Consider the following 115,343-nt stretch of genomic DNA (forward strand, 5'->3'; position numbering starts at 1 on the left):
TATGCTGAAATAAAGATAAAAATAAGTTAACGCCTAAACACTCGATAACTCATCAACAAGTGCTTCATTAAAATAAGGAATATCATCTGGACTGCGTGAAGTAATCAAGACCCATCCACCTGTATTACAACGATGTACAGTTTCATCTACCCAATTTGCTCCAGCATTTTCAAGGTCAAGACGAATACTTTTATATGAGGTTAAATTTTTATCTTTAATTCGTTCTGCATTAATCAATACCCAAGGAGCGTGGCAAATTGCTGCAATTGGCTTTGCTTGGTCTGTAAAATATTGCACGATTCGTTTGGTATCTTCATGAATGCGTAATTGGTCTGCATTTACTGTGCCACCCGGAATAACTAAAATATCATAATCCGCAGGATCTACTTTATCTAAAGTGGTTTGAGGAGAATAAGTGGGGCCTTGAGTTTTATCTCCTTTTACAGTTTGTACATCATCATGTTCGATAGCTGCATGAATGGCTTCGATTCCTTTTGATTGTAGAAATTCTAAAGGCTTAATAAGCTCATCATGTTCAACGCCAGTATTAGAGGTAATAAATAATGCTTTGCTTGTCATCAGCTGAAATCCTATTTATTTGATATAAGAATTAGCCTAGTCAATTCTAAGAGTCTGTCCTGTTGTAGTTTGATACCTGATCTGTTGAAATCACATTACTGTGTAGAATTTATTTACATGAAAAGAACTTTATTCCTAAATTACTTATGTGAAAAAGCCCCAACATCCTGTCAGGGCTTTTCAGATTTGTATAATGCGGTTAATTCCTGTCAACCGACTCACATCCTGCGATTTTTATTGTTTGAAAAGAAACATCCTGTTTCTGCACGATTTAACTATAGTTAAATTAGAGTAATTCCTCAATCCGCAAAAACGGCGTTGTTTGTAAGTAATCGCTTACATCATATTTGAATCAGTCTCATCTGATGCGCGAATTTCTGGTTTTAAAGCGACTTTCATGAGAGTACGGTGAATGAATCGGAGTTTGTCCAAAACGGCATTCGATAAGGTAAATGGATAGGCATCTTGTAAACCCATACTCCGATTTAAACCATTTAAGGCATAACTCAATGCAAACCAGTTCGTCAATGTGTGTTCAAAATCTAGGGAACCAATCGGAGATTCTTTAAAATGCATATCGGGATCAATCTGATGATTGGCCTCAATATTCATGCCAGTATGATAAGCAGTATCCAAAGTATCCATCATATGTAAGTAATGTGCCCAAGTTTCAGCCCAGTCTTCCCACGGATGTGCACCAGCATATCGACTGATATAAAAATCTTGCCATTGTTCATCAGAATCTTTTTGATAATATTCCTCAAGTGCTTGAGCATAATCCATACGCTCATCACCAAAATACAAACGAAATTCGTCTAGCCATTCAGGATAAAGGTGAGTCATGATATCAAAGTAATAATGACCGCTTTCATGACGAAAGTGACCTAATACAGTCCGATAATTTTCCTGCATATCAAGACGTGTTTTTTCACGATGAACTACATCTGCTTCACTGGCATTGAGAGTAATTGTACCAGATTGATGTCCTGTCATAATCGGTTGATCAGGTAGGGGCATTAAGAAATTAAAACGTAGTCCAAAGCGATCATCATCATTCTTTTTAGGGCGTGGAAAAATGTTGAGCTGCTGGGTTAAATATAGAAAGCGACGTTTAGCTTGCTCAAGTCGACGCCAATATACGGTATTTTGAGGAAATGAAAGGTCAGGAATAGTATGAGTTAGGCGACATGATTCACAATAAATATGTTCGCTGTCCGCAGGAATCATCCAGTTACAGACTTGATGCTGATGATAGTTGTAGCAAGGCTTGTATAAGGTGCCTTGCTCTTTAGGATGAAGACTTTTCCAGACAAGTTCATCTACTTGCTCAAAAGTACCCATCGTTTTATTTTCGACTTCATAACCTAAAAGAGCATTGCAGTTTTCACAATGCGTATTATTAAAAAAAACCTGATGATGACAATTGTGGCAGTAGAAAACTTTCATAACAGTGCGTTTGGTAGAAAATGCTCTCACATTTTAAGAGCATTTTTAAGAAAAAGAAGTTTAAAAATGTGCTTCCAAGCCAACGTAAGGGCCTTTAAATTCCATTTTTAAAGTCTCATCGTCCCGATCAAAATCAATATTTAAGACACGATAACCTACTTTGGCACCTACATCGACCAGTAAATTGTGAATCATGTTGTACTGAACTTCTGCCTGAAAATCAGTGATTTTGGCATCATCATAATCACTATACAGCGCTTCAGCTTTGGCTTGAAAACCTGTGAATGGAAGTTTAGCGCCTACTTGAGCATATACTAGTGGATTATAGCCATCAATTTTATGGGTTTTATAGAGGATATCATCATATTGTTTCACTTGGCCCTCCAGCTTAAGCACACCCAACCCCACATCGGCGCTCACAATATTATCTAGAATTTCATAATACAAAATCAGATCTGTCTGATCTAAATCTACGTTACTCTGATCAATGAAAATACTATTTGCCTGTGCATCCAGATCCAATTTTGTATATTTCAGTTTAATATTAGGGATTAATGGTATAGGGTGCTCAAAAGCGAGAGAAGCCTGAAAAGCGCCATCTTGATCTATTTTATATTTTGTTGTACTGCTGACGTAGGGGTCCAAGATCAGTTGGCCACTATTAAAATCATTAGACAAAGAACTTGAAGAGTGATTCGTTACATCACCAGCTACATACCAGTAATTAATATCTCCCGTTACCCCAATAAAATCAGCCTGAGCCAGACTGCTAAGGGTTAATCCCATTACACATATTGCACTTCGAAGCATTTTCATTGCTAAAAACTATCCTTGAAAAGTATCTAAAACTATTTTTTGAATGGTATTTGTTACCGAATAACAGCCGATTAATCAACATAATCAGCGCATGATATAAGAATAAGTATTGAAATACAGTGACTAAATTTAAATAAGGAAGAATTAATTATGCCGTCTAAAATGCCAACTCCTGCTGAATATCCACTGTATGTTGCAGGTAAACCCGTCAAAACAGGACAATGGTTAGAAGTGCAACATAAGTTTCATCATGAATTATATGCAAAAGTTGCCCTTGCAGATGCTAAAACCATCGAAAAAGCCACTGTGGCAGCGATAAAGGCAGAAACTGAAATGGCGGCACTTAAGCCGTATGAAAAACAAAAAATATTGTTGCATTGCGTCAAACGTTTTACTGAGGAAAAATCACTATTCACTGAAATCTTGATTGCTGAGGGAGGGAAACCACGCAGTGCGGCCGCAGCGGAAGTTGAACGTTTGATAAATACCTTCCAATTGGCTGCCGATGCGACGACCCAAATGGACAGTGGTCGTGTTTTGCCTTTAGCTGTTACTCCTGTTGCAGCTGCGTATCAAGGTATGGTGCGTCATGTGCCCATTGGTGCTATTTCTCTGATCAGCCCCTTTAATTTCCCACTCAATTTAACTGCGCATAAAATTGCACCTGCCATTGCAGCAGGATGTCCATTTGTTTTAAAACCAGCCAGTTTAACGCCTATCAGCGCCATAAAAATTGCTGAGATTTTAGCTGAAACAGAGTTACCAAAAGGAGCTTGGTCTATTTTACCTTGTGAACGTAGTGCTGCAGATATTCTGGTGACAGATGACCGCTTTAAAATGCTGAGTTTTACAGGCTCGGATCAAGTCGGATGGGATATGAAAGCCAGAGCCGGTCGTAAAAAAGTTACACTAGAACTGGGGGGCAATGCAGCCGTAATGATAGAACCTGATACAGAACTAACAGACGCTTTTATCGAGCGACTGATTGCAGGTGCTTATGGTCAAGCTGGACAAGTGTGTATCAGTGTGCAGCGAATTTTAGTACATACTGATATTTATAGTGAGTTAAAGAAAAAACTGGTGGCTAAAGTCAAAAAACTAAAAGCGGGCGATCCCGATTTGGCTACGACGCTCGTGGGTCCAATGATCAAGGAAAAAGAAGCAATTCGATTAAAAAAATGGCTAGATAAGGCTGAAAAAAAAGGAGCAAAAATACTTGCCGGTGGAATTCTGGAAGGTGTCTTGTTTGAAGCAACTTTAGTTGAAAATGTCGATGAAAAGCTTGAAATTTATAAAGATGAAGCCTTTGGCCCCATCGCGATTTTGGAGAAATATAAAACTTTTGAGCAAGGTGTTGCCAAAATTAATCATAGTCGTTTCGGCTTACAGGCCGGTGTTTATACTCAAAATCTCAATAATATGATGTATGTATGGCAACATTTACATGTCGGTGGCGTCATCATAAATGATATTCCTACTTTCCGTGTTGATAATATGCCTTATGGAGGTGTAAAGGATTCAGGCTTGGGAAGAGAGGGAATTCATTCAGCTATTCGTGATATGCAGGAAGAGCGTTTACTGGTCATTAAACAATCTTAATTTACCTATAATTCTAAATACGAGTGTTTGTTGCAAAGCAGGCACTCGGTGAAATACCAAAGTATTGCTTAAAGCTCGCACTAAAGGCACTTTGACTAGAAAATCCAAGATCTAGAGCGATACTCAGGATTTTTTCACCCTGAGTGAGACGCTCCAAAGCAAGTAGTAATCTTGCTTGTTGTCGCCAACGCCCAAAACTGAGTCCCGTTTGTTTTTGAAAATGCCGTTGAAAGGTAATTTTACTCATATTTAATTGCTGGCTAATATCTTCAATACGCAGCAAATGATGTGGTTGGTCCAGAACTTTCTGACATAAATGCCGTAGATGACTTTGTGTTGGCCAAGGTAGAAAGAAAGGGAGTTTTGGCATTTGTTGAAGTTCATCTAACAATAACAAATTGATTCTATCTTCACGAGTATTCGCTGTATAAGGTTCATGAATTTCGCTACTGGCAAAAATTAATTCACGTAATAAAGCTGAAATTTTGATGACACAGATTGCTTGTTCAAATTGAATATTTAGCTCAGGCGAAATAAAGATTGAACGCATATGTACCTCATTAAGCATGCTAATAGCATGGGGCATTTGAGGTGAAAGCCAAACACCATGCTGAGCAGGAACAATCCACTTTCCTCTATGCGTTTCAACTAACATACTACCCTGCACCGCATACAGAAGTTGTGCCCGTGCATGTTGATGCCAATTAAAATAATGATGCTGAGGGTAGAGCGCAGATAAGCAATAAAGTGAACTTTGCGCTACTTCAAAAAACTCAAAATAATTAGGATCAGATGGCATATCTAGATGATATTTTAGCGACAATTTTTGAGATTTTATCGAAATACTTTCAAACTAAATAGTCTTACACTATTGTTCTATCATGATAGGAGCATGGCTTTGGAACAGTTAACTGCCGAGTTGATTCAGACGGTAAAACAACTCAATGATCAATTGCAAAGTATTGCGCAGGCACTTCGTCAGTTTGGCCCGCAAGCTATTGTGGATGATCAACTATTTGAGCAAGCTATTGCATTTCGTTGGGAGAAAACTGAGGATTTACGTTACAAGGGTTGCCTTGTTCCAATTCGGCATCCACAGCTCAGTTCATTTAATGCTTTGAGTAATATTGATCTGCAAGTGAATAAGGTTAAAGATAACACTGAAGCTTTTGTCAAAGGCTATTTTGCCAATAATGTATTGTTGACAGGTGCACGTGGAACGGGGAAATCATCCATTGTCAAAGCGTGCTTAAATGAGTTTCATGCAAAAGGATTGCGTATTATTGAGCTTGAAAAGAAAGATCTCAATGATTTACCTAAAATTGTTAATTTGATTGCAGATCGGCCAGAGCGATTTATTATTTTTTGTGATGATTTGGCTTTTGAAGCAGGTGATACGTCTTATTCTGGTTTGAAAACTGTACTGGATGGTTCATTGTCTGCCAGTGCGGATAATGTCTTGATTTATGCTACATCTAACCGTAAACATATGGTGACCGAATATCAGCGGGATAATCAGGAGTTTTTTGCTTCGGAAAGTGGAGAAATTCATCCGGGTGACAGTGTCGAGCAGAAAGTATCTTTGGCAGATCGTTTTGGTTTACAAATCCATTTTTACTCATTTTCACAAGTTGAGTATTTAAATACAGTTAAACTATGGTTAGTCAAATATGGTTGGCAGCACGATGAAATTGAGCACGTTAAACAGCAGGCCATTCAATATGCAACCCAAAAAGGTAATCGTTCAGGACGAATCGCCAACCAATTTGCCAAAATGCTCAGTGGACAACGCGCATTACAACAGGATCGATAAATCCAAGTTCCACGTGGAACAAATAACAATTTAAATGTAAGCAACAGGGGAAAAGTAACTTTCCCTTTTTGTTTACAAATAGCATTGTTTAGTTAGATTAAAATTTTTAAAAAATGAAAATAGAACTTAAATTTTAGAAAAAATAAACAAATGAATGATAAAACCTCAAAATCATGTTTTATTTACAGCAAAATACGAGAAAATCAGTTAAAAAGCGGGTATTGTTCAAAGATTAGAAAGACAAAAAATAAATGACGATCTTTAAGGAAGACGGAACAATTTTTTGTCTATTTGGACAATCATGAGGCTCAAAAGGCAAAATATAGTTCAAATAAAAAAATATTTTGAAATGACGCTTGTCTTGCAATGTTCAATAAATAATCCAAGCAAGATCAAGACAAATGGCGATAATTTATGACTGATACCCGTGAGAACTGGTCTTCACGATCTGGTTTTATTATTGCTGCGGTCGGCTCCGCAGTTGGTTTAGGTAATATATGGCGTTTTCCCTATGTCGCTTATGAAAATGGCGGGGGGGCATTTTTAATTCCTTATTTACTGGCTCTTATTACTGCGGGTTTACCGCTGTTATTTTTAGATTATGCGGTAGGACATAAAGCCCGAAGTTCCCCGCCTAAAGCCTATCGTAAATTATTTCGTGGGGGCGAAACATTAGGTTGGTGGCAGGTCTGTGTTTGTATCATCATCGGATTGTATTATGCCAGTGTGCTCACATGGGCGGGCAGTTATATTTATTTTTCTATCGGTCAAATGTGGGGAAGCGACCCTGAAGGTTTTTTCTTTAAAACGTATTTGCAAACCACTGAAGCAGCAAATTTTGACTTGCGATTTGTAGGGCATCTATTTTGGCCTATTTTAGGGATTTGGGCATTAACTTTGATTATCCTTTATGGAGGGGTAAAAAAAGGAGTAGAGCTTTCCAATAAAATTTTTATGCCTTTATTATTTGTTTTGTTTACGGTTCTTGTAATTCAAGCATTACGTTTACCGGGTGCGGTGGATGGGTTGAATGCTTTTTTCACCCCAAATTGGTCAGCGATGATGGACTATAAAGTATGGCTAGCGGCATATGGGCATACTTTTTTCTCGCTGTCTGTCGGCTTTGGAATCATGGTGACTTATGCTTCATATTTAAAACCCAAAACTAATTTGACTGGCTCTGGTTTAATCGTAGGCTTTGCCAATGCTTCGACTGAAATTTTAGCAGGTATTGGGATTTTCGCTGCATTAGGTTTTATGGCGCATATTGCTCATAGCAATGTACAGGATGTGGTGAGTGGCGGTATTGGGCTGGCCTTTATTGCATTTCCTAAAATTATTTCCAGTCTGGGTGCTGGGGGCGATTTATTTGGTATTTTATTTTTTGCTTCACTTTTCGTGGCAGGAATTTCTTCAATGGTCAGTATCTTGGAAGTGCCCATTGCAGCCATGCAGGATAAGCTAAAATGGAGTCGTAAAAAAGCCGTCACGATTGTAGGTGGAGGAAGTGCTGTTGTTTCAATCGTTTTATTTTCAAGTGTGAATTCCATTAAGCTGGTCGATATCGTCGATCACTTTATTAATAATATCGGCATTATTGGTGGCGCACTGGTTTCGATTATTGCAGTTGCATGGTTTAAGCGTTCGGCTTTACTCGAACTGCGTAACCATATTAATGCAATTTCAACGATTCAATTGGGCAAAGGCTGGAATTTCACCCTTACCGTGATTACGTCAATGATCTTGCTTGTTACATTATCGATGACAGTTTATCACTTGTTATTAAAAGGCTATGGTGATTATAGTATCAGTATGCAGTGGATATTTGGTTGGGGCTGCATTATTTTTTGTGCAGTGATTGCGTTGATTTTATCTAAAATGCAAGATCGTTAGGAGAGCCAGAATGAATACTTCAGCTATTGTCATGATGGTGATCTCGATGGTGTTTTTATGGGGAGGACTGGCATTGTCCATTCTGCATTTAAGCAAACATCCTGAAGAACTGGACGAAGTACTTGATGAGGTTAAAGATCAACATACACTTTGATTTTTAAGTATTCCTCTATATTGATTTATTGCAAATGAAAGTCATTATCAATTATGATGATGGCTTTCTTTTTAGGAGCAATCTCAATGTCGTCATTGTTTAGCCCAGAAGTCTGGACTGCCTTTGCAGTCACTTTTTTAGCGGGTCTGGCGACATTGGTCGGTGGTGCGATAGTCTTGTTTTTTAAACAACCTAGTTTCCGTCTTCTATCTTTTGGTCTTGCATTTTCTGGTGGGGCCATGGTCTATGTTTCACTGACTGAGATTTTAAATAAGTCATGGCATTCCTTTTCTGAAATTTTTCAGGATAATGTTGCATATAGCTATGCCACTTTTGCTTTTTTAGCAGGCGTGATTTTAGTTTTATTACTCGATCGCTTTGTACCCAATCCACATGCAATGGTCGAAAAAAGCGCAAATTTACAATTGGATCAGGCGCAAATTCGTCGTACCGCTTTACTGACTTTATTGGCGATTACAGCACATAATTTCCCTGAGGGTTTGGCAACCTTTTTTGCGACTTTAGATAGCCCAACGTTGGGTGCGCCTTTGGCAGTTGCCATTGCGATTCATAATATTCCTGAGGGCATTGCGATTGCTGTACCCGTTTATATTGCTACTCAGAAAAAGTCGATTGCGATTGTGGCAAGCTTATTATCGGGTTTAGCTGAGCCTTTTGGCGCAGCTCTAGGATACTTCCTATTGGCGCCTTTTTTGGGGCCAATGGTTTATGGCATTGTATTTGGTTTGATTGCAGGGGTGATGGTGTATTTATCTCTGGACGAATTATTGCCAACGGCCAAACGTTATGCCCGTGGGCATGAAACAGTTTATGGCTTAGTTTCAGGTATGGCAGCGCTGGCCTTGAGTCTAGTGTTATTTAAGTTTGTATAGGTTTATATCGATCCATGAAGTATAAAAAAAGTCGCATTAAGCGACTTTTTTAATTCGGCAATAATAAAAACCATCGCCCTGTCCAGATGCTGGTAGTAACTGGCGACCATGAATTTGTTCAATTCCCCAGGTTTCCTCAATTTTAATTTCTTCAGCATTTGAATGTTCAGCAAGAAAATCGATCATTTGCTGTTCATTCTCAACTTTTAAAATTGAACAGGTAACATAGAGCAGTGTGCCACCCACGTTAAGTTGCTTCCATAAATTTTGCAAAATTTGCTTTTGTAAAGCGACAGTTTGGGCAATATCGCTAGATTGACGCAACAAGCGAATATCAGGATGACGGCGTATCACACCTGTGGCTGAACAAGGAGCGTCCAGAACAATACAATCCAATGCCTGATTTGTTTGCCACGTGGTTGCATCCGCAGTGATAATTTCAACATTGTTCTGTGGTAATTTTAACCGCTGTAAATTTTCACTGACGCGAAGCAAACGCTGTGTATCCTGATCTAAAGCAATCAAGGACTGGGGTTTAAATTTTTCCAATAAATGCGCGGTTTTACCACCAGGTGCAGCACAAGCATCTAATACGAGGTGTTCATTTAGATCGGGTACAAGCGTAGCACAAAGCTGGGCATGTTCATCCTGTACCGAAAACCAACCTTGTTCAAAACCTGGTAAAGCTGTGATTTGTACGGATTGTTCCATTACGATACCAACTTCTGACAAGGTGCAGGCGTGCGCCTGAATATCCTGTGCCTGAAGTTTAGTGAGATAAGCATCCCGGCCGATATAGCGCTGGTTAATTCGTAAAGTTAGCGGCGCAGTTTGCTTGAGTTGCTGACATAAATCATCGACTTGCAAAGGCCAGTCTTTTTTTAGACGTTTATAGAGCCAACTAGGAAGGCCATGCGCTTGTTGTAAATGATGTTGAAACTCTTCTGTTTCACGTGTGGCGCGACGTAAAATCGCATTTACAATCCCACTTAAAGCATGAAAACCTAATTGTTTACTGGCAGTAACCGTTTCTGAAATAGCGGCATGTGCAGGGATACGAGTACACAATACTTGGTATAGCCCAACGTATAGACAGGTCTCCACTGTTTCATTATGAAGTGGCTTTGCCAATAAGGGCAATGTAATCGCTTTAAGGGCATACCACTGGCGAAGTGTTCCCAACACCAGCTCATGAAATAAAGCACGATCACGTTCTGGAATTTCATTAAGTTGATGATGCAATAAACCTGCTAAGGATTGACCTTGCTGTACCTGTAAGAGTGTCGAAACGACTTGGGCCCGTAAATTAAGTTCGGTACTTGGACGTGGAAACTGTTTCATGCCAATACTTGTCCAACATTAAGTTTTTGAGTTTGTAAAATTTGTATAGGGTTTAAAGCTTTGCCACCCGGCCATTGCAAAGAACTCAAGCATACTGTGCCTGTATGACACGCCACATGAACACCAAATTTATCAATGGCAAGAATTTCACCAATTTGAGCATGATCGTTGTTTAGCGGGGAAAGGCTAGAGTTCCATACACGTAAATTATTACTCTCATCCAAAGCAATAAATGCTACAGGCCACGGATTGAAGGCACGAATATTACGGTCAATTTGGATGGCATCTAGTGACCAGTCAATTTGTGCTTCGTTTTTTGTTAGCTTTTGTGCATAAATCGTCTGGCTTTCATCCTGAACCTGACGTGTATGTATGTAGCTTTGTAGGCTTTGTTCTGACTCCAACACTTTACAAATTGCTTCTGCACCCTGAGTTGCCAATTTTTCATACACACTAGCAGAAGTGTCAGTGGTTTGAATATTGTAAAAGGTTTTATAAAGCATATCGCCAGTGTCTAAACCTGCTGCCATTTGCATAATAGTCACACCAGTTTGCGGATCTCCTGCGGCAATCGCACGTTGAATAGGAGCAGCACCACGCCAACGTGGTAATAGCGAACCGTGAATATTTAGACAACCATATTTAGGCGTATCCAGAACCGCTTGTGGCAAAATCAAGCCATAAGCCGCAACCGCCATGACATCTGCACCTAATTCAGCCAGTTGTTGCTGAGCAGCCAATCCTTCTTCTGTAGAGGCCTTAAAATGTAGGGGCTGATAGACAGGTAAATGATGTTCAAGCGCCAGTTGTTTAACTGGAGAAGGTGTGAGTTTTTGGCCACGACCTGCTTTACGATCTGGCTGGGTATAAACAGCAACAATCTCATGTTCTGTTTGAAGTAAGGCAGCCAAAGCCGTAGAGGCAAATTCAGGTGTTCCTGCAAAAATAACTTTCACACATTCACTTCCATAAAAACTTGTCGCTATTATAAGGCAAAACAGCGTTTAAGCCTAAAATCACATGGTTATTTCTATAATTACAATGGCTTAATGAGCAGATTAAATATATTTGAGGCAGATTATATTTATTGATAACTAAAGGTAATGCAAAATTAAAAAATTATTCATGAAAGTTTTGTATTCAATTTTAAACAGATCAGTTTATATTGGATCTTCTATTCTCCAAATTTTATGGTTTTGTGATGAGCTTGCATCTTGAATGCAGCTTAAAATGAAAGTCATTTTTGCTCATCGCTTAAACACTAAGCTATAGTATGATGTAAGAATCTGCTGAAATAGCCTAATTTAGCCAGAGACCCATTTAGATTTGTCTCAAGCACAACTTGTTGGAAACGCAAATGCCTGATTATCGTTCAAAAACATCTACGCACGGAAGAAATATGGCTGGTGCGCGTGGCTTATGGCGCGCAACAGGAATGAAAGATGAAGACTTTGGTAAGCCGATTATTGCGGTGGTCAACTCGTTCACTCAATTTGTTCCAGGTCACGTGCACCTGAAAGATCTGGGTCAACTGGTGGCTGAACAGATTCAGGCAGCAGGTGGTGTAGCAAAAGAATTTAATACCATTGCAGTCGATGACGGTATCGCGATGGGGCATGATGGAATGCTGTATTCATTGCCTTCGCGTGATTTGATTGCCGATTCTGTCGAATATATGGTCAATGCACACTGTGCCGATGCCATGGTTTGTATCTCAAACTGTGACAAAATCACCCCGGGTATGTTGATGGCATCTATGCGCCTGAATATTCCAGTCGTCTTCGTGTCTGGTGGGCCGATGGAAGCAGGTAAAGTAAAAATTCGTGGTAATGAAAAGGCCATCGATCTGGTCGATGCCATGGTAGTGGCTGCCGATGACAGCTACACCGATGAAGAAGTTCAGGCTTTTGAACGTTCTGCTTGTCCCACTTGTGGTTCATGTTCAGGCATGTTCACAGCAAACTCGATGAACTGTTTAACTGAAGCGTTGGGGTTATCTCTACCAGGTAATGGTTCGATTGTGGCAACACACGCCAATCGTAAAAAATTATTTGAACGTGCAGGACAGTTGATTGTTGAATTGGCGAAACGTCATTATGAGCAGGATGACTACAGCATTTTGCCCCGTTCGATTGCCACTAAAAAAGCTTTTGAAAATGCCATGACGCTTGATATTGCAATGGGTGGTTCAACCAATACTGTATTGCATTTATTGGCAGCGGCACATGAAGCTGAAGTAGATTTCACAATGGATGACATTGATAATCTGTCACGTAAAGTGCCTGTGTTGTCTAAAGTTGCCCCTGCTAAACAAGATGTGCATATGGAAGATGTTCATCGTGCTGGTGGGATCATGGCAATTTTAGGTGAGCTGGATCGTGCGGGATTATTGGAAACCTCTATTCCTACAGTGCATGAAAAAACCTTAAAAGACGCTTTAGATAAATGGGATATTATTCGCACTGAGGCACCAGAGGTCTATGAGTTTTATCGCTCTTCACCGGGTGGCGTACCGACTCAGGTGGCATTTTCACAAAATCGCTATTATTCAACTCTGGATGGTGATCGTGAAAAGGGGGTGATTCGTAATGCTGAACATGCATTCTCTCAAGACGGTGGTCTGGCTGTTCTTTACGGTAACATTGCGCTGGATGGTTGCATTGTCAAAACCGCAGGTGTAGATGAATCAATTTTAAAATTTACGGGAACAGCACGAGTTTTTGAAAGTCAGGATTCAGCCGTAGACGCGATTTTGGGTGGAGATATTAAAGCGGGTGATGTCGTGGTCATTCGTTATGAAGGCCCACGTGGCGGCCCGGGTATGCAAGAAATGCTTTACCCGACCAGTTATCTGAAGTCTAAAGGTTTGGGTAAAGACTGTGCTTTGATTACCGATGGTCGTTTCTCAGGCGGTTCATCTGGTCTTTCAATTGGTCACGTATCTCCCGAAGCCGCGGAAGGGGGGGCGATTGGACTGGTTCATGATGGCGATACCATTGAAATTGATATTCCAAACCGTACTATCCACTTAAATGTTGATGATGCGACATTGGCACATCGTCGTACGGTACAGGAAGAAAAAGGCTGGCATCCAGTGGAAGAGCGCAAGCGTAAAGTTTCAAAAGCTTTAAAAGCTTATGCCATGCATACCACGAGTGCTGCCCGAGGCGCGGTACGCGAAGTCTAATCGTTTGATCTGAGTCTATAAAACACTCACTTTTGTGGGTGTTTTTTTATGGAAAATGGTCATTTCAATGTTAAAGTATAATGCGTTATGCTTTTTTATTCTGTTTAACCCATTGTCCGATAAAAATTTATTAGAGGCTTGCTTCATGTCACTGTTACGCCGTTGGTTTGATCCTATTCGATCGAGTTGGTTTTACCAAAAGCCCTCTCGTCAGGCGGTGTTATCAACGGAGCAGGGATTAAGTATTTATCTGAGACTGGATGATGTTTATAGCTATTTGGCTGTACAGCAACTGACACAATTGGATGAAATCCTCAGTGACGAGTTAAAACCGCTCAAAGTCATTATTTCACATCAGTCCGCAGAACCTCCCAATGGTATGACAGAACTGGAATGGCAAAATTATTGTTTAAATGACGCCCAGATTTTAGCCAGACAACATCGTTTTAGTTTTGATGAAACCCCTGAATCCCCGACCACAGAAGCACTCCATCAAGCCGAAGTCATCCTTAAAAACACACCCTTACAAGGGAAAAATTTCCTGTATTTGCTTGAAGATGTCTTTCATATGCTGTGGCAACAGCAATATGGCAAATTACGCACTTTGTATACGATGGCTAGCCAGCAGCAAAGTCCCCAGAATTTTCCAGAACGTATCTTTAATAATGTTCCTGTTCCTGCTAGTTTCTTTGAGTTTGGTGGACGTAAATATCATGCGGTTGATGATTTGCTTCGTTTGACCCGCCGTTTAAAACAACAAAAATTATTAACGGGTAATCCGATTTTCTTAATTAATCACATTGAATGGCGTGAACATTTACTCAGTGATGCTGAAGAGTTGGCAGATATTCAGGCCATGCATCCTGAACTAGATTTATTTATTGCACTGGAAGACCCGATTAGCTGGTTATTATTGGCTTATATTCGGGAAGAATTGGCCAATTATTATAATATTCAGCTCAATGTCTATCCGCTGAGTTATCAGCGGCGTGATTTATTTGACTGGAGTTTGGCAACACGATTATCTAAACGTACAGATGTCGCATTTACTCCCTTTTGTCGTCCCACTCAGGAAGCCACACTGGAAATGGCTCGTTTGTATTATAGTGCGTCTGAGGAACAACGAGTCGATGCTATCTATGACATTTTGCAAGCTGTCTGGACCAAAGGCAAGGATCCATCTTATAAACCTCATTTTCAGGCATTGCAGCAGCAACTCGGTATCGAGTCCATTAATCAAGAAGAAATTACAACGTTATTGGCGCAAAATGATCGTTTATGTCAGGATAAACATCAACCAGATTTTCCAGTACTGGAACTGCGTATAGACGGACAACGCTATGTATTTAATAGTTTGTACCGAGTCTGGATGATTGAAAGTATTTTCAATAATGTGCTAGAAGAAAAATATAAAAGCGAAAGTCTGGAAAGCTAATTCAGCTTTCTTTTAATTTGCCCTCACTCTTATTTCAGTCCATTTACTTTTAAAAAAACTGCGTTTCGCCTGAGCTGGAACGCAGTTTTTGTTTTCCTTGATGAATTGTTTAACAAAAAAAGAACTAAACGTTGGAAAAAGGTATGTTCTTTATGCTAAATATTTGTGTAGATAATAGGTAACATTTTTCTTATAAATACAAATTGAAATAGTTGGTATTCATAAGAAAATTGGAGCTGTCTTATGATGACTACATCAAATCGTGATTTAAAATTACATCGTATCGTGATCGTCGGTGGAGGAGCTGGAGGACTTGAACTCGCGACACGTTTAGGCAATAGACTAGGTAAACATCAAAAAGCAGAGATAATTCTGGTTGATGCTGCACTCACTCATATCTGGAAACCTTTGCTCCATGAGGTGGCAGCGGGGACGTTAAATTCTTATGAAGATGAGTTGAATTATTTTGCACATGCCAATCAACATCATTTTGAATTTTTTCTGGGTCGTTTAAAAGATATTAAGCGTCAGACAAAAGAAATTGTGCTGGACGTGTTGCGTGATGAAGAGGGTAAAGACATTGCGCCTGAACGACGCATTGGCTATGACACGTTGGTGATGGCGATTGGTTCCACTTCAAATGACTTTGGTACATCAGGTGCTAAAGAACATTGTATTTTTCTGGATTCAAGGCCACAGGCAGACCGGTTTCAACGTGAATTTTTAAGTATGTATTTGGAAGCTCAGGCCAATCATTTGATGCATCGTCATCAGAATGATTTAAATATTGCAATTATCGGAGCAGGCGCAACGGGCGTGGAATTGGCTGCCGAATTACACCATGCAGCAAATGAGTTTTCTAAATATGGACTCAATAGTATCGACCCTAAAGACGTCAATATTAGTTTAATAGAAGCAGCACCGCGGATTCTTCCAGCATTGAATGAGCGTGTATCGGAACGTGCTCAAAAAGAGTTGGAACAGATCGGAGTAAAAGTTCTAACCCATTGTCGAGTGACGCATATCGATGCCGATACCGTTTTTTGTGAAGGAGACTTACAAATTGCTGCGACCCTCAAAGTTTGGTCAGCGGGGATTAAAGCGCCAGATTTTCTCAAAGACATTGCGGGTTTGGAAACGAATCGCATTCATCAATTAGTGGTACGTCCAAGCTTACAAACCACACGGGATGATGATATTTTTGCGATGGGTGACTGTGCCTGCTATATCCCAGAGGGGCAGGAGCGACCTGTTCCGCCACGTGCGCAAGTGGCTAATCAAGAAGCTATATTTCTGGCAAAGGCGCTGGAAAATCGTTTGAATCAAAAACCCTTGGGACAATTCCAATTCAAAGATAAAGGTTCGCTGGTTTCCTTAAGTGAACACAGTAGCGTGGGAAGCATTTTTAATAATATTAATGTGGAAGGGTTTATGGCGCGGATGATGTATGTGTCACTCTATCGTTTTCATCAAGTGGCCTTACATGGAGTATTTAAAACGGCCTTAATGATGATGACGGATTTATTATCTAAGACGGCCTCTCCGAAACTCAAAATGCACTAATTTCATCTTGAATCGCTTTATGCTGAGCCTCAATCTTTGCTTGAGGCTATCTACCAAAAACATGAATAGGATCTCTGCTCTGTCTCCATTAGCATAAACATGTTCAAGCTATGGAATCGTTGACAATGGAAATGGTGGCTTTAGTTATTGTGGTTTTTATGTTTGCAGGCATGGTAAAAGGCGCACTGGGTTTGGGATTACCCACTGTAGCAATGGGGCTGCTCACTATTGTGATTGCTCCGTTTCAAGCTGCTTCATTACTTATCATTCCCTCCATGATCACCAATATTTGGCAGTTATTTGCTGAAGGTCGAGTTTGGGCATTGATTCAACGCTTCTGGTTGTTATTACTCGGTATTATCATCGGTACAGCATTTAGTTTTTTACCCACCTTGAGTCAGGCAACAGGCAAAACCAGTGAAATCCTATTGGGGGGGATGCTGATCGCGTATGGTCTGTATGGCTTATGTGTTAAACAACTTCCTAATCTTGCACCTTATGAAAAATGGTTATCGCCTATTATAGGCTATCTGGGGGGCGCATTAATTGTATCTACTGGTGTAATTATTATTCCTGCGGTTCCTTATTTACAATCTTTGCGTTTAAAACGAGATGATCTGGTCCAATCATTAGGTTTAGTTTTTACTTTATCGACCATTTGTCTCGCCATTTATTTACAGCTGCATACGACTGCGAATATGCACATTGATTATCGATTGGCATGGATCGCTGTGCTTCCTGCACTTTTAGGCATGTGGTTTGGGCAAAAATTACGTTATCGTATACCTGAACAGCGTTTTCGCCGTTTTTTCTTTATAGGTTTAATCTTATTGGGTGCTTATATGATTGGACATTAAGGTTCAATCGATTGGGGTTTGTTGGCGATTAAAAATAGGGCAAAATCCTGATAGTTTGGTGAAAGGTTGGCAAATTCACGCGAAGCCAGTAATAATTTGCGATTAGCCCATGCTCCCGTCAAAGCAATGGTAGAAAAAGTATAAATTTTTTGTAGATACGATGCCGCGCGTAAAGGCATGATCGCGACACCTACGCCGTTGGCGACGACTTGGGCAATGGCACTAAAGCTAGGTAAGCGTAAACGATAATGAAGTTGATGATGTAAGCTTTTGGCCTGTGTTTCAATCGATTGCTGTAAAGAGTGATGCGCCAAAAGACCAATAAAATCTTGCCGTAAAATATCCGCAAAATCGAGTTGCTGCTGTTTGGCGAAAGGATGGTCTGGCGCACAAATAAATACTAATGGATCTTCGGCGAAGATCTGTGTTTCCAATGTATCATTAGGAGCAAAAAAACTGGAAATCAGACCCAGTTCAGCCTGACCTTTTTGTAATGCAACGATAATGTCATTACTTTCCGCCTCATGCAATTCGATCTGAAGCTGTGGGTGTTCGATTAGATATTTGGGTAACAACATGGGTAAATACTCACTCTGAGCCGAAGAGTTACACCATAAAGTCAGATGTTGAGAGGTCTGACGTTGGAAAGTCTGCATTTCCTGCTCCAGTGCATATAATCCGTCCATCAGATGTTGTGCGTGTTGTAATAGGGTTTGCCCCGCGATGGTGAGTTCGACTCCTGTAGCATGACGGATAAATAAAGCACTTTGGAAATGCCGCTCCAGCTTTTTAATACGCTCGCTGGCTGCTTGTAAAGAAACAGCGGAACGTTCAGCTCCTTTGGTAAGACTGCCTGTATCCACCACATGTAAAAAAAGCTGGAGATCAAAAAAATCAAAGCGCATAAGCCATTCAATGAACTGTTAAACAAACAAAGTTATGATAACCAAAAAATGATCCACTAAACGTTTAAATGCATAAAAAAAGCAGCCTGAAGGCTGCTTAAAAAAATGCTATTCAATATCAAGGTAGAGTGTCCTGAGTTAGGCTTTATCTTTTAGTCCAAATAGCCAATTCAGTAAAATTGCGGCAAAGGTTGCCGTCCCGATTCCACCTAAATTAAAGTTGCCAAACATCAGCTCAAAGTTACCTGCCCCCAAAATAATAGTAACGGCAGCAACCACCAGATTTTTGTTGTTAGAAAAATCGACTTTGTTTTCAAGCCAAATTTTTGCCCCTGCAATAGTAATTAAACCAAATACTACAATTGAAGCCCCTGTGAGCACAGCTGTAGGAATGGTACTAATTACTGCACCAAATTTTGGAGACAGCCCTAGAAAAATAGCAAACACACCTGCAATCACAAATACAATCGTGGAGTACACACGGGTGACTGCCATAACCCCGATATTTTCACCATACGTGGTCATACCTGGCGCACCAACACTACCTGACAATGTAGTGGCAACACCATCCGCAACGAAAGCCTTACCTAGATAAGGAGTCAAGTCTTCTCCTGTCATGGCACCTACAGCTTTAATATGTCCCAAATTTTCAGCAACTAAAATCAAGGCAACAGGCGCAATAATTAGCATCGCATTCGTCTGGAACGTTGGTGCAGTTAAACTCGGCAAGCCAAACCACGGTGCGGCTGAAATCTGTGAAAAGTCAATGGGTGTACCCAGTCCAAGTCCATTGGTGGCTATTGCATAAATCAGATAAGCGATGAGCAGCCCGATTAAAAGCAATAAGCGTTGTAACAAACCGCGGGTAAATACAGCAATCACCCCCATACACAATACAGTAAGCAGTGCCATCCACATATCAAACGGATGCCCAGCAACTGATTTGACAGTCACTGGCGCGAGATTTAAACCGATAATCATCACCACGGCACCTGTGACCACAGGGGGCATTAATTTTTCAATCCAGCGAGTCCCTGTTAGCATGACCATAAAACCAATAAAGGCATAAATTAGACCACACGCAACAATACCGCCAAGTGCAACGCTAATGTTAGGATTTGCGCCTGACCCTGTGATATGTCCAGTTGCAGCCGCCACAACGCCAATAAACGCAAAGCTTGAACCTAGATAACTTGGAACACGCCCTCCTGTCATAAGAAAAAACAGAATGGTACAAATTCCTGACATTAGAATGGCAAGATTGGGATCAAAGCCCATAAGTAATGGAGCCAATACGGTCGAACCGAACATGGCAAATGCGTGTTGAATGCCTAAGACGGCGCTTTGTGCAGGTGGGAGATATTCATCAGTTGCGACAGGACGATGATCAGCCTGACCCTGATAGGGGCGCCATTTTGGAAACCAGCTGGACATAAAATAAACTCTAATCTTTTTAGCTGGCGCACATCATACTCTTTCTTGAATGAGGATTTAATTGCTTTGTCGGCAAGCGGTAAAACAAAAGAATTGATTTTTGATTTATTTTTACCAAATGGTAAATTTTAGGAAAAATTAAATAAAAGAGATATCAGCAAGTTGAGCGGATAAGATTATAGGATAGAGAATGAAAAGAGCTAAATAAAACGTCCCAATGGTAGGTCAAAAAAATTGTAAAGCCAGTCTGGATAATAGCCATTTTCAGACCCCCATTTTATTTTGAAAATGAGGGTCTGAATAAGTTTAAAATAAGATTTAGCCCGTATTGCGTAGACCCGCTGCAATGCCTGCGATACTGACCATCAGTGCATGATCAACAGGGGTATGTTCAGCTTGTTCAACTTTTAAATAGCGTCTACGTCGTTTCATTAATTCCGCTTGTAACAAATGCAGAGGCAATAAATAAGTTTTACGAACCCGCATGGCCTGATCCAGTACTTCGTTATTACTCAGCAATTTGGATTCACCTTTCATGGCGAGTAAAGTTTGAACAGCATCTTTTAAGCGCTGACGTAACTCTGTACCGAGTGCCTTCAAATTTTCATCCTGAGTCAGATGCGATTCATAATACAGAGCTATACTGCCATCCGATTTAGAGAGAACCATTTCCAGCATATCAATCAAAGTCTGGAAATAAGGCCATTGTTGTAGCATTTCATCCAGTGTTTCTTTTTGACCTGCATCAATAATTTGGTTAATCGCGGCTCCTGTACCTAACCATGCAGGGAGCATCAGACGAATTTGTGTCCATGCAAATACCCACGGAATTGCACGTAGAGATTCAATACCACCACTAACTTTGCGTTTAGCTGGACGTGAACCTAGAGGCAACATTTGTAACTCAAGCTCTGGCGTGACGGTACGCAGATATTGTACAAAATATGGATTTTCACGCACAGTTTCACGATACACCTGTACCGAGATATCGGTCATTTGATGCATCAACTCACGCCATTCCTGTTTTGGGACAGGAGGTGGCAATAAAGTTGCCTCAAGTGTGGCTGCAGTATAAATTTCCAGATTTTGTAAGGCGACTTCTTCTAAACCAAATTTAAAACGAATCATTTCACCTTGTTCAGTAACCCGAATTGCGCCTGAGATCGAGCCTGGTGGCTGTGAAAATAAAGCTTGCTGAGTGGGCGCGCCACCACGACTAATAGACCCACCGCGGCCATGAAATAGCGTGAGTTGGATGCCATACTGTTGCGCAACGGCAGTGAGTTCCTCTTGTGCGCGATATTGTGCCCAGTTTGCAGACATAAAACCGGCATCTTTTGCCGAGTCTGAATAACCGATCATTACTTCATGTTTGCCCCGAATATGCTGTTTATACCACGGCATACTGAACAGGGTATTCATCGTCGTGGCCGCACCATCCAAATCTTTTAAAGTTTCAAATAACGGCACAACGCGTAGCGGATGTAAAATACCTGCTTCTTTTTGTAGTAATAATACCGCTAACACATCGCTGGCATATTCCGCCATCGAAATAATATAGGCACCCAAACTCTCGGGTGGTTGTGATGCCAGAGTTCGCATGGTAGCAAACACTTCCTTGACATCTGGATGTTGAATCAAGCTATCCAATGGTTCATCCAGATGACGAGGCAAAAGTGGCCGTTTACTTTGTAACTCCTGAATCAAAAAGTTCTGACGCGCCTGCTCTGTCCATGACTCAAAATTACCTAATCCTAAATATTCGGTAATGGCTGAAATGGCCTGACGGTGCCGACCCGATTCCTGACGAATATCTAGTTTTAGTAATTCAATCCCAAAGCAATTGACTCGATAGATAAAGTCCAGCAATTTACCATTGGCAATTTCAGCTAAGTTGGAATCCATGAGGGAGCGATAGCAGAGTAATAATGGCTCAAGCAACTCACTCTTGGTATGGATAATCTGGCTATCATCTGCTTCAAAACCTTGTAATCGCTGTGCCAACCAGTGACGAGTGGCTTTTAGACGTTGGCGAGTCTCACGCAAATATTCACGGTAGGGTTCGGGATGCTCATAGCCCAACGCTTGTTTGAGTTCATCCGAACAAGCTTGAATCGACAACTCCCAACGTAAATCTTCGATATCACGTAGATATAAATCTGCGGCTTGCCAACGTGATAACCATAAAACTTCCTGAGTGATGTTATGGGTTACATTCGGGTTACCATCACGATCACCACCCATCCACGAGGCAAAACGGATCGGTGAAATTTCTAGCGGTAGTGACGTATCACAATGTTCTTCAACTAAATCATTCAATTCACGTACAAATTTGGGGACAGCATTCCATAAGGTTTGTTCGATTGTGGTAAAGCCCCATTTCGCTTCATCCACCGGTGTTGGTCGATTGTGACGAATTTCATCAGTTTGCCAAACGGAACAGATTAATTCTTTAAGATTGTTTAGGACGGACTGATGTTCACGTGGTGTCAATTTTTGCTGATCTAACCGTACCAGATCTTCATTAATATCATCATATTTTTGAATCAGGGTACGACGGCTGACTTCGGTCGGATGCGCGGTTAATACGAGTTCAATTTTAAGCTGACAAATCTGTTCAAAGAGTTGCTGAGATGAAATCTGGCGTTCTTTAAATTTTGCAAATAAATGCACCAATGGATTTGGAGAGGGCGCCTGTTCATCAAATTCACTGCGGCGACGACTACGCACTACATTATATTGTTCAGCAATATTGGCAAAATTGAGAAATTGAGAAAATGCCCGAGTTAGGGGGAGGATTTCTTCATCCTTTAAACCCAAAAAAAGTTGTTCCAGCTTTTTTTCTGCTTCAGCATGTCCGTCACGTGCACCTTTGGCTAAGGCGCGAATTTGCTCTACCTGATTAAACAAATCTTGTCCAGCGTGCTGTTTAAGGGTTTCTCCCAGTAAATTACCCAGTAGACGCACGTCCTCGCGTAAAGGAGCATCAATTTGTTGAATCATGGTGTGGCTCTCCTGTTTTTGTTCTTTTGACTATACCCCGATTCAATGACATTCCAAGTCTAGAGCGTAAAAATATATGAATTATTGTTTAAAAAATTAACACTTATGCGTAGGAGTATGCATATGCAAAAAAGTCTATCTTTCACAATACGCCAAAGGTCTATACACCATATTTCAGCATAAAGATGTCCAGAGCAAAGTGAACGGTCTCTCGGATTTCTTGTGCCGAAGGAATGTCGCTAATACCAAGTAAGACTTGATGATGTCTGATCCCTAATAAGAGCGATAAGATGAGTTCTGTTTGCTGTAAAGGTAATCCATTACGAATAAAACCCAAACTTGCTGCCTGAGTAAAAAATTCGCACAGCGCATCACAAAGTGGTTGATGAGACGCCTCAAAAAAATGTTGTGCCAATGGACTTTTTTCAGTTGCCAGTTCGAGTAACACATGTTCAAGTTTTAGTGCTTCGGGCAAATAAATCATGTTTAAAGCACATTCACAGGCATCAAAAAAAACGTCTAAAAATTGGCTCTGTGGGCTTAAGCAAAACTGTTGCTGAGAAATGCATTCGGCACAGGTTTCCTGAATGGCGCAGGTAAACAGGCTTTGCTTGTCTTGAAAATGATTATAGACCGTGAGCTTGGTCACCCCAGCATCTGTGGCAATCTGATTCATACTGGAACCATGATAGCCCCATTTTAAAAAAATTGCTTTGGCTGCCTTTAGTATGCGCGCTCTTTTTTCAAGATCTTTTGGTCGACCAATGTTATTTTGCACAGAGACTCTCTTAAATAAATTTAAAAAACAAAAACTTATATCAATTCACTTAATTAATATACCGCAGGGTATATTAATTAAAAAATAAACAAACTAAGATACTGCTGATATTGTGCCTTAAAAAACAAATTTGAATAAGAGCGAAGGGTTATGACAGCGATAAAACTGACAAGCTTGGGTTTATGGGTGATGTGTCTGGTCACATTGGGTGGATGTAGTAAACAGGCTCCTGAAGTAGAACAAATTCCTTATGTCATGGTGATACAGTCTTCGACTCGCATGAATGAACAAAAAAGCTATGCAGGCGAGGTGCAGGCACGTCAACAAACTGCACTGGCTTTTCGGGTCGGAGGACAGATTACTCAGCGCTATGCAGATGTAGGTGATCGGGTTAAGGTCGGACAGGTATTGGCCCGACTGGATGTAAAAGACGCCCAGTTACAAATGAATGCCGCTAAAGCACAACTGGAAAGTGCACAATCTTCGGCAAAAATTGCTCATGAAGAATTAAAACGTTTTCAACAGCTTTTACCTTTAAATGCGGTCAGTCGTTCCCAATTCGATAGCATTAAAAATCAAAATGATGCGGCGCAGGCCAGTTTACAGCAGGCGCGTTCTAACTATGAAGTTGCCGCTAATCAGACAGGCTATAATCAATTGATTGCCAACAAAAACGGGGTAATTACCCAGCGTGATATTGAAATCGGACAGGTCGTGGCTGCGGGACAAGCCGCCTATCAACTAGCGATTGATGGAGATCGTGAAGTGGTCATTGGTGCACCTGAACAGGCTATTTCTGAAATAAAGGTGGGGCAGCCCGCATGGATCACACTCTGGTCTCAACCTGAACAAAAATATGCAGCTTATGTGCGCGAAATCTCGCCTGCGGCAGATCAGTCCCGCACTTTTAGCGTCAAGGTTGCATTGCGTGAAGCACAACCTTCGATTCAGCTAGGGCAAAGTGCCCGTGTGTTTTTTAATACCACTCAACATGATGTTCTGAGTGTGCCTTTATCCAGTGTTTCTGCCCATGATCAACAAGCTTATGTCTGGGTGGTTAACCCGAATCAAACCCTTCGTAAAGTTGCTGTGACCTTAGGGGCCTACGGACGTGAAAGTGTTCCCATCCTATCAGGTCTAAAAGCAAATGATTACATCGTTGTTGGTGGTGTCCATCTATTGCATGAGCAACAAAAAATTCATCCGATCGATCGGGATAATCGTCCCGTGCAAATTGCATCAGGAGTTAAGCCATGAAGTTTAACTTATCAGAATGGGCACTGAACAATAAAGGTATCATTCTCTATCTGATGTTGCTTTTGGCGATCGTAGGAGGTTTTTCTTACTCAAAACTTTCTCAGAGCGAAGATCCTCCATTTACGTTTAAAGTCATGGTAGTTCAGACCTATTGGCCGGGTGCCACTGCACAGGAAGTATCGTTGCAGGTGACAGATCGGATTGAAAAAGAGCTGATGACCACGGGTCAGTATGAAAAAATCATGGCCTATTCGCGACCTGGTGAGTCAATGGTGACATTTGTTGCTAAGGATTCGCTTAAATCTGATCAGATTCCGGATGTCTGGTATAACGTGCGCAAAAAAGTGGGGGATATCAAACAGCAATTGCCCGCAGGTGTACAAGGGCCATTTTTTAATGATGAATTTGGCGATACCTTTGGCAATATCTATGTACTGACGGGTAAAGACTACGATTATGCAGTACTAAAAGAATATGCAGATCGTTTGCAATTACAACTGCAACGGGTCAAAGATGTCGGCAAAGTAGAATTGGTGGGATTACAAGATCAAAAAATCTGGATCGAACTATCCAACACTAAGGCAGCTCAGCTTGGGATACCTGTCACAGCTATTCAGGATGCATTGCAAAAACAAAACAGTATCAACAGCGCAGGTTTTTTTGAAACAGGGACAGACCGTATTCAGATTCGGGTCACGGGTCAACTCCAAAGTGTGGATGAACTTAAACATATGCCTTTGTTGGTGGGCAATAGAACCATTCAACTGGGGGATGTTGCTGAGATTTATCGTGGCTTTAGCGAACCTGCCCAGCCACGAATGCGGTTTATGGGGGAAAATGGTATCGGCATTGCAGTATCAATGCGCAAGGGTGGCGATATCATTGCACTCGGCAAAAATTTGGAAAGTGAATTTAATCATTTACAAAAAACTTTACCGCTAGGAATGCAGCTTAAAAAAGTATCCGATCAACCTGTTGCCGTGCAGCGCAGTATTCACGAATTTATCAAAGTTTTAACCGAAGCTGTGATTATTGTACTACTGGTCAGTTTTTTCTCGCTGGGTTTTCGTACTGGGTTGGTGGTGGCTTTTTCCATTCCATTGGTGTTGGCGATGACCTTTGCTGGAATGAATCTTTTTGATGTCGGGCTGCATAAAATCTCGCTGGGTGCATTGATTCTTGCCTTAGGACTTTTGGTCGATGACGCTATTATTGCAGTTGAAATGATGGCGATTAAAATGGAACAGGGTTATAGCCGTATCAAGGCCGCAGGCTTTACATGGAAAACAACCGCTTTTCCCATGCTGACTGGAACATTGATTACTGCAGCAGGCTTTTTACCGATTGCTACTGCTAACTCAAGTACAGGTGAATATACCCGTTCGATTTTTCAGGTGGTTACTATTGCTCTGATTGTCTCGTGGTTTGCAGCGGTATTATTTGTACCTTATCTCGGTGAAAAATTACTCCCTGATTTTAGCAAGATACAACAAAATGCACCGTGGTATCAGCGTCTTTGGGCTAGATTACGCCACCAACCTGCACCTCGGCCTGTGTTGCAGCATACGGGTGGAAGCCATGATCCTTATCAAAGCGCTTTTTATCTGCGCTTTCGCAAAATGGTAGAAACTTGTGTTAATTATCGCAAAACTGTGATTATTACGACGGTTTTAATTTTTGTCGGTTCAGTCTTGTTATTTAAACTGGTGCCACAGCAGTTTTTTCCGCCATCGAACCGTGCTGAAATTTTAGTGGACTTAAAATTGGAAGAGGGTGCTTCTCTCACCGCCACTGAACAAGCTGTTAAGAAAGTGGAACAGTTTCTTGTCAAGCAAAAAGGTATTGATAACTATGTGGCTTATGTTGGTACAGGTTCACCACGTTTTTATTTGCCGCTAGACCAGCAACTACCGCAAGCCAGTTTTGCCCAGTTCGTGGTGTTGGCCTCATCATTGGATGATCGTGATGAAATTCGTAAATCTCTCGATACGCAAATTAAAAAACTATTACCAGACGTTAGAACGCGGGTGTCATTGTTAGAAAATGGCCCTCCAGTGGGTTATCCACTACAATATCGAGTTTCTGGAGAAGACATTACTTTAGTCCGTGAGTGGGCACAAAAGGTAGCAAAGATCATTGGGGAAAATCCAAATACAACCAATGTACATCTGGACTGGGGAGAACCAAGTAAGATTATTCAGCTCAATATTGATCAGGATCGTGCCCGTCAAATGGGGATAAGCAGTCAGGATTTGGCGAATTTCTTAAATAGCTCGATTACAGGAGCAGTGATTAACCAATATCGTGAAAAACGTGAATTGATTGAAATTCGTTTGCGTGGCGATCAAAAGGAGCGGGTCGATGTCGCTTCCTTATCCAGTCTTGCTGTTCCAACGAGTCAGGGCAACAGTGTACCTTTGGCTCAAATTGCCAAAATTGAATACAAATTTGAAGATGGTTTGATCTGGCATCGTAATCGTTTGCCTACGATTACCGTTAGAGCCGATATTCGCAGCAATTTACAGCCCGCTACAGTGGTTGATCAACTTTCAGGAAAGATGGAACAACTTCGCGCGCAACTACCGAATGGTTATTTGGTGGAAGTGGGGGGGACGGTCGAAGAGTCTGCCAAAGGACAAAGTTCAGTCAATGCGGGAATGCCATTATTTTTAGCAGTGGTGATGACTTTGTTGATGATTCAATTGAAAAGTATCTCTCGTTCAATGATTGTATTTTTAACCGCGCCACTTGGACTGATCGGGGTTACCTTGTTTTTATTGTTACTCAATAAACCTTTTGGTTTTGTTGCAATGCTAGGTACGATTGCGCTGTCGGGGATGATCATGCGTAACTCCCTGATTCTGATTGATCAGATTGAGCAGGATATTGCAGCAGGGCATGATCCATGGACATCAATTATTGACGCTACAGTGCGCCGTTTTCGTCCGATTTTGTTGACAGCACTGGCAGCAGTTCTAGCCATGATTCCTTTATCACGCAGTATTTTCTTTGGGCCAATGGCTGTAGCGATTATGGGTGGCTTGATTGTAGCGACTTTTCTCACCCTGTTTTTCTTACCAGCACTCTATGCAGCTTGGTTTAAAGTGAAAAGAGCAACAAATTTTTCATAATTTTTTGCGAATAAAAGATGCGAAATATTGAAAAGTTCAATATAGTAGCATCTTATTGTTAAGACAAAAATAACAGCAGCATTTCACCGCATAATATAACGTGAAGACTGTAAGTTGAGGTTGAAAGTACATGGGGCAGGACAATCTAGTACAACATCGTCGTTACATTGCAGCATCTTATGTGTGCATGTTTCTGGGGTTGTTTACGATTCTTTTTGCCGTCATTGCTTATTTCCTTGCCCGTAAGGTTGCTATGGTTGAAGGTGCTGAGGTCTGGATTCATGCGCAGGCTCTCTGGGTGATGCGAAGTATAGTAATGTTTTTGATGTTAGCTATTTTTGCTGCTTTATGGTTTATCCCTTTGTTTTTCTTCGTTTGGAATAGCGCAATTTGGGTTACAGCTTGTACTGTAGCAGGTGTAATTTTTTCAGCAATCGCTTGGTTATATTTATTGAATGCCTGGATTAAAGGTCTTTCAAAATACAGCAAGAATAAAGCTGTTTTCTAGAAATTTCTAAATTTTTTCAGTTTTCCCCCTTGTAAATCCGACTAAAACCCCCAACTTAGTCGCAGGTTAAGTATATTTTAAATTCCGTGAGGAGCATCGCCAAATATGGCTAAACGAGATTATTATGAGGTTTTAGGCGTTTCGAAAACCGCGAGTGATGATGAGATCAAAAAAGCCTATCGTAAGTTGGCGATGAAGTATCATCCAGATCGTAACCCTGATAACGCTGAAGCTGAAGAAAAGTTTAAAGAAGCCTCTGAAGCTTATGAAGTGCTGTCTGACAGTGAAAAGCGCAGTATGTATGACCGTATGGGTCATAATGCCTTTGAAGGTGGCTATGGCGGCGGTAGTGGTGGCTTTGGCGGTTTTAGTGCCGAAGATATTTTTAGCCAGTTTGGCGATATTTTCGGGGGTGCATTTGGTGGTGGCGGTCGTCAGCAACAACGTCAGCGCCGTGGTTCCGACCTACGCTATGTCATGGAATTAACGCTGGAAGAAGCGGTTCGTGGTGTTAAAAAAACGATTACCTTTACCGCACCAGCACCGTGTGATGTCTGTGATGGTAAAGGTTCTAAAAATCCGAACGATGTAGAAACCTGTAAGACGTGTCATGGTACAGGTCAAGTACGTATGCAGCAGGGCTTTTTCTCAGTTCAGCAGACCTGTAGTACCTGCCGTGGCCAAGGTAAAATTATCAAAAATCCTTGTAACAGCTGTCATGGATCGGGTGTAAAAGATCGTCAGCAAACTCTGGAAGTGACCATTCCAGCAGGTGTGGACAATGGTGATCGCGTTCGCTTGAGTGGTAAGGGTGAAGCGGTACGTGATGGACAGGCGGGTGATCTATACGTGGAAGTGGTCGTGCGCGAGCATGAAATCTTCCAGCGTGATGGTGCAGATCTCTATATGGATGTACCTGTTAGCATTGCGGATGCTGCTTTAGGTAAAGAGATTGAAATTCCAACGCTTGAAGGTCGTGTTAGCCTAAAAATTCCAGAAGGTACGCAAACAGGTAAACTGTTCCGTTTACGTGGCAAGGGTGTGCGTCCAGTGCGTAGTAGTATGGTGGGTGATTTGCTCTGCCGTCTCGTGGTAGAAACACCAGTCAATCTTACCAGCCGTCAGCGTGAATTGCTTAAGGAATTACAGGCGACCTTGGAAGGTGATGAACATAGTGCGTCATCCAAGAAAAAATCATTCTTTGATCGTTTGTTTGATTAATTCAATTCGATTGCAAAAAAATCTGTCACTTTGGCAGATTTTTTTATGCTTAAATTTTAGTGAACTGTCAGAGTTTGATATAGTAGATCGCATTGTCAACGCTTTAAATGATTTAGGAACAGATTATGTCAGCATCTCCACGCATTGGTGTATTGGGCGCAGGCGGTCGTATGGGACGCACCCTGATTCAAGCTGTACAACAAGCAGGCTACCAATTAGCTGCGGCAGTCGAACGCCCAGAAAGTAGTTTGGTGGGTAGTGATGCGGGCGAATTGGCGGGGATTGGTAGCATTGGCGTCAAGGTAGCGGGTCATTTGTCAGATATTTTAAAAGATTGTGATGTAGTCATTGATTTTACTGCACCCGTTGCCACCGAACAGCATTTAAAACTGTGTGCTGAAGCTGGGGTCGCTATGGTCATTGGCACTACAGGTTTTTCTGACGAGCAAAAACAGCTTTTAAATGATAGTGCAACCCATACGCCTGTCGTGTATGCAGCCAACTATTCAGTGGGTGTAAACGTTTCAATTAAATTATTAGAGCTTGCAGCCAAAGTATTTGGTGATAGTGTCGACATTGAAATTATTGAAGCGCATCATCGTCACAAAGTAGATGCACCATCAGGAACTGCATTAATGATGGGTGAAGCCATTGCAGATACATTGGGACGTGATTTGAAGCAAGATGCCGTGTATTGTCGTGAGGGTCATACAGGGCCGCGTGAGCGTCAAAGCATTGGTTTTCAAACCATCCGCGGTGGAGATATCGTGGGTGAACATACAGCCATGTTTATTGGCGAAGGTGAGCGGGTTGAAATTACCCATAAAGCCACTAGCCGTATGAACTTTGCTACAGGTGCGGTACGTGCTGCAGCATGGGTGGTCGGGCGTGAAGCGCGTAAATACGATATGAAAGATGTATTGGGATTTAATGACATTCAGGTGTAATTGCAATAGTAATCACACCAAAAAATAAAATTGATTTGAGAATAAAATGAATAATAAATCATGGATATTAGTATGTACCTTGGGCTTTAATAGCCTGATGGTGCATGCTGCACCAGCAACAGATGCTAAACTGAGTTTAGAGAAAAATAACATTAAGGTCTGGACGTATCAGACTGAAAATAACCCGATCATCCAATACAAGGCGGAAACGACTTTTGATGCTCCTCTTGATCAAGCTGTCGGGTTGATTTTGAATGTAGAGCATGCACCAAAGTGGGTGCCCTATGTGAGCGAAACTAAAGTATTGTCACGCGATGATAAAAAGGGAGAGTTTATTCTGTACATGGTATTGGATTTTCCTTTTCCCCTTAAAGATCGTGATGTAGTCATTAAAGGGAAAATGTCCAAAGCCAATAACGGAATCATTAGTATTAAAAATAATGCTATTACGGGTTATTACCCTGCACAAAAAGAGCGGCTTCGTTTAAATAAATATGAAGGGGACTGGACGTTCCAAAAACTTGGAACCAATAAGGTTAAAGTTACAACCTCCGGTTATGCTGATCCAGCGGGTTCAATTCCCTTGAGTTTCGTTAATATGTTTGTACAACAGCAGCCTTATCAGATGTTGATGAAAATGAAAATGGAACTACAAAAACCGGTAAATTCATCAATGAAATTACCGGAAATTTTAAAATAACTCTGAAATGTTCTTGAAAAGTATTGCTTAATAAGCGCCCGAAGGCGCTTGTTGATTAACTACAATATTGCTGCTTGCTAGGTACTGAACGGCTGAAACGTATTTGCAGCAATACCAGTAAAAGACCTAATCCCGCCAAGCCTGCGCCAGCAAAAGATACCGCCGCATAGCCGAGATGAAGACTAAGTACCAGTCCCCCCACCGCAGCGCCAACCGCATTACCCAGATTAAAAGCACCGACATTAATGGAAGAAGCAAGACCTGGTGCTTGGTGTGCAATTTTCATGACGCGCATTTGAACAGGAGGAATCAGTCCAAAGGTGGCAATACCCCAGATTACCAGCGCAATAGCAGCACCTAGATGACTTTGTGCTAGCCAAGGAAACGCCAACATAATAAAAATTAATAAAGATAGAAATCCGATAAGAGTTTTATTGAGGGAAAGATCAGCAAATTTTCCACCAAAATGATTTCCAATTGAAAATCCGATGCCGATCAGCACCAGCATAAGCGTGATAAACATCGGTGAGGCTTGAGTAAAAGCATTTAAGCTCGGTGCAATGTAGGTATACAATGTAAACATAGCACTGGCACCCAATACTGTGGTCATGAGTGCCATGATTACAGGTATACGAGATAATACTTTGACTTCCGCTTTAATGTCTGTGCTTTGTCCAGGCGAACTAGGGGGTAACGCTTGATAGAGTGACCACATGGTTAGCAAGCCCAAGGCTGAAATCGCAAAGAAAGACATGCGCCAGCCAATTGTTTGACCCAGCCAAGTAGCCAAAGGTACACCGCCAATATTCGCAATCGTGAGTCCCATAAACATGCTGGCAACGGCACTGGCTTGCTTATGTACAGGCACTAGACTGGCGGCTACGACAGAGCCAATTCCAAAAAATGCACCATGATTCAGACTGGTGATCAGTCGTGCAGCCATTAGACTCCAATAATTTGGTGCGATGGCAGCCAAAATATTGCCTATTGTAAAGAGAGTCATAAGCAGGATCAGGGCCTTGCGTCGTGAAAAATGGCCGAACCATAGCGTCATGATAGGGGCGCCTAGCATCACGCCTAAAGCATAACCTGTAATCAGCATACCTGCGGTAGGGATACTGATATTGAGATCATGTGCAATATTGGGCAGTAATCCCATCGGCGAAAATTCTGTAGTACCTATCGCAAAGGCACCAATTGCTAAAGCCAGTAATGGGAAATTAATTTTCATAGACTTACTTTTAATCCCATTCAGGCGCGAGTTCGATAGGATTAATTTCCCGCCCATTACGATCCAATGTTGCAATTAGTTGCATTTCATCCTCTTTCAGTTGAATCTCTTGGGCTTTTAAATTACTGATTAGGTGTTCACGTTTGGTTGAGGAGGGAATCACGGCATAACCATTTTGTAATGCCCATGCCAGTGCAATTTGAGCTGTCGAAGCCTGATGCCGCGAAGCAATGTCCTGAAGGACTGGATCTTGTAGCACTTTGCCATACGCAAGTGTCATATAGGATGTGATATTAATGTGCTGTGCTTTTAAAAAATCAACCAGCTTTCTATTCTGTAAATACGGACTGAGTTCAATCTGGTTGGTCGCAATATGAGATTGCCCAATGCTGTCGATAGCAGTTTGTGTGAGAGCGATATTAAAGTTTGAGATCCCGATATGTTGGGTTAGACCTTGCTGTTGGGCGTGTAAAAGTAAGCCCATGACCTCAGCAATATCGATGCCTTTTTGCGGTGCAGGCCAATGTACCAGCGTTAAATTGACTGCATCGGTGCGCAATTTTTGTAGACTTTGCTTCAAGCTTGGAATCAGTTGTTTTGGATTAAGATGATCGACCCAGATTTTGGTGGTAAGAAAAAGTTGATCACGTGCTATACCACTTTCATGAATTGCCTGACCAACTTCAGCTTCATTTTCATAAATTTGTGCAGTATCAATCGCCCGATAACCGACATCCAGTGCGGTTTTAACAGCATCGATGACCACTTGGTCTTTTAAACGGAATGTACCTAAGCCGAATTTTGGAATCATCATAGCATCACCTTAATATTGATTTGACCCTATAGAAGGACATATTTATTTATCAATTGCTGATCATTGTGATCCGATTATTGTTGTGGAAAAATAGATGAATCAGCAAAATATCTTTGATTATTTGTCATGAATGGCACGACTAATGAAATCTACCATTGAAGAACTGATTGCGTTTATTAGCATTGTCGACACAGGCTCGATTGTGGCTGCGGCAGAGCAACTCCAGCAAACCCCCTCGGGTTTAAGTCGATCTTTAAATCGACTAGAAAAAAAACTTGAAGTCACTTTGCTAGAACGTACCACTCGTAAGTTAAAATTAACTCAGGAAGGCCGTTTATTTTTAGATAAAGCGCGTTCTATTTTGGCGGAACTTGCAGAGGCAGAAGATGCGTTATTGAAATCTGACAGTGACATTTCTGGACTGATTCGGATCGATTCGGCAACACCTTTTGTCCTGCATGTGCTTGCCCCTTTGATGCAGAAATTTATGCAGCTTTATCCCAAAATTGAGATCGAACTCAATAGTCATGATCAGGTGATTGATTTATTACAGCATAAAACTGATGTTGCCATTCGTTTTGGCGCATTACATGATTCGAGTTTGCATGCCAAACTTGTCTGTAAAAGCCGTTTATATATCGTGGCAAGTCCAGACTATCTGAAACGGGCTGGCACACCTATTCATCCAGAAGAACTTTTTCAACATCAATTGGTTGGGTTCAGTAAGCCCGTCTATTTAAATACCTGGCCGTTAAAAATTGGGGATAAATATATTACAGTTCATCCCCAAATCAAGGCATCTAGTGGTGAAACGGTGAGGCAATTGACCATCCGTGGTCATGGTATTGCACGGTTATCCGAATATGAAATCTGGCAGGATTTATTGGCAGGGCGTTTGGTGGCTTTATTTGAAGATCAGATTGAAATCCAGTTGCAGCATGTTCATGCAGTGTATTATCAACAAAAACACTTACCTAAGCGGGTACGTTTGTTCATCGAATTTTTAGCAGATGAACTGAGCCAGCAATTTTCAACGGCAATGGCCCCATAAGTTTTGTTCAGGTAACTGAAATTCCATTAAAGGCTGCTGTGATTTTAAACGCAGCTGAAAAGTCGTCTTATTTTGCAGACACTCAAAATTGAATGCCTGATTTTTCAATGTACTGATCATCATTCCATTTTCGCTAATAGGACGATAGGTATATCGAATCTGTTGCGGACGCTGCATATCAACTGACCATAATTTATATTCAGTATGCTGCTGTATTTTCAGATAGCCCTGAATCATGCTACGACAGATAAAATCCTGTTGCTGTTTTTCTGGATGTAAGGGCTGACAGGCGCTGATCAGCAAACCTATACTTGCGATAAAGCATAAATTTTTCATGGGCTTATCTCATTGTGATTGCTTTTTAGAGAATAATTCGATTGTATAGACCATTACAGATACAGATTTTTATAAAAAAGCAGTACAGATATGCAATTTCACTACCAGCGGTTAGCCCAGCAGATTGCTCATAAAATTTATCAGCAACAGTTATTGCCCCAGCAAAAGTTAAATTCATTACGTGATTTTGCTTTTCAGCATCAGATCAGTATTAGCACAGCCCAACGATGTTATGAATTGCTGGAAGCGCAAGGTTTAATCGAAGTTAAAGCTAAATCAGGTTACTTTGTAAAAGCAGTCCCTCTAAGTAGTCGTTTACCCACCAGTCCAGATTTTGAATCTAGACCACGGGTAGTCACAAATCTATTGCTACAAAATCAGATTCAGGAAGCTTCTATCCAGCCTCATTTGATTCCGTTTGGAGCGATTCAACTTAGTCCTGAACTCATTCCCGTCGAACCCTTACGTCGTTCCATTCAACGAGCGTTAAAGCACTGTAAGCCCGAAGATTTTTTATATTGTAATCGGCAAGGACATTTGCATTTACGTGAGGCACTGGCTGCACATTGGCGTGAAGATGGGATGTATATCGCCCCTGAAGATATTTTTGTTACGAATGGTTGTATGCCTGCATTGGCGCTTTTAATTCAGCAATTAAGCCAACAAGGTGAAAGTATTTTAATTCCCACTCCAACGTTTAATGGACAATTACAACTAATTGCAGGTTTAAAACGACGTATTATTGAAACACCTGCGGATGCTAGGGGAATTGATCTAATTCGATTAGAACAAGCTATGATAGAGCATCGTCCAAAATTATGCTTACTCACGGCTAACTTTCAAAATCCTTTGGGATATTGTCTGAGTGATGCAGATAAACAAAAAATTGCTCAATTGGCAGCACAGTATCACTGTATTATTTTAGAAGACGATATTTACGCCGAATGTAGTTATCGTGGCCAACGACCATTACCCATCAAATATTGGGATGAACAGGGTTATGTGGTTTGGGTCGGGTCTGTGTCGAAATCATTATCTACTGCTTATCGTGTAGGCTGGTTTTGTATCGGGGCGCAGTTAAAGTCGATTTATCCTGAATTGTTTTCTGCCAATGTCAGTGTGAATACGCCACTACAATTGGGTTTGGCAGACTTTATTTATAGTCGTGAATATCGTAATCATTTAAACCGCTTACACCCTCAATTAATGCAACAAGTTGAGCAATATCGTCGATTTATTTTAAAGGCATTTGCACCGTTGAATATCGGTTTGAGTCAACCTCAGGGTGGGTATGCCTTATGGCTGGAACTTCCTCAAGTGGTCGATAGTTTAGCTTTGTATCTGGCCGCTCAAAAAAATCAGATCAATATTGTTCCGGGTGTGGTATTTGGGGAAGATGGGCGTTATCAACATTTTGTACGTCTCAATGCAGGACATGGCTTAACGCCGCAATTACAAGAAGCCATTCAATTTCTGGCAAATTGGGTGAAACAATATTTGGCTACCACTGAATTTGCTTAAATAACGACCAAACCCCATGTGCAGATTGAGTATTGAGATGCAATTGAATATAATTCTCATTTAATTTATTGCTGAAAAATGTGCAATGCGTGTTCATCATCTTATTGAAGTATTGGTTGCTGAAAATGATCGATTAGTCGATTACATTAGCTATCGATTTGGTGACCGTCAGTTTGCTCAGGAGGTGGTACAGGAAACCAGCCTGCGTGTGTTGCAACAGGCGCATACGCTAGAAGAAGTTCATCTACCGCTGGCTTTTTTAAAAAAGATGAGTATGCATGTTGCGATTGATTTTTACCGCAAAGAGCAAACCAGAAAAAAAATTATAGATACGGATGTCACTCTGACAGAAATAGAGCAGCCTTTAACATCTGAGTTGACTTCGCCTGAACTGGCAGTGGCTAAAACTCAGCGGGAGCAGATCATTCTCAAGGCAATTTATCAATTGCCACCGTGTTGTCAGGATATTTTTATTCTGGCGCAGCTTTATCATTTCTCACAACAACAGATTTCCAATCAATTGAATATCTCAAGAGGGATGGTGGCTCGTCATTTAGCGCGTGCTTACCGAGATTTACTACCGGTTTTATTGGCTGAATCACATGGTTGATTCCTATAAGTCCAAAAAAACGAATTCAACCGAGCAGAATCAGCAACGTGTGCAACGCGCTCTGGCGCCGTTTGAAGATAGCCTGATTGAACAGTTGCCCACGGCAGAACAAATTATTCATCGCGCATTGGCACGACAAAAACAAAAACGACAGCATAAGCATTTGTTGTTGCTGGCAGGTTTGGGCAGTGTGCTGGGAGTGCTATGGCTGAATCCTTCCTATGATCAGAAAGTTTTCTCGACTGGTATTGGTGAGCAAAAACAGTTTGAGTTGACGGATGGTAGCCGTATTCAATTGAATACTCAGACACAACTAATCCTCACCACTCATCTGCGTTCGCGTGAGCTTAAATTGCTACAGGGAGAAGCAAGTTTTACGGTCAAACATACGGCATGGCACAGTGTGGCCCCGTGGCTGAAACGATCATTTGTGGTTTGGGCAAAGGACGTTAAGATTGAAGATATTGGGACAGTATTTAATGTGCGCTGTGAACCGAATGGAACTGATTTACAGATTAGTGTCAGTGAGGGACAGGTCCGGATATCGAGCGCGCAACAAAACATAGACCTGTATCAGGGTCAAAGCCTGTATCGTCAGCATGATCAATGGTTCAAGCCAACACATACAAATATTGAGCAATTAACCAGCTGGCAAACGGGTTCCTACCAGTTTATGGATCAGCCTCTAGTAGAGGTGATTGATGAATTAAATCGCTATGGCAATTTATCGGTAGAGTTTCGTGATCGCCATGTTGAACAACTGCGAATTACAGGTGAAGTTAAATTAAAACACCGCGAACAATTTATGCAGGATTTAGAAAAATTTGCCCCTGTAAATGTGACAGTACGGGATCAGGGTGGGTTTGTGATCGCGTCACGTCAATAAAAATTTTCTCGCAAGGTGTACAAAATCGTCGTCCCAAACGACATAGCAAGGACAAAGAGAAATTTTCCGGGGACAATATGGCGACTCTAGTGCCAATATATCATTTTAAACAGCGCCAGCTCGCCCTGCTGGTATCGCTGGCATTCTACGCAGGTTCATTATGGGCAGATACAGCAGCTACCTCAATTAATATACCCGCCCAATCACTGGATACTGCTTTGCAACAACTGGCACAGCAAAATGGCGTACAGATTTTATTTGTTAGCGATTTGGTCAAAGGTCTGCAAAGCTCGAAATTACAGGGTCAGTTAACGCTTGAACAAGCATCAGAACGGCTTTTGCAACAGACACATTTGCAGTTAAAGCCTTTGGGAGAAGGGCGATATTCAATTGTTAAAATATCATCGGATGATTCACGACCAGTCACCATCATGCCAAAGCTGGTTTCGGGTGCAAAAGGCGAATCTGCGACCAGTTTGCCTCTGATTAGTTTACAGGCACAGCAAGCGGGTACGACCGATGGTACACAATCCTATACTACGCGAAGTATGAGTACGGCCACTAAAATGAACCTGTCCATGCGGGAAACACCACAGGCAGTCACTGTCATTACTAACCAACGCATTCAGGATCAGAACTTGGCGACAGTTAACGATGTAGTGCAAGCTACTCCCGGACTGACTTTCAGGCGTTTCGGACCAGAGCGAGCTTCCTTTTATGCGCGGGGGATGTATGTAGACAACCTGATGTTCGACGGTCTGCCAGTCAGTCTAGATAGCTCTAATTTATCACAAGACTTGCTGGCCACTGACATGGCGATTTACGACCGCGTGGAGATCGTGCGCGGTGCCACTGGACTAGTGCAGGGCGCAGGTAACCCATCGGCTGCCATCAATCTGGTACGCAAGCGACCGACTGATGTGCCACAGATATCGGTCGACCTGAGCGCTGGTAGTTGGGATCGCTATCGAGCAGAATTAGATGCCTCTGGTCCTTTATCGAAGGATGGCAGTCTGCGAGGTCGTACAGTGATCGCTGCTCAGGATTATGAGAGTTATAAGCGTGGTGAAAGCAGCAATGGCCAGACATTCTACGGAATTTTAGAGAAAGATTTAAATGCATCCACCACACTCACGCTCAGCGCGCTACATCAGGAAAGCCGTTTGCATGGCAATGGCTTTACGGGCCTTCCAGTAGCGCGAGACGGTAGCGATCTGGGACTGCCTCGGTCTACGTCCTATGCCAATGACTGGGAACATTGGAACAAGACTACCAGCTCAGCTTTTGTGGGTCTAAACCACCTATTTGACAACAACTGGCGGATGCACCTCTCAGCGTATTACGCGCAGGCCGATGTTGACATGCTGGGTCACTATCTCAGTTATAGCTTTACCACGGGTAATTATACTCAGCTAGGTGCACGCAATTCTCATCAGGAAAAGCAAAGCAGCGTAGATCTGTATGCCAATGGCCCCTTTGAGCTGCTAGGCCGTACTCACGAGTTAGTGCTAGGTGCCAGTTACCGTAACATTGATTTTGACGGCAATAGCCGCCAAGGTGTAGTTCTCAACAGCAACCTCAATCTATACAACTTTGACTCGAGCGCCGTTGCAAATCCTAATATTCCTTTACGAGACTGGATGGATGCAAAGATCAGCCAGCAAAGTGTATATGCTACAACACGCCTCAATTTGGCTGATCGACTAAAGCTCATATTAGGGGGACGTCTGGATTGGTTCGACTATAACGATACGGTTAATACCTATCCGAACTTTGCCTCAAACACGCCATCTGTCAGTGCTCATAACAACTATAGCGTCAGCCACCAGTTAACGAAGTATGCGGGACTAGTCTATGATCTGAACGATCAGCATTCGATCTATGTGAGCTATACCGATATCTTTAAGCCTCAAAACTATCTGGATGCGAGCAGCAAGCTATTAGATCCAGTGACGGGCAACAACTACGAAATGGGTATCAAGGGTGAATATTTTGATGGTGCACTGAATGCATCGGCAGCCGTGTTCCGAATGGATCAGGAAAATCGTGCCTTCCGTAGCACTGACCAGACTCAATGTGCTGGATATCCAACGGTTACCTGTTATTCAGCTGCTGGTGAGGTGCGGAGCGAGGGTGCAGAATTCGAGGTGCAGGGCGCCGTTACCCCTAACTGGCAGGTGGGTGCAGGCTACACGGTTGCGATTGCTCGTTACCGAAAGGATGCGACGGCCGCTAACGTGGGAGCAGTTTTTGACACCGATACTCCACGGCACCTGTTCAAGCTGTCGACGATGTATCGGTTACCCGGCGAACTTCAGCACTGGCGCGTGGGTGGCTCGGTTTATCGTCAGGGATCAATCTACAATAAGGGCACTGCGAGCGGCGTACCATTCTATATCAGCCAAAGTGCTTACACTGTGGCCGATCTGATTTTAGGGTGGCAAGCCACACCGAAGCTAGATCTACGCCTCAATATCAATAATGTTTTCGACAAAAAATATTATAATGCTTTGTCTGGCACTGTGGGTTTCCCTAGTAATGTCTATGGCGAACCACGCAATGTAACGCTGTCAGCAAAATATAATTTCTGACTTTAACAACGGTGCTAATACCAGTTTCCAGTCAGATGCCATAACATAAATTAGGCAGCGGGATCAGTTTTATGATAATGCCGACGCACCATATTATTGGCTTAATAGTGCGGTATAGATTTTAGTTGGTTTATAAAGAAGGCTGCATGATGCAGCCTTCTTTATTTCATAACAAAGGCTTAAAAATCGGCCTGTAATACAATCCGATAACGAGCCTGACCTGAATGTAAACGCTCTATCGCATCATTGAGTTTTGACATTGGATAAAGCTCAATTTGTGGTGCAATATTTTTACGTGCAGCGAATTGTAGTAACTGACGCAAAGCTGCTGGTGAACCCGTTGGTGAGCCTGTAATTGATTTTGCACCGCCAATTAACGCACCGACAGGCACAGGAACTGGCTCTAACACCAAACCCAGAAAATGGAATGTGCCATTTGGAGCTAATGTATTTAAATAAGCATTCCAGTTGAGTGTCACATTCACGGTACTTAGTAATAAATCAAACTTCCCGCGTTGAGCTTTAAGGGCGGCATCATCACGGCTATTCACCACATGATCTGCACCCATCGCTTTGAGCTCTTCGGTCTTATCTGGATTTGAAGTAAATGCGGTAATTTCACAGCCCCATGCTTTAAGCAGTTTAATCGCCATATGACCTAAGCCACCAATCCCAATCACTGCCACATGGTGAATCGCTTGAATCTGATGTTTTAGAATGGGATCAAATACCGTAATCCCACCGCAAAGCAATGGGCCTGCACTGGTGGGGTCCAGATCCTCGGGCAAAGGAATGACCCATTGCCAGCCAGCACGAACTTTATCAGCGAATCCACCTGCGTGACCGACGATCGTTGCGGTATGTTCCCCCGTACATAAGACTTGATGTCCGCTTATACATTGGTCACACGACTGACAACTTTCTGCCGTCCAGCCAATACCAACACGTTGTCCGACTTTTAAGCCTTTGGCCTCACCACCGAGTTGAGTGATCGTACCAATAACTTCATGTCCAGCTACTACTGGATAAACGGAAGAATGCCAATCGTTATTGATGACTGAAATATCAGAGTGGCACAGGCCACAATACTCAACTTTGACTTCTACCTGATGAGGTTGTAATTCACCAGCATCAAAAGAAAAGGGGACTAAGGCTTCGCCTGCCTGCATTGCCGCGTAGGCATGAATCGTATTGCTGTTCATCATTATGTCCTTGTATATTAAATTTTATGAGCGAAAGGAACAGTGATTTTCGTGGTCATTGACCATGCCTACTGCCTGCATAAATGCGTAACAGGTGGTTGGCCCCACAAATTTAAAACCTTGTTTCTTTAAACGTTTAGACAGTTGTAGACTTTGTTCAGTTTGGGCGGGTGCCTGACGATAATCTGTAACATCATTGATTATGGGATGTTGTTTTACCGTTTCCCAAAGCCATTCGGTCATATTGTATCCTTGACTTTTGAGTGCCTGCCATGCAGTGGCATTGTCACGAATGGCCTTAAGTTTACCAAGATGACGAATTAAACCTGTATCACTTAGTTTATGCTCAAGTTGCTCATCTGTGAGTTGGGCTATGTCTTCAATAGAATATTGAAAAAAATGCTGTCGGTAAGCTTCGCGTTTTTTGAGTACTGTAATCCATGAAAGTCCAGCTTGTTGTCCTTCAAGGCACAGCATTTCAAATAATCTGCTTTCTTCAAATTCTGGTTTTCCCCATTCTTCATCATGATAAGACATGTAAAGTGGATCACTTGAACACCAACCACAACGTTGCACAGTCATGCGCGGTTCCTTATTTTTAGCGATAATTTAAGTTATTGTTATAAAGTAAAAGGCATCCATTGATCTGAAGATGTATCCCAATAATACAACTCTGCCTGAGCTAAATCTTCAAATTTAAGCCAAAAATCTTGACCAGATTTATCTGCGTAACCGGTGCTAATGAGCAGGGCATCCTCAGAGACTTCCATGATCCAGCCTTGATAGCTTTTCTGATTCAAATAGATTTTTTGTTGATTACCAGATTCGGCAAATTCAACTATTCGATTGATCAGAGCTTCAGACATAATTTATTTCCTAACGTAAATATGGATAAGGGTTGATTGCACCGCGCCCTTTTCCAGACAGATAAATACCATAATGTAAATGTGGTGCAGTAGATCGTGCATTTCCCGTATTGCCGACATAGCCAATGAGATCACCTTTTTTGACATAGTCTCCAATGGCAAGACCGCGTTTATGTCCATCCAGATGAGCATAATAATGCCATGAACCCGATGGTCCCAAAATCCAGATAACTTTGCCACCCAAATTATTATTGCGTAAATCGGCAATTAATCCATCTGTTGCACTGTACACTTTTGTTCCACGTGGAGCCATAATGTCGATCCCTTCATGACGTCGACCCTGACTACGCGCTGCGCCCCATGTATCCGTCAGTTCAGTACGTTTTATTCCTTTGACTGGAATAGGTAAGCGTGTATCCAGTCTTTGTATCTGTAATTGACTCACGCGATTGGCGGATAACGGCTGAGATTTTTTGGGCGCTGTGGTACAGGCTGCCAGTAAGCTTAAAACAAAACCGAGAATGAAATAGGGGAGATGGCGAGGCACAGGCTCTCCGTTATTTTTATGATCACGATCTGCACTATGTCATGAATTGATAGCTGAGATCAATTTTTTCATAGCCGTGGGAATTCCTCGGGCAGTTGCTTGCTCAGGGCTTAACCAACAGCCTTTTAACTCGGTAAGGAGATGTTCTTGCTGTTCTGGTTCCACGTGAAACATTTGTATGTTCAGTAACCATGTAAAATGGGAAAAACTATGCGAAATCTGCGTCTGGCAAGAAAGAGGAGTAAGGTCAAATTGTGAGCGCCATTGTGATAATTGGTTTTTATCTTCAATAATCGGTAAACACCATAATCCACCCCATAAGCCATGTGAATCACGCTGTTGCCAAAACCATTGTTTATTTGACTGGATCAAAATAACATCCGCAGTTTTAACAGGAACCGTTTTTTTAGGCTTTTTAAAAGGCAATTCATTTTCCAGACCTTGTTGATGTGCTTTACAGCGTTGCTGCATAGGGCAATAAAGACACAACGGTTTTTTTGGTGTGCAGATAGTCGCACCCAGATCCATAATTGCCTGCGTGTAATCATGATTGCGTTCAACGGGACAAAGTTGCTCGGCTATTTGCCATAATGCGCGTTCATGTACGGGTTTGGACAAATCATCTTCTATTGCAAAAAAACGTGCTAATACACGTTTAACATTTCCATCCAGAATCACGCCGTATTGACGCAACCCCAGTGACATCAGTGCTCCACCAGTTGAGCGGCCAATACCAGGTAAAGCCATCCATTGTTCAAGGTTCTGGGGAAATTCGCCATTTTGATGGACTTGTATCGCAGCTTTATGCAAATTACGTGCGCGTGCGTAATAGCCAAGCCCAGCCCAATAAGGAGCAACGTCTTCCCATGTCGCCGTACCTAATTCATCCACTGTGGGAAAGCGTGCAATAAAACGATCAAAATATTGCAGTACGGTTTTCACTTGCGTCTGCTGTAGCATAATTTCAGAAACCCAAACTTTGTAGGGATCATCGGCAATTTGCCAAGGTAAGTCATGACGACCGTGATGATCGAACCAGTTTAGTAGGGCATCGGCAAAAGAAAAATCAGACATGAAAACAAAGAGCAAAGACCGGAACAGCAGTATAACCAAATTGACCTGAGTAAGTCATATCGGCTTATTTTTAGGATAAAAAAAAGATGATTCATAGATCATCTTTTCGATTAAATCAGGCGCTAACCCTGAACAATGCCCCAGCGATTGTCCAATTTAAGTTCCTGTCCCTTATAGCGGGGAATAATATGAATATGCAGATGTTCAGCACTTTTACCAAACACTTCACCATCATTAAAAGCGATATGAAAACCATCGGGTTGATGACGTAGATCAAGTTCATTACGCGCCAATTCGATTAAAGAAATCAGGCTTTTTCTTTCTTTATCTGTCACATCAAAAAAAGAGCTAACATGACGCAAAGGAATAATCACCGAATGTCCTTTAGAAAGAGGATGAGATTCGGGCAGGATGGCGCCAAATTCATTTTGATGGATGACATCATATTCATCAAATTCGCAATAAGGGCAATGTTTTTCAGTCATGATTCATCCTCTTTTTCTCATCTTGATATATGTACACGAATATGGCACTTATGTGCAGCAGATTTTATAAGGTTCTTTCAAGCAGGCCATACATGGCATTTAGACTTTGCTGTTCTGCTTGTGGATTGTAACCTAAATCGATGCCATTAGTTTGAGCACGTTCATCAGCTAAAGGATTACTAAAGCCATGTTTGGCATTTTCTAAAATAATCACTTCATAATTAACATTCGCATGATCCATCTCAGCTTTAAATTTAGCAACATCATTCAGGGTAACCAGGCTGTCCTGTTCACCATGCAAGACTAAAATTTCAGCTTGAATTTTGCCTTCTTCGGCGGGGGCTTTAGGTGTTAATGTTCCATGAAATGAAGCAACGGCTTTTAAATTTTCGCCAGAACGCGCCAAATCTAACACCACTTTGCCGCCATAGCAGAAACCAATAGCAGCCAGTTGTTCGGCATTGACTTCTGGCTGCGCAGCTAAAGTTTGTAGACCTGCAGAGGCACGGGTAATGATAGTATCTGGATCTTGAAAAGTTTGAGTCATCCATTCATTGGCCTGTGAAGCAGTGTTGGTCACTTTTTTGTCACCATACATATCGATGGCTAACGCTGCGTAACCATGTTCAGCCAATTCACGTGCGCGCTGTTCAGTGTATTCGGTTCTTCCCCACCATTCAGGTGCAACAATTACCCCCGCCACAGGTGTTTCACTTGCAGGTGCAGCAAAATAGCCAATCAGGCTTGAACCATCTTTTGCGGTATAGTGAATTTCACGTGTTTTGATGGTAGATGTCATACCTTAAATCCTGATATCAAACTGAAATTGAAAATGATTAAATCATAAAAACCGTGGTGATATGCATATTCAATGTAATCAATTTAGTCATAAATGTGAGAATTTATGTAGGGATGCATAATCTCTATGCAGTAACCCTAAAATACCCGAAACAAAACCCCGTTTAAATCTGAATTTAAACGGGGTTTGTTAATCATTTTACAAGGATTTTTGATCCTTTTTTAAATAGAGCTTAAACTAAATGATTGATGTCGATGGAGCCTAAGCTCGACCTCGTGAAATAAAGCCAATAATGGCTAAAATCACGGCAACCACCAATAAAATCACTGCAAAGTCTTTGGATAAGCCTGCAACTCCACCAAAACCTAACAAGCTTGCAATCAATGCAATCACAGCAAAGATAATCGCCCAGCGAAACATAGTTCTAATCTCCTTATATTTATCGTTCTTTAAATATAGAACCTAAGACTAAAAAGCTATGTGTTGTTTATGTGTGCAATCTGTATATTGTCTTTAATATTCAATTAATTGTGTTACAAAAACTATGTAAAGAATGCACATTAGAAACAGTGTTATAATGTGTATTCGCTGTTGGGGCACCTGCTTTATGAACACTGAAACCCGTCCATTTTTCTGGAAACATTATTCGCTTGAACAACTCAATCAGGCAGAGTGGGAAGCGTTGTGTGATGGTTGTGGATTATGTTGTCTGATTAAACTTGAAGACGAAGACAGTGCAGAAATTGCCTATACTAAAGTGGCGTGTAAATTATTAGACTGTCAAACGGCACGTTGTTCAGATTACTCCAATCGGCATCAGTTCGTTCCAGACTGTATTCAACTTACGCCCGAAAAATTACAAACGATTCGCTGGTTACCTTCAAGTTGTGCCTATCGACGTTTAAATGAAGGAAAAAATTTACCGTCATGGCATTATTTAAATACTGGGTCACGTCAAAGTGCTATCAAAGCACGTAAATCGGCAGCAGGGCGCTGTATTTCAGAAGTGGACGTTTCAGAGGACGATATTGAAGATTATATCGTCCGTTGGATTCGATAAAAAAAAGCAAATTTAATGCGAATGAGACAATTGATTTTGTTGTTGAGCACGTCGTTCCCGCTGTGACTGTTTAATAATGCTCCAGCCTGCACTCAAGCCTAAACCTGCCATCAATAAAGCCACAATCAAGTCAGGTAATACACTTTGGGTTCCAAAGACCCCGAGCGCAGCTATCATCACCGCAATATTACCGATCGCATCATTTCGGCTGCATAACCAGACTGATTGCATATTGGCATCGCCGTCACGAAAAGCAAATAGCACCACCGCACTGATGATATTGGCGAGTAAAGCCATAACGCCAATAACGCCCATAGTGATTGCTTCAGGTGGAACACTGTGCAGATATGACCAGATTACTTTCCCTAAAATAATCAGCGCGAATAAACTCATAGTGAACCCTTTAAATAGAGCTACAGTTGCACGCCAATAGAGGCTCAAACCCAATGCCAGCAATGAAATAAGATAATTAATCGAGTCCCCAAAAAAATCCAGTGCATCTGCCCAGAGTGAAGCAGAGCCCGCCTGCATTCCTCCAAATATTTCAATGAGGAACATACCTAGATTTAAAATCAGTGCAATCCACAGTGCAATTTTAAACGTATTGCTTTTGACTTTAGGGATATCTTCATGATCACAGTTACAGCACGCCATTTGCAATTTCCTTCACTTTGGATAAGCTCATTAGAAAGTCTGGAGTCACTCTAGGGTCAAGTCTTATGATGAAATATTTGATTGGTGAACTTGCAAAAAAATCTCAGGTTTCTGTAGATACTATTCGTTTTTATGAAAAGCGAGGTTTACTCCTTGCAGCAAAACGGGCGGAGAACAACTATCGTTACTATGATGATGAAGCGTTAGACCAATTGATTTTTATTCGGCATTGTCGCGAACTGGGTATGTCTTTACACGAAATTGAAGAGTTAAATGAATTGCGCAAACAACCCCAGCAGCAATGTAAAGTGGTGGATCAGGCTATTGAGCAACATTTGGGGCATATTAATCATAAAATTCAGCAATTTGAAAAATTTAAAGTACAACTCGAACAACTGCGCGCTCGTTGCCAATCCACCAGCAATATCGATAATTGCAAAATTATTCAAACGCTCAAACAACATGATGCATAACGTGTTTTTGAAATATAAAGTAATTATTTGAAATATAGACTAAAACAAAAATACATTTTTCAAATATTTATTTCTTGATCGGTCTTTAAGATAAAAATAGAAAATACAATAAAGTGAGGTTCATCAAGATGACGATGCCATTTGCCACGTCGCTACTTTGTAGCAGTTTAATTTTATTGACCGCTTGCGGTTCCAATAATAGTCATTCACAGGAATTACAACAGACATCGAATCATACCCAAACCGCAACTCAGCCGATTCAGATTAATCAGACCTTTAAAACTCAGGAAGTCGCGCAGTTTAAGGAACCTTGGGCATTAGCCGAACTGCCTAATGGGCGTTTACTGGTGAGTGAACGTCAGGGCGTACTCAAAATTTTTAATCCAGTAACGAAACAAAGTCTCAATGTATCTGGCATTCCAAAAGTTCGTTATGGAGGCCAAGGTGGATTGGGTGATGTCATTCTGCATCCTCAATTTGCGCAAAATCAATGGATCTATTTGAGCTATGCAGAATCTGGTCAAGGTGGACAAGGAGCTGTGGTCGCTCGTGCTCGACTAGATTTAAGCACTCCTGACCAACCTAAACTGATTGATCTACAAAAAATTTGGCAGCAGATACCTAAAGTTTCAGGTCAGGGACATTATGGCCATCGTTTGGCCTTTGATCGAGAGGGTAAACTCTGGATTAGCTCAGGCGAACGGCAAAAATTTGATCCTGCGCAGAATATGCAATCTAATCTAGGTAAAATCGTGCGATTAAATGAGGATGGGCATCCTACTGAAGGAAATCCATTTGCAGATCAAGGGGGCGTTGCCGCGCAAATTTGGACTTTAGGTCATCGGAACCCTTTAGGAATGGCCTTTGATGGAAATGGGCAGCTTTGGGTCGTGGAAATGGGGCCAAAAGGAGGCGATGAACTTAATCGTATCGTGAAAGGTGCGAACTATGGCTATCCCGTTGTTTCCAATGGCGATCATTATTCAGGCTTGCCAATACCTGACCATGCGACCCGACCTGAATTTAAAGCGCCAGAAATCAGTTGGACTCCCGTTATTTCGCCATCAAGTATGATCATCTATCAGGGAGATCAATTTCCTGCATGGAAAGACAAAGCCCTGATTGGTGGTTTATCCTCAGAGTCTATAACGGTGGTGGATTTGAAATCTCAACCTGTACAGGAAGTTCAGCGTTTGAACATGAAACAGCGTATTCGTGGGCTGATACAAGCAAAAGATGGCTCAATCTGGGTGATTGAAGATGGTACGAACGCGCATTTACTTAAGCTCAGTGCCGAATAAAATTTTAAGTGATATAGAGAAATAATGATGTTGTCATTACTAGAGAAATCTTTCGGTTTAAGAAAAATATTATGGATGGTTGGGTTTTCTGTTTGTAGTTCATCGCTTTATGCAAAAGACCTAACCCCACAGGAGGTCAAAACGATTGTTGATCAGCAGTTTAAGCCACTATTGACCCAGTATAATATCCCTGGGCTGGCTGTTGGTGTAACGCTGAATGGACAACATTATTTTGTTAACTATGGTGTGTCATCTAAACAAACTCGGCAAGCAGTGAGTTCCCATACACTATTTGAATTGGGTTCAGTTAGTAAGACATTTAATGCAACTTTAGTGGGCTACGCACAGGCAGAAGGAGTACTTTCTTTTGCAGATCATCCAGCCCAATATTTTCCAGAGTTAAAAAATACAGCGGTTAATCGTGCAACGATACTTAATCTGGGGACGTATACTGCTGGTGGTTTCCCGCTTCAGTTTCCAGATCAAATCGTACAACACCAGGATATGTTGAACTACTTCCAAACATGGCAGCCGAAAAATCAAATAGGTACTCAGCGTCAATATTCCAATCCTAGTATTGGGCTGATGGGGTATCTGACGGCTTTGGCGATGAAAAGATCTTATAGTGAACTGCTTGAGAAAACACTTTTTCCAGCATTGGGTTTATCCGAGAGTTTTATTCATGTACCTGAACGGCAGATGTCCCAATATGCATGGGGATATAAAGAGAATCAGGCTTTGCGTGTTTCCGCAGGTATGTTTGATGCACAAGCCTATGGAGTAAAAAGCAGTAGTGAAGATATGTTGAAATTTCTGGATGCACAAATTAATCCACAACAATTGAAACAACCATTACGCAGAGCGATCGAAAATACCCATGTCGGCTATTTCAAAGTGGGGACAATGACGCAAGGATTAGGGTGGGAGCAATACCCTTATCCGGTAAAATTGGAAACTTTGCTAGATGGAAACTCCACTCAAATGGCACTCGAAAGTCATCCAGTTACGGCCATTAGATCCCCCAAAATTGCGTTAGCCTCAACTTTATTTAATAAAACAGGTTCTACCAATGGTTTTGGGGCGTATGCGGCGTTTATTCCACAGCACAAAATAGGCATTGTAATGTTGGCCAATACAAATTTTCCAAATGAGGCCCGCATTCGTGCAAGTTATCAGGTGGTTGAGGAGCTTTTGAAACGGCGTTAAGTTGTATCTAATGGTCACTCAGTGCAGATTCAAATTGTAGATTTGATCCAGACACAATAGACTACAGTAAAAGATTACACAGCCATTGATGATGTCAGATACGCATATTCCACTTCCTGAACGTTTACGTCCACGTGATTTATCCGAAATTATTGGGCAGGATCATTTGCTAGGCCAACATGCACCGCTGCGTCAAATGATTGATCAGGGACATTTACCTTCGATTATTTTCTGGGGGCCGCCTGGAGTGGGTAAAACCACCGTCGCGTTGTTACTGGCACAGGCAGTAGATCGTCCTTTTGTGAGTTTATCTGCACTAAATACTGGGGTAAAAGAACTGCGAGAAATTATCGCGGAAAGCGGTGATTTACTGACGCCTGTTGTCTTTATCGACGAAATTCACCGTTTTAATAAGTCGCAGCAGGACGCATTATTGAATGCCGTTGAAAAAGGCAAAATTACCTTAATTGGGGCAACCACAGAAAATCCTTCGTTTGAAGTAAATAGTGCTTTATTGTCACGCTGTCAGGTCTATACCCTCAATTCATTGGATCAAGATGCAATTCAAACTTTGCTACAAAAGGCTATTCAAACCGATCCTTTTTTAAAAGAACGACATATTCAGATTGAAGAATATGATGCACTGATTCAGTTCGCTGCGGGAGATGCTCGCAAAGCATTGAATTTAATTGATCTGATTGCCAGTACCTTTGAAGCTGATCAAGAAAATAGTATAACGAATGCCGTAACAGTCAAAGTTGCACAACAGAATATTGCGCGTTATGACAAATCGGGCGAGCAGCACTACGATATTATCTCGGCGTTTATAAAATCGATTCGTGGTAGTGACCCTGATGCGACTTTATACTGGATGGCACGAATGCTTAAAGGAGGCGAGGATCCTGTCTTTATTGCACGACGTATGCTCATTGCAGCATCAGAAGATATTGGAAACTCGAATCCGAACGCCCTGTTATTGGCTGGCGAATGTTTTCGTTCGGTACAGGCCGTGGGTATGCCTGAAGCGCGAATTATTTTAGGGCAAACAGCGGTGTATTTAGCCACTAGTCCAAAAAGTAACAGTACTTATTTGGCAATGGATCGAGCGTTAGCTTTAGCAGAAAAAACTGCAAATTTACCAGTGCCATTACATCTTAGAAATGCTCCAACCAAACTTATGAAACAGCAAGGTTATGGTGTAGATTATCTTTATCCGCATCATTATCCAGAGCATTTTGTATTACAGGAGTATTTACCGCCAGAGTTGAAAGGGGTAAAACTCTACGAATCGGCACGTAATAAACGTGAGGTTGAAGGTGAGCGATTGCAACAACGTCGCTGGCAGCAGGAACGACAACAGCAATAAATTGTGGTTTATTCCAGCTCTTCATTGACCTGCCCATAAATTAATAAAGTAAATACGCCCGTACCTCCAATAATATTGCCCAGTGCTGTGGGTAGTAAAAACTGGAATAAATATTCTGTAAAAGTTACTTGGCCTTTAAACACCCAATATGCCATTTCCGCAGAACCGACAATGACATGAGTAAAACCACCTAACGCCATCAAATAAGTAATGAAGAAAATCAGTAGAAACTTATTATTTGCTGAAGGCAGAATCCAGACCAGCGAGGCAATCAAAATACCCGCTGGAATGCCTTTAATAATATTTTCAGATACCGTAAAAGTAGCTACATGATGGGCCAACTTGTCAAATGATTGCATAAGATTTTCATCAAACAAATGAGGATTAAGCAAAAAGAGTGCGGCTAAGGCGGTTCCAATGAGGTTGGAAATAAACACAATTCCCCATAAACGTAAGACGCCTTTTAATTTATCAACACTAAAGGGTTTAAATAAAGGAACTACTGTGGCAATGGTGTTTTCAGTAAAAAGTTGCATATGTCCTAAAATGACGAGAACAAAACCGACGGTATAACCCATATTTTCAATGAGGAAAGAGCCCTTTGTTTCAGGGAGATATGCATTTAAAAGCGCTTTAAAGACGAAGGAAAAACTAATCACAATACCCGCAGTAATCCCCGAGAAAATGAGGGCTTTGGTAGGACGTTCCAGTTCTTCTATACCATCTTTACGAATAATTTCATAAACCAGTCGTGGCGAGAGCTTTTCATGTTCTTCAATCGCCATTTTTTCACGCCAAGTGAGCGTACTATCAGTATCTTGTTGTTCTTCACTCATTACTAAATTCCTTATTTTTTAAAGCCGTCAGTCGTTGTTTTAATCATTCGTTGTATTGTCTTTTTAAAAAATAAATGCATATGAATCCAGATGATTCCTTGAGCATTTATGTATTTTTTTATAACGACTTAAGAGCCACTTTATGAGGCATAGCGACTCAATTTTGAGTAAAAACCATATTTTTCTTATAAGACAAAATTTAAATACTTCTGAAATAAAAAAACGAGTCAGTGATCTGACTCGTTTTTTAAGAAAAGCAAATGGGCTTATATGTTGTCTAGATCAATGCCTAAACGTGCAGCAACTTCTTCATACGCTTCAACCACACCGCCTAAACCTTGACGGAAACGGTCTTTATCTAGTTTTTTCTTGGTGTCTTTGTCCCAAAGGCGACAGCCATCTGGAGAGAATTCATCACCCAATACAATACGGTCATGGAACACGCCAAATTCAAGTTTGAAATCGACCAGAATCATGTTACCTGCATCAAACAGGGCTTTTAGCACGTCATTGACTTTGTAAGTCAACTCTTTCATTTTTTCAAGCTGTTCAGCGGTTGCCCAACCCAGTGCAATTGCCTGAGATTCGTTAACCATTGGATCGCCTAAACCATCATCTTTATAGAACAACTCGAATGTTGGCGGAGTAAGTTCCTTACCTTCTTCAACACCTAGACGGCGACAAAGTGAACCTGCGGCATAGTTACGAATCACACATTCCACAGGAATCATTTTAAGTTTTTTAACTAACACTTCATTGGGTGTCAGAAGTTTCTCAAAGTGAGTTTCGATCCCAGCTTCAGCCAGTTTTTCCATAATAAAGGCGTTAAAACGGTTGTTGACCTTGCCTTTACGATCCAGTTGTTCGATTTTTTCGCCATTGAATGCAGAAGCATCATCACGAAAGACTAAAACCAAATGGTCTGCATCATCTGTTTCATAAACAGATTTGGCTTTACCAGTGTAGAGCAAGGTTTGTTTTAACATGGGGGAACCTTTTCCAAGAAAAATTTGCCTAGAGAAAGCCTAGGCTGGCCAATTTTGATAAATCTGATTGAGCAATTCAGTTGCTTTTGCTGGATCAGCAAAACTGTTATCTGGATTAAATAAAGCCAGATTGTGGGTATTGCCGACACCTGTCAGTTTCAATACATAGCTTTGTTCACCGACTTTGATGGTCGCTTCATAACCCGCTTTATTTTCATTTAACACTTTGTAGTTCAGACTACTAAGGGTCGCAACGGTGTATTGCCAGATGTCTGAGGTTGGCCCATTAATTTGTAACAATGGGTTTTTATTACCGTCGACAACCAGCTGAGGACGGCCCATCGCTACAGTGCTATTCGCACGAGTTGCAGTATCGGTATCTAACTTGGCAGAATCAGGACGAGGTAGTGCAAAACGTGTTCCCTGCTTATTTTCAAGCTTGGGTGCATGTTCGATCGCAAGCTCATCGACAGTAGGCGCAGGATACAGTGGCGTAAATGGTCGCACGGTTGCATCTGTCGGGAACTGGAGTGGAGCAAGCGTAGTGGTATTCTTATAATCTAAAGAATGATTATTAAAACTACTACAGCCTACTAAACCCATAGCGGCAATAGCAAAAGTTAGTCCAAGTCGTAACTGCATCATAATCTGCTCTTATTGAATAATTCCCGCTGCTTTCAGGGCATTACGGAGTGGTTCGCGATATTGCTGTGCAAGAGGTGTCAATGGCAAACGAATACCAGTGCCAATGAGTCCCATTTCATGTACCGCCCATTTCACAGGAATTGGGTTCGATTCGCAAAATAGATTATTGTGTACATTTGCAACTTTATTGTTAATTGCTTCAGCCTTGGCAGCATCACCACTCACTGCGGTGGCACAAAGTTCACTCATAATGTTTGGCGCAACATTTGCGGTGACAGAAATATTGCCTTTTGCACCTGCCAACATGAGTTGCCATGCAGTTTCATCATCACCTGAATAGACTGCGATTTTACCATTTAGAGCTTTAATTAATTCGCTACCACGAGGAATATCACCTGTCGCATCTTTAACGCCAACGATGTTGGTAATGTCCGCTAGACGAACGACAGTTTCGTTGAGCATATCGACACCAGTACGACCTGGGACATTATACAAAATTTGAGGTAGCTCAACTGCTTCTGCAATCGCTTTAAAATGCTGGAATAAACCTTCCTGAGTCGGTTTGTTATAGTAAGGAGTCACAAGTAAAGCGGCATCTGCACCAAGCTCTTTGGCAGCTTGAGTCAGTTCAATCGCTTCACGGGTTGAGTTTGCACCTGTTCCCGCAATAATGGGAATGCGTTTATTGGCCACACGAATGATTTCTTTGATCACTTGCGTGTGTTCTTCCATGCTTAATGTAGATGGTTCGCCGGTTGTACCTACGGCAACAATACCATTGGTTCCCTGATTTACATGCCACTCAACCAGCTTTTCCAGGCTCTTCCAATCTACGCTACCATCTTCAAACATTGGGGTGACGAGTGCGACAATTGAGCCTTGAATGGTCTGTGCTTGCTGAGTCATTTTAAAAAAATATCCTATTGTGCCATCCAGTGAGATAAAGAACGAGATATGGATGGTTTTGCAGTCTTTTGATTTAGCGCCTCAACAAAAATGATTTCTGTTGAATGACTATTATGCAAATTATGACTGATCGGAAGCGTAAGAACAATATGCTTTAGTCAAAGCAGTCAAAACTTTATGTACTCGCCTTGCATTTTAAGCGGAATATGTGGGTTCTCCATTTGGATCTGCATCATGCCGAAAGTCAAGTGCAACGTGTGGTAAGGCTTTATTTTAGCCAGTGACTTCTTATAAGATGCTCAAAACCACAGCAGAAATGATGATGATTTATATCAAGGAGTAGAGCAGTGAAACAGGGGAAAAATAGCGCTTTAATTGTGGTAGATGTTCAAAATGGCTTTACCCCAGGAGGACATCTTGCCGTTGCGCATGCAGATCAGATTATTCCTTGTATTAATCAGTTAGCACGTGTTTTTGATAATATTATACTGACACAAGACTGGCATCCTGCCGATCATATTTCCTTTGCTGAAAATCATGTAGGCAAACGACCTTTTGATGATATAGAGCTACCTTATGGTACACAGGTGCTATGGCCATCGCATTGTGTGCAGGGAACGTATGATGCCGATTTGCATCCTGATCTGGATATTCCTTCAGCGCAGTTGATTATTCGCAAAGGTTTTCATTCGGATATTGATAGTTACTCTGCTTTTATGGAAGCGGATCGCACAACCTCTACAGGACTTACTGGGTATTTAAAAGAGCGTGGTATTGATACTGTTTATATAACTGGGATTGCGACGGATTTCTGTGTGGCATGGACCGCAATCGATGCTAAACAAGCAGGATTTGAAAGTTATGTAGTGGTTGATGCCTGTAAAGCTATTGATTTAAATGGTTCCTTACAACAGGCATGGCAGCAAATGATAAGTAAAGGCGTCAAAAGAATGACGTCATCTCAGCTATTGGGCAATTAAATAATCTCAAAGTCCATATTTAATTAAAGATCAGGATGTTGCCATGGCATTTTTATTACGATTGACACAATTTATGCAAAAAACTTTTGCGTTATGGGTGATCGTATTTTCAGCGATTGCCTTATGGCAACCTACATATTTCGTCTGGCTTACGGCTTATATTCCGTGGATATTAGGCATTATTATGTTGGGTATGGGCATGACGATTAGCATCGCTGATTTTCGTGCTGTGCTTCAATACCCAAGAGCCGTGTTAATAGGCGTGGTGGCTCACTTTGTAGTGATGCCAAGTCTTGCCTTTATCTTATGTCAACTTTTTCAGTTGCCCCCGGCGATCGCCATTGGTGTGATACTGGTAGGTTGTTGTCCTGGTGGAACTGCTTCCAATGTCATTACTTATATGGCCAAAGGTAATACTGCGCTTTCGGTTGCTTGTACTTCGGTATCGACTTTATTGGCACCGATTTTAACGCCGTCGATTTTTTATCTTTTAGCCAGTCAGTGGATTCAGATTAATGTTAGTTCCATGTTCATTTCAATTTTACAGGTGGTCATTGTTCCGATTATTTTAGGAATCATCGTTCGTCATTATTTTACTCGGCAGGTAAATACCTATATTCGTGTGATGCCTTTAGTATCCGTGATTGCGATTGTGTTGATTGTGGCTGCAATTATTGGTGCCAGTAAGACCTCGATCTTACAATCAGGATTATTGATACTGGGTGTCGTAATACTCCATAACGGCTTGGGTTTTTTAATCGGGTATTGGGCAAGTCGCTGCTTAAAGCTTTCGCATTATGACAGCAAGGCGATTTCTATTGAGGTCGGTATGCAAAATTCAGGCTTAGGCGTAGCACTGGCCGCTGTGCATTTTGCTGCATCTCCAATTACGGCCGTGCCCAGCGCTATTTTTAGCTTATGGCATAATATTTCAGGGGCTGCTCTGGCCACATACTGGGCACGTCAAGCCGATAAAACAGTAGAATTATCTAATCAAAGTTTAGATGAAAAATAAGTACAGAATTTATTGAAGCGTATTTTTTAACAATTAAGGCATCAGTGGAATGATGCCTTAAAATATTAGTATCAAGCGTCTCTTAATACATCACGAATAGATGCATCTTTATCAAACACAGATTTTGCATAAGGGCAAAGCGGAATAATTTTAACTTGATTTTTTCGGGCAAAATCAACGACAGCATCTAAAAGCTTACGACCAACACCTTGTCCACGATACTCATCTGCGACATCGGTATGATCAATAATAAATAATTTTTCACCCGCCCATGTATAGACCATTTCGCCTGCAAGCTTGTCGCCATCGTGTAGTTCAAATACGCCGTGTTTGCCATCATCTTTTTGTTGAATGTTCAAAAGAGAACTCCTCTTGGGAATTAATATTTTAGTAATAGAGTTTTTAACTACAGGCTTGATTGTGTCAGTAAATTTAAGGAAAGTAGATAAAGAATTTGTTATTCATTTATCTCTATATGCGGTCAACAAGAAATGCTTTGTAGTTTTTAAAAAGACAATAAAAAGACCTATATACCATAGTAGAAGTGGTATATAGGTATAAAAGGTAGCATTTGCTAAGGGTTTGGGGCAAATGCTACTGGCGGTTATGAAACGCTCGATAAAGATCTCACATTTCGGAAATCATTATAGGAAACAGGAAACATTAAAGCTTGCCATTAAACACATAATTTTTTGTCATTTCACGTAAAATAAAAAATAAAGGTATATTTTGAACGTTATCTATAAAAAATAATCACGAATAGCAAAACTTAAACCCCTTGATGCAATCTCTTAGCAGTTAATAACAAGATTAAGATTAAACGGTATGACAACACAATTCCCTAAAAATTAATTAAATAAAAATCTATAAATAATGATTATTATTCCTCTTATTTGATGTGCCTTTACTGCACTAAAAGAATTATCATGTATACTATTTTTGAATTTAAGTCATAAAAACACTAAAAAATTAATGCTTAAATTTAAATCGTACTTAAAATCAATTATCATTAAAAACGATTATTTTTATCTTTTAGTTATAGCAATTTTTCAATAAAAAATAATAGATAGATTTTTTAATTGGTATAAATTTTTATTTTAAGTTGTTGAAATATATGTTTTTATTTAAATAGTTGAATATTAAAGTATTTTGTTTTTTAAAATTATTTTTATAAGTTTGTTTCTAATGAAAAATTTTTTTGTATAAATAGATAAGAAACGCAAAGTAAATTCATCAACAATATAATGGTTGAAAGGTGAGATATTTCACGTTTCAAAAATTCTTTAAGCCAATTCGACTGTTTTTGATCGAAAAACGATGGCATATCGTTTGTAAAACTGGCTTATTCAAAGAAATTAAATTGCAACACTACATTCTTAATTTCTTTTCATTTAGAAGAAGTCACTTCGTTTTTAAATCTTCTTCTAGATTTATCTTTATTTTGAAACTTTTAGTCATAGGCTTTGACTAGTCGTAATTTTTTTATAATTCATATGGTGAAACCTAGAAATGCAAACTACTTTCTATCATATAAAATCGGTAGATAGCAATCTTATACGGATGTTGGAGTTATTTTGTATTGAGCATCAAGTTAAGTTTCCCGATTTTATAAAGAATTATGCGAGTAAAGAGAGAACGCCATTTTCTGAATGGTTGTTGGTCTTGGACTATATTGCACAACAGTGTCCAATTTTTGCTTTAGGTTTAAAGATAGCAAATTTTGCTAGACCAGAACATCTTGGGATTCTGGGTTATCTAAGTTCAACCTGTGAAAATCTGGGTCATGTTCTATCCGTTTTTTCAAAATACAATCGTTTAAGCTATGACTTTATTGAGGTGCAAGTTGGCTGTGTCAATAATGAACTCATTATTAGCTGGGGTGGGGACTCCTCTTTTAAGGCAAGCGATCTAGCAGATGAACTGATGGTTGGTGTGATCCAGAATATTGCGAATATTCTTATTTTTCCTGAAAAGATTAAAATTAACCGCATTGAGTTTTCTTCGGTAATTCCTAAAAGAGTAAAGTTTTACGAAGATTATTTTGAGTGTCCAGTCCAATTTAATCAGAAGAAAACCAGTATATATTTCCCTTTGACGAATCTTAATTTTAAGATTTCAAGCCATGATGAAGTCCTTAATAATATTCTTCATCAGCAGGCAGAAAGTCTTTTAGCGGAACTCCCTAAGGGAAATTCTTTTGATGAAGAAGTCCGGCGCGCCATTATAAATGCAATTAATCAAGGTAAAATCTCGATTGATTATGTGGCTCAACAACTAGGCTGTAGCTCTCGTATTTTTCAATATAAATTGAAAAAAAAGGGATACTCATTTAAGCAATGTTTAAATGAAGTGCATAAAGAGCTTGCAATTATTTATTTGGGAGATGCCAGTTTAAGCATTTTGGATATCTCACATTTATTATCTTATAGAGAACAAACCTCTTTTAATCGGTCATTTAAAAGTTGGATGGGCATAAGCCCTCTACAATATAGAAGGAAAATATTGCAAAACTTTTTGAAGTAGAACAAGAGTCGGAATGGAATATCCTAATGTAAATTTTTCAAAAACTTAAGGTTTACTGGAATGCTCGTTTCGCCATTGTAATGGATTCATTCCTGTCCATAATTTAAACGCACGATTAAATGATGTTTGTTGATGATAGGCTAACAAACTGGAAATTTCATTAATAGTTAAAGATTTATCTTCAAGATATTGAAAAGCTAAACTCTTTCTTATGATATTGAGCTTATCAGAAAAAGAAGTTCCATTTGATTTGAGGCGATGCTGTAGCAGTCGAGGAGACATTCCTATTTGTTCAGCTACATATTGAATATCGCATCGATTGTTTTGAAGTGCATTTACGATACTTCTATAAAGAAGTTCATTAAATGAAATGTCTTGCGGATATTTTGAAAGTAAGTAGTCAGCATTTTTTTCTAATATACGTTTCAATACATGATCTGGATAACTTTGATTTATTTTAATATTAAACACTTCTTCATCATATGAAAGTTTATTAATAGGCCGATCAAAAAGTACAGGGCAGCCAAAAAAACGTTCATGAAAGATTAATTTATTTGGTCGTAGAGTACTAAATTCCATCTGTTTAATCTTAAACGTATTAGGATAAATTAGGCTATTCATAAAAACTAACATCATGGTAAAAGCAACATCATTTGCTAAACGAGTTTCTTTAACAAATTGTCCCGCTTTAACATAAGCTGGACTTTGCCATGTAAAGTTAATGGTGTGATGAGAGGTTTCCATGCAAACGGGTGCCATATGGTACCAAATGCGTTGATAACGTTGAAAAAGATGAATCACTTCTCCAGTGGTTTCACATGCCATACATAAGTAGGCCACAATTCCAATATCCGCGGGTTCACATAATTTACCAAGCTCTATGCCCAGGTCATCTTTGGGGTAGTGCTGATCTAAGTAATTCAGTATGCGATACCATTCCGCTAGTGGCAGCCGCTCATTAACATCATATTTTTTGGTAATGGTGAGGGAATAGCATGAAGATCACAGAATTTATTGACTAAATTTGCCAGACCACTACTGACACCTCTTGTATCGATTACTGTTCGCATGTGGTCTATTCTCCTTTATCCCATCTTATCCGTAATTCAAATTTTTTAATAATTTTTTGTCGATATGAAGACATTCTATACTAAGTCAATAAAGTTGGGAAAGCGAACAGAATGAATGAACCAGCAAAGATGATCTTGACCAGTGTGTAAATTAAAACAGTAAGCTAAATTGAAAATAGCAATTTTAAGAGATGAAGAACAATCTAAAAATTTTTTTAATTTTTAAAATAAAACATGCTTAAAATAAATCAAATAATCTAGAAATTTTTAAGGTGCTATATAGGTTAATTGAAGTATATATGAGGAAAACTTATTAATTTAAAAGTTTTTTTAAACAATAATTGTGAAATAACGATGTATTTTGTGGTTAAGATCTAAATTTAGAATAAAAAGTTGTCATATTATCTCTCAAAGCTCAATTAAAATTTTAACTCATTTAAATGAGAATTTTTAGGTAATTTAGATATGGAAAATATTTCAATAAATTTTGAATTTAAATTTAATATATTTTTCAGTGCCTTATCTTTTGTTGACAATATTTTTTTGTTGTAAATACATTTAAATTAAAAGAATATTTTTTTAAATTATGATTAAAACAGTCAACTTAAATATCAAGATTTGTGAAAAAAGATAAAAAATTATGTTTTTTTTGACAGGTTATATTTCTGGATAATTATTATTATAACCCTATCGAAGCTTCTTGTTAAAAGTAACGATTTGTGAAGATTACATTGAGTAATAAATTATTTTTTAAAATATAAAATTTATTTTAAAAAATATAAGGATTCATTTTAAGTCGATTTTACATGATTTTTGAAGATTGAGTTGAATTTATGCCTTATCTCAGTGTTTTTATTTTAGCACGACGCTTGAGTATTTTAGGGATAAAGCATTGCCGCAGGTGGTGTTTTGGTTGCCTAACATTTTGTTGGTAACACTAAATAAATTGTGATCATTGTTTTGATGATGACGAATTTTTAATTTTGAACTTTAAAGGTGAAATAAATGAAATTAGCGAAATTAGCAACTGCATCTGTACTTGTAGCTTCTTTGGCTCCATTCTGCGCAATGGCTGATAACACTGGTGTTGTTAAATTTCAAGGTCAAGTTGTTGATTCTCCATGTAATATTGAACAAGAATCTTTAGATCAAACTGTTGATTTTGGTCAGTTGTCTCGTAAAGCACTTGAAGCTGGTCAAGCTGCTGAAGCAAATTTTGATATCAAATTTACTGGTTGTGACTTTGATGCCTTTGCTAACGCAGGTCCTGTAAACACTATGGAAGTAACATTCACTGGTACTGAATACGCTGATGCAGGTAAAACTTTGCTTTCGACTTCTTCTAACAACGTAAACAACGTTGGTGTATCAATTAACGGTTTCACTTTCGGTACTGCTAAAGATGTATTGAGTAGCATTGTAAACCAAAAAGGCGACAACACTTTAACATTCAAAGCTTTAGCTTCAGCAGTTGACGTAGCTAAACCAGTAGCTGAAGGCAAATTCAGTGCTGTTTCTAACTTCCGTATTACTTATCAGTAATAGGTGTGCAGATCAATCACCAGTCATCTGACTGGTGGTTGTCTTAAGTTTGAAAGAAGAGGTGTTTGTGGTGATTGATCAGCGTAAAAGAGGTTGTGTTGTAGGAATCTTGTTTTCACTCTTTCTAACCGTTTCTCCTACTCTTACCGCAAAAGAAATCGGAATGCGTAATTTGGGCACTGCACAGCTAATCGGCAGTGTAATTTCAACGCCATGTTCGATTGTAATGCCAAACCGTGACCAAACTGTAGTTTTTTTACCAACAACACTAACGATGTTGTCTAGTGCTTTAGAGCGCGAACAACACACTCAGCCATTCGAGATCGAACTCCGAGATTGTGGTAGTGCTTACACCGCTATCGATACTAAAACATGGACGATCCGTTTTGATGGCTATAACGCAAATAATATTAATGCCTTCGTACTTGAAGGGCCTTCTCAGGGCTTGGGTGTTTCTCTACTCGATAACGATATGAAGACGCTACGACTGGGAGAAAATTACTCCTTATTTGAAAGCTTGTTGCGACATGACGAAGCCGGTCCAGCACTTTTTTTGCGTTATTTCTTGAGACTAGAACCGACAGGAAAACCGTTACAAGCAGGAAACTATCAGGGTTTAGTTCGTTTTTTTATTGATTATCAATGAGGCAAAAATGCGTTTTCTCAATATATAGAAAATTGAGAGAAAGATTTTGCTGTCTTTAAAGGTGCCGCAGTATGAAGCTTAAACTTAACAAAGTAACGCAAGCCATTTTGTTGGCGTTCAGCTTTAGCACATGCGCGGCTCATGCTACAGAATTTAACTTAAATGTATTAGATGCAGAAGACATTGAAAATGTTGATATGAGCCAGTTTTCCGTTGCGGGCTATGTTCCGCCTGGCAACTATGTTTTAACTACATTTGTGAATGGGCAGCGTTTAGGTGCGCCACGCGATATTTCAATAATAAAATTGGAAAATAAAGATAATACCGCCTCTCAACTTATATGTATTCCTTTAGAAATGCTTGAGCTTATTGGGTTCAATGCATCAGGCAAAGAAAAAGTTACCAGCACTCAACAGGGCCAATGTCTGGATCTGTCAGCGTTGTCTGGTACGCAAACCAAAGTCGAGTTGCCGACATTATCTCTGAATATCACGATCCCCCAGATCTGGATGGAATATCGCGATCCTTACTGGATTCCGCCTGCACTTTGGGAAGAGGGAGTAAATGGTGGATTTATTGATTATAGTGCCAACCTCTCGTTTACAGACGAAAATAACTCCGGTAAACGCACCTATTTATCTACCAATGGTACGGCAGGTGTCAACCTCGGTGCATGGCGTATCCGCGGTGACTTTAATGCGATTTATCAAAAGCGTGAAGGAACTGGAAGCAGTCAGGAATTACATAATTTCGATTTTAACCGATTTTATGCTTTTACCTCGCTTAAAGATATTTCATCAGTCCTAACGGTTGGCGAAAACTCTTTTTATTCAGACGTATTTGAATCGTGGCAGTACAGTGGTGTTTCACTAGAAAGTGATGACCGGATGCTACCACCAAAACTTGTGGGCTATGCACCAGAAATTATTGGTGTTGCGAGTACCAATGCAACGGTTACTGTTCGTAGTCAGGATCGCGTTGTTTTAGAAACCACTGTCCCACCGGGGCCTTTCCGTATTCAAACACTTGATAGTGGGGTACGTGGGGTATTGGACGTTACAGTGCGTGAAGAAAATGGTGAAGAAAAGAAATTTAGTATCAATACCGCTTCACTCCCTTATTTAACACGTCCAGGACGAATGGTTTATAAGCTTGCTGCGGGTAAAACACGCTATGACGCGCACTCTGTTACGGGTAGAGCTGTATTAAGTGGTGAATTTTCCTATGGATTGACCAATGCATGGTCGATTTATGGCGGTTCGCAACTTAATGGCGATTATCAAACATTTGCTGCGGGTGTCGGTCGCGACCTCTTTTCTTTGGGCGCACTTTCACTGGATATTGCTCAATCGGTTTCAAACTTTGAAGACCAAACCTTACGTGGACGCTCATATCGTTTGAGTTATGCAAAGTCTTTTAATGACTTACGTACAGATATTACCTTTGCTGGGTATCGCTTTGCTGACCAAGACTACCGAACTTTAAACCAGTTTATGAGGCAGGATCGTACAGGTGGAGAAAGTAGCGGGCAAAAAGAAAACTATCAGATTTATCTAAATAAGTACTTTGATAAATTTAACCTGTCTTTCAATTATCAATACAGTACTTATTGGCAGAATAAACCACAAACACAATATGGTTTATATGCCAGCACTTATTTCAAGATGCCGGGAGCATCTAAGGAAAAAGCCAGCGTTTCGCTATCTGCAACCAGAACTGAACGTGATACGGGCCTTCAGGATGACTCGATTAACTTTTACCTGACGTTGCCACTTTCAAGTGGACGTAGTATTTCGCTTTCAGAATTGTATTCTAAAACAAGTGGTTATAATCAATTTAACCACAGCGTAGGCTACAGTGCTTATAACGAACATGATAACTATAGCGTGAACGTTGGCTACAATCATGGTGAAAACATGGATAGCCAGTCGAGTATCAGTGGTTATTACTCACGTGATTTCTCACAGGCAGATGTGTCGGTAAACGCAAGTTATGTACCTGAGCAATATACGAGCGTTGGGGCGTCTATTAGAAGTGGTATTACAGCAACTTCAAATGGTATTGCTTTGCATCGTTCAGCCAATGGTGATACTCGATTAATGATTGAAACACCGGGTACAAGTGGTGTTCCACTTCAAAATGGAATCACCAAAACAAATGCTGCGGGGCTGGCTGTGCTTCCAAACATTAGCAGCTACCGTCAGTCTACGGCATCAATTAATACCAGCAAATTACCAGATGATATTGAAGCACTGGTATCAACGACTGACATTACCCTTACCAAAGGGGCAATTGGTTACCGTAGTTTATCTGTAATGAAAGGGGATAAATTATTTGCGGTTTTATCATTAAACAATGGGAAAAATCCACCATTTGGAGCCAGTGTGCGCAATGCAGATAACCGTGAGTTGGGTATTGTGGGTGAGGATGGTGTTACATGGCTAATTGGTGTTGCGCCAAAAGAGAAGTTATCCGTTTATTGGGGTGGTAAAGTACAGTGTGAATTGTGGTTACCTGAGAAGATAGAGTCATCATCGAGCATGTTGGACTTGCCATGTACATCTGGTACAGAGACATCACCGGTAGCTAGTTCGATATCGTCAAGACAATAAATTAATGAGTTTTACGAGGTAAATTATGTTGAATTCAACTCTACGTGGTGGATTGCTTGCCAAGCTTTTATGTACGACTGCCCTAATCTCCATGAGTGCGCAAAGTGCTGTCACATTAGACAGAACACGTATTATTTTTCCGGGTACGGAAAAATCAATTAATGTCACTATTTCAAATGACAATCCAGAAGAAGCCTACCTTGCACAGAGCTGGATTGAAGATTTGCAGGGCAATAAACTAACCAAAGGTGCAATTTTGGCAACCCCGCCTTTGCAACGTGTTGAAGCCAGTAAAAAAAGTCTGGTGCGTTTAAGCACCACGCCAGAAGTTGCGAAGTTACCGCAGGATAGAGAGTCTACTTTTTATTTTAACTTACGAGAAGTTCCACCTAAACCTGCCACTGGTAATACGTTGCAAATTGCCTTGCAGTCAAGAGTAAAACTATTTTATCGACCAAGCAGTATTTTGGCAGAAGCCGAGACTCAATGGCAGCATAAAGTCACTTTGACCAAGACAGCAAAAGGTTATCTTTTAAATAATCCAACTCCTTTTAATTTAACGGTGATTGGATTTGGTAACAGTAAAGAGCAAGCAGAAAAAAATGCCTTTAATGCGGTCATGGTGGCACCAAAGTCGACGCATGAAATAACCTCTGCTGCTTTGGCAACGCCACATTTAACTTACATTAATGACTACGGCGGCAAACCAACCATGTTTTTTAACTGTCAGGGCGAAACCTGCACGGTTAAAGGCGAATAATATTTTTAATAAACCGTTATTGGCGACAGGGGAACCACGTTGAGCAAACAAAAAGTAATGAAAAATCCGAAAAATGTGTGCTGGATATTACTCATTGTTGGCAGTGCATTTGGTCACAGTGTGTTGGCTCAAAGCCCTGTCGGGAGTACATCTATAAAACAGTCAGATTATGAACCGATCCATCAAGGTGTGGTGCGGGTCAATGCGGTTGTTTTTAATGCGCCCTGTAATTTGGACTTTAAAGAAAAGTTGATGTTAACGGGATGCGGTGCGGGAAATGATTACAGTCAGATGTTGATTTCCGATGCAGCCGCGGACACTCCTGCAAAGTTACGTTTTTATGATGCGCAGCATCATCAAAGTATGGCAACGACCCCGATTTCTTTATCAAACGGCACGAACACTATTCTTATGCCTTCATTGATGGAAAATCAAAATAGCCTTCGTTTAGAGGTCAGTTATGAATAGCATAAGAACACGTTGTTTGGCATTGCCACTGTCACTTTTTTTAGCCGCGCCCCATGCATACAGTGCGGGTTCGCTTGATGTTCAGTTTAGCGGAGAGTTAATAAGCACGGCGTGTAAGATTGATAGTGAGTCGTTAACTCAGGAAATTACGCATGAAAACTTGAACTGGCGCTCGATTAACCAACAAGGTTCAAGTTATTTAACCCCTTTTTCTATTGGCATCGATAATTGTAGTGATACAGACTTGAATAAAAGTATCAAGCTGACATGGCAGAGTAATCAACTGGTTGAGCTGAGCGGAGTCAATTTTGTAAAAACGCAAGGGACGAGTGGCGTGTTGCTTGGAATCGTCGATCAGAACAATCAACCTATTGTCTGGAACAGCCCGACATCTGTTGCGACAGTTTCAGTTGCCAACGATGTGCAACATATTAACTTTAGTGCATTTGTTCGTAAGCCTGCTACGGGTGAGGCCAACATAGGTGATTTCACTAGCACGGTAACCTTTGCGGTGGAGTATCAATAATGAATAAAATCAATCCGTTGATAAAATCTTTATGCCCTGTGTTACTGCTGATTTCGACGTGGGGACATGCCGATGTTTTAGTGAACGTGACTGCGCAGATGCTAACGCCTGCCTGTAATATTGCGATGGGGATGGGCAAGGGATCAAATGTTGAATTTGGTCGGGTTCAGGTGGAAGATCTAAAGAAAAACCTAGAACCCACGCAAGAATTCAGAATAGATATAACGGGATGTGATTTTGGAAATAAAGTAGTGGGTCTAGCAATGCTGCCTAAGATGGGTTCAGTGGTTGAGTATAACAGCCAAAGCTTATTGACCACCACTACCGATGGCTTGGCGATCTCGTTTAAAGATAAGGCTAATGGTAAGTCACTAAAACCAGACGGTTCTGTGCAAAGCATTAATCTCACGAAGTATTCAGATATTAGTTTATCTAAAACACGTTTCGCAACGCTAAAAGTACAGTTAATCAACACTAAACCAGTGGATGAGCTGGAGTTAGGTCCTTTTCAAGCCGTCATCACGCTGCTCGCGCAGTATCTGTAATAGAGGTTGAGTATGTTGAACTCTAAATTTAACGCGTTTCTAGACTGTTATCGTCATTTAAACGTTCGCCAAATCGCCGCGATTTCCTCTGTTATAGGGCTTAGTTTATTGGGTTTTGAGGCAAATGCAGGCTATGCACCCAAGATTCAAAATTCAAGTGATGGATATAGGATCACACTTGATAGTAATACTCCAGTTGAACCCAAAGCTGTAACGGGCAGTGATGGGCATAATTATTATCAGATCGGTGAACCAATTGTAATGACTCAAACTTCTCCATCTGTTACGGCAACGGGAAGGGTCAATTGTTCAGGCACAACATGGTCAGGGGGGGTTTTAGGGTTGACTGGTGCATGGCATCGTTTATTTATATATCTTCCGCCAACCGGGATAAAGATTGGTACTCAGAACGCCTATCGGATTAATTCCAATGTAGTTATGACAATTACGGAGGACTTAGCAGATTGGCAACAAAGAGGGGGAAGTATGTGTCAAGATTTAAAAGATTATTCTACAACAGCTTCTGTTTCAACTTTCTCCTCGCAGTTCCCCATCACATTCACGTTTTATTTAAATGAGAAGGTTATTGATGGTCAGATCGTAATCCCGGGGATGGATTTAGCTGGCTATGTCCGCGCTTTTAATCGCGACACTACGAAACCAACTCAAACGTCTTGGACGATTCAAGATACTACTGCACCGATGAGACTGAATACCTCACAATTGAATTTGGTCTCTTCCTGTAGTACCCAGACCCACTCAGGGGCAGGTGGAACAGGCACGGGCACACTCAATTTAAACCATGGTACGTTAAAAAGTAATGAGTATGACAGTCTGGTCAGTGGGCAGGTGAACTATAACTGTACTTTTTCGACCTCAACGCCTATACGTTTAAGACTTAACTATGCTAAAGACGGTGACCCGCAAGGACGCTTACCTCTTACAAATACTGCAATCGGGACGACAGACAAGATCTACACTGAACTGACCATGCGTGATGAAACCACTGGCCAGACTGGTGGAGTGGATCGGGATATTCATACCGATATTGAGCAATCTAAAACCATTAGCATCACCAGCCATTTACAAGGTACAGATGCAGTGGCAGGCAACTATCAGGGTTCTGCATGGTTAATCGCAACATTTGATTAACCTTTGAGCGGACTACTGTTTGATAAACTCATAAACACTTGCCTAGCGGATCATGATGAAGATCATGGTGATGACTAGGCAAGTCAATCGATAGCCATAGATTTTTCATGTTTTTATGAATCCAGTGATTGTAGTGATTCAGCATGGCGGTTAGCACTAAAAAGCGTTTAAATATGTGGAGTATTGCCAAGATATAGAGTGTGTTGCAGACAAGGATGGTCAAGACAACAGACTTACTGTTCGTCTAACAAGCATAATTTAAAATAGAAGACTTTATGATGTTAAATATAAAATTTAAAGTTCTAACTTCTCTGTGCCTTGCGCCTTTGGCTCGTGTGTTGGGCATGCTAAGTGGCTTGCTCTGGTCAATGACGCCTTTGCATGCGGATTATGCAGCGGTTATAGACGATTCATCTCATGGCTATCATTATGATTTATCGTCTAACACTACGGTCAGTTCTCAAGCAGAGAAAGGAACAGATGGCGATTATTATCTTATTGGTAGCCCTTTTTCACTAAGTGAAATTAATGGAACAGGGAGCGGGCAATGTGTAGGTCAGACGTGGGGATATCTAAGACCGGGGGATATACCTGATACTGAATTTGATGCTTCGAATGTCTATCATTTTTTAAAGATGTTTATACCTAAAGTAGCGCCCTCGGTATCTATTTCAGGTCGAACCGCCTATCAGCTTAACTCAAATGTGTATGTCACCGTAGAAGCGGGTAATTCATACATGATGTACACTTGGTCAAAGACACCATTGGCATCCGTTTGTGCTAGGGGTGGAGGAAGATATTACGTTTACAGTTTAACTTCACAATTTCCTATTGTTTTAAGGTTTTATTTGAAAAATAAAACGATTGATGGGCAGGTGGTTATTCCTGCAACCCCATTGGCTGGATATTTTCGCGCTTTTGGTAACCGAACTCCAAGTGCAGTCACGACATTTGAAAAGTCATCGGCTCCTATCTGGTTAAATTATTCACGTATTAATTTTAATGCGACCTGTACAACGTCTACCAGTAGTTCAGGCTCTATTGGGACGTTAAACTTAAATCATGGGGCTTTAGCGACCACTCATTATGATAGTTTGGTCAGTGGTCAGGTCAACTATAGCTGTGATTTTACAAAATCGACCGATGTAATATTACGGCTCAACTATACCAAAGATGGGGATCCGCAAGGTCGGTTGCCTTTAATCAATACATTAGATAATAGCAAGAAAATCTATACCACACTTTCCATGCAGGATGAGTCAAGTGGTCAGGAAGTTCAAGCGGGAACTGATCTAAAAGTTTCCATTGAGAAATTTAAGACCATCACTGTAAAAAGTCATTTGCGTGGAGAAAATGCTGAGGCGGGGGACTATAGTGGTTCTGCGTGGTTAATTGCGACGTTTGATTAAACGTTCGATTTCGTGTTTGCCTTGCAAATGAGGAAAAATCGCCTGCTTTTTAGAAAGCAGGCGATTTTATTATTCTACGGTCACAGATTTTGCCAAATTACGTGGTTGATCGACATCTGTACCACGTAAAACGGCCACATGATAAGACAGTAACTGCACAGGAATACTATAAATAATCGGGGCTAGCCATGCGTTGACTTTGGGAATATAAACCACGTGTTGGCGGTCTTTTTCCACAATGCCACTGTTTTCATCCGCGAAGACAAACAGTTCACCACCACGTGCCTGAACTTCTTCCATATTGGATTTTAATTTATCCAGCATATCATCGTTTGGCGCCAAAATGACCACAGGCATTTCGTTGTCAACCAGAGCCAATGGGCCATGTTTGAGTTCGCCTGCTGCATACCCTTCCGCATGGATATACGAAATTTCCTTGAGTTTGAGCGCACCTTCCAAAGCAATTGGGAAATGTGTACCACGACCCAAAAACAAACAGTGCTGTTTTTCAACAAACAGTTCTGAAAGGCGTAAAATCTGATCATTTTGCTGCAAGGTATCCAGCATAACTTTTGGACAATGCCAAAGTTGTGTTGCAATATCTGCAATTTGAACATCAGAAATTTGTTGTTTCACCTGACCAACTTTTAAAATTAATAACATTAAAGCTGCAAGTTGTGTCGTGAATGCCTTGGTTGAAGCCACACCAATTTCAGGGCCAGCCAGAGTCAATAAATGATGATCGGTTTCGCGTACCATTGAAGAGGTTGCAACATTACAAATGCTTAACGTTACAATATCCAGTGCATTGGCCTTGGCACGTTTTTGAGTTTCACGCAGGGCTGCCAAAGTATCCGCAGTTTCACCCGACTGAGAAATACAAACGTAAAGCGTATTGGCAACAATCACGGGCGAGCGATAGCGGAATTCACTGGCAATCTCGATCTGACAAGGAACGCCAATCAGTTGTTCAAACCAGTATTTGGCAATCATGCCAGAGTGATAACTCGTACCACAGGCAATAATCTGAACGCTTTGAATTTTAGAAAAATCTAGCTCGGCTTTTTTCAAAAAGTCTTCACGCAGTGTATTGTTATTTAAAGCCTGAGAGATGGTTTGCTGAATTGCATCGGGCTGCTCATAAATCTCTTTGAGCATATAATGCTTATATTCACCTTTAGAGGCATTACTAACTGCTGCATCCAATTCTTTAATTGGACGTTCAACACGCTCACCATGCGCATAAATATCAATACTGTCACGAGTTAAACGCGCAATATCGCCTTCTTCGAGATAAACAAAGCGGTTCGTGATGGGTAAAAGTGCAAGCTGATCCGAGCTAATGAAATTTTCACCAATCCCAACGCCAATCACCAGCGGGGAACCTTCACGTACCGTAATCAATTCATTAGGATGTTGGGTATGCACAATACCAAGAGCATAAGCACCTTTCAGCTTTGGAACGACTTGACGTACTGCATCGAGCAAACTATCTGTATGTTTTAAGGCGTCATTCACGAGATGCGCAACCACTTCGGTATCGGTTTGCGAAGTGAATACATAGCCTTCTGCCTGAAGCTGATCTTTAAGCTCTTGATAGTTTTCAATAATACCATTATGAACGACAGCAACGTCACCCGATACATGCGGATGTGCATTATTTTCAGTAGGTTTGCCATGAGTTGCCCAACGGGTATGAGCAATTCCGAGAGAACCTGTCAAATGATGTTCACTGACGGCTTCTGCCAGATTGGCGACTTTGCCCACCCGACGTTCACGTAAAATATGCTGATTATTTACCAGCGCAACGCCCGCAGAGTCATAACCACGGTATTCAAGGCGCTTTAAACCTTCAATTAAAATATCGGTAATACTACGTTCAGCAACGCCGCCGACAATACCACACATAGGTTAATCCTCTTATTTCTTCAACTTTTGGGGACGTTGATAGTTTGATTTTTCAAATTGTTCAGCGCGTTCAAACGCCAGAGTATTGTCCGCCACATTACGGGTAATGACCGATCCTGCACCAATGGTGGCACCATTGCCAACCGTAACCGGGGCAACCAGTGAACTATTTGAACCGATAAATGCGGCATTACCAATCACGGTTTTGTGTTTGTTGGCACCGTCATAATTACAGGTAATGGTTCCTGCACCAATATTGGAACCTTCACCAACTTCGGCATCACCCAGATAGGTAAAATGATTGGCTTTGGAACCTAACCCGATACGAGTATTTTTAACTTCCACAAAATTGCCGATATGCACTTCATTGGCCAATACTGCGCCGGGACGTAGTCGTGCAAATGGGCCAATCTGAGCATACTCACCGACAACAGCATTTTCAAATACACTATACGGCTGAACTTTGGTGCCTGCGGCGATAGAGGTATTTTTGAGAATACATCCAGCACCAATTTCAACGCCATCGCCCAATTCGCATTCACCTTCAATGATCACATTGATATCAATGCGCACGTCCTGACCGACTTTGAGTGAACCACGCAAATCAAAACGAGCAGGATCACTTAAAGTAACACCTTGTTGCATCAGTTCAATGGCTTGTTGCTTTTGAAATTCGCGTTCCAGTGCCGAGAGTTGTAGACGATCATTCACACCTTCAACTTCATAGGCAAGTTGGGGTTGAATCGATGCAATTTCAAGTCCATCTGCAACCGCCATTGCTACGATATCAGTGAGATAATATTCACCTTGGGCATTATTATTTGAAAGCTTTGGCAACCATTCATGTAGTTTTTGATTGCTAACGCAGTAAATACCCGTATTGATTTCTTGAATCTTGTGTTGTTCTTCGTTGGCATCCTTATGCTCAACAATCGCCTGAATCAGGTTGTTTTGGCGAACAATACGACCATAACCTGTTGGGTTGTCGACATTTAGAGTAATCATGCCAATGCCAGAAGGTGTAGACACTGCAATCAGTTGTTCAAGTGTTTGCTGGCGGACTAACGGCACATCACCATATAAAATCAGGGATATGCCGTCTTTTGGCAAAACAGGCAGGGTCATTTGTACTGCGTGACCTGTACCCAATTGTTCTGCTTGTTCGACCCATTGGATTTGTTCTTGTGCAAATTGTTGTTGTACCCGATCACCGCCGTGTCCATAAATGGTAATGATATTGCCTGCATTGAGTTTTTTTGCAGTGCTAATGACGTGACCCAATAATGGTTGTCCAGCAAGGGGTTGTAATACTTTTGGAAGTTGGGAGCGCATCCGCGTTCCTTTACCTGCTGCAAGAATAATAACGGTCGTTGACATGAATAACCTACTTAACGGCTTAGACCAAACAATAAATAAATTAAGATACAGAGCGCAGCCCAAACTCCTGCGATAATATCGTCCAGCATGATACCAAAACCGCCCTCTACACGTCGATCAATCACGCGAATCGGCCATGGTTTCCAAACATCAAACAGGCGAAATAGCAGAAAGCTGATGAGTGCCCATTGTATATTCATTAGATTAAAAAAGATTAAAGGCAAAACAGTAATGGATTGACCTGCAAATTCGTCCCAAACGATGCGTCCATCATCATGTACACCCATCAAATCCGCGGTTTTACCGCAAATGTAAATTCCGACAAGACTCATGATAAAAATAACAAAAACAGAGGGATAAAAACCCAACCAGATCCAAATTGGGATAAGCAACAATGCAAACGCTGAACCAAATGTTCCCGGCGCTTTAGGGAGCAATCCTGAGCCAAAACCAACGCCACAAAAGGTGATAAAGCGGTCTGACCAGCGCATACTCTTAAAAGGAATGGAGGATTTAGGCAAAATGTTGATATCCATGAAACTGAACGGGATGGTCTTGACCATTATGTTCAAATACTAGTTTTGTGTCCTGTGTAATCAGGCCAATCATTGTAATGTTGACATCTAATTGTTGTTGCAAAAGTTTTTCGTAGTTTTGCGGTGTTATTGTAAAGCAAAGTTCGTAATCATCGCCACCCGCGAGAGCATATTGCCATTTTTGTTGATCTGGCAAGACTTGAAGTGCGGGGTCAAGCGGGAGTTGATCCAGAAAGATTCTGGCTCCGACATGGGATGCCTGTAAAATATGTCCCAGATCTTGGACCAGACCATCCGAAACATCGATCATGCTTGAGGCTAATCCTTTTAGGCTTTGACCGAGTTCGCAACGCGGTGTGGGGTAGTCCAGACGTGACCGGAGTGCCGAACCCAAATGCTGTAATCCGTAGGCTGCATCGCCCACCTGACCGCTGACCACAATATAGTCACCTACTTGAGCACCCGACCGACAGATCGCCCGACCAGAGTCGATATAACCGAGTGCCGTGACTGTAATGGTCAAATGTGGACTTTGTGTGGTATCCCCCCCAATCAAGGTTACTCCAAACTGATCGCAACAATCGAAAAGTCCCTGACTAAAACCGTGCAACCAATCATGGTCAATATTGGGTAAACTGAGGGCTAATAAAATACTGTGGGGTTTTGCAGCCATTGCCGCAATATCAGATAAATTTACTGCAACACTTTTCCAGCCAATCGCATGGGCAGATGTTTGCAGTGGAAAATGCCGACCTGCAACCAGCGTATCGGTACAGATGACCAATTGCTGCTGGGCAGGGGGAGTCAAAATAGCTGAGTCATCACCGACGCCGACATCGCCCTGCTGTGTTAAAGGACGAGTGAAATATTGCTCGATAATAGAAAACTCAGCCATGACTTAAAAGTTACTTATTGAGCTTGTTGCTTTTCTGCTTCACGCAGTGTGGACGCTAAACGATCCAAGACGCCATTGATATATTTATGGCTGTCTGCACCACCAAAATGTTTGGCAAGCTCAATGGCCTCATCGAGGACTACACGATAAGGAATTTCTAGGTGATCACGTAGCTCGTAAGCACCTAAACGTAAAGTCGCTAACTCTACACCATCTAGGGCTTTAAGCTCGCGGTCAAGTACAGGAATCAGCAAAGTATCCAGATTGTCATGATCTGCAATGACTTGAGTCAATAGCTCATGATAATAACCAAGATCAACCTTATGCATGGCATTTTCGGCACGGGTACGCGCTTCAATTTCATGCACAGGATTATGGCTCATTTGCCATTCATAGATACCCTGCACCGCAAAACGACGTGCTTTACGTTTTGCCGCATACACGGCTTGAAGTGTTTGAGACATGCCTTAGATTGCCTTTAACAAATTAACCATTTCAATTGCAGTCAGTGCTGCTTCTGAACCTTTATTGCCCGCTTTTGTACCAGAGCGCTCAATTGCTTGTTCAATACTATCTGTGGTAAGTACACCATTGATCACAGGAAGTGTGCTTTCAAGTGCAACTACGCCTAACCCTTTGGCACATTCACCTGCCACAAAGTCAAAATGTGGCGTACTACCACGAATCACTGCACCTAATGCAATGATGGCATCAAATTTATCTGACGCTGCCAGTTTTTTTGCAACAATTGGGAGTTCCCATGCACCCGGTGCATAAGCCACAGTGATATTGTCTTCACTCACGCCATGACGTTTTAAAGTGTCAATTGCACCTTCAAGCAAGTGCTCAACTACAAAGCTGTTAAAACGACCCACTAAAATCGCGTAACGGCCTTCGCTCGCGAGATGTAATAAACCTTCAATTCGGCGAATTGCCATAATAACCTCGATTAATTTTCTATCGTTTGATCAGCAGAAATATATTCTACCACTTCTAAATTAAAGCCTGACAGTGCATTAAAGCGTAAAGGGGAGCTAAGGAGCTTCATTTTCTCTACACCTAAATCACGTAAAATCTGTGCACCTACCCCAATTGTTTGATATTGGTGTGATAATGCTGCATTGGATTTAACAGGTTTAGGTTTATTCAGGCTTTCAAGCGCTGGGCCTAAGTCCTGCAAATGATTCTGTCCGATCCAGACCAATACTCCACGTTCAGCAGCAGCAATGGTGCTAAGTGCACGATCTAGATTCCATGCAGGTTCGCCATCCTGTTTATTCAGTTTAAGCAAATCACGGACGGGATTAAAACCATGTACACGAACAGTGGTCACACCTTCTTTAGGTTCACCTTTGACTAAGGCCAGATGAACATCAGGGTTGCCAATTTCACGGTAACGATATAGCTCAAATAAGCCATACTCAGTTTCAATAGTTTGTTGCCCCAAACGTTCAACTGTTTGTTCGTTCGTCATACGATAGTGAATGAGGTCAGCAATGGTTCCAATCTTTAAACCATGTTTTTCGGCAAAAACCTCTAAATCTGGACGACGTGCCATCGTGCCATCTTCATTAATAATCTCACAAATGACAGAAGCGGGTTCCAAACCAGCAAGGCGAGTCAGATCGCAGCCAGCTTCAGTATGACCTGCACGGTGTAGAACTCCACCTGGTTGCGCCATGAGCGGAAAAATATGACCAGGTTGAACAATATCAGCAGGTTTGGCATGTGCAGCAACCGCGGCATGAATCGTATGTGCGCGTTCAGCCGCAGAAATACCTGTAGTAATGCCTTCGGCGGCTTCAATCGACAAGGTGAAATTGGTTGCGTGTTGCGCACCGTTGTGATCGACCATCAGCGGTAAATTAAGCTGTTGGCAACGTTCACGACTTAAGGTTAAACATACCAGACCACGGGCATGCGTAATCATAAAATTGATATCTTCTGGGCGCACGTGGGTAGCGGCAATGACTAAATCACCTTCATTTTCGCGATCTTCATCATCCATTAAGATGACCATTTTGCCAGCACGGATATCCGCGACCAGTTCTTCAACATTACTCAACGGCATGAGCCTTCACCTTTTGATGATGTCCAAAAGACAGTTACGTTCACAATGTGTTGCATAGTCTACCGTGTTTTGGGCAGATTTGCCTATGCTTCTATCATTTAGTTATGGGGTTCTCTTTATACACATAAGTGAATTCATTTGAAAAGTATTGTAATTCTTAAATGCTGAAATTTTGTTTGATTTTTGGACGAAGGCTTTGCGTATATTAAGATAAAAATATAAATTCAATGACTTAAGTGCAATTCAATTTTTTTAAGAATAAAGAAACTCCCCCAATGGGGAGCTCTACGGGCTTGGCTTTATACTTCTGATTGGGGATCTGTCTGATTTTCAATGGAAGCTTTGGCCTTTTTGCCCATCAAGATTTCAGTACGGATTTGTTGGGCAAGCTCTGCACATTCTGTATTCATACCATTTTGCATAAATGCATGGCGAGTCAAGACATTGGCTGGATTTGGCATCGCAACTAACTGATAGCATTCACTAATCGCCTTAAGCTGTTCGTTATTTAAATGTAAAGCCGACTCTTTGGCATGTAAATGACCAGTGAGGCGCTGTGCTGCTTGTACAGCATCTAGTTGCATGGCAGCCACCGCAGTCGAAACCGCCGAGCGAGTCTGTAAAGCAAAGCGTTTATCTTCACGATAGCGTTTATACAGAACATCTGACAATAATTGAAACACCGCACCAATCATGAGTAAACACTCAACCGCATGAGGCTCTTGATCAGAAATACTTAAATCTGAGCCCTCAGCATTAAATTCATTGATTACATGAATACTAGACGAGCTGAGTTGATAATGTTTGGTACATAATTCAATGCTTTTATTCAGGAAAATTTGACACAGTTTAAAATAAGGGACAGAAACGGATTGGTTGACACTGTTTAGCAATTGCTTAGGGTCGTAAAACTGGATGTTAAGTGCCAAAGTATGATCTGTTTGATCTTGATCCAGTGTTTTTGTCACCACGGTGACTTTGGGCTTAGGTTGTTGTTTAGCCTGTGCAATGAGGGTCACGGCATTTTGTTTTTCAACTTCAAGTGCTTGAGTCAATTGTTGAATTTCGTGTTTGAGGCGCGATTCGTTATTGATTCGTGCCAGATATTCACTACGACTTGGACGCGCAATAGCACGATAAGCTAACCATAACAGCCCATGAATGATAAATGACACCAAAATCGCCAACCATTGGGTTCTTAAAATTTCACCAATACTGGGTTGAATCAGGGTAATTTCAATGCTGCCGACTTTCTTTTCGTTTTGCAGGGCATCACGAACAAAAACTTCACCTTGACGAGTTTGTGACATGCCACTGGTGGCCAATACCTGTTTATTGGCATCTAAAATTCGAATCGAGGCAACGCTGGGGTTGGTCGCATAGCGATTTGCCAGAAGTGCCAGAGAAACTGTATTGGCAGGTTCGAGTTCCGTTAAACTGTCAGTTACGAGTTGACTGGTCATGAGTTGACCCTGACTAGCACGGTTTTCATTGAGCTGATGCGTCGTTGCAATCACCAATAAAAAGGTATGCAAAGCAAAACTTACGATTAATAGGCTAGCAAATAGCCCCTGTCTAGGTGCGTTCAACGTAAACTTCCAAGGCAAATAGATTCAAATTCGATTATCATTCTAACAATAGTTGCAGCTCAGACCCGAGTCAATTCATGCGAGAAATCATTCTTATCTCTTTTTTAGGACCTGATCAACCGAATCAGTTTACCCGATTAATGCAGGTTTTATCTGTACACTCATTGCAAATACTGGACGTAGGGCAAGCGGTGATTCATAACCAATTGACCCTCGGCATTGTCGTGGCTTCAAATGATGAAACCGCAACGGCACTTGCTATGAAGGAAATCCTGATTTTAGCACATGATATTGGTTTGACTGTGCGCTTTAAACCGATTTCAAGTGCAGAATACGATCAATGGGTAAGCGAAGGTGGACGTACACGTTATATTGTGACGGCGCTGGCACCAGAGCTTACGGCTTCCCACTTGCAGGCGGTTACAAAAATTGTGTCTGCTCAAGGGTTTAATATCGAAACGGTAACGCGTTTGTCAGGACGTTTGGCACGTGATGCAGAAAACAACGCGCCGCGCCGCGCCTGCGTGCAGTTTGGTTTAAGCGGCCAAATGCTAGATGCACAGGCGATGCGCGCAGCCTGTTTGAGTTTATCTGGTGAACTCAATATTGATGTCGCGGTTCAAGAAGACAATGCATATCGCCGTAACCGTCGTCTGGTTTGTTTTGATATGGATTCGACCCTGATTGAGCAGGAAGTCATTGATGAGCTTGCTTTAGAGGCTGGTGTAGGTGAACAGGTCGCAGAAATCACCGAACGTGCTATGCAAGGAGAGCTTGATTTTCAGCAAAGTTTTCGTGCGCGTGTGGCTTTGCTGAAAGGTCTGGATGCTTCGGTTTTGCCTACAATTGCAGAGCGTCTCACCATTACTGAGGGAGCCGAGCGATTAATTTCAACGCTTAAAGCGCTTGGATATAAAACAGCCATTCTATCTGGCGGGTTTCAATATTTTGCCGAATATCTCCAACAAAAACTCGGAATTGATGAAGTTCATGCCAACATTCTGGATGTGCAAGAGGGGATCGTGACAGGGGAAGTAAAAGGCGCAATTGTTGATGGGGCACGTAAAGCAGAATTGCTGACCCAACTGGCTGATAAAATGGGTATTTCACTAGAGCAGGCCATGGCAGTAGGCGATGGTGCCAATGATCTTCCTATGCTTTCTATTGCGGGATTGGGTGTTGCATTTCGCGCTAAACCGCTAGTACGTCAAAATGCCAATCAGGCCATTTCTAGCGTTGGTCTGGACGGAGTTCTGTATTTACTCGGCATGCACGATAAAGATTTAAATCGCGCATAATGTAGTAAGATTTTCCCAAAAAACGCTGCATATGAATGTGGCGTTTTTATATCAATAATCTATCTGGAATCAAGCGCTTTTGTACCGTTTATCGGCTGTTAAATTTTGAAATAACTCCGCATAAAAATTTTTTGAATGAGTCAAATTTTAAGGATAGTTTTTTGTAATGACACGCGACCGATGACACGCTCAGGCACTTCGTACTTTTTTAAATCATTCAAAATGTAATGACAAAATAATGTTGCGACAATATGTGTCGTATAAGAAAAAAACAGGTCTTTTTTTCTTTAAAAAACTCTCCATAATGCATCTAACACGTTCAACAGATATTTTTTGTCAACATTCAGCAGTGTTGATTTGATTACGGTTTCGGGGATGAACTCAAGGTCATTATGACCCAGAGAATGATCTTAGACGGAGGTTTAGTATGGTAACAGCGAATTTCGCCACACTGTCAGGGTTTGGTTTAATTGCACTTGCACTTGCTGTTGTTTTCTTCTCACCTTACCGTCGCTGGCTTGGTTTTATGTTGGCAGGCATGTTTTTTTGGGGACTTTTGGAAGTCGTCCGTTATGGCGTACAAACACTTTTTGAGATGCCTGTCACCTATAGTTATTTAACCGCTTTAAGTCTGGCGATGGTTGCTGTTACCCTGGTGTTGTTAAGAGAAGACCGTTTGGCGCAAAAGGCATTGGCAAATCGTCAATACATTGAGCATACACCTGTATACGAGGATGATCAGCAACAATGCTCAAGTCGCTAAAATAGGCTAATAGTTGAAATTAGAAAGCGTAGGTTATCCTGCGCTTTTTACGTTTTATTATTTTTTGTAATACAAAGCTTTTATTTAAGTGCTTACATTTATGCTAGGATGATCGCGTTTAGTTCCATAAGAATACGAATAGGCTTGAATGTCATGAAACTTTCTGCTCTACCTGTTGTAAAGTTACCATTGGTTGATGTCAGCACAGATCCTCTGGATTTGCTGGTAGTCGGTTTGGCTCTGCGTATGAAACAACTGGCACGTACCAGTCCCAAATTTATTGAAATGACACATGATCGTGCGTTTCGTATCCAGATTGGTACAGATTTAGGCTTTGCACGTCAGATTATTGTCAATCATGGCCAAATTGAAACAGTGGCAGGTAGTCCAGAGCAGGCCGACTTTATTTTACAATTTGCTGATAGTGAGCAAGCGGTAAAAACCTTGATGAAAGGCGATCCGACAGCTTTTATGACGGGTATGCAAAACGGTAGCATTAAAATGGAAGGTGATTTTGGCTTACTGGTTTGGTTTAATCAGGCAGCTAAATTGATTCCGCCAAAACTACCAAAACCAGTCAAAGAAAAGATTAAGCAAGCACGTTTGTTTATTAAGCAAAAAACAGGTAAATAAAGTTATATAAGCTATTGAAATTAGCTAATTTATATGAAGAATACCCCTTTTTTAGGGGTGTTTTTTATGAGCAAATTTTACCAATCGTATTGATAATGTCTTGTTTTACAGGTTGTGCAAGTATTATTTCTGGTTCAACCCAAACCATGACTATCAAAAGTGTACCTGACTCGGCTCAAATTAAAATTATAAATAAAAGTGGCGAAGCCGTTCATCAAGGTGAAACACCTTTAACAGTGACTTTAAAAAGAGGAGCTGGATATTTTAAGCCGCAAAGTTATACGGTAACCTTTAATAAAGCGGGCTATCAGGCCAAAACAGTACAAATTCAAGCGACCGTAAACGGCTGGTATTTTGGAAATATCTTATTAGGCGGCATTTTAGGTCTACTTGTCATCGATCCTGCCAAGGGTGCAATGTATCGACTTAATCCAAATGATGTGAATGTTGTTTTAGACCAAGAGCAAAGTTCGGAAGCTAACTCTACCCAAGCATTTACTGTGATTTTGAAACAGGCATTGCCTGAGTCTATTGCAGCACGTGCTGAGAAAATTGCGCAATTGTAGAGATAAAATTTATTTAGGATTTTCCATAGCTTGAGATGCAAGCTATGGAGTTTAACTAGTCTACTTCTAGTTGAAAAGTCACAGGCCCGTCATTGATTAAATGCACTTTCATATCTGCCGCAAAAATACCAGTTTGTACTGTGGGGAATTGGCTTTGCGCGTAGATAACGAGTTGTTCATACAGCTCTTTAGCCGTGTTTGGCGGCATAGCAGGGCCAAAATCTGGTCGTAAACCCTTTTGGGTTTGTGCCATTAGGGTAAATTGAGAGACGAGAAGTAATCCACCCTGTGCTTGCGATAAATTCCACCCCATTTTTCCATTTTCATCATCGAAAATGCGATATTTAATAATTTTATCAACAAGTTTTTGACCTTTTTCCAAAGTATCATCACGCCCCAGTCCTAAAAAAACCAGTAGACCTTGTTGAATTTCACCTGTGATTTGTCCATCGACCACAACTTTGGCCTGTAAAACTCGCTGTATTAATGCCCGCATAAGGATGATCATTGACTTAAAACACGATGATTTTAGCAGAAATTTTTTCTCTCAAAAAAATTCATGTTCCACTAAAGTGGCAATGCTTTATACAAAACCTTGCGATTTTAGCAATTAAAATATGCTTTAATGCAATAAGCTTATTCTTAAACTGACACGTCTATGTCATCAATTATTCATTCATTGCTGGATACAGATTTATATAAATTCACCATGTTGCAAGTGGTATTACACAAGTTTCCGCAAACCCATAGTGTTTACCATTTCCGCTGTCGAAATCTACAAGATACGATTTATCCTCTAGCCGATATTTTGCCTGAATTAAATGAACAGTTAGATCATTTATGCACTTTAAAATTTAAGGATGACGAACTGCAATATTTGCGGAGTTTTCGGTTTATCAAAAGTGATTTTGTTGATTATCTGGAATTGTTTCAGCTTAAACGGCGATTTATTCAAACTGGGGTAGATGAAGAAGGTCGTCTGGATATTTGGGTCGAAGGTCCCATGGTTCAGGCAATGATGTTCGAAATTTTTGTATTGGCGATTGTCAATGAGCTGTATTTCCGCCGTATTCGTAGTGATGCCGTATTAGCTGAGGGTGAACGTCGTTTACAAACCAAGCTTGAATTATTAAAACAGTATTCGTCGCAGCAAAATCCCAATGATCCGCCATTTCTGGTGTCAGATTTTGGTACTCGTCGTCGTTATAGTTTTGAATGGCAAAAGCATGTGATTGAGGAGTTTCATCAAGCTACTCCTAATATTTTCCGTGGGACCAGTAATGTTCTGCTTGCTAAAGAGTTGGGGATTACGCCGATAGGAACCATGGCGCATGAGTTCTTACAGGCTTTTCAGGCATTAGATGTGCGTTTACGCGATTTTCAAAAAGCCGCACTGGAAATGTGGGTACAGGAATATCGTGGTGACTTGGGGATTGCATTGACTGATGTGGTGGGAATGGATGCTTTCCTACGTGATTTTGATTTGTATTTTGCCAAACTGTTTGATGGCCTGCGTCATGATAGTGGCGATCCTTATGAGTGGGGCGATAAAGCGTATGAGCATTATCGTCATCTTAAAATTGATACCAAGACTAAAATGCTTACCTTCAGTGATGGACTCAACTTGGAAAAGGCATGGGAATTGCATCAATACTTTAAGGATCGTTTTAAAGTCAGTTTTGGCATTGGAACCAACCTCACGAATGATATGGGACAAACGCCACTCAATATTGTGTTGAAACTGGTGGAATGTAATGGCCAGTCGGTTGCAAAAATTTCCGATAGTCCAGGTAAGACCATGACAGATAACGATACATTTTTGGCGTATTTACGTCAGGTTTTTGAAATTCCTGAAGAGGTTGAATGATTTTATTTAGCTGATTTTCTGCTAAATATTGGTAAAAAATCAGCAAAACCATGAAAATGCTTATGTTAAGATCGACCTACTTATTAATGCAACGTGATGATTTGCAATGACGGCACCTGAATTTAACTTTGGTTTACTAATAGAAGCAGAAGATTTAGTTCCTTATCTGGGACATGAATGTTTGCGCATAGTTGATTTGAGTCGTAGTTCAGTCTATGAACAACTTCATATTCCTCATGCGATTCAGCTTAAACCCAAGCAATTGGTAGCACAGCATGATGAGGCGACAGGTGTTTTACCTTCAATGGAACAGCTTCAGCAATTAGTCCAATATTTAAATATTTCGCCTGAACATCATGTGGTGGTCTATGATGATGAAGGGGGGGCATGGGCCGGGCGTTTGATCTGGAATTTACACTGTATCGGTTTTACCAGAACCAGTTTGCTCAATGGTGGGATTCATGCATGGCTCGGTGCAGGTTTTCCAACCACTTCAGAGATTGAAAAAACACAGCCTGTTGAAAAACTGGTACAGGTTGATTTATCGCAAGTTAATCAATATAAAATTGATTATGATGAATTGAGAAAACAGGTCGAAACGCAACATATCCAACTATGGGACTGTCGTACCACAGAAGAATACACAGGGTTACGTCTGGCGGCGCGACGCGGTGGTCACATTCCTGCTGCACTTCATTTTGAATGGAGTACTGCCCTTGATCGTCAAAATCATCTAAAATTGCATCCGCTTGAACGTACCCGAAATCGATTGGAACAATTAGGCTTCCAATTGAACCAACCTGTAGTGGTATATTGCCAATCGCATCATCGTTCGGGTTTAGCTTATATCGTCGGTCGTTTACTACAGTGGCCGATTCGTGCTTATGATGGTGCATGGAGTGAATGGGGCAATCGCCTCGATAGTCCGATTATTACTGGAGAGAATCCACTTTGAGTTTTACATCACGATTAAAAAAAGACTTATTTATTAAAGCTCAATCACTTGTTCCTCAGCATCAGCTCAGCCGCGTGGTGGGTAAAGTGGCTGCCAGTGAAAATGTGGTGGTCAGAACCGCAGTAATTCAAGCGTTCAAGGCGAAATATGGCATTGATCTTTCCATTGCAGAACAGGGAGATGCTTTAAAATATAAATCTTTTAACGAATTTTTTACTCGTGCGCTTAAAGATGGGGTGCGTGTAATCGATGCTTCACCTCAGAGTATTGTTTCACCTGCGGATGGGGCAATTTCGCAGATTGGGACGATTAAGGATGGTGATATTTTCCAAGCAAAGGGCCAAAGCTTTTCTGTCGAAAAATTAATTGGTGATCCGCAATTAGCAGAACCATTTAAAGAGGGTCAGTTCGCGACAGTATATTTATCGCCAAGAGATTATCATCGGGTACACATGCCATTTTCTGGCACATTGACTGAAACGTTATATGTGCCAGGTGAGTTATTTTCAGTGAATCAAATCACGGCTGAAAATATTCCTGGATTATTTGCTCGCAATGAACGTATGGTGTGTTTGTTTGATACAGAACTAGGGCGCATGGCGGTGGTTTTGGTTGGCGCAATGATCGTAGCGGGTATCGAAACAGTAGCAACGGGTAAAGTTAAACCGACAGGCCGTTTAGAATTACAGCAACATGAGTTAAAACTGGAAAAAGGCGCTGAACTAGGACGTTTTTATTTAGGTTCAACAGCTGTGGTGTTATTTGAAAAAGACAAAATAGCTTGGGAAGAACAGTTTAAAGCGAATTCAGTGGTGGTAATGGGCGAAAAACTGGGACATTCGGTTTAGATTTCAAAAATGCGCAGATATAATTTGACTCCATAAGTTAGTATATTTAATCGGCAGTCCAATTTTTTAGGGTTGATGATGAATGTTATGGTTTTCTGCGTTGATTTATTCATTGGATGTCATAATTTTCAGTGCATTAAAAGTTATTTAATAAGCAAAAATAATAAAGTGTTTTTATAAAATTTAGAGAATCAATAAAATTCAGAGATAAACCTAGTCATACGTTTAGAAATATATGTAAAGCATTTATATTCCTTAAAATTAATTTTTATTTCTTGTGATTTAGATATTTTTGGGTGATCGTTATTCTTATGGGCATAATAATATAAATCATACAAAAAACGATTATTGCACAAATAAAAAATTGATGAATAAACGGAGGCATTTGAGGCAATAAAATTGCAATGCTATGGTGCCAGAGTTTTGGAATCATTAAAGTTAGTGGGTAAATTGATATAAAAATACCCAAACTTTGTTTTAGCTTTGTGGCTGTCATATGTGAACCTGAATTTATATATTTTTTAAAGCAGAAAAACCAGAGAGAACTCTCTGGTTTTATTTGATTATGCAGATGGGCCAAAAATATCATTGACTGCTTGCCAGTTAGTTAATGGTTTTAAACCAGAGGGGAACCGAATCGCTTTCATATGTCCAAATTCTTTAAGGGTATCGATGCAATGTTCCCGTCCAAAACCACTGTGTTTATTTCCACCAAATGGCATACCATGTGCACGTCGATTGTAAGTATTCATCAGTACCATACCAACATCTACCAGACGAGAAAGGCGTAATCCCTTTTCAATGTCTTGTGTATAAATACCGCATACGAGACCATATTCAGATTGATTGGCTAAAGCTGCAGCCTCTTCAAATGTGTCAAATGGTGTAATTGTTACGACGGGTCCAAAAATTTCCTCATTAAACAAGGCACTCGATGCCGGAACATCCACGAATAACGTGGGTTTAATATAAAAACCTTCTTTTAAATGTGCATCTATTGGTAATGCGGCTTGTGCAGCAATAGTAAGCCCTTCTTCAATGCCTTTATCAATATAAGATTGAACACGCTGTTGATGAGCCTTACTAACCAGCGGTCCAACATGGGTCTCATTTAGCATTCCATCACCGACATTGAGTTGCTTCACGCCTTCCGCTAATTTTTCAACAAAACGATGATAAATGCCACGTTGCACGATCATACGAGACGAAGCCGTACATGATTCACCCTGATTAAAATAGCCTCCTTCTAGAGCATCGCGGATAACCCGTTCAAAATCCGCGTCATCAAAGACGACAAATGCATTTTTACCGCCTAATTCAAGGAGGGTAGGTGTAATGTTGGTTGAGGCGCTTTTTAAAATAGCGCTACCCGCTCGAGTTGATCCCGTAAAGCTAATTTTTTTTACAAGTGGATGACTTGAAAGTGCTTCACCTGCAACTATACCCGTGCCAGGAACGACATTAACCACATTCGGGGGAAGAACTGTTTGCAGGAGTTCAACAATGTACATGGGTGTTAAAGGCGTTTGTTCACCAGGTTTGAGTACAACGGTATTACCAACTGCTAGAGCAGGAGCTAATTTACCAGCGGTATGGATAGGTGGCCAGTTAAACGGAATGATCGCTCCTACAACACCAAGAGGTTCTACAATAATAGACGTATACAAATGACCATGATCAATAAACCCGCCTGGAATTTTATCAACTAAACTGGCAAAGTAGCGGAATAATTCAATCAGCGCATTGACATCAAAATTACGGGCTTGAGAAAAAGGTTTTCCATTTTCCAATGTTTCAATACGGGCAATTTCATCGGCATGCGCTTCCAGTACGTCTGCACATTTTAAAAGTAACTTGCTACGTTCCTCTGCTGAACGATGTTTCCAGTCAGTTTCAAAGGCTTCATTTGCGGCTTCGATTGCTGCATCCATTTCGGCCTGACCGCCCCCTTGAATAATAGCAATGACTTCACCAGTAGCCGGATTTTCGACAGTAAACTGGTCGTCAGGATTTTCTGATGACCACGCTGTTTTTTTCAATAAATTGTTTGATAGAACTTTCATAGGTTTTACCTTTTATTTATTGCACTACACTGTGTAGTGCAATTTTTAAGAAAAATAATCAGCCTATGGCTGATAACCATTTATAAAGCATTGAACGGCTGCTTGAACAACATGTTCTTTTCGTTGCATATCGGGTTCATCGGATAAAATAATTAAGCCTAACCCAATTAGCGGTTCATTAATCATGCCGATGAATTGCTGTGTAGCAAGCCCAATATCATCTATTTTCAACAAATGGGAGTGTTTCATTTGAGTTAAATAATCAAAAATAGATTGAATCATGGGCTCTTTTCCCAAGCGGTAAAAATTACGAGGTAAATCAGGAAAACGATCTCCTTCAACAATTACCAATTTGAGAAAAGAACGTACAATTGGAGGTGACCAGTAATTTGCAATAGCCATTCCCAAATTGAATAGTCCTTTAGAAGGGTTATGTTGAGCGTCATCATTTTGTTCTGGCCGATAAGGCTTTACATTTTTCCAGATATCAATAATGACAGCATTAAAAAGTTCCTCTTTACTGTCAAACTGATTATAAATTGTACGTCTGGCAACATTTGCAACGAGAGCCAATTCATCCATACTTGTTGCTTCAAAACCCTGTTTTAAAAAGGTTTGTTTTGCAGCTTGAATAATTAGATCTCGTTTACTGGACATGTGAAGCGCCTCTAAAATAAGAATTTAAAATGCACTTATGAGTGCATTTGTGGTTATATTAGCGCTAAAAAATAAATAAGCAACCCTTTTTGCACTTGGTAGTGCAAAAATGAATTGGTCATTTATAGATTTATGGAGATTTAAACTAAGGATAAAAAAGTACATATGACTTTTTTTAAGGTGTAGATAAACGGTTATGTTTCGAGATTTTAAACCATCTGGTATAAGCGTTCTTTTGGAAAAACGGCTTTAAATAAAGAACCTTCATTTTCTCTGGAGACAACATCCAGATACGCGCCATGTTGCATAAGTACATGTTTAACAATTGCAAGTCCGAGTCCAGTTCCACCAGTTGCACGACTTCGTGCGCTATCTACTCGATAAAAACGTTCAGTTAATCGAGGTAAGTGTCTAGGATCAATACCGATCCCATTATCCTGAACGGTAAAGTAGCCGTGTTCACCATCATCATGCCAGCCAATAGTAATAATGCCACCTTTAGGGGTGTATTTAATCGCATTGGTAATCAGGTTACTAAAAGCACTCGCAATTTCCATATCTGAACCAATCAGATCACAGTGACTATCAATATCTAGATTTAGCGTATGTCCGTAATCTGCATTATAGGCTTGCGCATCATCAAACAGTTGATTCATCAAGCTTGGCATTTCAATAATCTGATTCTTAGCAATTTTTTTGTTATTTTCCAGATTTGAAAGCAACAGTAAGTCATTCACCAGCGCATTCATACGCTTAGTTTGGGATTGCATCTGATCAAATGCGCGTTTCCAACGTGGGCTTAAATCCTCTTGATCTGTAAAGGTTTCAATATAACCACTCAACACGGTTAAGGGAGTGCGCAACTCATGCGAAATATTGTCGACAAAGTCTTTACGCATTTGTTCAAGATTGTGCATGCGAGTGACATCGTAGGCGACCAGCAGCACACTATCACCTCCAAAAGGAGTGAGTTTGATTTGAACATAATGATCATCCAGTACAGATGATTTCAATTTGATGCCATCAGGTGCTTGATCAATATAGTTAAAATACTCAATAAAACTCGGTTGTCGTAGTATGCTTAATATATTGGTACCACGATCCAGTATTTTAATTCCCAAGAGTTTTTCTGCGGCAGGGTTACACCATTCAATTTGATGTAAATCATCCACCAGCACAACTGCTTCATTTAGAGCGACTAATGATGATTGGGCACGATCAATCAGCCCGACCATTTCAGCTTGAACCACACGTTCCTGTCGCTGGGCACGATAAACATTAAACAGTAAAGCTCCCCAGATACCATTGAGGTTAGGTGGGGTATCGTAAGGGCGATTAGAAATCCACTCATTGACAATGTACAACGAGCGTAGTTGTAAGCCAAAGAAAATCAAAAATGCGATGAGGATACAAATGCCTAAATGGTCGAGACCAAATCCCACAAAAGCTGCAATAATAAGCAAAAAAGCCAGTAATCTTAAATCTTGCTTGGCAAAGGTCCATAAACTGCTGTAGCGAAAACGTTTATGTTCACGGGCAAGATCTGGAACGGGATAGGGTTCGTACATAAAAGGTGCTTTAACCTGCTGCTAAATCCGCACGTGTTGAAAAACGATAGCCTGTACCACGTACAGTCTGTACAAATCGATCTACACCGAATGGCTCTAAGACTTTGCGTAAACGACGAATATGTACATCAATGGTACGATCTTCAATATAAACATTGCCCCCCCAGACCTGATCCAGCAGTTGGGCACGAGTGTAGGCGCGTTCAGGATGCGTCATGAAGAAAGCCAATAAACGGTATTCAGTCGGCCCCATATCTAGAATGTTACTTCCAAAACTTACGCGTTGGCTAACAGGATCTAGAATAAGTCCATTCGCGTCAATGGCTTTTTCACCATTTAAAGCATTGGCACGCCGTAATACTGCCTTGATTCGGGAAACCAATTCACGTGTTGAAAAAGGTTTGGTCATATAGTCATCTGCGCCTGCATCCAGACCTTGTACTTTATGGTCTTCTTCGCCACGCGCGGTGAGCATAATGACAGGAATCTCAGATAATGTCTCATCGCGTTTTAAGCGACGACATAGATCAACCCCGCTGACACCACCGGGTAACATCCAATCCAGTAAAATTAAAGCAGGACGCTGATCAACAATCATTTGATGCGCTTGTTTGGCATCTTCGGCCTGTAAACATTGAAAGCCTGCCATATCCAGTGAGGTATGAATCATTTCACGGATGGGAAGTTCGTCATCGACGATTAAAATATAGTCATCTTTCACAACGCAATTACCCTATTTAGTTTATTGAACGGCGTACCGTTTTATTTATGACAGGCTTATTACAAAGATTAATTATGACAGTATCATTGCAGAATTCATCAGAACGTGTTTTTTTAGCATGAATTGTGACAAAAAATTGCATCCGTGATGATCAATTCATGACAAAAGCTCAATTTTTAATAAGGTTAATGTCAACTTAATTTATTTTTCTTTCTCGGAAAAAGTTTGTAGTAGAGATAAAAATACCGTACGGCAAGCAAATAGCACATCTTCTTGGGATTGTTTAAATCCCCCCATGACCCAACGAATAGCGATTTGGGTGACATAACCGTTTAATCCCGTTGCGATCAAAGAAACTTCCTGCTCTGAACGTTGTAAATGCGGCATCATCAGCATGACAAAAGCCTGAATCATACGGTCAAAACGTAGCATGGTTTCCTGAATAGTGGCCTGATTATGCAGCTCTTGTACTAGCATGGCATCAATATAAATAATACGGGCTAAACGGGGATCTTCTTTGAGTGTTCGTAATAATGAATTGAGACCCGCATCAATCATATTGACGGGGTCAGGTGCGGCCTGCATGACACCCTGCATGACATTTTGTTGTAAAGTTTCGATCAGTTTTAAGAAAATGGTCTGAAATAATTCTTCGCTTTTTTTAAAAGATTCATAAAAATACCGTTCTGTCAGTTTGGCTTCATTGCAGACATCCTTTACCGTGACTGAAAAAAATCCCTGTGTTCCGTAGGTTTCTATTCCTGCCTCAATGAGTTTTTCACGACGTACATGCTTACGTTCAGTCAAAGACAAGCCTTTAAATTGACGTTCTTTATTGACTGTTTTTTTGTTCTGTTTTGCATTTAAATCGGATTTGTGTGTAGTCATTGATATGTGGTGTCCTCATTGGCTATGGAGAGTTTAGCAAGTTTTGGCCAAAATAACCGAGTCAGTCATTTGTTTGAGTATTTACTCTAGATCGGATAGATTGTATTGACAATATGTATTGTCAAAAATATAGTGATTGAATCATGTACATCAGCATGGGTTTGTGTACACCTATTTAAGGGAAAAGGTCAGGCAATGAAAAATTTTAAAAATAAAGTCGCTGCAGTTACGGGAGCAGGCTCAGGTATAGGCCAGCAACTTGCTCTTTTATTGGCAAAAGAAGGATGCCATTTGTCACTGAGTGATATCAATGAACAAGGACTTGCAGCGACGGTCGAACTGCTTAAACCTTATAATATTCGTGTCACCACACAAAAACTGGATGTGTCAGATCGCCATGCGGTGAAGACTTGGGCAGAACAAACCGTTCAAAATCATGGTTTCGTGAACATGATTTTTAACAATGCGGGTGTTGCATTAGGCTCTACGGTTGAAGGTGCTAGTTATGAAGAACTGGAATGGATTGTAAATATTAATTTCTGGGGTGTGGTTTATGGCACCAAAGAGTTTTTACCATTTATTAAGCAAACCAAAGATGGCCATATCGTCAACATTTCGAGTCTATTTGGTTTGATTTCACAACCGACCCAGTCGGCTTATAATGCAACAAAATTTGCAGTTCGCGGTTTTACCGAGTCTTTGCGTCAAGAACTAGACATGCAAAATTGTGGAGTCAGCGCCCTGTGTGTACATCCAGGTGGGATTCGTACCAATATTGCCAATGCTGCAAAAATGAATGACAGTTTAAAAACCTTGGGTATGCACCCTGAAAAATCGATTAAAGCATTTAATAAATTATTGCGCTGCCCACCCGAAGAAGCGGCGCGTCAGATACTTGAAGCTGTTCGCAAAGATAAGCGTCGTTTATTAATTGGTAATGATGCAAAAGTACTGGATCTTATGCAACGCTTTTTACCAACAGGTTATCAGCGTGTCAGTGAATTTGGAACTAAGCTAACCAATAAACTTTAATATCATCAAAGCCCACTAAAATTAAGTGGGCTTTTTTTGCGTTAAATTAACACTTTAATGGCTTTTTTCTTCCAGATAAATTGATAATAACTGGCTTGTAAAATACATAGGCTGACAAAGGCGAGAGCATACGCATACCAAATGCCTTTTAGTCCCCAGAGGCTACTAAACCAGTATGCACAAGGCACTTCAATACATAAAATCGCTGCAATATTAATCAGCATAGGCATTGTCACGGTGCCGCTTGACCGCATAATCGAAGCAAAAATGGCGCTGGCACCAAAAAATAAAATTGACCATAGCACAATAAATAAAAGCTGCTGTCCAAGTTGAACGACACTATCATCGGTAATAAATAAAGCCATCAAATATTTTGAAAATAGATACGCCAGAATGACCAGTGTTCCAGTAATGATGATATTCATCCACAGCGCCGTGCGGGTAACGCGGGCTAACAAATCCGATTTTCCCATTCCAATCGCTTGTGCGCCAAAAATAGAAGCGGCAATGGCAATAGATAAAGCAGGAAACTGGATATAGTTCAAAACCTGATTGACCGCGCCATAAGCAGCAGTTGCGTGCGCACCAAACCGATTAACCAGACCTACAACGACTAGTCCAGCTACTGAGGTAGTGACCATTTGAACCCCAGTTGGAATTCCTAAACGTAAAATCAGTCGACTTAATTCGGCATCGTAACGGATATGTTTGAGCAGCGCTAAATCAGGTTTAAGGGGATGATTCTTCTTATTTAAATAAATAATTAAAAAGAGAATAACTAATGCATTACCTGTAATGGTGGCAATGGCTGGCGCAATAATGCCCAGTTTGGGAAAACCAAAATAACCTGCAATGAGCACTGGAGTAATCACTAGACCAATTAAACTGGTTAAGGACAAGGCAACTAGCGGCGTGATACTGTCACCCACGCCACGTAAAATAGAGGTATAAATAATATACACAAATAATAAAGGACTACCTGCTAGCATCCAGCGTACATAAGGTAAAGACAGATGCAACACACTGGAATCTGTACCTAAAGCCAGCAAAACATGGGGCGCAAAAAACACGCCTAAGGCTGCGATAATACAACCTCCAATCATGGTCATAAATAAAGTAGAACCCACTACACAGCGGACTTTTTCAATATTTTGTGCGCCCCATGCTTGCCCGACCAAGACTGTCGAACCTGCCGACAATCCAATCACAAAAGCCATTAAACAAAACAAAATGGGAAAAAACACAGCGACAGCCGCAATAGCATCGACGCCCATCATTTGACCAACAAAAACCGTATTAATGGTGCCTGACAGATTTTGCAGGATATTGGTGGCAATTAACGGCAACAAGAAAATCAAAAAAGTTTTCCATATCTTTTGTTGCTGAATCAGGGGACGGTGAGGGGGCATTTATTCTCCATTAATATGAATGCGCAAGTGGTATTGTGATTGATTATTCCTTTACTGACAAAATAACACGTTGCTTTAAAAAGATGGTTATTTTACGCGTATGAGACTGACGATGAATTAACACGCACTCAATAGATGTACAGCACGTTGCAAGGTTTGTTCAGTTTTGGCAAAACAAAAGCGAATTAAGCGTAAATCTGAAGGTGGGTGTTTATAAAATACAGATAGAGGAATAGCGACGATACCTTTTTCTTCCGCTAGAAAATAGCACATTTCAATATCATTTAAATCAGGACGAATTTCACTGTAATCAACTGTTTGAAAATAGGTGCCTTGGCACGGTACAAATCGAAAACGCGACTGTTGAAGACCCTGATTAAATGTATCTCTTTTGATTTGATAAAAATTGGCCAGTTCAGTTATATGCTCAGGGTGTTGTTGCATATAGTGCGTTAAGGCAATTTGCGCAGGCGTATTGCCACAAAAGTTTGCGTATTGATAAATCTGTCGAAATAGGTGCATGAGGGGCGCAGCAGCAACGCAATAACCAGTTTTCCAACCTGTTACATGAAAGGTTTTACCAAAAGAACCAACGACAAAGCTACGTTCTCTTAATTCAGGGAAGTGCAAGGCACTCCAATGTTTAGCCCCATCAAAGATGAGATGCTCATAGACTTCATCCGACAATACCAATAAGTCGTGCTTTTCGACCAGTTCAATCAACTGCTGCCAATCCTGATACGACCAAATGGTACCTGTTGGATTATGCGGCGTATTGACGATAATCATACGGGTACGTGGGCTGATATGGGCTGCAACCTGACCCCAATTTACTTTAAACTCAGGGGCATCCAGCGCAATATGTACAGGAATACCCCCTGCAACGCGTACCGCAGGGTCATAACTATCATAGCTCGGATCAAAAATGATAACTTCGTCACCCGTATGGATCGTGGCTTGAATGGCAGCAAATAAACCGATAGTTGCACCAGGAGTAATGGTGATCTGCGTTAAAGGGTCAAGGGTGACCTGATCGCGTTGCTGAAATTGTAACGCAACCTGTTGGCGCAAAGGCAAATAGCCATCCCCTGCAACGTATTGATTGTGTCCGTTTCGAGTCGCTTCACATAAAGCTTCAATCAAATCGGGTGGTGCAGCAAAATCAGGGAACCCTTGAGAAAGATTAAGCGCATTTAAGCGTTGAGCCAACGCAGACATGGTACTGAATATAGTCACGCCTTGATCAGGCAATTTGGATGACAGTTGCATGGCTCAAACGGTTCTCATCTGGAAAAATAATCTTATAGCATATAATCGACTAGCGCGCGGATGATGCCTAATACCAGACCAATAAATGCACCCACCACGACGCCATTGACGCGGATCATATGCAGATCACCACCGACTTCATTTTCAATCTTGGCAATCATTTCCCGTGAATCCCATTCATGAATCCGTTCACTGATATAACGAATGATTTTATCGCTATATTGATCGCTAAAAGTAATGGCCAGCCCTTTCATTTTTTCATTGAGCACTTCACGTACGGCCGTGTTCTGGATCAGATTATGTCCTACCTGCTCAATCGCTACCCGTAAATTTTGAGCAATGCCAGAATCTTCTTTAAGTAAATCCTGTTTGATGGCATGACATAAAATGACGACAGCACCACTAATAAAATTGAGTACTTGTGGGCTATCTAGCAGAGCATTTTTACCTTCATTTAAACGACGACTTGCTTCACTGTCTGCATCGGCCAGTTGCAACATCATACTTTGTGCACCCTGTTCGATGCCTTGTCGCCACGGATGTTCAGGGTCGGCTAGCATTGACTCGACTTTTTCGATGAGGGAATCAATAGTGCGTTGTTGTACATCTATCCCGATCCAACTGGCACCTTTAGCCAGTTTCCACACGCCAAGTTCTTTAAACAGGGTACGTGTCAGCTCACGTGCCTGATCAGGATGGGTCACAATCCATTCATGGGCGAGATCAAGCCCGCGTTGTAGTACATCCTGATGGAAGTCATTTTCCAAGACGGCACGTAACATTTCACTGGCAAGTGAGTTGATTTGGGTGTTTTTAACCCATTGCACACTATTGGTTTGAATAAAACGTGCAATTTGTTCCTGACTGATAAACTCAAACAGTTTAGGAAGCGTTTGCTGAATCAATTGCACGATTTGCGTATTATTTTTAGGATTGGCCAGCCATTGCCCAATTGCCAGACTTAAATCAATCGTGTTTAAGCTGCGCTCGACAACTTGAGGCGATAGAAAGTTTTCCTGTACAAAACGGCCCATCGATTCTGCAATACGGGTTTTATTACGCGGAATAATTTCAGTATGGTCCAGCAAAAACTTGGGAATTGGAATTTTGCCAAACGGATTGCGAAACAGCACTGTAATGGCATACCAGTCGGCTAGCCCCCCGACGACCCCCGCTTCTGCGGAGAGCATCAAAATATGAATGATCCATGCATATTCAGGCCAAAATTTTGCCATAACCATGAGTACGATCCACGCCGCAACCGCGCTCAGTAGCGCAATTGTGGCATAGCGTCTACTCCGACTTAAACTCGGAGAATGAGATGTTTCTTCAACCTGCATGCAAGCATCCTGTCTTAATTTTTGTTATTGCTGCTGCCCGTCGTAGGTTGAGAGTTTACTGGTTGAGGCAATAACACTTCACCAGACGGACTTAAGCCATATTTTTTTCCTAATGACTGTAAGATCAAGGTCGCATCAAACGCATCACTGGATGCAGTTTTTTGATCTTTATAACACTCTATACTATACGACACTTCGACGGGATCGATATTGACCACACGTGGTGAATCATAGAAGGGATCCGGCCAAAAACCAGGATAACGGCGATAATAACCGTATGGATAATAATTGGGTGATGAATAAACCACAGCCTGTCGTGGAGGCTTTTGCGTTTGGTTACTTGGATCATCCATTACTTTGAAATAGCGAAAACCATTTTGAACCGTGGTTTGTGCGGCTTTGACCAGCGTAATTTCCTCAGCCGTACCATAACTCATATTGGGATCGGCTTTAAAACTGATTCGATAAATCTGGTTATTCAGCGGATATGTGGCAAATTGCCCGAGTTGATCAAAAGTCCTCGGTTTTTGAGGCGTGGTCGCGCATCCAGAAAGCACCAAAAGACTTGCCAATGCGGCACTGAGAGATAGATATTTCATCACGAACTCCTTTTATATGACATGCACGGAGTAAATAAATACGGTTTAAAAACTACTGTTGGGTTGGGTTAAAAATTCACGTTCTTCAGCAGTTGATTCACGACCTAAAACTTCATTACGATGCGGATAGCGTCCAAACCGATCAATAATAGCCTTATGTTTTTTCTCAAAGTCCAGATTAACAGGGTTACCCAGACGCTGAAATAGTTTCAGTGCAAACTCATGAATCAATTTGGATTCGCTATGCATGAATGGCATGTATAGGAAAGAACGCTGCGGTGGGCTCAGTTCTGCATCTAGTTGCAGGCTAATAGCTTCCTGAGCCAATGTGAGTGCCATTGCATCATGGGCAAAGGCTTGCGCCTGATCCCGATATAAATTTCTGGAAAATTGATCCAGTACAATGATTTCTGCAAGACGACCTTCGGCATCCTGACGCCAAGACCAGAGTTCTGCCTGTGTAGCTTGACGATGAACTTCAGCAAATTGGCTGTGAATCTTTGCATCAAATTCATCACTTTTTTTAAACCATAAGGGTTCTTGTTCAGGATTAAACCAAAAATTTAGAATATCTTGTGGATTCATTGTAAACGACTCTTTTCCTATTTATTCTTCAATAAAATCACAAAACAAGCATGTCTTATAGACCAAGTTTGTGATAAAAAATTGCCAAAGTGAAATTGCTAATTTTCATAAATCATATCAGGGTGCTGCGCTGTCTAGCAGATTTCACGTTATACTAAAGTCATGATTTTTTTCATCGTTCTTTAAATCAGCGAGCAGGTGTACATGAGTCAACCCAAATCAGCTTCTCCAACTGTCGTGCCGACGTGGGTAGATTCTTCACTCTTAAAAGGTATGTTGCGTGGGATTGAGCGCGAAAGTTTGCGTATGCAGAGCAATGGCTTTCTATCGCAGAACCCTCATCCCAAAGCACTGGGTTCAGCCTTAACACATCCACGGATTACCACGGACTACTCTGAAGCACTGATGGAATTCATTACGCCGCCTAAAGAGACTATTCCTGCGGTTTTAGAAGACCTCAAAGACATTCATGCAGTGGTTCATCGCCATTTAAATCCTGGCGAAAAACTATGGCCCTTGTCCATGCCTTGTATGCTGGATGACAAAGAAGAAAATATTCCTTTAGCCGATTACGGAACATCGAATATTGGACGTTTTAAAACGCTATATCGTCGTGGGCTTGGGGTACGCTATGGTCGTCGTATGCAAACGATTTCTGGGGTTCATTATAATTTATCTTTCCCTGAATCACTGTTTGCTACATTACAGCAACATGAAATGGATCCTGCATTAAAACAGCTCAATGCACAGGATTATCGAAGCCATCGTTATTTCGGTCTGATTCGTAATTTTATTCGTTTAACGCCTTTGGTTATTTTTTTGGTGGGTGCCAGTCCCTCGGTATGTCGCTGTTTTTTGACAGGACGAGATCATCATTTACAGCCTTTAGTCAAAGGAACCATGTATTTGCCAGATGCAACAGCATTGCGTATGGGACGTTTAGGGTATCAAAACTCGGCACAGAAACAACTGGGCATTCATTATAATGATATCAACGCCTATCTGGAGGGCTTGCAAAAAGCAGTCAAAACCCCTTATCCGCCGTTTACCGAGTTAGGTTTAAATGATGAACAGGGTGAACCGATTCAAATTAATGACCATGTATTGCAAATTGAAAATGAATATTACAGTCTGGTACGACCAAAACAAGTACCAGAAAACGGTGAAACACCGTCACAGGCTTTACAGAACCGTGGTGTAGGATACGTTGAACTGCGTGCGGTCGATGTCAATCCTTATAGTCCAATTGGGATTGATGAAAACACAGCGGGCTTTTTGGAAGCGCTGGCGTTGTATTGTTTATTATTAGAAAGTCCTACAATTAATGACGATGAACAGGATTTAATTGAAAAAAATCAAAATACTATAGTAAATGATGGGCGCTCACCAGAGGCCAAAATTATTGCTCAAACAGGGGAGCAGTCTGTACAACATTGGGTACTGCAGCATCTTGAGCAGATACAAAAATGTGCAAATTTGCTAGATGAACTTTATCAAACCACCTTGTACAGTGATGCCCTTCATATCATGGAGCAACGTGCCCAAAAGATTGAGCAGACGCTTTCTGCTCAAGTAGTTGAAGATACGTTAACCCATGGAGGAACCTGGAATTTTGGTAGTGTGCTGGCACATAACTATGCCGAAATGTACAATGAATATGAATTAAGTGTTGAAAAAGCTACTTATTTTGAGCAGTTAGCTCAACAGTCTTTGCAACAACAACATCAACTAGAGCAAGAAAGTACAATGAGTTTTAACAGCTATCTTGCCCAATTTAGATAAAAAAAAGAGGTATATCCATGCAATGGCGTAATTATCGCTTTATCAATGGATTATTGGTACTTGCCAGCATTATTGGCATGTCATTTGCGCTGTATTTGGAACATGTCAAAGGACTGGATCCTTGTCCTTTATGTATATTTCAGCGCGTTGGATTGATGGTCATGGGAATTTTTGCCCTGATTGCATTTTTACATAATCCTGTTTCAAATACAGTTAAACGTTTCTATACGCTGCTTGCGACCTTAGGAATTTTATGGTCAGCTGGGGTGGCGGTACGTCATGTCTGGTTGCAGACATTACCACCCGACCAAGTCCCTAGTTGTGGTCCAGGACTCAACTATTTACTGGATGCGTTACCATTAAAAACAGTTTTGAGCGAGGTACTTTCTGGCTCTGGAGAGTGTGCAGCGATTGATTGGACATTTTTAGGATTCTCTTTACCTGTCTGGTCACTGGCATTTTTTAGTGTGTTATTCGTGATCTGTTTATGGCAGCTATTTAGAACTTACCCAGTTTCAAAATGAGGAGCAATGCTCCCCCAAAACAAACCCTGAGTTGTGTTTAAAACAGCGTAAGATTTGCAAGCTACATTTTCAGCATGGCGGCTCATCTTACGCTTGTACAAAGCGTTGCTTTTCTATGCGCTTAGGTTTCAACAATTCCCGTGAGATCAGTTAAGTCATAATTTTGCATATTGATCATATGAGTTTGGACGCCTAGACACGCATAATCATCATGTTCAGGATAAAACCAGCGAGTAATTTGTTCAGAAACACTGGAATGGTACTGAATTTCAAAATGATTCAATCCATAAAATACAGCTTTATGAGATTCGGGTAGCTTGAGTTGGAAGCGTGGATTTGGATGCTCTCCTAATGCACTTTTAACACTGACCAGATAGTCGCCAATAATCGAAAGAGCTTTTCGGTTTTTTTTCTGATTTTCGTGTTCAACTGTTCCGGCTACAAAGAACGCATTAATATGTGAAGGTAACGGAGCAGGTTTGCGATTATCATCCATCAGGCCAATGCGAGCTTCCAGATGCTCCCAGTCATCATCACGAACACTGCCATGACGTAAGTCTAAAATACCATTACTGCGAATATTAACGAGATGACCAATCAGCTTGACGAATGGAAAACTTCCCAGTCTTTCTTGCAGCGCAAAGCCAAAGCGTTCTAAAACTGCGCCATGATGCGGTGAACCAATACAGACCAGATTGCCCACCATATGTGTCCACTGGTGCATATTTTGTTTGCCATAAAATAAAGCACTACGCGACACTAAACCACCCATACTATGTCCGATTAGATCAATACTGGTAATGCGTGGGTTACGGTTAATCAGGTCTTCCAGCGTATTGGCTAAACTACGACCATTGGCCGAAATACGCCGCCCCGTGTTGTAATTCAGGTACAGCATAATATTATGATCACGTTGTGCCAGTAGACGCTCCCCAATTCCACCAAAATTACGATTGGTCCAGTCCGTGTGATTCATACACAGACCATGGGTAAATATCACAACACGACCTGCAATATCGCCCTGCTGCAATGCGCCGTAGTGATCATACAACACCATTGGCAATGCCATAGGGTTTTGATGTTTGAGTAGATAATCTCCTAATACACCATTTAAGGCACCTACCATAAAGTGCAGAGTGGGTGTCAAAGGTTTATCGTGTAATGTAGGAAATTGTTCAATAATACGACGTAAACTTGGAGCAAGAAAATAACGTCCATATTTTTGTAAGCTACTATATGACCAGTGTTGTAAGCGTTCAATCCTCGGGATTTTTAAAAATCGACGTGATTGCTGGTCACTCATACCAAAGGTACTTTGTAATACTTCACGATGAATGATCTGAACAATATCGTGAACCCCTAATAAACTGGTGCTGACCAGCTGTGCCAAACCTTCAAGCACATCGGCCTGACTCGGTGGCGTACGATCCCATTTACAATAGGTTTCGTGTAATGGCGTTAAACTTGGCATTTCCAAATCCTTGATTCATGCACTCACCTGATACTTTATTTTTCATTTGCTTCAGGTTATAAAACGATTATATTCATCTTAGGTGTTGCATTCACAACACGTTAAAAATACTGATGAATGACCAGTTATTTTTATTTTTTTGTCTAACAATTTAGTGACACATACAAATTAAAACATATTTGTGATAAATATCACATTATTGACGGTGATGCTTTCCAATGAATCTGATTTATTTACATGGCTTTCAAAGTAGTCCTTTGTCGATTAAAGGGCAACAACTCAAGCAATATTGTCAAATAAATCATCCTGAGATACGAGTACATTTACCTGACTTAAATTTACCGCCTTTGATGGTGATGAATGTGATTCAGCAGTTCATTGAAGAATTGGATCAGGTTGTGCTGGTGGGAAGTAGCTTTGGTGGTTTTTATGCGACCCAGTTTGTCGCTAAGTATGCATTACCTGCTGCATTGGTTAACCCTGCTGTGCGACCATGGCAATTGTTTCGGGATTTATTCGGTGTAGATCAGATCCCCTATTGGGTGGGTGAGCACTGGACATTAACCGCGCAACATCTGGATCAACTTGAACAACTGGCTGTACCATATGCAGATGCTGCCGAGAAAATACTCGTGCTACTCCAGCAGGGTGATGAAACTTTGGATTATCGTGAGGCACAGCGGTATTATAGTCAGCCATCGCATAGCGCCTTGATTTTATCGGATGCGCATGGTAACCATGCAATGGATGATTTTGAACAAAAAATACCGTTGATTCTTGAATTTTTAACCTATTCGCTTAAATAAGGAAATCGTACAAGGTGTCACAATATACGGCTCAATCGCTTGAAGTTTTATCAGGTTTAGACCCTGTGCGTCGTCGTCCGGGTATGTATACCGATACGACACGTCCAAACCATCTTGCGCAGGAAGTGATTGATAACGCCGTCGATGAGGCGTTGGCTGGTCATGCCAATAAAATCTGTGTCACGGTATATAAAGATGGTTCATTGTCGGTTGAAGACAACGGTCGTGGTATGCCTGTTGATATTCATCCTGAATATGGGCAAAGCGGTATAGAAATTATTCTGACCAAACTGCATGCGGGTGGTAAATTTAGTACTGATAACTATCAGTTTTCAGGTGGCTTGCATGGCGTAGGGATTTCTGTAGTAAATGCCCTATCTAGTCGGGTTGAAGTTGACGTTCAGCGTCAGGGTAATCTCTATAAAATGGCTTTTGAGCAGGGCGAACCCGTTGCACCGCTTGAGGTATTTGAAGGTAAAGTGGCAAAACGAGCGACTGGAACGACAGTACATTTCTGGCCAGAAGCCAAATATTTTGACAGTCCAAAATTTGCCCTAAAAGCACTAAAGCATAATTTAAAAGCTAAAGCAGTTTTAGCAGCTGGACTCAAAATTAGCTATATCGATGAAATCAACGATGAAAAAATTGAATGGCAATTTGAAAATGGTTTAGTCGACTATTTGATGGATGAGCTGGAAGATCGTGAGATTGTCCCGATGCCTGCTTTTGTCAGTAATGGTCAAGCCGAACGTGCCAGTTGTGAGTTTGCAATCTGTTGGAATGTTGAGGGCGGTGAACAAATTCAGGAAAGTTATGTCAACCTGATTCCCACCGCACAAGGAGGAACGCATGTCAACGGTTTGCGTTCTGGCGTGACCGAAGCTTTACGTGAATTCTGTGAACTACGCAATTTATTACCCCGTAATTTAAAACTCTCCGCAGAAGATGTCTGGGATGGCGTGAATTATATTCTTTCACTTAAGTTTCAGGAACCTCAATTTTCAGGTCAAACTAAAGAAAGACTGTCCAGCCGTGAAGCATCTGGCATTGTTCTGAATATTTCTAAAGACGCTTTTGCCTTATGGCTCAACCAAAATTCAGAGGTTGCCATGCAACTGGCTGAAATGGCCATTTCAAAAGCAGGTCGGCGTTTAAAAGCGGCCAAAAAAGTTGAACGGAAAAAGATTGTGTCAGGTCCCGCCTTGCCTGGAAAACTTGCAGATTGTGTGGGTTTGACCCGTGAAGAATCTGAGTTATTTATTGTCGAGGGTGATTCTGCGGGAGGAAGTGCCAAACAAGCACGGGATAAAAATTTTCAGGCTATTATGCCAATCCGCGGAAAAATCCTGAATACTTGGGAAATCTCCTCTGATGAAGTGTTGGCTTCGCAAGAAGTACATGACATTGCCATTGCGATTGGGGTCGATCCAGGAAGTGATGATTTATCAGAATTACGTTATGGCAAAGTCTGTATTCTGGCCGATGCCGATTCAGATGGTTTACATATTGCGACCTTGCTTTGCGCTTTATTTGTCAAACATTTTCCTGCATTGGTGGAAGAAGGCCATCTGTTTGTGGCAATGCCCCCCCTATTTCGTATTGATGCTGCAAAAGATGTTTTTTATGCACTGGATGAGGATGAGCTTGAAGCCATTCTAGGCAAAGTCAAAACCAAAAATCCACAAATTACCCGATTTAAAGGTTTGGGCGAAATGAATGCGGGTCAATTGCGTGAAACTACCATGGATCCAAATACGCGGCGATTAGTACAACTTGATTTGGATGATGCACATCTCACCGCGGGCCTGTTGGATAAGTTACTTGCAAAAAAACGTTCTGGCGATCGTAAACACTGGCTAGAACAAAAAGGTAATTTGGCAGATATCCCTATTTAAAGCATACTCTGTATCTAAACCTATTAAGATCATGTGTAAACTAGATTAATGCAGTTGAGGGATAAGCTTAAGTACCTTTTCCATTTTGAGCTTTTCCATGCTTGCAAGGTGTTGGAAACGGCCATGAATATGCTTTAATTCATCTTTTAAGCTCTGTACCGCCTGTTTTAAAGAAGAAACAGGCACTTCAAACCCTGTGTGATCATGACTGGCATCTGGTTTAAATTTGACCATATCTCCTTCATATTCACATAACACTTGGGGGTGGCCAATCCAGAACTGTTTTAGGTTGCCCTGAGCTAAATGATCCCATGCATGTATATCATTTAAATCTGAACAGCAGCGGGGTAGTAAGATAGGCTGTTGCTCGGCATTGAGTAACACATATCCTCCGTTTAAGGATGTATTTTTAAAGATTGTATCTTTAAGAATTTTACTGAGATTGACATCTGAAATGTCGTGAATTGCGTATAAGTAATAATCGGGTATCAACGAAATAAACGGATCTGCAAAGCCGTAACTGTGGTAGCTTGGCTGACGGTTATCTAAATCCAGCACGGGAATAAAGCGTATATCCATATCGTTATTCTCATCTTGAGTCGTTGTTATAAATACACAGCTATATATTCTGATTATGTTAGCTGCTTAAAAAGTATGCATTAAATGTTGCTAACTGTCTTTCAGTTTCAGACGAATATCTATAACAAGCTCTCATTTTGAATGTACCGATCAAATCAATTTTGATGATTTAAAATAACGATCTGAGCATGATCTAATTTTCTACTTGATAATAGGTTCCACCTGCATAGACATTATGTCCAAAACCACAGCCTGAATTATTTTCATTTTGCTGTACTTCAATTTTTCGACCATATTGATCCTGACCAAGCTTAAGATCAATTTTGCAATCTTCATAACGATAGCTGGCCTGATTTGCTGAAAAAGGCATACGGGTTTCAAAAGAACCCATATTGGGGCCGTAGATTAGGCCACGTAAACCAAAATAATAACCATCAAATGCCAGTTTATAAGTTTTTGCTGTTTTAGAAATCTTAATTGTACTCCACTGGCCATAACCTGCGGATCGAACATATAATCCCTCGACTGTATTGCTGACTTTAGGGAGTTTAAGCTGTTTTAAATTGTATTGACTGATTTTGGCACTGGGGCTACGTAAAAACCATGCTCTGGCCCATAAGGGCTTACCTAGTTTGGCATAAGTTAAACCGACATTATTGTGAGCAAGTTCCACATCACGATCACTAAAATGAGTAGAATTTTGGTCTTCATTAAATTGGCAAAATTGCGTCCAAGCAGCTTGACGTTCAAAATATGGAACAGCTTTATTGTATTGTTTTTGGTCGTAATATTTTTTGCCAAGCGCAGCATCACTTTTTACCTTGGCGCAGCCTTGTTGTAATTCCTGTTCAAAACTGAGTTCCGCAAACGTAAGCGGTGACATCAAAAAGCCACTCCCTAAGAGTGCCAAAATAGAATATTTTATTTTCATTGTTTATCGAGCGTAGTTTAAATTTTTATTCTAAGAGTCATCTTGTATAAATAAAATAACTGCTCTGTAAACAAGTACAAAGCAGTAAATTGGTCTGTGATGACAGGAGATTAAGCTTCGATCGTCACTGAATGAGGAAAAGTATATACATCACAATTCGGCCCTGAACCGATACGATCGACCACAGCAAAATCACTGGGAGATTCAAGCGTCAGCAACGGGTGATGCCATGTTCCAGCTCGATAGTTAACACCTTGCGTACCATCACTCATAAAAGCATGAATCTGGTCAATATTGGGTTGTTCAGGGTTTAAGCTAGGAGCCACTACGATCAGAAATTTTTGACCTTGCATTGGAATAAATGCCTGAGAACCCTGCGGATGTCGTTCTAACATATGAATGGCTAAAGGGAGTGTCGTGGTTTTAATATTGCGAAAAATACTAATCCCAGCTTTTGCTTCACCTTTGATTTCAGTTTCGACCAGACCATGATAACGTTCTGTATGTGCATCATTGATATGGAAAAACGCATGCCCGCTACAGCCAATAACTTCGCCGAAAGGGGCAAAGTTTTCATGGGTGAGTGGCAGGATTTTAATCACAGTTTTTGACATATTGTTCTCGGCTTAAGCCAGCTTTCCCCAAAAACGAATTCGGCTAATACCACCATCTGGAATCATATTGACACGAATATGAGAAATTTTTTCATGCGCTAAAATTTCATTGATATAGTCATGAATATGATCCATTTGCATGTCCTGAGCATTGAGTAGAAATGGCCAGAACATACTTTGCGGAATGAGCTGCGGATCGGTTGCATCTTCAATATACACTGCCTGAATGGAAACCTGTGCAGGGTAATTGCCCTTAAAATGGGCGGTATCAATTTCAATTTTATCAATTTTACCCGCCTGACCCAGCGCTAAAATACACCAGTCAAAACCTGGCGCACGACGACGTTTAGTTTCCCAACCATCGCCCATGTTGATACCACGGCCTGGATTGATCAAATTGCGTGGATGGCCAAAATGCGCATCGCTATAAGCAATGACACGTCCACCGTTTTGCAAGGCTAATAAATCAAGGGTTGCGGTGGAGTTGGTTACCTGAATTTGTACTTCACCGTAGACCCGTAAACGCGCGACGCCACCATCAGGAAAAATATTAATACGGATATGAGTGAAGACATTTTCATTTTCAATGTCAAAAATATGGTGCTGGCTTGGCCCCAGAATACTATTGGCTAAAATGGGCTGCCATAGTGCATTTTGTGTGTCATTATTTGGTGCATAGCAGCCTTCCAATGAAGCAGAAGCAGGATAGTTGCCTGTAAAAAAAGTAGTATCGACATCAACTGCCTTGATTTTGCCTGCGACGCCAAGTTTTACAATGCACCAATCATAACCAGAATGTCGTTTACGACGCGTTTCCCATCCATCCATCCATTTCCCATGATCATCAAATTTATCTTCAACGAAAATGGGGGCTTCAAATTGTAACATGCGTTTTGCTTCTGCAAAAAAATCATCTGAACATTCAACAATTTGTGCACCAATACGGCTATCTGCCAAGTTGGTTAAAGAGTGCAGTTGAGGGGGAAGTTCAAATGTTGGAGCGAGAAGCGTAGCCATAAGTGATATACCGTAATTTGCAGTGAGATGAAAAAAGTTTACTTGAGTCAGGGTGCATTTTTAACTCAGAATGAAAGAAAAGTGCATCATCATTGCACTTTGCTATGCAGGGTATATGCCAATTCTAATAATAGGTTATATTTCCCTACACATGGCATGGTTTTCGCTATGACAGGGATAATGTTGCAAGATATACAAGGGGAATTACACAATGAATATTGTTATTATCGGTGCAGGTATGGGCGGTTTGACCACTGGAATCGCATTAAAGAAATTTGGGCATCAGGTGACAATTTATGAGCAAGCTGAACAAATTCTTCCTGTGGGCGCTGCAATTTCATTGTGGTCAAATGGGGTAAAATGCCTCAACTATCTAGGGCTGGGTGAGCAAGTGGCAAAGCTCGGTGGAGTCATGGATCAACTGGCTTATGTAGATGGTCTAACAGGTGAGGTGATGACCCAGTTTAGCTTGCAACCGTTGATTGATGAAGTCGGACAGCGGCCTTATCCTGTTTCCCGTGCAGAATTACAAAATATGCTTATGGATGAGTTTGGACGTGAAGATATTCATCTCGGTAAGCGTATGGTTACTTTGGAAGATCAGGGGGAGCAGGTTTCAATCCAATTTGCTGATGGTTCAAGTATCGCCACAGATTTATTGGTAGGTGCCGATGGTACACATTCGATTACCCGTGCTTATGTATTAGGTGATCAAGTAGAGCGCCGTTATGCAGGTTATGTCAACTGGAATGGCCTAGTTGAAATCAGTGAAGAATTGGCACCTGCGGATCAGTGGACCACGTTTGTGGGCGAAGGCAAACGTGCATCCTTAATGCCTGTGGCAGATAACCGTTTTTATTTCTTTTTAGATGTACCTCTGGATGCGGGTTTAGAAAATAATAAAGCCAATTATCAAGAGACATTAAAAGGGTATTTCACGGGTTGGTGTACTCCTGTTCAACAGTTGATTGATCGTCTGGATCCACAAAAAACTAATCGTGTTGAAATTTGTGATATTGAACCTTTTACTCAGTATCATAAAGGTCGTGTTGTGATTGTCGGTGATGCAGCGCACAGTACGACACCTGATATTGGTCAGGGAGGATGTCAGGCCATGGAAGATGCGATTTATTTAGCACGTTCGCTACAGATTAATACATTAGGTGTAGCCGATGCATTACGCCGTTATCAGGATAAGCGTAATGAACGTGCTAATGAACTGGTTTTACGTGCACGTAAGCGCTGTGATGTGACCCATATGAAAGATGAACAAGTCACTATGTCATGGTATGAGGAACTGCGTCAGGAACAAGGACCCCATATCATGCGCGGTATTATTAATAATATCGTAGGAAATCCGCTGGATTAATCTTTTATTTTCTTGGCAATACCCACCTCTAAAAGACAGCTTGTTGCTGTCTTTTTTACATTCAGTAATTATCGCATGACAAATCTTTAAGCATTTGTTGTTTCAGCCACGTTAAGCTAAAGGCAAATAACCATGATATGAGCAATAATAATGAATGCTGTATTACTGGCGCTTGAACCGAATGATCTGGAAATTTTAATGATCGAGGCTCAAACACTTGATGAGGTTTACCATGCGCCATCGATTCGCGCTAAATTAAATGTGGGTGAGACATGGCAGGCTTTACAAATATTACTATTCAGAGATGAACGTACGGCTCAAGACCAAGCTCTTCATTTTGCGATCCAAGCAGAATATGCATTTTCTCATCCAGCTTTAAGCGTTGCAAACTTGCGCTACAACCCTGTGATAGAAGTGGATGAGATTGCCAACGCTCTGGAGCGGATTTCAATTGATGACTTTAAACATCGTTATGATCCAGCACTATTAAACCAGAAAAAAGTATTTCCATTTCACTGGGGTAATGATGTTGATAAAGAACAACGTGAATTACTGATGCTATTTGCCCAACTCAAAAACTTTTATGAACTGGCTCAACAGCATAACCACGCGGTGATTACGCTGCAAAGTAAGCAGATTATGTCCGATGTGTATTATATGACTCAAGCTTCATCTAACTGAAGTTGCATAAACACCAGATCGCGCCAATGTCCAAATTTTTGTCCAACTTGTGGCAAATAACCTGTTTGTACAAAGCCTAAACGTTCATGCAACACAATAGAGGCTTTATTTTCGCTGTCAATTGCACCGATCATGATATGAAAAGCTTGTGCTTTGGCAAGTTCAATCATCTGCTCCATTAAGATTTTACCCAGTCCGCGGCGTTTGTACTCAGGAGAAATAAATACCGAATGTTCAATGGTGTGTTTATAGCCGCTAATACTTCGAAACGCTGCATAATATGCATAGCCTGCTACGCGCTGCTGGATAGGATCATAAGCAATCCACATCGGATAATGGTCTTGTTGTAGTTGTTCAAACCAATGCCGATAGGTTTCAAGCGATTTGACTTGATCGTTCCAGTTGGCTGTACCCGTAAGAATCTCGTGGTTATAAATTGCAAGAATCTCTTCTAAATCGTGTAGGGTCGCGGGACGCAACTGAAAATCCATAAGTGTATAACCTGCTGCAAAATCATAAAAAATTATACGCCTAAAAGCATCGAGATTGCTTAAATGACGTATGAAAAAAGCAAGCCCGAAGACTTGCTTTCTCTTTGCCAAACCACAGCAAAATTAATTTTAAAAATGATATTTGATTAAGGCGCTGACATTGTGTTCGTCACGGCCTTTCATACCAAATTTGTTATTCCAAATTGAATGTTCAATACCTAAATACAAACGGGTATCTGGTGAAATATGTTGACCTAGATTCCATTTATATTGTGTGGTCCAGTTAAGTTCGCTAGCGTGATCACCTTCTGCAGTTGACCAATCCAGAAACCCGTCCACTAAAAACTCTTCCGATGAAACTTTAAATGGCAACGCATACGTCGCCGTCATTTGGTAGTCATCATCCGTACTTTCGTTATTAGCGCGATAGAAGTTCAGATTGAAATACTGAAAATACGGGACATTTAAATCAACTGCAAAACCATATAGAAAGTTATCGAAACTGCTAAAGTCATCGTTGTTACTTTCCCATGTCGTTGAAATCAAAACGTCCTTAATTGGACCATAAGACAATTTTTGTCCTGAAATCTCACTTAAACTAAAGCGCGGTGAAAGCTCAAAATAAGTGACTTTGTGGTCATCACCGCCACGCATGCGGTCCATAAAAAAGAAGACATCCGCATATTTGACTTTTGCGGCATACTCTAAAGTTACCGTGGTTTCTTCTTTATCTACGACTTCATAATTTTCGCCGTATAACCCTGTAATACTGAAGTCCTGCCAGATCGGTTTAGCCTGAGCCATCGTGGTAGCAGATAAAAGTGTAGCGGCAACCACCCCAAATTTAAATTTCATCGCAAATATCTCCCCAGATAAAAAGCGAGTAAAGCATACAGGCTCTTAAGCAAAAATAAAGCCAAATTTGATTAAAGGTTAAAAATATCTGGGATGAAATGTGGGCAATAAAATATAAAAAATAGAGGAGAAGACATTTTATTATGGAAATTTATAGGTTTATATTGTGTTTAGGGAGCCCTGTCAGATTCCCTAAATACATGATTTTTTATCTTAACTGCCACGATAAGTAGAATAAGCAAATGGGCTAATCAATAACGGAACATGATAGTGTTCGTCTGGATTTTCAATAAAAAATTGAATATTCACCTGTGGGAAAAAGGTTTTTAAATCATGTTGAGCAAAATACGGTGCAATATCATATTCAAGTAAATATGCACCACGTTGTAATTCTTCAAGTCCAAAATCTTTTAAGCGACCATCATCATTGGTATAACCATTGCCCAATAAGGTACGGGTTTTGGCATCGTAGAGACGAACTTCAACCTGTGGTGCAGGTTTACCTAAATGTGTATCTAAAATATGGGTACTAATCATGCTTCAATTCCTTGACTCAAGCGTAATAATGCGATGGCGGCCAACTGTTCGTGAACAATCTTTTTTTCTGTTTCCAGATCATGCTGTAAACGCTGTTGTAGGGAACTGAGAATCTGCTCGCTACTAAGCCCTGCAGCTTTAATTAAAAAGATAAAGCCAAACTTTTGCTCATAGGCGACATTGCCTTCAAAAAGCGCTTGTTGGGTTTGGGCATCTTGTTTGACGCCAGATTGTTCCTGATCTGAAAATTGAGCTTCACGTTCAGTGAGTTCCACTTTGGCTTTTTTTTCACCAATGCGCGGATGCGTGGATAGCGCGGTTTCAATTTCAGTCCATGTCCAGTTTTGGCTTTGTTGCGAGGCAGCATCCAACAAAGCTTGCGCGGAGGCATAAGGTCGTTGCTGACTTAAGTGATCTACCCATGAAGGAATATGCACACATGCGCTCAAAAAGGGCGTTATGTGTTGGGTTGCTGTGTGATTAAACTCAGAAAAACGCACCATATTCATCCAGTATTTAAGCAGAAAATAACATCATTCATCGAGCAATTAAAATGCCAGAGAAATGGATATCTACAAAATCAAATAATGTAGATATCTATTTATTTATGTTCACTCTATTGCCTGAGTATTTAAAAATTAGCCAGTATAAGGATGGTTTTGATACCAGTGCGCTGCGATATCATTACGACGGCAAATCCAGACCTTATCATGCGATTGTATGTAATCCAGAAAACGTTGCAAGGCTTTAAAACGACCAGGACGCCCTAAAAGACGGCAATGCATACCAATAGAGAGCATTTTTGGTGCAGTTTCACCTTCTGCATAAAGAACATCAAAAGCATCTTTTAAATATTGATAAAATTGTTCACCACTATTAAAGCCACCCGGCGAACAGAATTTCATATCATTTGATTCAAGGGTATAGGGAATAATCAGGTGAGGTCTTGTCTCCCCCTCTTTATTGGTCAGTGTTGTCCAAAATGGTAAATCATCACCATAATAATCACAGTCATATTTAATCTGTGGGAACTCGGCCAAAATTTGACGGGTATTTGGGCTATCACGCCCTGTATACCAGCCGATCGGAGCTTCGCCAAATAGCGTTTCAAGAACGGAAATGGCCTGATCCATATACATCCGTTCAGTTTCGACATCCATATCCTGATAATGAATCCAGCGTTGGCCATGAGAGACCACATCATATTGAGCAGTTTTGATCGCATCGACGACGTAAGGGTTGCGTACCAATGCCATGCCTACACCAAAAATAGTCATGGGTAAGCCACGGCGCTGAAACTCTTCGTGAATACGCCAGAAACCTGCTCGGGAACCATATTCATACATTGAATCCATCGACATATGTTTGGCGGGGAAACTGGCTGCACCGATAATATCGGATAAAAACTGTTCTGAACCTAAATCACCATGTTCAATATGATTTTCGCTACCTTCTTCATAATTAAGCACAAATTGCACAGCAACACGCGCCTGATTTGGCCATTGCGCATGTGGGGGCTGACCATGATAACCAATTAAATCGCGTGAATAGGGTGCATTTTTGATCTGGTCAATCAGATCTTGTCCACGTAAATATGAAGAATTCACCATGTTGCATCCTTTTTGATCAAAATGTCATAAAAATTTAAAAAATCAGCTTGCATATTTTTGAGTATAGACAGATATTGAAGATAGAGAAGCGCTTCAAGCACTTAAAAAACAACACCAACATAAAGCATAAAAGGAGATAACAACCAATTACACAACAGAGATGTACAACAGCACCGAATTACAGCATGCTCAAAGTGTGCCAATTAAGTTTTGCATAGATGGTTATATAGAAATACTGATACAAAGAGGATGAAATCATGAATATTGAAATCCGCACAGATAAAAACATCCAAAATAGTGAACGTTTAATTGAATATGTTCGTGCAGAACTTTCTGATGAATTTCAGCGCCATGCTGAACGCATTACTCACTTTTCGGTACACTTGAGTGATGAGAACGGGGACAAAAAAAACGGCGAAGATGATATCCGGTGCATGATCGAAGCGCGTCCAGCAGGCTTAAAGCCAATTGCAGTCAGCCATAAAGCAGGAAATATTGATTTAGCCATTCATGGTTCGATTGAAAAACTAAAACGTAGCCTAGAACATACCTTCGAAAAACAGGAACCATCGCGTGGTGGTCGAGTCGAATTTGCAGACGAAGAATAATGCAATGAAAGAAGCCCTACGGGGCTTTTTTTATATTTATTTGAAAAATGAGATAAATTTAAATCAAAATATCACAAATCACCGTTAAATTTTCGGCATAATAGTAGCCAAATCCCTTTAAAGTGGTGAGATAATCCATGCTAACAGCCCAACAACAAGCCTTTGTTCAGGCCATTGAAGAATTAGACCTTGAACAGGTGCAGCGCCTGTTAGCGGCAGGTCTTGATCCAAATTTTATTGATCCTGAAAAGGGCCCACCGATTTCTGTTTTTAGTGATGGTTTATTTAAGTGGTGGGAAATGGTGTGTGAGGCTTATGAAGCTAATCAGCCCTTGAGTGAAGATGAAAAACAACAAGTATTAAAAGTACATTTGGATATTTTGGAGGCGCTGATAAAGGCCAAAGCCAACTTGCATTTATGGGATTCAGAAGAACTATATGGTCCACTTTGGGATGCGGCAAGTTCCGCATGTGTGCCTGTAGTTCAGCGTTTGCTCGATGAAAAAGTTGATCCGAATACGCGTGACGACGAAGGACTCACCATTTTATCTTCAGTCAGTGATTTATTCTTTGATTGTGAGTTTGATCAAATTAATTGGGCAGAGGCATTGCCAGAAGAGAAACAGACACTAGAGTTATTGCGTAGTCGCGGTGCAAAAATGTCGAAAGAATAAACCTGTTTTTTTGCAATAATCAGGTTAAGTAAAAAATGAACTGAATTTTGAGTGTATCCATGAACATGTTTAAAACACTAACTTTTATTCTGGCTGCGGGCGCAACGGTTGATACTTTTGCCGCTGATTTTTCTTTTGACCGTCCTGGTTCAGGTTTTGGAACAGGTATTACACCTGTAGGCCAGTTGGCTTGGGAACAAGGTTTACCAAGCGCAACGTACAATGAAACTTCTGTAGAGGGTGTCAAAGAAAAAACCGTCACTCTGAATGAAGATATGCTGTTACGTACCGGTCTGACCAAAGATTTAGAATTACAATTAGGCTGGCAAGGACCTGCGTGGTATCAAACCAAACGCGCAGGTAAAAAAATTCACGACAATGGGCTGGGCGATATCACAATAGGCTTGAAAAAAGCCATTGATTTAGATGATGATCGACTTTCAATGGCGATTTTGGCGCAAGCGCTGATCGCAACTGGCAATGATGAATTTACTGAACACGATGATATTTACAGTTTAAGTTCAGCTGTGGCGTATCAGTACAGTGATTTAATTGAAACCTCAATTACCATGAAATATGAAGTTCAAAATAGCGACTGGGCGGTAACTGCGATTCCAACGATTGGCTATAAATTAAGTGGAAAATGGTCTGGTTATTCTGAATTTGTATATCGTAAAGCTGAAAGCCAAGACTACGAATATGGACTGGGAACAGGAGTTATTTATGCCATTAATGACCGTGCGCAATTGGATGCTAGTGTCGGCGTTGGTTTAAATGGAAACGACAAAAACTATAACGGTGGTTTTGGTTTTTCTTACCTGTTCTAAGTAATTGAGGAAATAATGGCGCATTTTCAAAGTCGCAGTGGCATTTTTAACTTTTTAATTCTGTCACTTTGTTTTTTTGCGACGCAGCTCTATGCTAAAAATGAGGCATTGTTGAGTCCTGAAGATGCGTTTTCATTTTCTGTTGAGTCGCTTGATCAAAAGACCGCTGTTCTAAATTGGTCGATTCAGCCGCATTATTATTTATATCAGCATAAGTTTGAGGTCAAACAGGGTGATCATTCTCTGCCGCTGAATCTGCCGAAAGCACGGCAGCAATATGATGATAACTTTGGAAATAGTCAGGTTTATTATCAAAACGTACAGTTTCAAATTCAGACTCAACCTTCTCAAACCTATCAGGTGACATGGCAGGGTTGTGCCAAAGACAGAATTTGTTATCCTCCTCAAACCATTGAGTTTCAGACTGATCTGGATGGTCTGGTCAGTATCCAAAATACAGGGCAGTCGAAGAAAACCTTTC

112 protein-coding genes (1 of these 112 running past the window's edge) are annotated in these 115,343 nt (G+C 40.9%); 55 read left to right on the top strand and 57 right to left on the bottom strand.

Features of this window, described 5'->3' with window-relative positions; all coding sequences use genetic code 11:
• Nucleotides 1-33 precede the first annotated feature (33 nt).
• The 3 genes from IAE20_RS00005 to IAE20_RS00015 form a co-directional block, all read right to left on the bottom strand.
• The gene (locus tag IAE20_RS00005) at nucleotides 34-579 is read right to left on the bottom strand and encodes a type 1 glutamine amidotransferase domain-containing protein (protein WP_200482808.1); all 546 of its coding nucleotides are present in this window, start codon (nucleotides 577-579) and stop codon (nucleotides 34-36) included.
• Nucleotides 580-915: 336 nt separating this feature from the next.
• The gene (locus IAE20_RS00010; protein ID WP_200482807.1) at nucleotides 916-2,025 is read right to left on the bottom strand and encodes a putative zinc-binding metallopeptidase; all 1,110 of its coding nucleotides are present in this window, start codon (nucleotides 2,023-2,025) and stop codon (nucleotides 916-918) included.
• A gap of 60 nt (nucleotides 2,026-2,085) precedes the next feature.
• Nucleotides 2,086-2,841 (bottom strand): TIGR04219 family outer membrane beta-barrel protein, encoded by a 756-nt coding sequence (locus IAE20_RS00015; protein ID WP_200482806.1) that lies wholly within the window; start codon nucleotides 2,839-2,841, stop codon nucleotides 2,086-2,088.
• A gap of 150 nt (nucleotides 2,842-2,991) precedes the next feature.
• Here IAE20_RS00015 and IAE20_RS00020 point away from each other — a divergent pair, with 150 nt between their 5' ends.
• A complete protein-coding gene (locus tag IAE20_RS00020; protein ID WP_200482805.1) occupies nucleotides 2,992-4,440 on the top strand; it encodes an aldehyde dehydrogenase family protein in 1,449 nt (482 codons plus the stop codon).
• Nucleotides 4,441-4,453: 13 nt separating this feature from the next.
• Here the strand turns inward: IAE20_RS00020 and IAE20_RS00025 are convergent, their stop codons facing one another.
• Complete coding sequence (locus IAE20_RS00025) at nucleotides 4,454-5,239, bottom strand: helix-turn-helix domain-containing protein (RefSeq protein WP_200482804.1); 786 nt, start codon at nucleotides 5,237-5,239, stop codon at nucleotides 4,454-4,456.
• Between the two features lie 93 nt (nucleotides 5,240-5,332).
• Between IAE20_RS00025 and IAE20_RS00030 the strand changes: the two genes are divergently transcribed.
• From IAE20_RS00030 to zupT, 4 genes are all read left to right on the top strand, one after another.
• Nucleotides 5,333-6,253: an ATP-binding protein gene (locus tag IAE20_RS00030; RefSeq protein ID WP_200482803.1), complete on the top strand. Its 921-nt coding sequence runs from the start codon at nucleotides 5,333-5,335 to the stop codon at nucleotides 6,251-6,253.
• A 414-nt stretch (nucleotides 6,254-6,667) separates the two neighbouring features.
• On the top strand, nucleotides 6,668-8,146 hold the full coding sequence (locus IAE20_RS00035) for a sodium-dependent transporter (protein ID WP_200482802.1): 1,479 nt from the start codon (nucleotides 6,668-6,670) through the stop codon (nucleotides 8,144-8,146).
• A 10-nt stretch (nucleotides 8,147-8,156) separates the two neighbouring features.
• Nucleotides 8,157-8,300: a methionine/alanine import family NSS transporter small subunit gene (locus IAE20_RS00040; RefSeq protein WP_200458908.1), complete on the top strand. Its 144-nt coding sequence runs from the start codon at nucleotides 8,157-8,159 to the stop codon at nucleotides 8,298-8,300.
• An 86-nt stretch (nucleotides 8,301-8,386) separates the two neighbouring features.
• Nucleotides 8,387-9,193, top strand: a complete 807-nt coding sequence (gene zupT, locus IAE20_RS00045) for a zinc transporter ZupT (RefSeq protein WP_200482801.1) — start codon at nucleotides 8,387-8,389, stop codon at nucleotides 9,191-9,193.
• A gap of 36 nt (nucleotides 9,194-9,229) precedes the next feature.
• On the opposite strand, the gene rsmB is transcribed toward zupT, so the two are convergent.
• Both rsmB and fmt read right to left on the bottom strand, forming a co-directional pair.
• Complete coding sequence (gene rsmB / locus IAE20_RS00050; protein WP_200482800.1) at nucleotides 9,230-10,534, bottom strand: 16S rRNA (cytosine(967)-C(5))-methyltransferase RsmB; 1,305 nt, start codon at nucleotides 10,532-10,534, stop codon at nucleotides 9,230-9,232.
• Complete coding sequence (gene fmt / locus IAE20_RS00055) at nucleotides 10,531-11,490, bottom strand: methionyl-tRNA formyltransferase (RefSeq protein WP_200482799.1); 960 nt, start codon at nucleotides 11,488-11,490, stop codon at nucleotides 10,531-10,533. The genes rsmB and fmt overlap by 4 nt, the downstream gene beginning before the upstream one ends.
• A gap of 401 nt (nucleotides 11,491-11,891) precedes the next feature.
• Between fmt and ilvD the strand changes: the two genes are divergently transcribed.
• The 4 genes from ilvD (at nucleotide 11,892) to IAE20_RS00075 (ending at nucleotide 17,576) form a co-directional block, all read left to right on the top strand.
• Nucleotides 11,892-13,721 carry a dihydroxy-acid dehydratase gene (gene ilvD, locus IAE20_RS00060; protein WP_200482798.1) on the top strand — a complete coding sequence of 610 codons (1,830 nt, stop codon included), beginning with the start codon at nucleotides 11,892-11,894 and terminating at the stop codon, nucleotides 13,719-13,721.
• Between the two features lie 145 nt (nucleotides 13,722-13,866).
• Nucleotides 13,867-15,156, top strand: a complete 1,290-nt coding sequence (locus tag IAE20_RS00065) for a hypothetical protein (protein ID WP_200482797.1) — start codon at nucleotides 13,867-13,869, stop codon at nucleotides 15,154-15,156.
• Between the two features lie 243 nt (nucleotides 15,157-15,399).
• A complete protein-coding gene (locus IAE20_RS00070) occupies nucleotides 15,400-16,719 on the top strand; it encodes an NAD(P)/FAD-dependent oxidoreductase (protein ID WP_200482796.1) in 1,320 nt (439 codons plus the stop codon).
• Nucleotides 16,720-16,844: 125 nt separating this feature from the next.
• On the top strand, nucleotides 16,845-17,576 hold the full coding sequence (locus IAE20_RS00075) for a sulfite exporter TauE/SafE family protein (RefSeq protein WP_200459356.1): 732 nt from the start codon (nucleotides 16,845-16,847) through the stop codon (nucleotides 17,574-17,576).
• Here IAE20_RS00075 and IAE20_RS00080 read toward each other — a convergent pair.
• The 4 genes from IAE20_RS00080 to IAE20_RS00095 all read right to left on the bottom strand — a co-directional run bounded on the left by IAE20_RS00080 (nucleotide 17,573) and on the right by IAE20_RS00095 (nucleotide 23,696).
• Nucleotides 17,573-18,481 carry a LysR family transcriptional regulator gene (locus IAE20_RS00080; RefSeq protein ID WP_200458915.1) on the bottom strand — a complete coding sequence of 303 codons (909 nt, stop codon included), beginning with the start codon at nucleotides 18,479-18,481 and terminating at the stop codon, nucleotides 17,573-17,575. The two genes, IAE20_RS00075 and IAE20_RS00080, sit on opposite strands and share 4 nt — an antisense overlap.
• A gap of 138 nt (nucleotides 18,482-18,619) precedes the next feature.
• On the bottom strand, nucleotides 18,620-19,915 hold the full coding sequence (locus tag IAE20_RS00085) for a solute carrier family 23 protein (RefSeq protein ID WP_200458916.1): 1,296 nt from the start codon (nucleotides 19,913-19,915) through the stop codon (nucleotides 18,620-18,622).
• A 318-nt stretch (nucleotides 19,916-20,233) separates the two neighbouring features.
• Nucleotides 20,234-22,918 (bottom strand): phosphoenolpyruvate carboxylase, encoded by a 2,685-nt coding sequence (gene ppc / locus IAE20_RS00090; protein ID WP_200458917.1) that lies wholly within the window; start codon nucleotides 22,916-22,918, stop codon nucleotides 20,234-20,236.
• A 160-nt stretch (nucleotides 22,919-23,078) separates the two neighbouring features.
• Nucleotides 23,079-23,696 (bottom strand): TetR/AcrR family transcriptional regulator, encoded by a 618-nt coding sequence (locus IAE20_RS00095; RefSeq protein ID WP_200458918.1) that lies wholly within the window; start codon nucleotides 23,694-23,696, stop codon nucleotides 23,079-23,081.
• A 150-nt stretch (nucleotides 23,697-23,846) separates the two neighbouring features.
• On the opposite strand from IAE20_RS00095, the gene IAE20_RS00100 reads away from it, so the two are divergent.
• The 6 genes from IAE20_RS00100 to IAE20_RS00125 all read left to right on the top strand — a co-directional run bounded on the left by IAE20_RS00100 (nucleotide 23,847) and on the right by IAE20_RS00125 (nucleotide 31,460).
• A complete protein-coding gene (locus tag IAE20_RS00100) occupies nucleotides 23,847-24,953 on the top strand; it encodes an efflux RND transporter periplasmic adaptor subunit (RefSeq protein ID WP_200458919.1) in 1,107 nt (368 codons plus the stop codon).
• A complete protein-coding gene (locus IAE20_RS00105; protein ID WP_200482795.1) occupies nucleotides 24,950-28,084 on the top strand; it encodes an efflux RND transporter permease subunit in 3,135 nt (1,044 codons plus the stop codon). The genes IAE20_RS00100 and IAE20_RS00105 overlap by 4 nt, the downstream gene beginning before the upstream one ends.
• Before the next feature lie 130 nt (nucleotides 28,085-28,214).
• Nucleotides 28,215-28,592, top strand: a complete 378-nt coding sequence (locus IAE20_RS00110) for a hypothetical protein (protein ID WP_200458921.1) — start codon at nucleotides 28,215-28,217, stop codon at nucleotides 28,590-28,592.
• 105 nt (nucleotides 28,593-28,697) lie between these two features.
• A complete protein-coding gene (dnaJ, locus tag IAE20_RS00115; protein ID WP_200458922.1) occupies nucleotides 28,698-29,813 on the top strand; it encodes a molecular chaperone DnaJ in 1,116 nt (371 codons plus the stop codon).
• Between the two features lie 125 nt (nucleotides 29,814-29,938).
• Nucleotides 29,939-30,760, top strand: a complete 822-nt coding sequence (gene dapB, locus IAE20_RS00120) for a 4-hydroxy-tetrahydrodipicolinate reductase (protein ID WP_200458923.1) — start codon at nucleotides 29,939-29,941, stop codon at nucleotides 30,758-30,760.
• Between the two features lie 46 nt (nucleotides 30,761-30,806).
• The gene (locus tag IAE20_RS00125) at nucleotides 30,807-31,460 is read left to right on the top strand and encodes an START domain-containing protein (RefSeq protein WP_200458924.1); all 654 of its coding nucleotides are present in this window, start codon (nucleotides 30,807-30,809) and stop codon (nucleotides 31,458-31,460) included.
• 55 nt (nucleotides 31,461-31,515) lie between these two features.
• Here IAE20_RS00125 and IAE20_RS00130 read toward each other — a convergent pair whose 3' ends face one another.
• Together IAE20_RS00130 and dkgB are read right to left on the bottom strand one after the other, a co-directional pair.
• Nucleotides 31,516-32,691 (bottom strand): MFS transporter, encoded by a 1,176-nt coding sequence (locus tag IAE20_RS00130; RefSeq protein ID WP_200482794.1) that lies wholly within the window; start codon nucleotides 32,689-32,691, stop codon nucleotides 31,516-31,518.
• Nucleotides 32,692-32,701: 10 nt separating this feature from the next.
• Entirely contained in the window at nucleotides 32,702-33,505 is an 804-nt protein-coding gene (gene dkgB, locus IAE20_RS00135; RefSeq protein ID WP_200482793.1) for a 2,5-didehydrogluconate reductase DkgB, read from the bottom strand.
• 142 nt (nucleotides 33,506-33,647) lie between these two features.
• On the opposite strand from dkgB, the gene IAE20_RS00140 reads away from it, so the two are divergent.
• Nucleotides 33,648-34,556: a LysR family transcriptional regulator gene (locus tag IAE20_RS00140; RefSeq protein ID WP_200482792.1), complete on the top strand. Its 909-nt coding sequence runs from the start codon at nucleotides 33,648-33,650 to the stop codon at nucleotides 34,554-34,556.
• Here IAE20_RS00140 and IAE20_RS00145 read toward each other — a convergent pair.
• Nucleotides 34,536-34,892, bottom strand: coding sequence for a hypothetical protein (locus IAE20_RS00145; RefSeq protein ID WP_200482791.1), 357 nt, complete (start codon nucleotides 34,890-34,892; stop codon nucleotides 34,536-34,538). The two genes, IAE20_RS00140 and IAE20_RS00145, sit on opposite strands and share 21 nt — an antisense overlap.
• Nucleotides 34,893-34,982: 90 nt before the next feature.
• Here IAE20_RS00145 and IAE20_RS00150 point away from each other — a divergent pair, with 90 nt between their 5' ends.
• The 4 genes from IAE20_RS00150 (at nucleotide 34,983) to IAE20_RS00165 (ending at nucleotide 40,500) form a co-directional block, all read left to right on the top strand.
• The gene (locus tag IAE20_RS00150; RefSeq protein ID WP_200482790.1) at nucleotides 34,983-36,413 is read left to right on the top strand and encodes a PLP-dependent aminotransferase family protein; all 1,431 of its coding nucleotides are present in this window, start codon (nucleotides 34,983-34,985) and stop codon (nucleotides 36,411-36,413) included.
• 85 nt (nucleotides 36,414-36,498) lie between these two features.
• Complete coding sequence (locus IAE20_RS00155; RefSeq protein ID WP_200482789.1) at nucleotides 36,499-37,023, top strand: RNA polymerase sigma factor; 525 nt, start codon at nucleotides 36,499-36,501, stop codon at nucleotides 37,021-37,023.
• Entirely contained in the window at nucleotides 37,016-37,909 is an 894-nt protein-coding gene (locus IAE20_RS00160) for a FecR family protein (RefSeq protein WP_200482788.1), read from the top strand. The genes IAE20_RS00155 and IAE20_RS00160 overlap by 8 nt, the downstream gene beginning before the upstream one ends.
• Before the next feature lie 77 nt (nucleotides 37,910-37,986).
• Complete coding sequence (locus IAE20_RS00165; protein WP_200482787.1) at nucleotides 37,987-40,500, top strand: TonB-dependent siderophore receptor; 2,514 nt, start codon at nucleotides 37,987-37,989, stop codon at nucleotides 40,498-40,500.
• Between the two features lie 179 nt (nucleotides 40,501-40,679).
• Here the strand turns inward: IAE20_RS00165 and ahr are convergent, their stop codons facing one another.
• The 8 genes from ahr to IAE20_RS00205 form a co-directional block, all read right to left on the bottom strand.
• Nucleotides 40,680-41,702, bottom strand: a complete 1,023-nt coding sequence (ahr, locus tag IAE20_RS00170) for an NADPH-dependent aldehyde reductase Ahr (protein ID WP_200482786.1) — start codon at nucleotides 41,700-41,702, stop codon at nucleotides 40,680-40,682.
• Nucleotides 41,703-41,726: 24 nt separating this feature from the next.
• Nucleotides 41,727-42,284, bottom strand: a complete 558-nt coding sequence (locus IAE20_RS00175; protein WP_200458934.1) for a DNA-3-methyladenine glycosylase I — start codon at nucleotides 42,282-42,284, stop codon at nucleotides 41,727-41,729.
• 38 nt (nucleotides 42,285-42,322) lie between these two features.
• Nucleotides 42,323-42,568 (bottom strand): hypothetical protein, encoded by a 246-nt coding sequence (locus tag IAE20_RS00180; RefSeq protein ID WP_200458935.1) that lies wholly within the window; start codon nucleotides 42,566-42,568, stop codon nucleotides 42,323-42,325.
• Nucleotides 42,569-42,578: 10 nt separating this feature from the next.
• Nucleotides 42,579-43,115, bottom strand: a complete 537-nt coding sequence (locus IAE20_RS00185; RefSeq protein ID WP_200482785.1) for a M23 family metallopeptidase — start codon at nucleotides 43,113-43,115, stop codon at nucleotides 42,579-42,581.
• A 39-nt stretch (nucleotides 43,116-43,154) separates the two neighbouring features.
• The gene (gene mutY / locus IAE20_RS00190; protein WP_200482784.1) at nucleotides 43,155-44,189 is read right to left on the bottom strand and encodes an A/G-specific adenine glycosylase; all 1,035 of its coding nucleotides are present in this window, start codon (nucleotides 44,187-44,189) and stop codon (nucleotides 43,155-43,157) included.
• Nucleotides 44,190-44,311: 122 nt separating this feature from the next.
• Nucleotides 44,312-44,674 carry an HIT family protein gene (locus IAE20_RS00195; RefSeq protein WP_200458938.1) on the bottom strand — a complete coding sequence of 121 codons (363 nt, stop codon included), beginning with the start codon at nucleotides 44,672-44,674 and terminating at the stop codon, nucleotides 44,312-44,314.
• A gap of 64 nt (nucleotides 44,675-44,738) precedes the next feature.
• Entirely contained in the window at nucleotides 44,739-45,473 is a 735-nt protein-coding gene (locus tag IAE20_RS00200; RefSeq protein ID WP_200482783.1) for a dienelactone hydrolase family protein, read from the bottom strand.
• A gap of 261 nt (nucleotides 45,474-45,734) precedes the next feature.
• Complete coding sequence (locus tag IAE20_RS00205) at nucleotides 45,735-45,893, bottom strand: DUF1328 domain-containing protein (RefSeq protein ID WP_004986102.1); 159 nt, start codon at nucleotides 45,891-45,893, stop codon at nucleotides 45,735-45,737.
• Nucleotides 45,894-46,080: 187 nt separating this feature from the next.
• On the opposite strand from IAE20_RS00205, the gene IAE20_RS00210 reads away from it, so the two are divergent.
• Entirely contained in the window at nucleotides 46,081-46,533 is a 453-nt protein-coding gene (locus tag IAE20_RS00210; protein WP_200458940.1) for a YcgN family cysteine cluster protein, read from the top strand.
• A gap of 12 nt (nucleotides 46,534-46,545) precedes the next feature.
• Here the strand turns inward: IAE20_RS00210 and IAE20_RS00215 are convergent, their stop codons facing one another.
• Nucleotides 46,546-47,187 (bottom strand): cation transporter, encoded by a 642-nt coding sequence (locus IAE20_RS00215; protein WP_200458941.1) that lies wholly within the window; start codon nucleotides 47,185-47,187, stop codon nucleotides 46,546-46,548.
• 65 nt (nucleotides 47,188-47,252) lie between these two features.
• Here IAE20_RS00215 and IAE20_RS00220 point away from each other — a divergent pair, with 65 nt between their 5' ends.
• From IAE20_RS00220 to IAE20_RS00235, 4 genes are all read left to right on the top strand, one after another.
• The gene (locus IAE20_RS00220; RefSeq protein ID WP_200482782.1) at nucleotides 47,253-47,660 is read left to right on the top strand and encodes a Cd(II)/Pb(II)-responsive transcriptional regulator; all 408 of its coding nucleotides are present in this window, start codon (nucleotides 47,253-47,255) and stop codon (nucleotides 47,658-47,660) included.
• Between the two features lie 128 nt (nucleotides 47,661-47,788).
• Nucleotides 47,789-48,961: a PQQ-dependent sugar dehydrogenase gene (locus IAE20_RS00225; protein ID WP_200482781.1), complete on the top strand. Its 1,173-nt coding sequence runs from the start codon at nucleotides 47,789-47,791 to the stop codon at nucleotides 48,959-48,961.
• A 75-nt stretch (nucleotides 48,962-49,036) separates the two neighbouring features.
• Nucleotides 49,037-50,167 carry a class C beta-lactamase gene (ampC, locus tag IAE20_RS00230; RefSeq protein ID WP_227611142.1) on the top strand — a complete coding sequence of 377 codons (1,131 nt, stop codon included), beginning with the start codon at nucleotides 49,037-49,039 and terminating at the stop codon, nucleotides 50,165-50,167.
• 91 nt (nucleotides 50,168-50,258) lie between these two features.
• Nucleotides 50,259-51,533, top strand: coding sequence for a replication-associated recombination protein A (locus IAE20_RS00235; RefSeq protein ID WP_200482780.1), 1,275 nt, complete (start codon nucleotides 50,259-50,261; stop codon nucleotides 51,531-51,533).
• An 8-nt stretch (nucleotides 51,534-51,541) separates the two neighbouring features.
• Here the strand turns inward: IAE20_RS00235 and IAE20_RS00240 are convergent, their stop codons facing one another.
• From IAE20_RS00240 to dapA, 4 genes are all read right to left on the bottom strand, one after another.
• Entirely contained in the window at nucleotides 51,542-52,369 is an 828-nt protein-coding gene (locus IAE20_RS00240) for a formate/nitrite transporter family protein (RefSeq protein ID WP_200482779.1), read from the bottom strand.
• Nucleotides 52,370-52,635: 266 nt separating this feature from the next.
• Nucleotides 52,636-53,355 (bottom strand): phosphoribosylaminoimidazolesuccinocarboxamide synthase, encoded by a 720-nt coding sequence (purC, locus tag IAE20_RS00245; protein WP_200458946.1) that lies wholly within the window; start codon nucleotides 53,353-53,355, stop codon nucleotides 52,636-52,638.
• A gap of 39 nt (nucleotides 53,356-53,394) precedes the next feature.
• Nucleotides 53,395-54,000 carry a lipoprotein-34 precursor (NlpB) gene (locus tag IAE20_RS00250; RefSeq protein ID WP_200482778.1) on the bottom strand — a complete coding sequence of 202 codons (606 nt, stop codon included), beginning with the start codon at nucleotides 53,998-54,000 and terminating at the stop codon, nucleotides 53,395-53,397.
• 9 nt (nucleotides 54,001-54,009) lie between these two features.
• Nucleotides 54,010-54,906 (bottom strand): 4-hydroxy-tetrahydrodipicolinate synthase, encoded by an 897-nt coding sequence (gene dapA / locus IAE20_RS00255; protein WP_200458948.1) that lies wholly within the window; start codon nucleotides 54,904-54,906, stop codon nucleotides 54,010-54,012.
• A gap of 347 nt (nucleotides 54,907-55,253) precedes the next feature.
• Between dapA and pncA the strand changes: the two genes are divergently transcribed.
• Nucleotides 55,254-55,886 (top strand): bifunctional nicotinamidase/pyrazinamidase, encoded by a 633-nt coding sequence (gene pncA, locus IAE20_RS00260; RefSeq protein WP_200482777.1) that lies wholly within the window; start codon nucleotides 55,254-55,256, stop codon nucleotides 55,884-55,886.
• Between the two features lie 43 nt (nucleotides 55,887-55,929).
• A complete protein-coding gene (locus tag IAE20_RS00265; RefSeq protein WP_200482776.1) occupies nucleotides 55,930-56,901 on the top strand; it encodes a bile acid:sodium symporter family protein in 972 nt (323 codons plus the stop codon).
• A gap of 71 nt (nucleotides 56,902-56,972) precedes the next feature.
• On the opposite strand, the gene IAE20_RS00270 is transcribed toward IAE20_RS00265, so the two are convergent.
• A complete protein-coding gene (locus IAE20_RS00270) occupies nucleotides 56,973-57,260 on the bottom strand; it encodes a GNAT family N-acetyltransferase (RefSeq protein WP_200458951.1) in 288 nt (95 codons plus the stop codon).
• 1,150 nt (nucleotides 57,261-58,410) lie between these two features.
• Between IAE20_RS00270 and IAE20_RS00275 the strand changes: the two genes are divergently transcribed.
• Entirely contained in the window at nucleotides 58,411-59,424 is a 1,014-nt protein-coding gene (locus IAE20_RS00275; RefSeq protein WP_227611187.1) for an AraC family transcriptional regulator, read from the top strand.
• 45 nt (nucleotides 59,425-59,469) lie between these two features.
• Here the strand turns inward: IAE20_RS00275 and IAE20_RS00280 are convergent, their stop codons facing one another.
• Nucleotides 59,470-60,405, bottom strand: a complete 936-nt coding sequence (locus IAE20_RS00280) for an AraC family transcriptional regulator (RefSeq protein WP_320159815.1) — start codon at nucleotides 60,403-60,405, stop codon at nucleotides 59,470-59,472.
• A gap of 1,094 nt (nucleotides 60,406-61,499) precedes the next feature.
• Here IAE20_RS00280 and IAE20_RS00285 point away from each other — a divergent pair.
• The 9 genes from IAE20_RS00285 to IAE20_RS00325 all read left to right on the top strand — a co-directional run bounded on the left by IAE20_RS00285 (nucleotide 61,500) and on the right by IAE20_RS00325 (nucleotide 70,154).
• The gene (locus IAE20_RS00285) at nucleotides 61,500-62,036 is read left to right on the top strand and encodes a fimbrial protein (protein ID WP_200482048.1); all 537 of its coding nucleotides are present in this window, start codon (nucleotides 61,500-61,502) and stop codon (nucleotides 62,034-62,036) included.
• A 49-nt stretch (nucleotides 62,037-62,085) separates the two neighbouring features.
• Complete coding sequence (locus IAE20_RS00290; RefSeq protein WP_200482047.1) at nucleotides 62,086-62,682, top strand: fimbrial protein; 597 nt, start codon at nucleotides 62,086-62,088, stop codon at nucleotides 62,680-62,682.
• A gap of 71 nt (nucleotides 62,683-62,753) precedes the next feature.
• Complete coding sequence (locus IAE20_RS00295; protein ID WP_200482046.1) at nucleotides 62,754-65,294, top strand: fimbria/pilus outer membrane usher protein; 2,541 nt, start codon at nucleotides 62,754-62,756, stop codon at nucleotides 65,292-65,294.
• A gap of 25 nt (nucleotides 65,295-65,319) precedes the next feature.
• Nucleotides 65,320-66,054: a molecular chaperone gene (locus IAE20_RS00300; protein WP_200458957.1), complete on the top strand. Its 735-nt coding sequence runs from the start codon at nucleotides 65,320-65,322 to the stop codon at nucleotides 66,052-66,054.
• A gap of 39 nt (nucleotides 66,055-66,093) precedes the next feature.
• Entirely contained in the window at nucleotides 66,094-66,522 is a 429-nt protein-coding gene (locus tag IAE20_RS00305) for a hypothetical protein (protein ID WP_200458958.1), read from the top strand.
• Nucleotides 66,515-67,048, top strand: coding sequence for a fimbrial protein (locus IAE20_RS00310; protein ID WP_200482045.1), 534 nt, complete (start codon nucleotides 66,515-66,517; stop codon nucleotides 67,046-67,048). The genes IAE20_RS00305 and IAE20_RS00310 overlap by 8 nt, the downstream gene beginning before the upstream one ends.
• Entirely contained in the window at nucleotides 67,048-67,593 is a 546-nt protein-coding gene (locus IAE20_RS00315) for a fimbrial protein (RefSeq protein ID WP_200482044.1), read from the top strand. The genes IAE20_RS00310 and IAE20_RS00315 overlap by 1 nt, the downstream gene beginning before the upstream one ends.
• Before the next feature lie 12 nt (nucleotides 67,594-67,605).
• On the top strand, nucleotides 67,606-68,745 hold the full coding sequence (locus IAE20_RS00320) for a hypothetical protein (protein WP_200482043.1): 1,140 nt from the start codon (nucleotides 67,606-67,608) through the stop codon (nucleotides 68,743-68,745).
• A 275-nt stretch (nucleotides 68,746-69,020) separates the two neighbouring features.
• Entirely contained in the window at nucleotides 69,021-70,154 is a 1,134-nt protein-coding gene (locus IAE20_RS00325; RefSeq protein ID WP_200482042.1) for a hypothetical protein, read from the top strand.
• A 69-nt stretch (nucleotides 70,155-70,223) separates the two neighbouring features.
• Here the strand turns inward: IAE20_RS00325 and glmS are convergent, their stop codons facing one another.
• The 8 genes from glmS to IAE20_RS00365 all read right to left on the bottom strand — a co-directional run bounded on the left by glmS (nucleotide 70,224) and on the right by IAE20_RS00365 (nucleotide 78,548).
• The gene (gene glmS, locus IAE20_RS00330; protein WP_200458963.1) at nucleotides 70,224-72,062 is read right to left on the bottom strand and encodes a glutamine--fructose-6-phosphate transaminase (isomerizing); all 1,839 of its coding nucleotides are present in this window, start codon (nucleotides 72,060-72,062) and stop codon (nucleotides 70,224-70,226) included.
• Between the two features lie 12 nt (nucleotides 72,063-72,074).
• On the bottom strand, nucleotides 72,075-73,439 hold the full coding sequence (gene glmU / locus IAE20_RS00335) for a bifunctional UDP-N-acetylglucosamine diphosphorylase/glucosamine-1-phosphate N-acetyltransferase GlmU (protein ID WP_200458964.1): 1,365 nt from the start codon (nucleotides 73,437-73,439) through the stop codon (nucleotides 72,075-72,077).
• A gap of 11 nt (nucleotides 73,440-73,450) precedes the next feature.
• Nucleotides 73,451-73,975: a phosphatidylglycerophosphatase A gene (locus IAE20_RS00340; RefSeq protein WP_200482041.1), complete on the bottom strand. Its 525-nt coding sequence runs from the start codon at nucleotides 73,973-73,975 to the stop codon at nucleotides 73,451-73,453.
• Nucleotides 73,953-74,870 (bottom strand): thiamine-phosphate kinase, encoded by a 918-nt coding sequence (thiL, locus tag IAE20_RS00345; protein WP_200482040.1) that lies wholly within the window; start codon nucleotides 74,868-74,870, stop codon nucleotides 73,953-73,955. The genes IAE20_RS00340 and thiL overlap by 23 nt, the downstream gene beginning before the upstream one ends.
• Nucleotides 74,871-74,884: 14 nt before the next feature.
• The gene (nusB, locus tag IAE20_RS00350) at nucleotides 74,885-75,334 is read right to left on the bottom strand and encodes a transcription antitermination factor NusB (protein WP_200458967.1); all 450 of its coding nucleotides are present in this window, start codon (nucleotides 75,332-75,334) and stop codon (nucleotides 74,885-74,887) included.
• A 3-nt stretch (nucleotides 75,335-75,337) separates the two neighbouring features.
• Entirely contained in the window at nucleotides 75,338-75,808 is a 471-nt protein-coding gene (gene ribE / locus IAE20_RS00355) for a 6,7-dimethyl-8-ribityllumazine synthase (RefSeq protein WP_004986034.1), read from the bottom strand.
• Between the two features lie 11 nt (nucleotides 75,809-75,819).
• Nucleotides 75,820-76,941: a bifunctional 3,4-dihydroxy-2-butanone-4-phosphate synthase/GTP cyclohydrolase II gene (gene ribBA / locus IAE20_RS00360; RefSeq protein WP_200458968.1), complete on the bottom strand. Its 1,122-nt coding sequence runs from the start codon at nucleotides 76,939-76,941 to the stop codon at nucleotides 75,820-75,822.
• Nucleotides 76,942-77,240: 299 nt separating this feature from the next.
• A complete protein-coding gene (locus IAE20_RS00365; RefSeq protein ID WP_200458969.1) occupies nucleotides 77,241-78,548 on the bottom strand; it encodes a hypothetical protein in 1,308 nt (435 codons plus the stop codon).
• Between the two features lie 59 nt (nucleotides 78,549-78,607).
• Between IAE20_RS00365 and serB the strand changes: the two genes are divergently transcribed.
• The 4 genes from serB (at nucleotide 78,608) to IAE20_RS00385 (ending at nucleotide 81,790) form a co-directional block, all read left to right on the top strand.
• Nucleotides 78,608-79,828, top strand: coding sequence for a phosphoserine phosphatase SerB (gene serB / locus IAE20_RS00370; protein ID WP_200458970.1), 1,221 nt, complete (start codon nucleotides 78,608-78,610; stop codon nucleotides 79,826-79,828).
• A gap of 427 nt (nucleotides 79,829-80,255) precedes the next feature.
• Nucleotides 80,256-80,591, top strand: a complete 336-nt coding sequence (aciT, locus tag IAE20_RS00375; RefSeq protein WP_004995642.1) for a ciprofloxacin tolerance protein AciT — start codon at nucleotides 80,256-80,258, stop codon at nucleotides 80,589-80,591.
• A 153-nt stretch (nucleotides 80,592-80,744) separates the two neighbouring features.
• Complete coding sequence (locus IAE20_RS00380) at nucleotides 80,745-81,224, top strand: SCP-2 sterol transfer family protein (protein WP_200458971.1); 480 nt, start codon at nucleotides 80,745-80,747, stop codon at nucleotides 81,222-81,224.
• Between the two features lie 95 nt (nucleotides 81,225-81,319).
• Nucleotides 81,320-81,790 (top strand): hypothetical protein, encoded by a 471-nt coding sequence (locus IAE20_RS00385; protein ID WP_200482039.1) that lies wholly within the window; start codon nucleotides 81,320-81,322, stop codon nucleotides 81,788-81,790.
• Between the two features lie 55 nt (nucleotides 81,791-81,845).
• Here the strand turns inward: IAE20_RS00385 and dtd are convergent, their stop codons facing one another.
• A complete protein-coding gene (gene dtd / locus IAE20_RS00390) occupies nucleotides 81,846-82,286 on the bottom strand; it encodes a D-aminoacyl-tRNA deacylase (protein ID WP_200458973.1) in 441 nt (146 codons plus the stop codon).
• A 162-nt stretch (nucleotides 82,287-82,448) separates the two neighbouring features.
• Between dtd and pncB the strand changes: the two genes are divergently transcribed.
• The 3 genes from pncB (at nucleotide 82,449) to asd (ending at nucleotide 85,460) form a co-directional block, all read left to right on the top strand.
• Nucleotides 82,449-83,657, top strand: a complete 1,209-nt coding sequence (gene pncB / locus IAE20_RS00395; protein WP_200458974.1) for a nicotinate phosphoribosyltransferase — start codon at nucleotides 82,449-82,451, stop codon at nucleotides 83,655-83,657.
• Between the two features lie 106 nt (nucleotides 83,658-83,763).
• Complete coding sequence (locus tag IAE20_RS00400; RefSeq protein ID WP_200482038.1) at nucleotides 83,764-84,612, top strand: sulfurtransferase; 849 nt, start codon at nucleotides 83,764-83,766, stop codon at nucleotides 84,610-84,612.
• Nucleotides 84,609-85,460, top strand: a complete 852-nt coding sequence (gene asd, locus IAE20_RS00405; protein WP_200482037.1) for an archaetidylserine decarboxylase — start codon at nucleotides 84,609-84,611, stop codon at nucleotides 85,458-85,460. The genes IAE20_RS00400 and asd overlap by 4 nt, the downstream gene beginning before the upstream one ends.
• Nucleotides 85,461-86,023: 563 nt before the next feature.
• Here asd and IAE20_RS00410 read toward each other — a convergent pair.
• The 5 genes from IAE20_RS00410 to IAE20_RS00430 all read right to left on the bottom strand — a co-directional run bounded on the left by IAE20_RS00410 (nucleotide 86,024) and on the right by IAE20_RS00430 (nucleotide 91,357).
• Nucleotides 86,024-87,523 (bottom strand): aldehyde dehydrogenase family protein, encoded by a 1,500-nt coding sequence (locus IAE20_RS00410; RefSeq protein ID WP_200458977.1) that lies wholly within the window; start codon nucleotides 87,521-87,523, stop codon nucleotides 86,024-86,026.
• 63 nt (nucleotides 87,524-87,586) lie between these two features.
• Nucleotides 87,587-88,180: a TetR/AcrR family transcriptional regulator gene (locus IAE20_RS00415; RefSeq protein ID WP_200482036.1), complete on the bottom strand. Its 594-nt coding sequence runs from the start codon at nucleotides 88,178-88,180 to the stop codon at nucleotides 87,587-87,589.
• 209 nt (nucleotides 88,181-88,389) lie between these two features.
• A complete protein-coding gene (gene phoR / locus IAE20_RS00420) occupies nucleotides 88,390-89,748 on the bottom strand; it encodes a phosphate regulon sensor histidine kinase PhoR (RefSeq protein WP_200482035.1) in 1,359 nt (452 codons plus the stop codon).
• 10 nt (nucleotides 89,749-89,758) lie between these two features.
• Entirely contained in the window at nucleotides 89,759-90,469 is a 711-nt protein-coding gene (phoB, locus tag IAE20_RS00425; RefSeq protein ID WP_200458980.1) for a phosphate regulon transcriptional regulator PhoB, read from the bottom strand.
• 201 nt (nucleotides 90,470-90,670) lie between these two features.
• A complete protein-coding gene (locus tag IAE20_RS00430; RefSeq protein WP_200458981.1) occupies nucleotides 90,671-91,357 on the bottom strand; it encodes a TetR/AcrR family transcriptional regulator in 687 nt (228 codons plus the stop codon).
• Nucleotides 91,358-91,552: 195 nt separating this feature from the next.
• Between IAE20_RS00430 and IAE20_RS00435 the strand changes: the two genes are divergently transcribed.
• Entirely contained in the window at nucleotides 91,553-92,389 is an 837-nt protein-coding gene (locus tag IAE20_RS00435) for an SDR family NAD(P)-dependent oxidoreductase (protein ID WP_200458982.1), read from the top strand.
• Nucleotides 92,390-92,430: 41 nt separating this feature from the next.
• On the opposite strand, the gene IAE20_RS00440 is transcribed toward IAE20_RS00435, so the two are convergent.
• The 5 genes from IAE20_RS00440 to IAE20_RS00460 all read right to left on the bottom strand — a co-directional run bounded on the left by IAE20_RS00440 (nucleotide 92,431) and on the right by IAE20_RS00460 (nucleotide 97,591).
• Nucleotides 92,431-93,798 (bottom strand): MATE family efflux transporter, encoded by a 1,368-nt coding sequence (locus IAE20_RS00440; protein WP_200458983.1) that lies wholly within the window; start codon nucleotides 93,796-93,798, stop codon nucleotides 92,431-92,433.
• Nucleotides 93,799-93,915: 117 nt separating this feature from the next.
• Nucleotides 93,916-95,067: a methionine aminotransferase gene (locus IAE20_RS00445; RefSeq protein WP_200458984.1), complete on the bottom strand. Its 1,152-nt coding sequence runs from the start codon at nucleotides 95,065-95,067 to the stop codon at nucleotides 93,916-93,918.
• 32 nt (nucleotides 95,068-95,099) lie between these two features.
• Entirely contained in the window at nucleotides 95,100-96,407 is a 1,308-nt protein-coding gene (locus tag IAE20_RS00450) for a DUF445 domain-containing protein (RefSeq protein WP_200458985.1), read from the bottom strand.
• Nucleotides 96,408-96,421: 14 nt separating this feature from the next.
• Nucleotides 96,422-97,006: a CC0125/CC1285 family lipoprotein gene (locus IAE20_RS00455; RefSeq protein ID WP_200458986.1), complete on the bottom strand. Its 585-nt coding sequence runs from the start codon at nucleotides 97,004-97,006 to the stop codon at nucleotides 96,422-96,424.
• Nucleotides 97,007-97,051: 45 nt separating this feature from the next.
• On the bottom strand, nucleotides 97,052-97,591 hold the full coding sequence (locus tag IAE20_RS00460; protein ID WP_200458987.1) for a DUF924 family protein: 540 nt from the start codon (nucleotides 97,589-97,591) through the stop codon (nucleotides 97,052-97,054).
• A gap of 204 nt (nucleotides 97,592-97,795) precedes the next feature.
• On the opposite strand from IAE20_RS00460, the gene gshA reads away from it, so the two are divergent.
• Nucleotides 97,796-99,373, top strand: a complete 1,578-nt coding sequence (gene gshA / locus IAE20_RS00465; protein WP_200482034.1) for a glutamate--cysteine ligase — start codon at nucleotides 97,796-97,798, stop codon at nucleotides 99,371-99,373.
• Between the two features lie 17 nt (nucleotides 99,374-99,390).
• Nucleotides 99,391-99,897: a disulfide bond formation protein B gene (locus tag IAE20_RS00470; protein ID WP_200458989.1), complete on the top strand. Its 507-nt coding sequence runs from the start codon at nucleotides 99,391-99,393 to the stop codon at nucleotides 99,895-99,897.
• Between the two features lie 121 nt (nucleotides 99,898-100,018).
• Here the strand turns inward: IAE20_RS00470 and IAE20_RS00475 are convergent, their stop codons facing one another.
• Complete coding sequence (locus IAE20_RS00475) at nucleotides 100,019-101,368, bottom strand: hypothetical protein (RefSeq protein WP_200482033.1); 1,350 nt, start codon at nucleotides 101,366-101,368, stop codon at nucleotides 100,019-100,021.
• A gap of 218 nt (nucleotides 101,369-101,586) precedes the next feature.
• Here IAE20_RS00475 and IAE20_RS00480 point away from each other — a divergent pair, with 218 nt between their 5' ends.
• Nucleotides 101,587-102,174 carry a YqiA/YcfP family alpha/beta fold hydrolase gene (locus tag IAE20_RS00480; protein ID WP_200458991.1) on the top strand — a complete coding sequence of 196 codons (588 nt, stop codon included), beginning with the start codon at nucleotides 101,587-101,589 and terminating at the stop codon, nucleotides 102,172-102,174.
• A gap of 14 nt (nucleotides 102,175-102,188) precedes the next feature.
• Nucleotides 102,189-104,069 (top strand): DNA topoisomerase IV subunit B, encoded by a 1,881-nt coding sequence (gene parE / locus IAE20_RS00485; RefSeq protein WP_200482032.1) that lies wholly within the window; start codon nucleotides 102,189-102,191, stop codon nucleotides 104,067-104,069.
• 45 nt (nucleotides 104,070-104,114) lie between these two features.
• Here the strand turns inward: parE and IAE20_RS00490 are convergent, their stop codons facing one another.
• From IAE20_RS00490 to alc, 4 genes are all read right to left on the bottom strand, one after another.
• The gene (locus IAE20_RS00490; protein WP_200482031.1) at nucleotides 104,115-104,648 is read right to left on the bottom strand and encodes a hypothetical protein; all 534 of its coding nucleotides are present in this window, start codon (nucleotides 104,646-104,648) and stop codon (nucleotides 104,115-104,117) included.
• A 193-nt stretch (nucleotides 104,649-104,841) separates the two neighbouring features.
• Entirely contained in the window at nucleotides 104,842-105,579 is a 738-nt protein-coding gene (locus IAE20_RS00495; RefSeq protein WP_200482030.1) for a hypothetical protein, read from the bottom strand.
• Nucleotides 105,580-105,689: 110 nt separating this feature from the next.
• Nucleotides 105,690-106,193, bottom strand: coding sequence for an ureidoglycolate lyase (locus IAE20_RS00500; RefSeq protein ID WP_200482029.1), 504 nt, complete (start codon nucleotides 106,191-106,193; stop codon nucleotides 105,690-105,692).
• Nucleotides 106,194-106,205: 12 nt separating this feature from the next.
• Nucleotides 106,206-107,210 carry an allantoicase gene (alc, locus tag IAE20_RS00505; RefSeq protein WP_200482028.1) on the bottom strand — a complete coding sequence of 335 codons (1,005 nt, stop codon included), beginning with the start codon at nucleotides 107,208-107,210 and terminating at the stop codon, nucleotides 106,206-106,208.
• Nucleotides 107,211-107,421: 211 nt separating this feature from the next.
• On the opposite strand from alc, the gene hpxO reads away from it, so the two are divergent.
• A complete protein-coding gene (hpxO, locus tag IAE20_RS00510) occupies nucleotides 107,422-108,579 on the top strand; it encodes an FAD-dependent urate hydroxylase HpxO (protein WP_200458997.1) in 1,158 nt (385 codons plus the stop codon).
• 150 nt (nucleotides 108,580-108,729) lie between these two features.
• Entirely contained in the window at nucleotides 108,730-109,260 is a 531-nt protein-coding gene (locus IAE20_RS00515; RefSeq protein WP_200482027.1) for a DUF1877 family protein, read from the top strand.
• On the opposite strand, the gene IAE20_RS00520 is transcribed toward IAE20_RS00515, so the two are convergent.
• From IAE20_RS00520 to puuE, 5 genes are all read right to left on the bottom strand, one after another.
• Nucleotides 109,242-109,751 carry a GNAT family N-acetyltransferase gene (locus tag IAE20_RS00520; protein WP_200482026.1) on the bottom strand — a complete coding sequence of 170 codons (510 nt, stop codon included), beginning with the start codon at nucleotides 109,749-109,751 and terminating at the stop codon, nucleotides 109,242-109,244. The genes IAE20_RS00515 and IAE20_RS00520 overlap by 19 nt on opposite strands.
• Before the next feature lie 129 nt (nucleotides 109,752-109,880).
• The gene (locus IAE20_RS00525) at nucleotides 109,881-110,606 is read right to left on the bottom strand and encodes an outer membrane protein OmpK (RefSeq protein WP_200459000.1); all 726 of its coding nucleotides are present in this window, start codon (nucleotides 110,604-110,606) and stop codon (nucleotides 109,881-109,883) included.
• A 213-nt stretch (nucleotides 110,607-110,819) separates the two neighbouring features.
• Nucleotides 110,820-111,143, bottom strand: coding sequence for a hydroxyisourate hydrolase (gene uraH, locus IAE20_RS00530; protein ID WP_200459001.1), 324 nt, complete (start codon nucleotides 111,141-111,143; stop codon nucleotides 110,820-110,822).
• Nucleotides 111,140-111,643 (bottom strand): 2-oxo-4-hydroxy-4-carboxy-5-ureidoimidazoline decarboxylase, encoded by a 504-nt coding sequence (gene uraD, locus IAE20_RS00535; protein WP_413784478.1) that lies wholly within the window; start codon nucleotides 111,641-111,643, stop codon nucleotides 111,140-111,142. The genes uraH and uraD overlap by 4 nt, the downstream gene beginning before the upstream one ends.
• A gap of 138 nt (nucleotides 111,644-111,781) precedes the next feature.
• Nucleotides 111,782-112,750, bottom strand: a complete 969-nt coding sequence (gene puuE, locus IAE20_RS00540) for an allantoinase PuuE (RefSeq protein ID WP_200459358.1) — start codon at nucleotides 112,748-112,750, stop codon at nucleotides 111,782-111,784.
• A 260-nt stretch (nucleotides 112,751-113,010) separates the two neighbouring features.
• On the opposite strand from puuE, the gene IAE20_RS00545 reads away from it, so the two are divergent.
• The 4 genes from IAE20_RS00545 to dsbD form a co-directional block, all read left to right on the top strand.
• Nucleotides 113,011-113,361, top strand: coding sequence for an HPF/RaiA family ribosome-associated protein (locus IAE20_RS00545; RefSeq protein ID WP_200482024.1), 351 nt, complete (start codon nucleotides 113,011-113,013; stop codon nucleotides 113,359-113,361).
• A gap of 137 nt (nucleotides 113,362-113,498) precedes the next feature.
• Nucleotides 113,499-114,035 carry an ankyrin repeat domain-containing protein gene (locus tag IAE20_RS00550; protein ID WP_200459004.1) on the top strand — a complete coding sequence of 179 codons (537 nt, stop codon included), beginning with the start codon at nucleotides 113,499-113,501 and terminating at the stop codon, nucleotides 114,033-114,035.
• Nucleotides 114,036-114,094: 59 nt separating this feature from the next.
• Nucleotides 114,095-114,862 carry a transporter gene (locus IAE20_RS00555; RefSeq protein ID WP_200459005.1) on the top strand — a complete coding sequence of 256 codons (768 nt, stop codon included), beginning with the start codon at nucleotides 114,095-114,097 and terminating at the stop codon, nucleotides 114,860-114,862.
• Nucleotides 114,863-114,877: 15 nt separating this feature from the next.
• Nucleotides 114,878-115,343 carry the 5' end (the start) of a protein-disulfide reductase DsbD gene (dsbD, locus tag IAE20_RS00560; RefSeq protein WP_200482023.1) on the top strand. The gene runs 1,382 nt beyond the window's last position, so the window shows 466 of its 1,848 coding nt (coding positions 1-466); the start codon lies at nucleotides 114,878-114,880; its stop codon lies off the right edge, out of view.

The organism is Acinetobacter sp. S54 (genome assembly GCF_016624945.1).
Classification (GTDB): domain Bacteria; phylum Pseudomonadota; class Gammaproteobacteria; order Pseudomonadales; family Moraxellaceae; genus Acinetobacter.

Bases quoted from the DNA above. Each gene is read 5' to 3' on its own strand.
- IAE20_RS00005 (WP_200482808.1), bottom strand. From the start codon at position 579: ATGACAAGCAAAGCATTATTTATTACCTCTAATACTGGCGTTGAACAT.
- IAE20_RS00010 (WP_200482807.1), bottom strand. From the start codon at position 2,025: ATGAAAGTTTTCTACTGCCACAATTGTCATCATCAGGTTTTTTTTAAT.
- IAE20_RS00015 (WP_200482806.1), bottom strand. From the start codon at position 2,841: ATGAAAATGCTTCGAAGTGCAATATGTGTAATGGGATTAACCCTTAGC.
- IAE20_RS00020 (WP_200482805.1), top strand. From the start codon at position 2,992: ATGCCGTCTAAAATGCCAACTCCTGCTGAATATCCACTGTATGTTGCA.
- IAE20_RS00025 (WP_200482804.1), bottom strand. From the start codon at position 5,239: ATGCCATCTGATCCTAATTATTTTGAGTTTTTTGAAGTAGCGCAAAGT.
- IAE20_RS00030 (WP_200482803.1), top strand. From the start codon at position 5,333: ATGGCTTTGGAACAGTTAACTGCCGAGTTGATTCAGACGGTAAAACAA.
- IAE20_RS00035 (WP_200482802.1), top strand. From the start codon at position 6,668: ATGACTGATACCCGTGAGAACTGGTCTTCACGATCTGGTTTTATTATT.
- IAE20_RS00040 (WP_200458908.1), top strand. From the start codon at position 8,157: ATGAATACTTCAGCTATTGTCATGATGGTGATCTCGATGGTGTTTTTA.
- zupT (WP_200482801.1), top strand. From the start codon at position 8,387: ATGTCGTCATTGTTTAGCCCAGAAGTCTGGACTGCCTTTGCAGTCACT.
- rsmB (WP_200482800.1), bottom strand. From the start codon at position 10,534: ATGAAACAGTTTCCACGTCCAAGTACCGAACTTAATTTACGGGCCCAA.
- ilvD (WP_200482798.1), top strand. From the start codon at position 11,892: ATGCCTGATTATCGTTCAAAAACATCTACGCACGGAAGAAATATGGCT.
- IAE20_RS00065 (WP_200482797.1), top strand. From the start codon at position 13,867: ATGTCACTGTTACGCCGTTGGTTTGATCCTATTCGATCGAGTTGGTTT.
- IAE20_RS00070 (WP_200482796.1), top strand. From the start codon at position 15,400: ATGATGACTACATCAAATCGTGATTTAAAATTACATCGTATCGTGATC.
- IAE20_RS00075 (WP_200459356.1), top strand. From the start codon at position 16,845: ATGGAAATGGTGGCTTTAGTTATTGTGGTTTTTATGTTTGCAGGCATG.
- IAE20_RS00080 (WP_200458915.1), bottom strand. From the start codon at position 18,481: ATGCGCTTTGATTTTTTTGATCTCCAGCTTTTTTTACATGTGGTGGAT.
- IAE20_RS00085 (WP_200458916.1), bottom strand. From the start codon at position 19,915: ATGTCCAGCTGGTTTCCAAAATGGCGCCCCTATCAGGGTCAGGCTGAT.
- ppc (WP_200458917.1), bottom strand. From the start codon at position 22,918: ATGATTCAACAAATTGATGCTCCTTTACGCGAGGACGTGCGTCTACTG.
- IAE20_RS00100 (WP_200458919.1), top strand. From the start codon at position 23,847: ATGACAGCGATAAAACTGACAAGCTTGGGTTTATGGGTGATGTGTCTG.
- IAE20_RS00105 (WP_200482795.1), top strand. From the start codon at position 24,950: ATGAAGTTTAACTTATCAGAATGGGCACTGAACAATAAAGGTATCATT.
- IAE20_RS00110 (WP_200458921.1), top strand. From the start codon at position 28,215: ATGGGGCAGGACAATCTAGTACAACATCGTCGTTACATTGCAGCATCT.
- dnaJ (WP_200458922.1), top strand. From the start codon at position 28,698: ATGGCTAAACGAGATTATTATGAGGTTTTAGGCGTTTCGAAAACCGCG.
- dapB (WP_200458923.1), top strand. From the start codon at position 29,939: ATGTCAGCATCTCCACGCATTGGTGTATTGGGCGCAGGCGGTCGTATG.
- IAE20_RS00125 (WP_200458924.1), top strand. From the start codon at position 30,807: ATGAATAATAAATCATGGATATTAGTATGTACCTTGGGCTTTAATAGC.
- IAE20_RS00130 (WP_200482794.1), bottom strand. From the start codon at position 32,691: ATGAAAATTAATTTCCCATTACTGGCTTTAGCAATTGGTGCCTTTGCG.
- dkgB (WP_200482793.1), bottom strand. From the start codon at position 33,505: ATGATGATTCCAAAATTCGGCTTAGGTACATTCCGTTTAAAAGACCAA.
- IAE20_RS00140 (WP_200482792.1), top strand. From the start codon at position 33,648: ATGAAATCTACCATTGAAGAACTGATTGCGTTTATTAGCATTGTCGAC.
- IAE20_RS00145 (WP_200482791.1), bottom strand. From the start codon at position 34,892: ATGAAAAATTTATGCTTTATCGCAAGTATAGGTTTGCTGATCAGCGCC.
- IAE20_RS00150 (WP_200482790.1), top strand. From the start codon at position 34,983: ATGCAATTTCACTACCAGCGGTTAGCCCAGCAGATTGCTCATAAAATT.
- IAE20_RS00155 (WP_200482789.1), top strand. From the start codon at position 36,499: ATGCGTGTTCATCATCTTATTGAAGTATTGGTTGCTGAAAATGATCGA.
- IAE20_RS00160 (WP_200482788.1), top strand. From the start codon at position 37,016: ATGGTTGATTCCTATAAGTCCAAAAAAACGAATTCAACCGAGCAGAAT.
- IAE20_RS00165 (WP_200482787.1), top strand. From the start codon at position 37,987: ATGGCGACTCTAGTGCCAATATATCATTTTAAACAGCGCCAGCTCGCC.
- ahr (WP_200482786.1), bottom strand. From the start codon at position 41,702: ATGAACAGCAATACGATTCATGCCTACGCGGCAATGCAGGCAGGCGAA.
- IAE20_RS00175 (WP_200458934.1), bottom strand. From the start codon at position 42,284: ATGACTGTGCAACGTTGTGGTTGGTGTTCAAGTGATCCACTTTACATG.
- IAE20_RS00180 (WP_200458935.1), bottom strand. From the start codon at position 42,568: ATGTCTGAAGCTCTGATCAATCGAATAGTTGAATTTGCCGAATCTGGT.
- mutY (WP_200482784.1), bottom strand. From the start codon at position 44,189: ATGTCTGATTTTTCTTTTGCCGATGCCCTACTAAACTGGTTCGATCAT.
- IAE20_RS00195 (WP_200458938.1), bottom strand. From the start codon at position 44,674: ATGACTGAAAAACATTGCCCTTATTGCGAATTTGATGAATATGATGTC.
- IAE20_RS00200 (WP_200482783.1), bottom strand. From the start codon at position 45,473: ATGACATCTACCATCAAAACACGTGAAATTCACTATACCGCAAAAGAT.
- IAE20_RS00205 (WP_004986102.1), bottom strand. From the start codon at position 45,893: ATGTTTCGCTGGGCGATTATCTTTGCTGTGATTGCATTGATTGCAAGC.
- IAE20_RS00210 (WP_200458940.1), top strand. From the start codon at position 46,081: ATGAACACTGAAACCCGTCCATTTTTCTGGAAACATTATTCGCTTGAA.
- IAE20_RS00215 (WP_200458941.1), bottom strand. From the start codon at position 47,187: ATGGCGTGCTGTAACTGTGATCATGAAGATATCCCTAAAGTCAAAAGC.
- IAE20_RS00220 (WP_200482782.1), top strand. From the start codon at position 47,253: ATGATGAAATATTTGATTGGTGAACTTGCAAAAAAATCTCAGGTTTCT.
- IAE20_RS00225 (WP_200482781.1), top strand. From the start codon at position 47,789: ATGACGATGCCATTTGCCACGTCGCTACTTTGTAGCAGTTTAATTTTA.
- ampC (WP_227611142.1), top strand. From the start codon at position 49,037: ATGGTTGGGTTTTCTGTTTGTAGTTCATCGCTTTATGCAAAAGACCTA.
- IAE20_RS00235 (WP_200482780.1), top strand. From the start codon at position 50,259: ATGTCAGATACGCATATTCCACTTCCTGAACGTTTACGTCCACGTGAT.
- IAE20_RS00240 (WP_200482779.1), bottom strand. From the start codon at position 52,369: ATGAGTGAAGAACAACAAGATACTGATAGTACGCTCACTTGGCGTGAA.
- purC (WP_200458946.1), bottom strand. From the start codon at position 53,355: ATGTTAAAACAAACCTTGCTCTACACTGGTAAAGCCAAATCTGTTTAT.
- IAE20_RS00250 (WP_200482778.1), bottom strand. From the start codon at position 54,000: ATGATGCAGTTACGACTTGGACTAACTTTTGCTATTGCCGCTATGGGT.
- dapA (WP_200458948.1), bottom strand. From the start codon at position 54,906: ATGACTCAGCAAGCACAGACCATTCAAGGCTCAATTGTCGCACTCGTC.
- IAE20_RS00265 (WP_200482776.1), top strand. From the start codon at position 55,930: ATGGCATTTTTATTACGATTGACACAATTTATGCAAAAAACTTTTGCG.
- IAE20_RS00275 (WP_227611187.1), top strand. From the start codon at position 58,411: ATGCAAACTACTTTCTATCATATAAAATCGGTAGATAGCAATCTTATA.
- IAE20_RS00285 (WP_200482048.1), top strand. From the start codon at position 61,500: ATGAAATTAGCGAAATTAGCAACTGCATCTGTACTTGTAGCTTCTTTG.
- IAE20_RS00295 (WP_200482046.1), top strand. From the start codon at position 62,754: ATGAAGCTTAAACTTAACAAAGTAACGCAAGCCATTTTGTTGGCGTTC.
- IAE20_RS00300 (WP_200458957.1), top strand. From the start codon at position 65,320: ATGTTGAATTCAACTCTACGTGGTGGATTGCTTGCCAAGCTTTTATGT.
- IAE20_RS00310 (WP_200482045.1), top strand. From the start codon at position 66,515: ATGAATAGCATAAGAACACGTTGTTTGGCATTGCCACTGTCACTTTTT.
- IAE20_RS00315 (WP_200482044.1), top strand. From the start codon at position 67,048: ATGAATAAAATCAATCCGTTGATAAAATCTTTATGCCCTGTGTTACTG.
- IAE20_RS00320 (WP_200482043.1), top strand. From the start codon at position 67,606: ATGTTGAACTCTAAATTTAACGCGTTTCTAGACTGTTATCGTCATTTA.
- IAE20_RS00325 (WP_200482042.1), top strand. From the start codon at position 69,021: ATGATGTTAAATATAAAATTTAAAGTTCTAACTTCTCTGTGCCTTGCG.
- glmS (WP_200458963.1), bottom strand. From the start codon at position 72,062: ATGTGTGGTATTGTCGGCGGCGTTGCTGAACGTAGTATTACCGATATT.
- glmU (WP_200458964.1), bottom strand. From the start codon at position 73,439: ATGTCAACGACCGTTATTATTCTTGCAGCAGGTAAAGGAACGCGGATG.
- IAE20_RS00340 (WP_200482041.1), bottom strand. From the start codon at position 73,975: ATGGATATCAACATTTTGCCTAAATCCTCCATTCCTTTTAAGAGTATG.
- thiL (WP_200482040.1), bottom strand. From the start codon at position 74,870: ATGGCTGAGTTTTCTATTATCGAGCAATATTTCACTCGTCCTTTAACA.
- nusB (WP_200458967.1), bottom strand. From the start codon at position 75,334: ATGTCTCAAACACTTCAAGCCGTGTATGCGGCAAAACGTAAAGCACGT.
- ribE (WP_004986034.1), bottom strand. From the start codon at position 75,808: ATGGCAATTCGCCGAATTGAAGGTTTATTACATCTCGCGAGCGAAGGC.
- ribBA (WP_200458968.1), bottom strand. From the start codon at position 76,941: ATGCCGTTGAGTAATGTTGAAGAACTGGTCGCGGATATCCGTGCTGGC.
- serB (WP_200458970.1), top strand. From the start codon at position 78,608: ATGCGAGAAATCATTCTTATCTCTTTTTTAGGACCTGATCAACCGAAT.
- aciT (WP_004995642.1), top strand. From the start codon at position 80,256: ATGGTAACAGCGAATTTCGCCACACTGTCAGGGTTTGGTTTAATTGCA.
- IAE20_RS00380 (WP_200458971.1), top strand. From the start codon at position 80,745: ATGAAACTTTCTGCTCTACCTGTTGTAAAGTTACCATTGGTTGATGTC.
- IAE20_RS00385 (WP_200482039.1), top strand. From the start codon at position 81,320: ATGTCTTGTTTTACAGGTTGTGCAAGTATTATTTCTGGTTCAACCCAA.
- dtd (WP_200458973.1), bottom strand. From the start codon at position 82,286: ATGCGGGCATTAATACAGCGAGTTTTACAGGCCAAAGTTGTGGTCGAT.
- pncB (WP_200458974.1), top strand. From the start codon at position 82,449: ATGTCATCAATTATTCATTCATTGCTGGATACAGATTTATATAAATTC.
- IAE20_RS00400 (WP_200482038.1), top strand. From the start codon at position 83,764: ATGACGGCACCTGAATTTAACTTTGGTTTACTAATAGAAGCAGAAGAT.
- IAE20_RS00410 (WP_200458977.1), bottom strand. From the start codon at position 87,523: ATGAAAGTTCTATCAAACAATTTATTGAAAAAAACAGCGTGGTCATCA.
- IAE20_RS00415 (WP_200482036.1), bottom strand. From the start codon at position 88,180: ATGTCCAGTAAACGAGATCTAATTATTCAAGCTGCAAAACAAACCTTT.
- phoR (WP_200482035.1), bottom strand. From the start codon at position 89,748: ATGTACGAACCCTATCCCGTTCCAGATCTTGCCCGTGAACATAAACGT.
- IAE20_RS00430 (WP_200458981.1), bottom strand. From the start codon at position 91,357: ATGACTACACACAAATCCGATTTAAATGCAAAACAGAACAAAAAAACA.
- IAE20_RS00435 (WP_200458982.1), top strand. From the start codon at position 91,553: ATGAAAAATTTTAAAAATAAAGTCGCTGCAGTTACGGGAGCAGGCTCA.
- IAE20_RS00440 (WP_200458983.1), bottom strand. From the start codon at position 93,798: ATGCCCCCTCACCGTCCCCTGATTCAGCAACAAAAGATATGGAAAACT.
- IAE20_RS00445 (WP_200458984.1), bottom strand. From the start codon at position 95,067: ATGCAACTGTCATCCAAATTGCCTGATCAAGGCGTGACTATATTCAGT.
- IAE20_RS00450 (WP_200458985.1), bottom strand. From the start codon at position 96,407: ATGCAGGTTGAAGAAACATCTCATTCTCCGAGTTTAAGTCGGAGTAGA.
- IAE20_RS00455 (WP_200458986.1), bottom strand. From the start codon at position 97,006: ATGAAATATCTATCTCTCAGTGCCGCATTGGCAAGTCTTTTGGTGCTT.
- IAE20_RS00460 (WP_200458987.1), bottom strand. From the start codon at position 97,591: ATGAATCCACAAGATATTCTAAATTTTTGGTTTAATCCTGAACAAGAA.
- gshA (WP_200482034.1), top strand. From the start codon at position 97,796: ATGAGTCAACCCAAATCAGCTTCTCCAACTGTCGTGCCGACGTGGGTA.
- IAE20_RS00470 (WP_200458989.1), top strand. From the start codon at position 99,391: ATGCAATGGCGTAATTATCGCTTTATCAATGGATTATTGGTACTTGCC.
- IAE20_RS00475 (WP_200482033.1), bottom strand. From the start codon at position 101,368: ATGCCAAGTTTAACGCCATTACACGAAACCTATTGTAAATGGGATCGT.
- IAE20_RS00480 (WP_200458991.1), top strand. From the start codon at position 101,587: ATGAATCTGATTTATTTACATGGCTTTCAAAGTAGTCCTTTGTCGATT.
- IAE20_RS00490 (WP_200482031.1), bottom strand. From the start codon at position 104,648: ATGGATATACGCTTTATTCCCGTGCTGGATTTAGATAACCGTCAGCCA.
- IAE20_RS00495 (WP_200482030.1), bottom strand. From the start codon at position 105,579: ATGAAAATAAAATATTCTATTTTGGCACTCTTAGGGAGTGGCTTTTTG.
- IAE20_RS00500 (WP_200482029.1), bottom strand. From the start codon at position 106,193: ATGTCAAAAACTGTGATTAAAATCCTGCCACTCACCCATGAAAACTTT.
- alc (WP_200482028.1), bottom strand. From the start codon at position 107,210: ATGGCTACGCTTCTCGCTCCAACATTTGAACTTCCCCCTCAACTGCAC.
- hpxO (WP_200458997.1), top strand. From the start codon at position 107,422: ATGAATATTGTTATTATCGGTGCAGGTATGGGCGGTTTGACCACTGGA.
- IAE20_RS00515 (WP_200482027.1), top strand. From the start codon at position 108,730: ATGAATGCTGTATTACTGGCGCTTGAACCGAATGATCTGGAAATTTTA.
- IAE20_RS00520 (WP_200482026.1), bottom strand. From the start codon at position 109,751: ATGGATTTTCAGTTGCGTCCCGCGACCCTACACGATTTAGAAGAGATT.
- IAE20_RS00525 (WP_200459000.1), bottom strand. From the start codon at position 110,606: ATGAAATTTAAATTTGGGGTGGTTGCCGCTACACTTTTATCTGCTACC.
- uraH (WP_200459001.1), bottom strand. From the start codon at position 111,143: ATGATTAGTACCCATATTTTAGATACACATTTAGGTAAACCTGCACCA.
- IAE20_RS00545 (WP_200482024.1), top strand. From the start codon at position 113,011: ATGAATATTGAAATCCGCACAGATAAAAACATCCAAAATAGTGAACGT.
- IAE20_RS00550 (WP_200459004.1), top strand. From the start codon at position 113,499: ATGCTAACAGCCCAACAACAAGCCTTTGTTCAGGCCATTGAAGAATTA.
- IAE20_RS00555 (WP_200459005.1), top strand. From the start codon at position 114,095: ATGAACATGTTTAAAACACTAACTTTTATTCTGGCTGCGGGCGCAACG.